Source organism: Candidatus Mesenet endosymbiont of Agriotes lineatus (assembly GCF_964019585.1).
Lineage (GTDB): Bacteria > Pseudomonadota > Alphaproteobacteria > Rickettsiales > Anaplasmataceae > Mesenet.
The window spans coordinates 230,686-346,028 of sequence record NZ_OZ026454.1 but is presented as its reverse complement, the minus strand read 5'-3'; the positions used below and the strand labels follow the sequence as shown (position 1 = coordinate 346,028).

Below are 115,343 nucleotides of genomic sequence, written 5' to 3'. Positions count from 1 at the left end.
AGTTTTTATATAACAACACCAATATACTATGTTAATGATGTGCCACATATTGGCCATGCGTACACTAGTGTTATCTGTGATATGATGTCGAGGTTTTTAAAATTCTATGGTCAAGACGTCAAGTTTGTTACTGGGACAGATGAACATGGACAAAAGGTTGAAAAAGCAGCAGCAGAGATGATGATCTCACCACAAGAGCTTGCAGATAAGACTAGTCAGTCTTTTAGACAGCTTAGTGAGGTAATGGATTTTCAAAATGATGATTTCATACGAACAACAGAAAGAAGACATAAAAATGCAGTTGCAGCTTTATGGAACTTATTGTACGAGAAAGGTGAAATATATCTTGGTTCGTATTCAGGATGGCATTCAGTTCGCGATGAAGCATTTTATCAAGAGAAAGACCTAATAGATGGTATAGCACCAACCGGTAGTCCGATTGAGTGGGTAGAGGAGCCTAGTTATTTCTTTAGACTTTCAAAGTGGCAAGAAAAGTTATTAAAATTATATGAAAGTCAGCCAAATTTTATTTTTCCAAGTCATAGACGTAATGAAGTTATATCTTTTGTAAAATCTGGTTTGGCTGATCTTTCAATTTCACGTACCAATTTTTCTTGGGGAATAGAGGTACCAAACAATAGCAATCATGTAATCTATGTATGGATTGACGCTTTAACTAACTATCTTACGCTGCTTGGTTTTCCAGATATTCAAAACCATGAGTATAAAAAATTTTGGGAAAATGGCTTTAGTATTCATCTTATTGGTAAAGATATATTGCGCTTTCATGCTGTATACTGGCCAGCAATTTTGCTTGCAGCAGAGTTGCCTTTACCTAAACAAATAGCAGTTCATGGTTGGTGGTTAAATGAAGGACAGAAAATGTCTAAATCTATAGGTAATACTATTAACCCAATTAGTTTAACTGAAGAATTTGGTGTTGATCAAATAAGATATTTTCTACTAAAGGAAGTTGCCTTTGGTAAGGATGGTAATTTCAGTAAAGCAGCTATAATAAAGTGCATAAACTCAGATTTAGCTAACAGTATTGGTAATCTCATTCAAAGAACAGTCTCATTTATACATAAAGAATATGGAGGGTTTGTCCCAGAAATTGACCATAACTTGTTTGTAGGAAGCGAGGAATTACCAAATTACGAAGAGATATTAAAACAAATAAGAGATCATCTGTTTAAATATGAGTTTAATAGCATTTTGTCTACAATACTTAATATTGCATCAGAGGCAAATGGTTATATAGATCAAAGTGCTCCTTGGAAGTTACGAAGAACTAATCTTCAGCTTACAAGTATGGTCATATATAAGCTTTTAGAACATATAAGAATCATTGGTATTCTTTTGCAACCTCTAATTCCAAACTCTGCAAATGCTATTTTAGATCAGTTGCAAATTCCAAATGAAAAACGAGGTATAAAACATTTTACTAGTAAAATCCAGAGTGGTGTTTTATTGCCTATAGCTAAACCAATTTTTCCTAAATTTGAAAATTAAACTTTAGGGAATGTTCAACAAACTGAATCAAAAACTCAACTGAATTTTTCAATCTGTTAGGAAAGAAGGTATCAAAAAGCCCAATTTGGTATAGTCCAATATTTTGTTTATAGCACCTGCTTATACAAGGTATTTCCACTAGGCTCTGTGAACAGCTATATAAGATAAAATATAAAATAGCTTAACCGTGATAGACCTCTTTCGGAACTCATATAGAAAGTTCCAAATTACAAATACTAGCTATGCTGATAATATTGATGTCAATACTATTGCCAAGTTTACTGGGTTATCACATGATGAAATTGCACAGTTGCAGGATTAAGTTCCCTCGGTTAGCTATATGTATATCGGCATATTCCCCTACCTTTGCCACATTTCTTTCTTATCTATTATCACTGTTATATTTTTTTGTTCACAGGGCCTAGTATAAAATAGTTAAAATATACTAAAAGCCTTTTGTATAATTTACTTTCAGATAAGCTTTTTAAGTTTGAAAATTAAGTGTGGGTAACTACCTTAAGTGGCATATTATATATATACTGAAGTTATACAATTGTTTTAGCAGTCAAATATTTATTTTATTGACATTAATAATAAATTAATTAATAATTATACTATTGTTATTTTAGAAATTAAGGCAAATACAATGGTAGACATAAAAAACCAAAACAAAGAACATAAAGAATCTCCAGAAGACATACTAGAGAGCAGTAAAGAATATCAGTATATTTTGGAAAGTGAAAAATTCCTAGAAGATGAATATGAAATAATCAATGAAAAAGATTATGAAAAGTTACCTGACGATATGCAGAAAGAAGATAAATCTTTAATCCTTTCAAACCAAGAAAGTAAAGATTTAACGTATCATATAATTAACAAAAGCACACTTTGCCTTGAATATAGCATAAAAGCTACATCATATCTTTTATCCGGCGTATCGCATGCTACTTATTTTGCCTCATATGTTCCATATAGTGTATCTTACCTTTTAACTAGGGAAGAAAACCGTAGAGATGATGCCATTGATAAAAGTATTTTTGGCTTTAAGTCTATTATGGATAGCGTAACACAGATTTTAGTTGGTACATCATCAGTTCTAAATAGCGCATCATATATTCCATATAATATATCATCTGCTTTAAATAAAGAAAATAGAGATTATATTGCCGTCAAAGGTTCAGCTTATGTGAGCAAAGGTGTAAGTTATTTGAGTAGTAGTACATCTTATATAAATGACTTTGTCGCTAATAGTTTAAAAGACTGTAAAATACAAAGTATCTTACCAACCATACCAATGGTGATCTAATCAATTTTTAGTGAGTAAGCAACGAAGGTTTTGTAGCATCCTAGTTCAAGTTGAATCTCAGAGTCTGATGATATTATTATTAGTTAAAGCAAGTCTTATTTTTACAATAAATTTAAACAATATTCTGTAATACCATTTTGAAAAGTTATATGATTTAAATTTTGACTTGGAGATTGACTTGCAAAGATAGTATATGCATGGTAAGTTAAAGCAGTAATAAAAACAATTGCTAAAGTGAAATACAGAGGGATAGTATAATTTCTTCTAGCAGTTTTTTGCTTTAATTTCCGTGCCTGTCTCTCAAAAGTTTCCTATGTTTTGTATAACCTTTTTGCTCTTTCATCCAACTCACTTAATTTTTGATCTCTTTCTAAAACTTTTTCAACGTTAATTTTCATTATATCAATTACTTTATCAACTTGTTGTTTTGTATTCTGCACACATCTATTTGTTGTTCATTGTTCATAAATTTATTATAAAATCCCTATGTTATATTTAACATTATAGTGTTAATTTTATCCATAATATATAATTAGTAAAATATTTAATATATAACACTATGAATATAAGATCATGTTTTCAACAACTCAAGAAGTTATTTTCTAATTTTATTCGTTGGATCAAAAAGATCTTTAGTAAAAACACTGATATAAAGCATCAGTCCTCTCAACAATCTAGTGAACCACAGGTGAGATGCTCAAAAATCGAGGAAAATATTGATAATAGCAAAAGTGATGTTGGTAAGATGAGTAATGATTTAAATATTGACCCACCTTCACTACCTACTTACCCTTCGTTAGGTCCTGATATATCCTTGCAATCCACATCTAATATATCACCATATTGTCCTACTGTTAATAGTATATTTACTCTTAAAAAGAACGCTGAAATTAGCTGTGAATATTTTTCCCTTACTTCTTTAGCACATTTTTCACTTACTTCAAATGATGGAGTAAAAATATATAGTTTAAGTAAGCCATTTCATTTTGATAAAGTCACTACTCTAAATAAGATAGATAATAGCTGTGTATATTTTGGTAAAGTGACTGAGATAAATAATAGCTATATATATTGTGATAAAGTGACTAAGATAGATAATAGCTATACATATAATATAGACAGTAAACTATGGAGTCATCATAGTATCAAGGCTGTTTCTACTTTTAATCAAGCTAAACCTGCTACATATTTTCAATGTTTAGATTACTATGCACATAATTCAAGTTACCATATCAATCCACAAGTTACAGACGATAATCACTGGGTATTTGAGCAAGGAGAAAGTAGCTTGACAAGCTTTATAACCAGTGATAATTCATTATGTGATGAAAATGAAGAAGAATGCCCTGATTGTATTTATCAAAAAGAATATGAAAATGGTTCATATCCAGCTATAAGATTTGACAGCAATGGAAAGGTAATAGAGACATTTTGTAATAAGCATGGGCAAAATAAACCTAATCTATATGATATTAACATTTGGCAAATAACTTCTCAACAGAGTTTGGTGTAAAGTATTTAAAAAAGCTATTATAGTATTAATATTTTAATATATGAGTGATATAATTTTTATCTGGCTTGGCGGTCCATTACTTGAAGAATATTTAGTAAATATTTCAAACTACAGTAAGGTATTTAGTGATTTTCAAGTAGAACTCATTGTTAACGATTCATCTCTGCATCTGCTCAGAAAAAAGCAGCTAGTTAACGCTGATCTTTCTTATTATGACATATTATTGAAACGTGGTATTGAAGTAATACATTATCAGGAAGTTATAAAAAGTATAAAGGAGATATATAGAGGTGATGAGCAGCTACTAGAAAATCTAAAAAAGCTAGAAAGAATAATTTTAACTGAAGAAAATGGACTGCATAATTATGCTGCTGCTTCTGATATAATAAGAGGTATTAGATTGCTTAAAGGTGGCATATATATTGATTTAGATGTTATCTTAGATACCAAACTTGCCCAACAAAATATAAAAGAATTAGAGAAATTATTGCTCAAATGTGATCAACAATACCCTAAATTGGTCTTGTCTTATTTTGCTTTAAATGAAAAAAACATGGTTGATTCCTATATAATAAGTGCTCCAAAGAATTCAGAAGTTGTCAAAAAATTTTTAGATTATGTGGTTGTAAATTACAGAATCACTAAAAACGTGATCTTATTTACCAAAATGGGTAGCGAAACAAGTAAATTTTCATTGCTAGATATAAAATAGAGTTACACAGCAATTTCCCCTTAAGAATTTATTCATTAAAAAATCAAACGTAGAAGAGATTAAAAAGATGATTCCCTACAATTACAGTGTTAAAGATGAGTCTTTTCTAGTTTATATAACACTGCCATATGAATTAAAAAATGATATAATAAACTGTGTAGATTATAACGACGAAAAGTTTTATCAAGTATACATTGATTCTTTATCAAGAAATAAATATAAGAATGCAGCGAGAACTGGTATTACCGCTATGACTTCAGGACCAAAAGTTTGGATTCAAGCACTAAAAAAAGCATTTCAAGAAGAGTTTGATATTCTAAATAAAGGTAAAAGTATATGTCAATATGGATTTTCACTCTCCACTGGGTGGGCTGCTTTGCCTATCTTAGTAGCTCCTATAGAGAGTGATAAGTATATTATAGAAGAAAAAAACTTAAATAAGTATGGAATGACTCATAAACGAGATAATTATTGGATGAAAGATGTAAGTGTTATTTCAGGAATTAACGCTAATAAAGGCAAGTTTTTTGAATACTAATCCAGATATGCAAATATTATTTGAAGAGCTTTATCAATAAATCTCCTATTTAAATAGGAATTTCGTGAAATTTTGTAAATCTCGGTATCATCTTACTAATGGTTTATTTTTTCGTTTTGTAGAGGCTCTATAGAAAAACAAAGCAAGTGAATATTTTATGAACTATTTTTCAATTTACTTGATATTTCTATAGTTTTGTATTAAAATTCTAATGAATAGCAGGGGAAACTAAGATGAATAATGCACAACAAAATACTTCTGATAAAGCTACCATAGCTAAATTAGTTGAGTTTAAAAAACTACAAGAAAAATATAATGAAAATAGAAGTAGATCTTTTATTGAAGATTGGTCAATTGGAAAAAATAAGACTCTTGCTACAGGATATCCAGAAATTAATCTTGAGAGAAGCGATTTAGTTAATATTAGAACTTTCTGTGCTCATGGTACTAATGCTTGGACACTATTTTCAGCTTGCACATTTGCAAATGGACAATTACTGCCAGGAAATGAGATAAAACTCAGCGGAATGTTTGCTGCTTCTGGTGAATCAAAAGCTAAAGGTGAAAAAGGTAAAAATTCTGTCTCAACAGTATTGTTATCAAGATTTGAGGCGGATCTTAAAACTCCAATGTATTACGCAGATGTGTATGGTAGCAAATATAGTTATGATTATCAAGCAGTATATAAAACTCTTTTTAAAAAATATAATAAGAGAAGTAAATCAAACGATCTGAAGAAAGAAATAGAGAATTTCTTTAATACTAACATGGAAGAGGCATATAAAAAGTTATCTAATATGGGACTAGTGATTCTGGGAGATGGTATAGGGCAATATTCTCAGAATCCTTTCAGTGGAGCTGGGAACACAAGCGATGAAGTTTTGTATAAGCGAGTAAATATTAGAGTTGTAATTGTCGAGGAAAAAGATAAAAATTTTGTGCAAGAATTAATTGAATCAATTAATCCCAAATTAGCAAAAACTATAGCTTTTCTAACGACCGAAGAAATAAAAGAGTTTGAAGAAAAGAGAGAGAAATTTGAAAAAAATATAGAGCAACATAATGTTGATGTTTATTTAAATCTATTTACATGTGATTTTATAGATACTTTCAGCAATAAATTGCCGTTTACATTTTCTTTTAATCAGGTGAAAAAAATAGAAAACGAAGAAGCTTTTTTACATAGAGAATCTCTTTCTCGGCGTAGTTATAGTAAAGTTTTATGTGAACAAACCAAGTCTAGAGCTGTAAAGATCGCTAAACCACATAAAAGACTGAAAAAAGAAGAATATGAAAAAGAAAAGCTTGCCATGCGAGAATTATTTCAGTCAGCTAATCCCGAGCTTGCAGAAACCACAGTTTTACTTACATCTCAAGAGATAAAGAAGCAAAAGCATCCAATACCGAATGCAATATCTGTAAAATTCAAGATTAGAACAGAAAAAATACCTGTAAAATACTATATTGAAAGTTCAGTGGATGACTTAGAAAATCTTAATTCAAAAAAAGCTATTTTAGAGAATCTTCAGAAAGCATGTGAGTATTATAATAAAGCTATAGAATATTATGATCATGATTGGCCATACTCTTCCGATGCTTGTTGTGCTCGAAAATTTCAAGCAGAAGCCGTACTTAGTTCTTTTTCTAGTATAGATAAAGAAGATGCTGATTTAGTTAAAAGCTTTAATGCCACCCATCAACTTCGGATTAATACTGAAAAGGAAAGGAATAGAATGCTGGATAGAACTAAGAAAACAGTAGAAAATAATAATATGTACAGCTATAACCTCCCTCCCATTTATAGTGGTAGGTCTTTACACTCAGTTGCTTTATCAAACCAGTGAATTTAATCCTGTTGCTGCTGCTGGGATATTTATTGGAGTAGCAGTTGCTACAATTATATGTTTTACTATAATAAAAATTAGTGAAAAAGTTAGTAGAGAAAAAGACAATAATCCAAATATAAGTACATTAACTGCGCTTAAAAACATGCCTGTTTCTGAATGCTGTAAAAAGTAAGAGGGTGTTCATTAAACCATAGGCACTGGCTAATATAGCAATACTCAAACTTGTGTGTTACATTTGTTTTTTAAGAAATTTCTGATCTATAGTAAAGTAATTTTTAAAGCTCTATAAGTTATTAACTATAATATTAAAAACTACCTTCTCTCTGCCTGCCTATAGTTGCCGGATACTCCCAATCTATATCAAATCTTGTTCATATACTTCTAAAATCTATAAGGCACCATCTACTTTTCTACCTATCTATACTGAACATCTGATGCCTCATTGCCAATTTTCATTTCATCAAGATTAGTTGCTACTTGATCTGATTTTGACTTAGGTTTTAGCTATCGATGACGGCATTTTCTCTTGCTCTTTATTCTTGCTTAAAAATTTAACTGTATTATAATATTAAAAGTTAATATATGCATAATAGATACACTAATCAGTTTACAAAATATACTGCTGATTTGAAGTTTTTACAAAAAGGTGGAGATATAGAAAAAATATGGTGGAGCGAACAGTTTAAAAATACATTGCTGCATAGGGCTCTTTTTTTTAACGCTAATTATGTAAAAAAGAAGCTAAAATTGATATAACTGATAAAGATAGCTATACACCTTTACATACTGCCATAATAAATTGTAAAGGAAAATATGATGAAATAATTGAGTACTTTTTAAAGGGGGATCTAATCTCAATATTGCAACTAAAAAACGTATTAGCCCATTGCAGGCGGCTGTAGCCTCTTTAAATGTGGAAGCAGTGAGGAATATTTTTTCTTGCTCTATTTTTTATAGCAAACCATTGATGTTCAATTTTATTAAAATCGGGAGAATAAGTAGGAGGATAAAGAATTTCAGCACCTTGGCAAGATCACTGATTTTTTTGATTTATGGAAACTTGCATTATCAAGATTTGACCAGGTTGTAAAATTGGAGCTTTCAAACCAAGCGTTAAAAATATCCCTCGAAGGTGCCATTATTTGTTTTTTATTTAGCGCTGCAATCATGCTGAGTTTTTTTACCTGATTTTAGAGAATGGAATCTCTCTCCCCGCTTACAATATCCATACTCATAGTCTTCTGTGTTCTCTATACCGGATTCATCAATATATACAAGATTTCCAGGTTGCTTCAAGAATTCTGCTCTTCATTTCTTTCCCTATATCCATAGGTCTTTTTTTGTGCGTAAATCCGATATTTTTAAGTGCACGGTGGATCGTTTGCCTACTGATATTGCCCCAAAATCTTTGACTACCTTCATGCTTTTTAGCAAATTCGATAAACTCATTCCAATTTTATGATTATAGCCAACGCCTTCAGGTTTTTTTGGTAAAAAGTCTCCTGTTTCTTTGCGTCTTACCTGCCACTCATATAATGTTCTATTTTATATCTTATAGCTACAGATTTTCTCCTTCGTCCAATTGCTTTTTTCCTTAAATCGTAACTCTGGCATCAACCATCCTAAATCTTTATCTTACCTCATTCGGATCTTTAAAGGAAGGGCTATAACTCAACTGAAAATTCGGTTTGGCATAATTTATTGAATACTTTCAGTAACTACTAAGCTGTTATTTCTTTACTTTGTAATCTAAAGTCAATTAGAACTTATTCACAAAGCAGTAAATTCAAGAATATTCCCAACTTAACATAGCCTTACTCATAGCTAAATATATAAAATGATGTAGTTAGCAGATCATACTCTTTTGATAACCTCCTATTTCTATTAATCCAAGCAAAACTACTGCCCATCTTTTTGTGTAAATCCTGGATCTCGTTGTGAAAACAATTCTGGTGTTTATGCACCAAAAATCTGCACTTTTGACAATCTCAATATCTATTCCATGTTTTTCTTTTCCTTTAAATCTTTTCCTTCATATCGGTCCACATTCTCTTAATATCACTGTACTTTTCTTTCATATTGTCCAATGCTCTGTCATTTTCACTTGCAGCTCCTACATAGCAACCTGAGTATCCGTGATTATATGTCTTTTTCTCCCTTTTTATACCCCTTTTCCGTCCTGACTGACTATACAGGCTCCTGCCAATTTTTGACCTACTATATTTAGTGATATCATATTTTCAAAAATCCCTTGCTTTTTCCACCTCGCTCATACACAGCCTTCCATAGCGGCGTGGTAAACAACGCCACTGTGCGTAGTACATGACATTTTATATCTCCCGTTTATTGTATTTTTGCGACCTTTACCATACGATACCTTTAAGTGTTTTTCTATCCATTCCCATTCTCTATCTTTTTTATCTGTTGGATACTTTCTTCTCATCCTTATTCCATGTTGAATGCAGTATTACAATATACATTCCTTGGTTTGTGGATAAGCTCTAAATTGGTCTTGATATATCTTAAAATACTATAGTATTACATAATTAGAATAAATAGTTAATTTTTTGATTAAGATCTTAGCATAAATTGAACTTTTTATATTATATAAATTAAAAAAATAATCTAGATGCTATTTAAAACACTGAGTTTAATAAATTCTATGGCTGGTAATACTCCCAACTTGATTGAGTTTGAGTAAAAAAACAGAAAGTCAATTGGTCTTAAAACCAAGATACATTAATATTTTACTATAAAAGATTAAATACAACTGTTAATTTTTAATAAAATAAATTTTAATATTAATTTTAAATGCTTACTTTTAAAATATGAATAAGATAAACCCTGCTAATCTCAGACTTAAGTCATAAAAAGCTTTTTTAATTCCCTTATGTGATTTAACTCTATTATTTTAATATCAGAAATAGAATATTTACTTTTTCCAGGCATTATTGCATGTTTGAAACCCAGCTTACGAGCTTCTTTGAGTCTTAATTCACTATGTGATACATTTCTTATCTCACCCGATAATGCAACCTCACCACAAATAATTGAAGAGGGAGGCAGAGGAATATTTACTATACTTGACATTAAAGATGCAGCAACAGCAAGATCTGCTGCAGGTTCTTGAATTTTAAGACCACCAGCAATATTAAGATATACTTCTTTATCTCCCAAAAATATATTGCAGCACGCACTTAGCACTGCAATGATCATAGCTAATCTATTTATATCCCACCCCACTACGGCTCTACGTGGAGTTGCCATATTAGTTTTTGCTATCAGTGCTTGTACCTCAACAAGTAGTGGTCTTGAACCTTCAATACCAGCAAAAATTGAGCTGCCAACTATTTTTCTATCTAATGCTTCAGTTAGAAATAGCGATGAAGGGTTATCTACTGAGTTTAAACCATGTGCAGACATTTCAAACACACCTATTTCATTTGCTGGACCAAATCTATTCTTTATAGTTCGTAAGATACGAAATTGATTACTGTTATCTCCTTCAAAATATAGCACTGTATCTACCATATGCTCTAAGGTTTTAGGTCCAGCTATCTGTCCATCTTTAGTTATGTGTCCTACTAGCAAAAGTGCTATGTTAAACTTTTTAGCCAAGATGATTAACTCGTGCGCACAGGTTTTTACTTGAGCGACAGTACCAGGTGCAGAGGTAATTCTGCTATCATACATGGTCTGTATTGAATCGATGATTAAAAATTTTATATTACTATTTTCTCTAATTGCTGATGTTATATCAGATAAAGAAATTGTGGAAAGAAGCTTTATCTTTGGCTGATCAATTTTAAGACGGGTGGCTCTGAGGCTTACTTGCTCTAAAGATTCTTCTCCAGATACGTAAAGACATTCAAAAGAATCACAAACTAAAGTGGATGCTGCTTTAAGTAGAAGGGTAGATTTGCCAACACCAGGTTCACCGCCAATTAGCGTACTACTACCCCTTACTATCCCACCACCGAAAACAAGATCAAGTTCATCTATTTTAGTTAAAAATCTGGATGGAGAAGAAATATCACCACTAGATAGAGATTTTATTGAAACGGGTGTTGAGGAAATCACAGGATTTTTTACTGCTTGTTCCTCAACCACGCTGTCCCAACTGCCACAGTCAATGCACTTTCCCATCCATCTATGAGCACTATAGCCACAAGATTGACAGATATATATAGTTTTTGCCATCTAAATTGCAAAAACCATATAATAGCATATTAAAAAAACTAACAACTATTTCTTAAACAACCATCAACTTTAACAGTAACAACTAGACCCTTGACTATTACTTATTCCCGCTTCTTCCACATTTTGTACTAAAGTCCTTGGCGGTTTTTGTGGTACATTTGCCGGAGATGATGATCTTTGACTATTATCAGATCCTGATTCTTCCGAACTTGCACCTGACCGTCCATCTTCTTCTATTGAAACAGATGATCCTGCTTGACTGGCGGTGCCTGATCTTGATGAAGTCGATGAACTTGTGTGACTTGAAGTGTTTGAATGTGCTGATGGTCCACTTGCTTCATTATCTGAATCTAATTGCTGTGCATCTTCTCCTTGAACTGATAGACGCTCTCTTTCTTCTGACTGTAGTGGCTCATCACCCCTCTCTAAGTCTTCTAGTTCCCTTCTATTTCTTATGAAGCTTACACTTGGATCTCTATTTGAATTTCTTCTTTGATGATGACTCTTGCAATAAGCAATTAAAACTCCCACTATAGCAAAAGCAGCAAACACTGATACTAACATTGCAATTATGATGTTATTATCATTATCTTCTGATGAATCGTATCCAAGTATATCAGTAGTATTTTGCTGCAATGCAGACGCATTAGTAGCAGCACATATACGAGGAAGATTTCTTGTTCCAAATAGCTTTATCGTTGATAGTATCATTATGAAATAGTGGTAGTATTGTTGCTGTAGTAGATAGTAACCCTAAACCTATATATGCTGCTTGAGTATTATTGTTGTTACAATTTATCTCTTCTGGTCTAGTTGGGGCAAGGTAATGTTTATATACACTTGCACTAAAAAGATTTTCAAGATATTCAAATACCTGATTTTTACCACTAAATTTCTCAATGGCTTGTGGCTTATTAAAATAAGGGCTATCACATTCCAAGGATTTTTGTATATCTTTTATACGTCTTCTTATCAAGTCAGTAACTGGTTCAGGATCATGTGGTACAGTAGTAAAAATCTCTAATATGTAATTACTATCACGACGATAGTCATGCTGCTTTAACATCTTCACTTCACTAGAGTTCTTCTCACATATAAATTGTAACTCAGTATAGGGATGACTATAGGAATTACCTTCAAAAAAACGTAATGCAAATGTGTAATATGCGCGCTCATAAACAACCATCTCCATGTGATCATTATATCCATTTGGGTATTTGTCTAACTCAAACTTTTTAACTTCTTTCTTAACTAATTTAACAAAGTCAAAGTATCTACTTTTGTTCAATTCATCATAACTGACTGAATCATTCCTTGAATTCTTTTGAAGTTAACCCTTTATCTTTCATACGTTGATGAACAAAATCAGGTATAGTTAATTCACTCTTAATTACACTAGAATTATCACCTTTTTTAAGAAAACTATGTAATCGAGAGTATATAGGATCACTTGCAATACTCCAAGTTTTATTTTGGTGAGTGATTTTTGTATAATTATCAATGGTAATATTGAAAGGACTATTATCTGGTATGTGATCTATTATAATTTCGTCTATTTGTTTTATGAAATAACTACATAATTTTTTTTTGCTTCTTTTATTCATAACGCATCCCCCATAATTTTAATTATACCTAAAAGCGCAACTACCAGTTGCGCTACGTAGGCATAATAAAACTATAAGAGTTACTCAATTGCAAGTTGTTTTTATTACATCTTTATAAAATATTATACTAATGTATTATGTATACTAAAACTGGCATTGACACACACTTAGATATACATTATGTGGTTTTGGCTTAGGTTTTTCACTATTTTCAACAACCCTTACCTCTTCTAAGCTTGATTTTAAACTTTCTGCTTGTGACCTTTCGCTGCCCTCAGTTATTATCTCTTGTGGCTGTTGCTCACTGCCTATTGAAGCTTGTGAGCTGCTACTTCTTGTACTTGAAGTTATTGACTGTTCACTTGAAGTTGACCGCATTCTGCTTTCTTGATCATCTGTTGTTGGTGATAGATGTGACCTACTTCCTGTAGAAGTTATTGATAGTGCACTTCCCGCATTAGCAATCGACTGCTCTGCACTTTCTACTGGAATTTGACTCTCTTCTTGAATAGATATATGTATATCGTCTGAACTTTCTGCTTGCTTCTCATTAAAATTCTTTAGTTGCTTTGTTCCTGTCACACTTGCGTTTGGATTTTTATTTGGGTCTTGTTTCTTCTGAAAATAATATTTGTAGAACATAAATCCAATAAAAACAACACTACCGATAAGTGCTGAAAGAGTACCAACAATATAAGCAGGTTTGTCATGATCATCAGATGCAGTATTTGCTATATCAATTAACTCATTGGCAGCAGTTGTATCGTGTAACAGCATAAAAGTTGGTATAATAGGAGCTAAAATTCCTGTAAGTCCACAGATGTAACTATTGTTAGTTATTGTATTATTGTGGTAGCTTTCTGTTGTATTAACTATCTTATTATAATACTGAGATACTGTTTCATCAAAAGGTAATTCTTCAAGATATTCAAGGGCTTCATCCACATTACTAACATATTTAGTATGAGATTGTGAATCTGGAATCAACAATGTCTCTCTTATGTGGGAGATAGCTTTATCTGCATTGTAATCACTGACAAAATTACGAAAGTTAGGTTTATCTGCATCTGCGTACCCCCTTCTCAACTCACCAAAGCTGTAAAATATTAACTGCTTTGTGTTCTCACAGGAATTTTGTCCTGGTTTAAGAAAACACAGACTTAATGCTTCTTCCTCGATAACTATCTTTATACGGTCATACTCTCTTGCATTTTTGCCTACAAACGAACTAATTATCCCTTTAGCTGTCTCAACAAAATCTTTGTAATCCTCATCTGTGAAATCACAGTTGCTCAATTTGTTGCCTTTATACTCAAATTCAAAATCTTCGATATATTCTTGAAGCTCTTCTTTATTTTTGAACTCTTGAGACTTTCCTTCACTATGATGCTTATTCATATACTCGTTTAGGAATGTCATTTCACGATAATCTAAGCCAATCTTTATTTTGGTACTATTTATGTTGCTTGTATTAACTATAGCTGAATCACTAATATCAGATGATCTTTTAATTGCTCGCTTTCTCCTAAGCTGAACTGCACAAGATAAATTAATAAGCCATTCTTGACTGGCAGCTCTGAATCTTATTCCTTCACCTGGAAGAAAATCCACTGTTATTTTCTCATCTGAAGGAACCTTTTCTACAACAGTTCCTATAATGTTTTTAGCAAAATTACTACATAAATCCTGTTCATCTATTTCATTCATTATTCCCCCTTAATTTCATTAAATATTAAAATGCAAATATGCAGGAAATAATATATTGAGTAAATATGATAATTCAATCACAAAATTTGGAAAAAATTTTTATTACTTATGGAATTCTTTTTGAATAAATTCTTATTTTTTAGTAAAAGTTTATAAAATAATCTTTAGGAAATTAACTACTTAAAATTTTCTTAGCAGTTTAAAAAAATCAAATACTTCTATCTCTATTTTCTCAAATGCTATATAATTTTAAGATTATATTACGCATGATTCAGTATGTATAAGCTAATACTTTTTATTGTCTTATCTCTTTTTGTAAACGCAGAGGCTGCACTACATATTGAAAATTTAAAAGATAGGCCTTACATTAAGGTAGCTGGTTCTTCAACAGTGTTCCCTTTTGTTGCCTTAGCTGCAGAACAATTTAGTAGTATTTCTTCTTTTCCCACACCTGTTATTGAGTCCATAGGTAGTGGAGCTGGATTTAAAATGTTTTGCATGGGAGTAGGTAGTGGTACTTCTGATATTGCAACCTCATCACGTCGTATGAAGGACGTAGAAAGACAGCTATGTGAGAAAAACCAAGTTAAAGAAATAACAGAAGTTATAATTGGCCATGATGGTATTGTAATCGTAAATTCTAAAAATAATAATCAGTTTGATTTTACAACAAGAGAATTATTTACTGCTTTGTCTACCTATTCTTTCTCCGATGAGGATAAGTTAATAAAAAATAGCAAGAAGACTTGGTCAGATATAAACTTAAGATTTCCTAAGTCAGAAATTGAAATCTATGGTCCATATAAAAACACAGGAACATACGATGTATTGATAGACATGCTAATGATTAACTCATGTATGCATCTTAAACCTTTTGTAGAAAGTTATGAAAAGTATGATGAGAGAAAAAAAGCATGTAGCACCATTAGGGATGATGGTAAGTATATAGAGGTAGGTATAAATGAAAATATCATAATTCAAAAACTAAAAAGTAATCAAAATGCATTTGGAATATTTGGTTTTAGTTTTTTAGAAAGAAATAAAGATAAGGTTCAAGGTAGCATGATAGCAGGGATTGAGCCAACGTATGAAAACATATCATCTGGAAAATATACTTTAAATAGACCTTTATATCTTTATATAAAGAGAGATCATATAAACATCATTCCTGGATTGAAAGACTTCATTAAAGAAGTAACAAGTCCAGCTGCTATTGGCACAAATGGTTATTTATCAAGGCTAGGTTTAATTCCTCTAAAAGAAGAAGAAATAAAAAGAGTGCAGAACGAAATTACAAAAATTGTTACCTAGTATTCTGACAAGAAGCTAAAAGTATTTACTTTTTATGATAAGAGAATAGTATTAGTTACTTCAGTGTTCGTAGCTCAGTTGGATAGAGCAACAGCCTTCTAAGCTGTGGGTCGTGGGTTCAAATCCCTCCGGACACATGCTTTAAGAAACAAGTTGCATTTTTTGTAATAACAAAATAAGGTTTGTCATTTAATAATACGTCGGATCCCATAGCTCAGCTGGTAGAGCGCCTGACTCTTAATCAGTAGGTCGTGTGTTCGAATCACACTGGGATCACTTTATTTTTTAGGGGGTTTCTGCTATTGCTATATAAGTCTGCGTATCTATAAAACTTTTTTACCAGCTTCAGTAATTTCAGAAGCTGGTCGTTTCTTCTTTTTTAGTTTGATTTTAGAAACTCTTGCAAATCCTTATTTACTTAAAGAAGAAGCAGATTGGTTTAATGGTGTTAACGATACTTCAGATAATCTCGTTCTACAACTTTCTTTATAAGCATTTTCAAATTCTCTCTTAAATGCATATTCAAGATTAGATTTTTCTTTAGGTTTGTCTTCTGAGCTCTTAGCTAAATTACTATAAAGTTTGTGTAATCCTTTAAGTATTTCCTTATCTTCACCCTTGTATTGCTGAGAATCTAAAAGACTTTTTGCAACATCTCTTTTTCGACTAAAAATCTCTTTTTTTTCTGCAAACGTTAAGTCAATTCTTGATTCTGGTAGATAATTTTTTGTAGTATCATCTGGTTTAATTGTCCATATATTGGTTTGAGAGGCCCATTTTTCTTTGCGCAATTTTGTTATTGCTGATTTTAAATCAGGGTGAAGGTTTTTTCCAAGATGGGAATAAGCAACTTTTAAATCAGACTCTAGTTTACTTAATAAACTAGATCTTTCTTTAAGATCTGTCTCTGATTTTGCTGTAGAAACTGCTTCCTCGATTTTTGTAATGTCACCTTTTAAAATCTTATCTTGTAATTCCTGCTGTTTACTTTGTTCATAAATCAGTATTTTTTTTGTTTCTTTAGATAGTTGCTTATTTGCCTCATATAATTCCTGCTTTAAATCACGCTTTAATTCTTTCAGCAGAGGAATATCTTTTTTTGTTACCAGCAATACTTCACTATTATTATTTTTATCTACCTTAATTAAAGATCTATTTTTTAAGAGTGAATCTACCTTATTTACTTTTAAGTTTAACCTATCTACATTTGCCTTGAGCGTATCAAAAGTTCCATACTTAACTCTTTCTTCTACTGTCTTCCAAACACTGACACTTACTTGTGAAATAAACTTATCAACTTTAGATGATAACTGATCTTTGCGATTTATTTCCTTTACTTTTTCTTGCAAAGGCATTAGGTCTTCTAGGCTTGTAAACTCACTACTTGATCTATCTATCCTTAAACTTTCTTCTGGATTAGATAAAATCTCTTTTGCTGAGTGCACTTCTTCCCCCACTGATTTTTCTGAATTCAATATATTATCTGAATTTTCATCAATAACAGAAGTTAAGTTAGAATTATTAGCATCAGAAGACTTAGGGGTTAGTATAGTTGGAGGTGCAACTTTTCTTGCCAATTTTATCGGTTTATCTTGAATACTTGGTTTTTTTATTGAAGCCAAGCGGCTTTCATTAGTTGAAATTTTTTCATCGCTAGTTAATTCAGTATCAGAAAAAGTTTTAAAAGAAGACAAAGCACGTACGTTACGATCGGCCTCATTGGAGGCAAGGGATGATAACATATCATCAACATTGCCTTCATAAGCAAAGCTATGTGATCCTTTATTTTTAAAAGATTCAAATGGTTCTTCTGTTAATATATTTTTAGCTGCACTTTCCGTAGAGAATAATGATGCATTACTGCTATACGGATTTGATGTCTCTGGTAACGAAGATATACCGCTATCAACACTTTCACTTCTTTGGCTTTTTAGAGATGTTGCATCATCCTTAAAACTATCAAAACTCAAAGTAGAGGAATTACTATTAATACTTGCTATTCTACTTTTTCCCCTAAAAGGTTGTATAGGTACGAATTTAGTTTTACCTACGTGCTCTGTCTCGATATCTGGTAAGCTAACTGGTAAGCTAATCTGATCTATTGTTTCAAAACTCTGTTTGTTTTTTTTATTCTCTGTAGTCATAATTTTCTCCCAATCTTAAATACTAATTTTAAATAATTAACAATATTAATTCTGATGGTAATATATTAATAATTAGTTAAATATTAAGTTAATTTATTATATACAGGTATTGCAATGCTAACTAAATACTAATCACTTGTCTTTTTCTCTTAGTAATAGATACTAGGAGCTTATAATGTAGATTATAGTGGAAAAAACTTTAACAATAATAGATGGGTATGGTTTTCTCTTTCGTGCATATTATGTACTGCCAGGCCTAAGTACTACATCAGGTTTGCCTATTGGTGGGGTGTACGGCTTTATCAATATGCTACTTAAATATTTAACAGGATATTTAGTTATAGCTTTTGATACCGGCGAGAAGAATTTTCGTCATGAAATATATCATGGATATAAAGCTAATAGACAAAAGCCACCTGAAGATTTAATGCCACAATTTGCAATACTGAGAGAAGCAGTATCAGCCTTTAATCTAAATTGCGAAGAAGTTATAGGATATGAGGCTGATGACGTTATAGCAACACTAGCAAAAACATATAGTAAATATGATGATTTAAAAATAACAGTGGTTACAGCTGATAAAGATTTGTTTCAGCTCATAGATGAAAAAGTTTCAGTATTTGATCCTATGAAAAATAAACATATAAAAGAAGAAGATGTAATTGCGAAATTTGGGGTAGGCCCAGATAAGCTTTTGGACCTACTTGCACTAACAGGAGATGCATCCGATAACATACCTGGAGTTCTAGGAATAGGTATCAAAACTGCAGCAAAATTGCTAACTGAGTTCGGTTCACTGGAGAATATCTTGAGCAATGCTCATCAAATTAAGCAAAACAAGTGCCGAGAGGCGATACTGGCTTATAAGGAGTGGGCACTGCTTTCAAAGCAGTTGGTTTCCCTAGCTACAACGGTAGAAATTAAAGGTGATCTAGAAAAATATAGAATAAAAGCTCCAGATATCCAAAAATTAACAGATTTTCTCAAAAAATATGAATTTAAATCCTTAATTCCAAGAGTACAAAAATTATTTTCATATGAGACACAAACTCACAATGAAAAAAACATAGTTGAATATAGTGATGAAAGTTTACTTGCATTTTTAGATAGATGTAAATCTGAAGGGAAAATTGCTCTTTACTTTCATGAAGAAAACAAAGTTTTAAGTATTGCTTATAGTAAAAATAATCTTTTTTGTATAGAACAAGATAATATAGAGCCGTCTCTTAAGCTGCTCAGCCCTATTCTTATTTCTAAGGGAGTACTTAAAATAGTATATAATACAAAAGATTTAAGAAAATTTTTGCCTGAAATTGATGTAGTAGATGATGTAATGATCATGTCCTATAGCATAGATACAGGCAAGCATGACCATAAATTTGAAACTATAATTAAGTATAATTTGGATGTAGAGATAGCTGAGCCTTCAGCACAAACTTTGATTTTGCTGCATAATAAATTAAAACAAAAGTTATTCTCTCAAAGATTATTTACCATCTATGAGCGTTGTGAAAGGCCGCTTGAAAGGGTGCTAGCTAATATAGAAAAACAGGGAATATTAGTAGATGCAGAAGTATTAAAAGAATTATCAGAGGATTTTTTTCAAAAGATAACTTTATTAGAAAAGGAAATATACGAGTTAGTTGGGGAAGAGTTTAATGTTGGGTCACCAAAACAGCTGAGCCATATTTTGTTTGATAAGCTCAGCCTTGATAAAGGAAAAAAAGCAAAATCAGGAATATACAGCACAAATGTTGAGGTACTTGAAGAACTTGCAGCAGATGGTCAAAAAATTGCAAATAGGGTCCTTAGTTGGCGTCACTTTAGTAAACTCAAAAATACTTATACAGATGCTTTAACAAGCCAGATTAACAGTAGCACTAAGAGAATCCATACTAACTATTCCATGGTTGCAACTGCAACTGGTAGGCTAAGCTCAAATAATCCTAATCTTCAAAATATACCAATAAGGAGTGAAGAGGGAAATGCGATAAGAAAAGCCTTTATTGTACCTGAGGGCCATAAAATTATAGCTGCTGACTATTCGCAAATTGAGCTGAGGCTTATAGCACACATTGCTGATGTCTTGGCATTTAAAGATGCTTTTGCCAAAGATAAAGATATCCACGCAATCACTGCAAAACAGATATTTGGGGTGGAGGAAAAAAATCTTAGTGAATCCTTAAGGCGGAAAGCAAAGTCTATAAATTTTGGTATTATCTATGGTATTAGCTCGTTTGGACTAGCAAAGCAACTGGGAATAACTAAAAATGAAGCTGCAGAATTTATTGATCATTATTTCTCTTGCTATCCAGAAATTAAAGTATACATGGAAGAAATGAAGTTATATGCAAAATCTCATGGTTATGTTAAAACTCTTCTTGGTAGATATTGTTTTATTCAAGATGTAAATAGTAAAATAGCTCATCTGCGGCAATTTGCTGAAAGGGCCGCAATTAATTTTCCCCTGCAAGGTACTGCAGCTGATATTATAAAAAAAGCTATGGTTCATTTATTTGATAGACTTAAAACTGGCAAGATAATACTTCAGGTTCATGATGAATTAATTGTTGAAGTGGCGGAAGCTTATGTGTTTGATGTTGCAAAATTATTACAAGAAGTGATGGAGAACGTAGTAAGACTTGCGATGCCACTTAAAGTTGAAGTAAAAGTTGGGAACAGCTGGGGTAGTATGGAAAAGATTACAAATTTAATCTAGACACATTAGTTTATTGATAAATAGAACATTTTTATAGCACACTATTTTGTCTTATTTGTTACGCAATCAAAATATGTAATTATGTGATAGAGTTGATCAATTTTCCCACATTTTGCATCAATGCAACATTATCCAAACTTTGACTGGGTTTACTAAAAGTAGTATATATACAATAGCAAATCAAGGCAGTAACTACAATTGTAGCAACTACTGTTAAGGCATAATAGAAAATTTTGTTGTTAGCTGTTTCATGCCTTACTATTTTTGTATTACTAAAAAACTCTTTAGCTGCTTCTTTTAAGTTTTTTGTTTTTTCTAGCAGTATTTTTAATGATTGCCTTCTTGTTATAACTCCTTCAACGCATTTGAGCGCTTCATCTTTCACTTCATTAAGTTCTTGCTGCAATTGTTGCATTTTAAGCGTTATAATATATTCTTTAATCTCTTTAAAAATTATTTTTCTGGTTTCTAAGCTAATTTTTTGTTGACGGTTGCCACTGTGTTTTTCTACTTTTCTAAGTACTTTTTCATTTTTTTTGATTAGCTTATCGGCTTCTTGATCTGTGATTTTAGTTCTTTCTAACTTTCCTTGACTTAAAATTACCCTTAAATTTTTCTTGACAAAACTAGAGAACCATTCTTGTTGTGCAAGGCCATGATAACATGCATTGTATATTTTACAATGCATGCGAGACGCTTCTAAAGCTTTGTGGATTTGCTTTTTATGAAAAATACCTCCGTTGGAAAGTAATATATTAATATTATCAATTGCCTTAAGTCTTTTTTTTATTTTACTCGATAGCTTACTAGAAGCATCTTCTGATCTCTTAACTATTCCAAGGAATAACTGGGTGTTACATTCATCTTGATTATTATTATTTTCTGAATAATTATGCCTTAGTTGCTCATTTTCTGCTTGGCTATAAAAATTTTTCCACCATATGTACTTTATTAACCTGTAATTAAGCTTATCATTTTGCCTCACAAGTAGATAATGCTTGGGTTTATCAAACTTTATTTTTGAACAAAGTCGCCTAATTTTACTAGGTATGGCAGACTTACATTTTTGTATAAGATCTACCACTATTTCCCCCTCTTTACTATTAAGCTTAATTTTATAATAAAATTCTTAATTTTTTAGTAAAAAGAGAGATGTTTTATAAGTGAGAAAAAATCTTCTATGCAGCAAAAATGCTAATACCCTTTTCAAAACCTACTTTTAAACAATATGTATTTCTTTGTTTTTTATTAGCAAATCTTGCTGCAAGAGATTAAAAAATAAAAATCAGGTAATTGAAGAGAGCAATCCCCTACAATTTTTGTGCATGCTCTGTTCTATATCAATACTTTCTATAGCAGAATTGGGTTTTTTATACAAATTATAAAAACCATTAACTGCTATACAAGCACAGTAGAAAGCCATAATACCGCCAATAAAAATAACAGCACCAGCAATAATAGGGTTACCAGCACTAGCACCAGCAATAATAACAACAGTGCCACCCGTACTACCAATAACACCACCAGCACCCATGCATTTGGATTTTGAGTTGTTATTTTGACGTAACATCTCATGCATATTATTTATGTTTTGGTTTTCTAACTTGTCATTCTCTTCAACACTCTTAACCAATTTTTTTTGACAAGTGATAGCACTTTCCATATCGGTAAGTTTATTATCATTTACTGATAGTCTGTTTGACATACCTCGTACTGTCTCTAAGGTTTTTTCAGATAAATATGTTCTAATTTGCTCACAATCCTCTATTAAGCTTAAGCTATTTGTAGGATCATTTTCTTTCTTATCTATCTTATTCTTTTTAATTATAATCTCCTCGGAAACTTTAGGTTTTTTTTGATTTTTGTAACTACCTTCTTTTTGTGTCATTACCTTCCCCCTATAATTTAATTATCAAAAACATTATATAATAAATTATAAAAAAGTATGAATGATCAAAGGGAAATACCTCTCATACTTTCCCTTACGGTAACGTTATCTAAAACATAACTAGGGTGAGAAAAGATCGCATAGCAAATTAAAGCAGTAGTAGCCACAGCTGCAAAAACAAAAAATAAAATGAGCACTCTATTTGTTGTACTCTCTTTCTTAAGGAGATTACCACATTGTTGTTCTATTTTTTGTCTAGCTTCAGAATTTTTACTTATCATATCTAACGTATGATTAACTTTTTTTATTCGTTGGCCCATTCTATCCAAGGCCTCACCTTGTTTATCAATAACCTTATCACACCTTCTCGATCTAACTGCAATCTCAAACCCTTTGATAAGTTCATAATATTCTGCTTGATACTTCGATTCATTCTGACGTTGCTTAAACTGTTCTTTATGTTTACTGTATTGGTTATATTCTTCCTCTGATAAGTAATGCTTACCTTCTTCTTTGATATATCTCTCTATTTGTTTTATTTGTGACTCAATACCCTCCCCTGGCATAATCCCCCCCTTTTTACTCGCTATACTTTAAGATTTAAAATTTAATTTTTAATAAAAGAGAAGAAAATTTGTCACTTCAACCTTGAGAGGAGTGAAGCCTTATAGGTTAGCAAATAAAAAAGTGTCCGAATTGAACTTCCATAACCATAAAGAGTACCTAAAACTAGCGCGTCTACTAGTTCCGCCATAGTTGCTATTTTAAGATTACAGAATATAATATATGTTTTTTATACATAATGATGTCAAGTCATACAGATCCTGATAAGATTTTTTTTACACAAAATAACGTTGATATTAATAATATCTATAAAATAATAAATGACGCATTATGCTTTAGTGACGGCGGAGAACTTTTCTTAGAATCCCATCAATCAGAACTATTTCATTTCAATGATAGAGTACTCAAAAATGCAGATTTTAATGTACGCAAGGGTTTTGGACTACGTTCATTCTCAAATGATGTAACATCCTTTGTCTGTTCTGCAAATATTAGTGAAGAAGAAATTAGTCGTGCTGCAAGTTTAGTAAAAACAGTAAATTCTAATAAGAAGAGCTCTCTAATAAATCTAGAGAAAAGAAAAAACAGTTTATATCCTAATGTCAATCCGCTAAATGGAGTAGATTTTAATGCTAAAGTACAGCTACTTCAGGAAGTAGATCTATATGTGCGTTCCCAAAATAAGTATGTAAAGCAAGTCAAAATCACTCTTGCTGGCGAGTGGCAGGTGGTACAAATAATTAAAAAGGATAATTTAAAATTAAGCGATGTAAGGCCATTGGTACAACTTAGCATCTCAGTGATACTTGAGAAAAATGGTAGAACTGAGCAAGGAACTATGGGCTATGGTGGCAGAAATGCTTATGATGAGTTTATATCTGAATCTAACTGGAAAAAAATTGCAGATGAGGCGATAAGACAAGCACAAAATAACTTGGAAGCAATGCACACTCCTGCTGGAGAAATGGTAGTAGTTTTAGGTCCAGGATGGCCAGGAATACTGCTACATGAAGCCATAGGTCATGGATTGGAAGGAGATTTTAATCGTAAAGGAGTATCAGCGTACTCAAATCTTCTAGGAAAACAAGTAGCTGCAAAAGGTATCACTGTGGTTGATGATGGTACAGTAAATAATCGTCGTGGTTCTTTAAACATAGATGATGAAGGTGTTCCTTCAGGTTATAACGTACTTATCAAGGATGGTGTTTTAGTAAAATACATGCAGGATACCCTAAATGCTAATCTTATGTCTGTTTGTGCAACAGGAAATGGTAGAAGAGAAAGCTACGAAAAAGTTCCTATGCCACGTATGACAAATACTTATATGCTTGCAGGAGATTGTGATTCAAATGAGATAATATCTAGTGTTAAGCGTGGTTTATATGCTGTAAATTTCAGCGGTGGTCAAGTTGATATTACTTCAGGTAAATTTGTATTCTCAGCTTCTGAGGCATATCTAATTGAAAATGGCAAAACTGTTCATCCAGTAAGAGGAGCAACTTTAATTGGTAATGGGCCAGACGTATTAAAAAAGGTATCAATGGTTGGTAATGATTTAAAGCTTGATCCAGGAGTTGGAACTTGTTCTAAAAATGGACAAAGTATTCCTGTTGGAGTTGGACAGCCAACATTAAAAATTGATTCAATAACTGTTGGAGGCACTGAGGTATAGCAAACATGTTGTACTCCCCGGGCCGGATTCGAACCAGCGACCAATTGGTTAACAGCCAACTGCTCTACCGCTGAGCTACCGAGGATTCTGTCCTCTAGCTTTACCATATCCAGTCTTATTTGTAAAGATAATATCTTTCGGCTTCTACGTTTTGTATAAAATGGTTTGACATAAGAAAGATTATAGGTTAATACACATTGTAATTTAATTATAAATAGATACTACAAAGCAGAGGAGGTCTTTTATTTTGATACAAGAGAAAGTTCAGCACGGTAATTTAGATCAAGCTTTAAGAATTTTAAAAAGAAAATTACAACGAGAAGGTGTACTCAAAAAAATGAAAATTCGTCATCACGAGAAAGGCTCAGAAAAACGAAAGAGAAAAAAGGCTGAATTGGAAAGAAGAGCAAGGAAAAGTGAATTATAAAATTTTATCAATTTCAAGTTTAGAAATATATTCTAAAGGTATCTATGAATATTCATGAATATCAGGCAAAAGAAATTTTTAGGAAGTTTTGTATTCCTGTGCCAGATGGTTGCATAGCTTTATCATCTAATGAGGTTCTATCTGCTACTAAAAAATTAAAACCAGGGACGTTAGTTGTAAAAGCACAAATACACGCTGGTGGTAGAGGTAAAGCTGGTGGTGTTAAATTAGCAAAATCTGAAAATGAGGTCTTAAAGTTTGCAGAAGATATGCTAGGCTCTACCTTAATTACTCATCAAACAGGGCCTGAGGGCCAAAAGGTTCGTAAAGTTTATATAGAGGAAGCGTCTGATATAGAAAAAGAGTATTATTTAAGTTTAGTAATTGATTCTAAGTCAGGTAGACCTGCTCTTATTTTTTCATCAGAAGGTGGTATAGATATTGAAGAAGTAGCGAAAAATTATCCATCTAAGATAACAAAAATTGACATAGATTCGGCATCTGGTTTTGAAAGTTTTCACGGTAGAAAACTTGGTTTCAGTTTAGGGTTAGAACCCAAAAAGGTAAATAAGATCATCAGCATTGCAAAAAATGTATATAATGCTTTTATCAATACAGATGCAAGTCAAATAGAAATTAATCCACTTGTTGAAACAAAATCTGGTGATTTTATAGCGCTTGATGCTAAGATCAATTTTGATGATAACGCTTTGTATCGTCATCCAGATCTTAGGGAGCTTCGTGATTATGATGAAGAAGTGCCAGAGGAAATTGAGGCTTCTAAGTATGGCTTAAGTTATATAAAAATGGATGGTAATATAGGGTGCATGGTAAACGGTGCTGGTTTAGCTATGGCAACAATGGATATTATTAAATATTATGGAGCAGAACCTGCTAACTTTTTAGATGTTGGCGGTGGTGCAAGTAGAGAAACTGTAACTGAAGCATTTAAAATTATTCTATCTGACAAAAAAGTCAAGGGGATACTGGTGAATATTTTTGGTGGAATAATGCGTTGTGATATTATCGCCAGTGGTATAGTAGAGGCAGCAAAAGAAATGAGCATCGATCTTCCTTTAGTTGTTAGACTATCTGGAACTAACTTTGAAAAAGGAAAGGAAATTCTGCAAAATTCAGGTCTTCATATAGTGGCAGCAGATGAACTCGATGAAGCTGCACAAAAGATAGTTAATATAGTGAAAATATAATATATGTCTGTTTTAGTAAATAAAAATACAAAGCTGATATGTCAGGGTTTTACTGGTGAGCAAGGGACGTTTCATTCGGAGCAGGCTATTGCTTATGGTACTTGCATGGTTGGAGGTGTTACTCCTGGGAAAGGTGGTCAAACTCACCTTAATTTACCTGTGTTTAATACAGTAAAGCAAGCAAAGTTAGAAGTAAGTGCAAATGCATCAGTTATTTACGTCCCTGCTCCTTATGCAGCAGATGCAATACTTGAAGCAATTGATGCAGAGATTGAGTTGGTTATCTGTATTACAGAGGGTATACCAGTACTTGATATGGTAAAAGTAAAACGAGCACTTATTGGTTCTAAGAGTCGTCTAATTGGTCCTAACTGCCCTGGGATTATAACCCCAGGTGAGTGTAAAATAGGGATAATGCCAGGACATATTCATAAACGTGGTCATATAGGAGTTATGTCTCGCTCTGGAACTTTAACTTATGAAGCTGTAGCTCAAACTACTGCTGTTGGGCTTGGCCAGTCAACTTGTATAGGAGTTGGTGGTGACCCTGTACATGGCATGAAGTTTGTTGACTGCTGTGAGTTATTCCTTCAAGATGAAGATACCCATGGCATTATTATAATAGGGGAAATAGGTGGCACTGAAGAAGAAGAAGTGGCACATTTTATAAAATCATCCAAAGTTAAAAAACCAATAGTTGGTTTTGTTGCTGGCAAAACAGCTCCTCCAGGAAGACGTATGGGGCATGCTGGAGCAATCATTTCATCAAGTGATAGTAGTGCTGGAGCAAAGATAGAAGTAATGCGCAGTAGTGGTGTTGTTATTGCCGAAACTCCTGCAGTTATTGGTAAAACAATGCTTGCTGCAATGAATTCATAATATTGATAAAATTGTTCTTTCTATCTATAAAAGCATCTATTTTTCAGATAATAATTCCGCTCAGGAAGAAAATTAAAAATGCTGTAATTGCAGCGAATAGTTGCAGTAAAATATGCAATAAATAATCTAAAATTTAAAAGCAAACTAAATTGCTGAAATTCAGATATAGCTCACACATGATAGATTGCCCCAAGTAAGGTTGGGTGATAAAAAGGTATATTAGGAAAAAGGGGAGTTAAAACCATATAGTGAAGATGTGAGAGAACGAGTTTAAAAAGTGGTAGATGAAAGAAAGATGAGCATGAAAAAGAGATGTTCAATATCGACAATATACCGATGGCGTAAGATGAGGAGAAACCAGCTTTTAAAAAGGAGATAGTCATACAATCAAAAATATAGATGATTTTAACAAATTTTTATATAAAAATCAGGATATTACAGTTGACCAAATAATCGAAAAATTTGGTAAAAAGCACAGTATTGCAAAAAAGTTGGTTATACATATAAATTTCTATATCAGGAAAGAGATGATTTTGTAGAAAGTATAGCTAAGAAGAAAATTTGATATTCATAGATAAATCTGGCATTGATGAATTTTATGCATATGGATGGGCTGCAAGAGATTAGATCTCTTTCAAAATTGGTAAGGAAATGAAAATGTAGTATAGAATCATGCATTTAAGTGTATGAGATATGAAAAAATAGAGAAACTGAAAGGAGAAAAATTTCGGCAGGGGTAAAAAAGCAACATTTGAACGAATGGTGGAAATTTTGGATAAAGAAGAAGAAAAGCAAAGTAAAAGCAAGCTCTGCATAGAAGACAGATGGCGCTGGAATATATAAGATTTCATATTGGTCGGAGTTATGGAATAAGTGAAGTTTTAAGATAATAAGAAGATACGTTGGCCCAGATTTTGCGTTACCAGAGAGCTCTTAAAAAGTGAGATGATTCCACGGAAACACCTATAGAAAGACTCAAAAAAGCAGTTATTCAGGGAAGAAAAAGAAGCATACTATAAAAACACAGGTAATTGTGAAAAAAACAAAGATTGTATTTTTTCAAACGGTAGGAGGCACGATTTTCGGTTTTTCAAAGAATCAAAAATTCACATATTACCAGACGTTAAAGTTCTGGCAGATACAGAAGAATGATGCATAAAAACGCGGAATTATCGCACAGGAAGACAAAAAATTGAGTAAAAGAAAGAAAATCAGGAACTAAAAGGGTAGTAGTAGAAAACGTGATTGGGTTAGATTTAAAATTATTGCAATCAAAATCGGCGAAAGCGTTTTGGTTTAAGGTTTAATCCGATTGCTGCTATTTATAATTTTGAGCTCCATACATGAATTTTGAAAGAGGTCTAATGTCTCTGGCACACCTGACCTGTAAGTACCATATATCCATATCAAATCACTAAAATACTAAAGCTTAAGGCGAAGATCACCCACCTAACTACATAAATGGCCTTGATAAAAAGCAGAGTGATGCCATTGAGTATGTACTAATGCTTGCTGCTCGAAATGGTTATCCAGCAATTGTAGAAAAGTTGATAGAAGCTAGTACTAATGTAAATACACAGGATAATAAGTATGGTGTAACAGCAGAAGATATGGCCATTAAAGGCCATAAGGAAATTGCAGAAGTTCTACAAAAACAGCGTGTATCTACATTAAATGAACCAAATGTTACTTTACAACAAGGTTCTGAAGAGAGAGGAAATGCAACTTGTTTCTAGAGTAAGATTTTTTCTTTTCTAAAGAGTTTTAGTAGATTTCTACATTCTTTATTGTTGAAAGAACTAAAGATTTTCTTTACTTGATTGTTATAGTTGCAGTTGTTTGGATGGTAAGGTATCATTTAACTTTTAAATAGCGGTCGTGGTGGAATTGGTAGACACGCAGCGTTGAGGTCGCTGTGGTTTATAACCTTGGAAGTTCGAGTCTTCTCGACCGCACAAAATATACCTAAAAATTATGATGTTTTACAATAAAGAGAAAAATAGTGTTGAAAGGGCATTAGGTGAAATAAGGCGTGGTATGCCAATAATCGTATTTGATCATGATTCTTACATTCTACTTGCTGCTGTTGAGATATTAGAAGAAGGCTTACTTAAAAAATACAAAACAATCACCAACAATGTCTATGTTGTAATTACTACAAATAAATTACAGCATATGACGAAAGATTATGATATTGGTAAAGAAAAGTTTTTCCGACTACAGATAGATAATTTTGAAGACTTAAGTGATATTTTAAATTGGCACAAGCAGAAGAATTATCAAATAAAGAATATAGAAAAGTATAGAGAGCTTGATGAGTATGCTATTAGTATATTGAAAATGACAGAATTACTTCCGCTTGCTTTAGTAGTGGATATGGGATTTGAAAACGATGTAGTAATGCAGAAATGGTGTAGTGAAAATGATGTAATATGTCTAAAAAAATCTAATGTTATAAATTATAAACATAATAATGATTTGTATGAAGTATGTAAAACACCATTATCGTTAAGTAATTGTAAAGAAGTAAGTGTTATAGTATATAGAACTGTTTGTAATAGCAAAGAACATTACGCAATTATAATTGGTAAGCCAGATTACAGCGAACCTCTAGTAAGGGTACACTCCTCATGTTATACTGGAGATTTATTAAAAAGTCTTTCATGTGATTGTTATAATCAATTGCATGATGCTATAACTATGATGGCAAATACGAGTGGAGGGATTATATTATATTTAAATCAAGATGGAAGGGGCATTGGTTTAGTTAATAAATTAAGAGCATATAGTTTGCAGATGAATTACAAATTTGATACCGTAGACGCAAATGCAATGTTAGGATTTGATGACGATGAAAGAGATTTTGTACATGCAGCTAATATTCTTAAAAAATTAGATATAGTAAAAATTTGCCTACTCACAAATAACCCAAGAAAGGTAATAGAGTTAAAAAGGTATGGAATCCAGATCACAAAAAGAATAGAACTTATCACACAGTATAATCAATATAATAATTCGTATATACAAACAAAATTTAAACGTTTAGGTCATATTGAACCTAAGTAAGATTCTAAAATAGGGTACCATGTTTAAGCTTTTTAAAAAAAAGAACGATATAGAAAACAGTAATAACAATACTGAGCATCAGCAAAGCAACTGGTATTCAAATCGTTACAACCTAATAGTAATACAGAGGAATGTTTTACTCCTATTGTTGTTGTTGTTATTCGGAGTAATAACAACAAGTATTGTAACCATTTTGAAAATTAGTACAAGTAAGACTATAGAACCATTTGTTGTAGAAATAGAAAAGAAGACTGGTATAGTGACTTTAGTAAATCCAATAACAGTAAAACAATATTCTGCTGATATAGTTCTAAACAATCACTTTATTGTAGAATATATTAGGACACGTGAGCTTTTCGATCCTAATAATTTTCAATATAACTATCATATAAAAGTTAGGATGTTTTCTACTCAAAAAATTTACACTGAATTTAGAAATTTTATAAATCTAAACAACGCAAATAGTCCGGTTAACTTATATGCAAATGTGAGTGATAGCGAGTTGAAAATTCGTTCTATTCAAAATTTGAGCCCTGGTCAAGTGCAGGTAAGATTTACTCTAGAATTTAATGAAAAAAATGGTAATGTTATAAAAAAGGACAAAATTGCTATTTTAGCATTTGAATATGTATCTATGGAAATGAATGAGCAACAAAGATATATTAATCCTTTAGGTTTTCGTATAACTTATTACAGGTCAGATAATGAGTTTTTATAAAATATTATTAAGCTTTTGTTTATTTGTTAGCATAAGTACATCAGCAGCTATAGCTTTAGATCATGATGTTCCCATTGCAGTAGATAGTAGGATAAAAACCTTTGTATATAGCCCAAATGAGGTTTTTACAGTAGTTTTAAGTTACGGTTATCATTCTTATATTGAATTTGATGAAGGAGAGTTAATTCAAACAATTGCTATAGGTGATTCGGTAAGCTGGAAAGTGAGAAATATAGGCAACAGACTTTTTATAATGCCAGTTGAACCAAATGGTAAAACAAACATGATTGTAATTACCAGCAAAAAAAGGAGCTATGTATTTGATATCATATGCAGGGCTAACTCTACTAAGCAGGCAAATCAAAATTATGATTTTTCTGCAGAAAAGGACTTATCATATATAGTACGCTTTTATTACCCAAAAAATGAAAATGAATTTGATTATGATGAACCTACATCTACTACACCAATGGAGATGCATTACACTGAGGAAAAATTAGACAAAATAATAGAAATAAATAATACAAAACATAACTACATTTATAATGCAGGTGAAAATAGTGATGATATAGTACCGAGTGAGTTGTTTGATGATGGGTCTTTAACATATTTTAAATTTAAGGGCAATAATATACCAAAAATTTTTATAAAAGATGAAAAGGGTAATGAAGTGCCATACAAAATGTTATCATTTAATGATTATATTATAATAAAAGGAGTACACAAAAGATTGCTTATGCGTTATAAAAGTAAATATATTGAAGTTATAAATAATAGCTAAAGTGGTTAAGTTATGGCTGATGATAATTATGATACTAAAAGAGATAGTGAATTACAACAATCAGAAGTTGAAAGTAGTGTCAGTATTGTAGGTGTAAGCAAAAAGAAAAAAATAGTAACATTAGCTATTATATTACTGGCTGGTGGTTTGATATATTATTTATATTCTGATACTGATAAAGTACAAAAAGAACAAAAACAAGACATTAATAAATTAATTGAAGAATCTGAACAAGTTCCACAAGAAATTTTCCCTCCTATAGTAGTTCCAAATCAGCTACCAGAATTACCACCAATAGTTATACCTTCAATAATACCTTCGTTGCCTTCTCCTGTTTTAGAAAAGCCTAAATTACCTAAAATGTCCGAGTCTGTTGGTCAAATTCCTATTCCACCTAAGTCCACAATTGCACCTCAAGTTTCACAGCTGCCTCTTGGAACTAGCGGTTATTCACGAGAGAGAAGAGGTACACAAATGTTAGTAATGAGCGAGAATAGGTCATCATCGTCAAGTAGTAATGAAGGTAGTGATAACAAAAAGAAAGGCATTGTTTTACGTACCATACAAAAAACTGCAGCAACACAATCAAGCGCAACAAGTATGGGGCAATTGAATTTTATGATTGCTCAGGGGAAAATAATTGATGCAGTACTAGAAACATCAGTTAACACTGATTTAACTGGGATGATACGTGCTATAATTAGTCGAGATGTTTATGCTGAAGCAGGGGATATAGTGCTAATTCCTAAGGGGTCAAGACTAATAGGACAGTACTCATTTGACAATCAGCCTGGGCAAAGGCGCATTGATATTACATGGAACAGAATAATGCTTCCTCATGGAGTAGACATTGCAGTGAATTCTCCTGGTATAGATGAACTTGGTAGACAAGGATTATCAGCTATTGTCGACGATAAGATATATGATGCTCTAATTTCAACAATACTTTTAGCTGGGGTTTCATTTGGTACAGCTTATTCAGTTTCACAAATACGGGAAGCAAACCAGGCTATTACAATAGTAACTGATCCTGATGGTAAGCAGAAAACTACTGCTCCTCTTTTAGCTCAAACAATATCGCAGGCCGTTAATGATGTTTCTAATTCTATAAAAAATATTATTAACAGGTATACAAATACAAAGCCAACAGCATATATTGATCAAGGTACTTTAGTTAAAATATTTGTAAATCAAGATATCTTTTTCCCCCCTGATGCAATAAAATCAACAAAAATTATACAATGAGTGGGAGTGAGGAAGCACTAAATACGTATCTTAAACCGCTAGAGGCAATTTTCAAAGAAGAAGGGGTTAATGAGATCTCAATTAATAAGCCAGGCGAAGTATGGATAGAAAAACATGGTGAGGTAAGATGTGATGCAATATCAAGCATTGATTTTAATCATCTAAGGCAATTAGGCCAGCTAGTAGCACAAAATACTTCCCAGGAAATCAGTGCTGAGAAACCACTTCTTTCTGCAACTTTACCTAATGGTTATCGTATACAAGTGGTATTTCCACCAGCTTGTGAGACAAATGTAGTAATCATGTCTATTAGAAAACCTTCAGCAATACAGTTAACCCTTGATGAGTATGAAAAAAAAGGAGCATTTTTAAATACTATTACCGAAAATGTAGAAGATAGTACTGCAGTTATTTTAAGTTCTTTATTGCAACAGAAGAAAATAAAAGACTTTTTGCAATATGCAATAAAAAGTAAAAAAAACATTATAATTAGTGGAGGTACTTCAACTGGTAAAACTACCTTTACTAACGCTGCTTTGCGTACTATTCCACAAAATGAAAGGTTAATTACTGTTGAAGATGCAAGAGAAATTATACTTAATGATCATCCAAATAGAGTGCATCTTATTGCTTCAAAAGGAGGGCAAGGCAGAGTAAAAGTAACTACACAAGATTTAATAGAAGCATGCTTACGTTTAAGGCCTGATAGAATTATAGTTGGAGAGTTACGTGGAGTTGAAGCGTTTAGTTTTCTACGTGCCATTAATACAGGTCATCCAGGTTCTATATCTACTTTACATGCAGATACACCAAAAATGGCACTTGAACAATTAAAGCTAATGGTTATGCAAGCAAACATTGGTATTCCACCAGAACAAATAATGGAATATATTATAAATGTAATTGACATAGTAATTCAATTAAAGCGAGCAGGCAGTGGTATAAGATATGTATCCGAAATATTGTTTACTAGTATTTTACGTCAAAATATTTATAAATAGCTAAATTAGGGTCATACTTATGAGTCAGAAAGGTCAAGGTACAAGTCATATACGTAATATTTTTGCAGCAAGTATAATACTCATTACTGTGCTGGAATTTTGTTTTTATATCTCTGGTATATTATTTGTTCTTCTTGTATGGGGTCCAGATTATGTGGACTTTAAAGCTATAAATCCAAGTTTAACTCAATTTCCAAATCGGTTGTGGCCAACAATTTTTGTTTATATTGCAGATGCTTGGAACAATCCAAACAATTACAGTTTCATGATACAAGTTAAATTGCTTATATCTGTTACGGTTCCATTTTTAATTTTGAGCGTAATATTGTGGAATATGAGGGAGACAATAATTAATTGGAGGTTATTTAAGAAAAAAGAATCCTTACACGGAGATTCAAAATGGGCATCAGAAAAGGATATACGTAAAGCTGGTTTAAGAAGCAAAAAGGGGATACTTCTCGGTAAAGATAAAAAAGGTTATTTTATTGCAAGTGGGTATCAACATGCACTACTGTTTGCACCAACAGGATCTGGTAAAGGTGTAGGGTTTGTAATTCCAAATTTATTATTTTGGACTGATTCTGTGATTGTACATGACATAAAATTGGAGAATTATGAACTTACAAGTGGATGGAGAAAGCATCAAAAACAAGAAGTTTTTGTCTGGAATCCAGCTCAACCTGATGGGGTTAGTCACTGTTATAATCCCTTAGATTGGATTAGCAATAAACCAGGACAAATGGTAGATGATGTACAAAAAATAGCTAATCTTATAATGCCTGAACAAGATTTTTGGCAAAACGAAGCACGTAGTTTATTTGTAGGTGTAGTGCTTTATCTACTTGCTGCTCCAGAGAAAGTTAAATCTTTTGGAGAAGTAGTACGTACAATGCGTAGTGATGATGTTGTATATAATCTTGCTGTTGTTTTAGACACTATAGGAAAAATAATACATCCTGTAGCATATATGAATATTGCAGCTTTTTTGCAAAAAGCCGATAAAGAAAGATCTGGTGTTGTATCCACTATGAATTCTTCTTTGGAACTTTGGGCAAACCCTTTAATAGATACTGCAACTGCATCAAGTGATTTTAATATTCAAGATTTTAAGAGAAAAAAAGTTTCAGTATATGTTGGTTTAACACCTGACAACTTAAATAGGTTGCGACCGCTAATGCAGGTTTTTTACCAGCAGGCAACAGAGTTCCTGTGTAGGCGTTTACCTACAGAAGATGAGCCGTATGGAGTATTGTTCTTAATGGATGAATTTCCAACTCTTGGAAAGATGGAACAATTCCAAATAGGAATAGCATATTTTCGCGGTTATAACGTAAGGTTATTCTTAATAGTCCAAGATACAGAACAGCTAAAAGGGATATATGAAGAAGCAGGAATGAATTCCTTCTTATCAAACTCTACTTATAGAATAACTTTTGCTGCAAATAACATTGAAACAGCTAATTTAATATCGCAGCTGATAGGTAATAAGACAGTACAGCAGGAGTCGTTAAATAGACCTAAATTTTTAGATTTAAACCCGGCTTCAAGATCGCTACATATTTCAGAAACACAAAGGGCTCTTTTATTACCACAAGAGATTATTATGTTGCCACGTGATGAGCAGATAGTGCTAATAGAGTCGACATATCCAATTAAATCTAAAAAGATCCAATACTATTCTGATAAAACGTTTATGAGAAAGTTGCTTAAGAAAACCTTTGTCCCTGTGCAAGAGCCTTATGATCCAAATAACTCTCCTTTGAGAGTCAAAGAAAACAAAAAAGATGATGATTCTTTAGCAAAAAATGCTGATGAATTACCATCTTTGGATGAAGAACAAAAACAGAATTCTGTATATGAAGATGATCAACTTGAAGATATATATGATGAAGAAGACAGTAATTATGAAGAAGAAGATTATGAAATCAGTAAAGATGATATAGAAGAGAGTTATGAAAGTGATGATTATATAGAAAATAATGAAGGTAATATAGAAGAAGATCACGAATATAGTGAAAAGCCTAAAGAATAGTAAAATACTGTGTTGGGTGAGCTTCTAGAATATATGAATAAAAGGTTAGGGTTATTTCCTGTATTTGGTATTGAGCTTGAATTTTATGCTGAAGAAGTAGGTCAGAGAGAGGTAGATCTTCTTTTTATAAAAATGAGTAAAAGCATGAACATATCTTTCAATAAAGAAGTTTCCGAAAATCAGTATGAGCTGAAAACTTCTACTTACACCAAACTAAATATTCTAGTACAACATTTAAATTTAGTAAAAGAAATCATTTTCGAACGAATTAGTAGTTTAAAAGGTAAGGTTAGCTTTGAGGCAAAACCTTATATAAATAAAGCAGGTAGTGCACTAAATGTACATATAAGTCTACTAGACTTTAATAACCGTAATGTGTTTGCTGCTCCCAATTTGCAGCAAAAGAATTATTTCCTATATAGCATTGGTGGACTGTGTGCCTTGATGAAAAAACACATGCTTTGTTTTGCTCCAAATGATAATTCATATCTTAGATACAAATACCATGATATTAACACACCTACTACCGTTAGTTGGGGAGGAAATAATAGAACTACTGCTATTAGATTGCCATATACTGCAGGTGATAAACAAAAATGTAGATTAGAGCATAGAGTCCCTGGAGCAGATAGCAATGGTGAAACAGTGTTTGTTGCATTGCTTAAAGGCATTATTCATGGAATTAAAGAAAAAGTTAACCCTCCTTCTAAAGTTTATGGTATTGCCTCTGACCCTAAATATAATATGAAAAAACTACCGCTTAGCATAAATGAAGCTATGTTAGGTGCATAATGAAAATACTAATATGAATGGACAAAAAATACTATTGGATTTTAGTTAATATAATCTATTATCTGTTTAATAGATAATAGATTATTGTATGATAAAAAAATCTTTAGCTTGCCTATTCATAAAGCTACTCAAATAGGTAGTATAGCAATACTCATAATAATCTGAACTACACATAGAAGCAGGTTATTGATAACAAACCAATAGTGAGATTAAAGTCGGGGTGGAAATAAAGCCACTGATTTTTTTGGATTTATGGAATTGTTAAAGGCTGCAAAATTAGCGTTAAAAATTGCTCAAACCAAGTGTTCTTTCAAAGGTCGTCCCATTACTTATTTTCCAGATTTTATGGCATTTTTGGCAATAGTTTTGTATTGTCGATTCATCTTCACAATTCCTTTAAATTTCATCTCTTTCTTTATATCCGTAGGTCTTTTTTTAATCCTCTATGTATTGTTAGAAAATTAATATTACCCTAAAATTTAGCCATTTCCGATAGAGTTTTGCGCAAATTTAATTTTGTGCTCCGAGTTTTTTTCTGCCATTTTTTATACATCCAATGTTTGCATTGCTTTTCTCCTTAACTGCTGGCATTTTAAATTCTTATCCTATCACCTCTAGTGGATGAGCTGTAATTACTTAAAAATCTATGGAGGCAAAATTTTTGCGAAAATTTACTATGAAGGTGCTTATAACTAAGCTGATCTTAATTCACCACCAGTATTTTTACCAACTGCGTTAATTATTATATCAGATGCTTTTTTAATCTCATCTTCAGTTAAAGTATGGTCAGGTGAATGAAGTATAACAGAAAAAGCAACGGACATTTTAGAAGGGTAGTCGTTTATTTCTTTGTATACATCAAATATGAAAACATCGGTTATAAGGTCCAGATTGCTGTTTTTTACTGAATCAATTATAGAACCTATTGCTACGTCTTTATCAACTAAAAAAGCAAAATCACGTTTTGCGTTTTGATATTTATAATCAATGTACTTTTTACTTTGAACTGGCAGCTTTTCAATACCACTTAATATAATTTCAAAACACATAACTTTCTGTTTAAGGTCAGTAATATTAGGGTGCAGTTCACCAAAATAGCCAATAGGTCTGTTATTAAAACGCACAATAGCTGATTTACCTGGATGGTAATATTGTAGATCACATTCTTGAATAGTAATATTATTACAATCAATATCTAAAAAATGTAACACCGACATAAAATCAGCTTTAACATCAAAGGCATCAATTTCACGATCAGTTTTGTATAAATTACGTGGTAAATTATTTCCAGAACGCAGCCCGCTTAAAACGAATTTTTGCTGATCTAAAACTAAATCATCATTATATACTGGCCCAATCTCAAAAATTGCTAAATCAAATATACCACGAGCAATATTACTTTCAGCTATTTGTAATAAATTTGGAACAATGCTTGGCCGCATAATATTTAAATTACTATTTAATGGATTTGTAATTAAAAATGTCTTGTTAAAATAACCAAGTTTTTCAGCGATTTTTTCATCCATAAACGACCAAGTCAGTACTTCATTTAGACCACGGCTTGACATCAATACACGTAATTTATCCTGCAATGTACCAGGTATTTGGGCATCACATATATGTAATTCTTCCTCCTTTATTTTCTCATATCCATATATTCGCACCACTTCCTCAACCAAATCAGTAGGCATTTGAATATCAGATCTCCACGATGGAGCGCAAACACTCCAAGAATCATTACTATCTCTATTAATTGTAAAACCTAATTTTATCAGTATATTAAACACTTCTTCTAGAGGTATATCTACGCTACCTAGCCTATTTACTTCTCTATAATCAAAATTTATTGCATTCTTGTGCTTAATGGACCTGCCTGCAGATACAACATCAGATATAGAGCCACCACATAAGTTTAAAATCATCTCCGTTGCTATGTTTAAACCATTGATGACAAATTCAGGATCAGCAAATCTTTCAAAGCGATAGCTAGCTTCAGTAGATAAACCAATGCTGCGGGAAGTTTTAGCTATTGAAATAGGGTTAAACCACGCTGATTCTAAAAAAATATTTTTAGTATCCAGTAGGCATTGACTACACTTAGCACCTATAATGCCGGCTATTCCATGGATATTTTTATCATCAGCAATAATATTTGCACCATCTGCAAGTGAATAGTTTTTACCGTCCAAACCAGTAAATTCTCTTGGCTTGTTAACCTTTTGTACAATAAGCTGACCATTTATCTTATCTGCATCATATGCATGCAGTGGCTTGCCAAATGAAAGCATCACGTAGTTGGTTATATCAACCACTGTAGAAACAGAACGTAGTCCTATAGCTTGGAGCCTATCCTTTAACCACTTCGGGCTTTCTGCATTTTTTATACTGCTAATATATCTACCAGAGATAAAGCTCTCTTCATCTGTAGTTTGCAGAGTAATAGGAGATGGTACAGAACTTTCTACTTTAGGAACATCTCTCGCTTTCAATGCACCGATACCAGTTGCAACTAAATCGCGGGCAATACCATATACACTTAAACAATCACCACGATTAGGTGTAATATTTACATCTATGACTGAATCACAAGAAAAGAAGCTTTCTCCAATTTTGCAGCTATCAGGCAGCTCTATTATTCCAGTACTTGCTTGAATGGAGAGACCTAATTCATCTGCAGAACAAAGCATACCATTGCTTAAAACCCCACGAATTTTAGTAGCAGTAATGGTTGCATCGCTTACTGGTAAAATACTACTTACTTGTGCTAGGACTGTTTTCATGCCAGCTTTTACATTATTTGCTCCACACACTATTTGCAAAGTCTCTCTGCCGTTATTAACTTTGCAGATTTTGAGTCTATCAGCATTTGGATGATCTAGTACTTCAGTTATTTGTGCTATTACAAAGCTACTCAAGTGAGAGTTATCAATTACTTCTTCTACTTCTAGTCCTATACTAGTTAGTTTATTAGCTATTTTTTCTAAAGTTGCATCAGTTTCTAAATATTCAAGGAGCCAAGATAATGTAAATTTCATAGTACATCACAAAGTTGAAATTTCCTTTCAGTATATAGAAAAGTAAAGGCAATGGCAAATGCCTTTGCTTTTAATTCCTTAATTACTATTTCTTTTCTGCTTGCTCCATAAGTATTTTTAGCTTTTCATAGAAATCATCACCAGGTAATTCATTAACCTCAGCACCAGCTATCTGACCTGAATCAGTTTCAATATACTCTTCTGCTGAATAGTACGCATCCGGAGTTTTTGGAATAATAAGGGGAGAAATTGGAAGGTTAGGGTAGAAAGTTATGATTGCTTTATCATTTTGATTTTTTAAAAAAACTCCTATCCCTGTATAACCATTTAAATTATAATTACAAAAAATCTTATCTTTCTGTTTTTCTTTTACCATTTTAAATGCCAGAGTTGCATAGGTTAATATATCATCAGCATGTAAATCTTTATCAAAACTGCTTGCATTTTTTCTCTTTTTTGCTCCTCTTAAATCTAAGAATTCAATTCCTGTTGCAAAGAAAGCATCATGTTCAGATGATTCTTTATATACTTCTGAATCTACTCCTGCCCACTGCTTTTTCTCAGCTTCATAAATTCTCCCAACAAAATGCAATCCACCTAATCTATTTTTTTTTGGATCACCACAGAAGATATGTGTAAATCCATTTTTATGGAACCAAACTTGTGAAAGCTCTGCAACAAAAGTATCAATATCTGTGTTTGGAGTAATTACTGTATGTTCAAGTGCATTATAAATGTCATTAACAACACCTTGAGATTCTGGCTCCGTAAGCATTGCGACAAATTCATCTTGCGTAGGCTTGTTACCCCAATCTCCGCAAAGTTTTAGTACTCGTTCATCAAATTTAGTTAATATAGGTGGAGAAGGCATGGAACCTGGATCGAAACTATTCATCCTAAAAAATGCATTAAATATTGTATTATCACCAGCAAAACAAATAGCTGGAAGAGAAAATATGCTAAAAATGAATAATGATATTATGAATTTGTTTAACATATTATTTTCCTGATGTTTATAGATGTGCTAATTATAATAAAGATGAATTAAATTTGTATATATTTTTTATAGCTTCAGGTAAGTCATAAAGTTTTATAAATTATTTAAGTTTTTTTATAAAGGCTTGCATTTATTGCTCTGATAAATATTATTTAAAATAATATTGAAGTTTAAATATACAAAAAATCTTACCTATTGAAATAAAAAAATTTTCTCATGGAAATGATTTACCACTTCCAGCTTACGCAACTTTACAAAGTGCTGGAATGGACCTCTATGCCGCTATCTGGAGTTCTTGGTATAGCTCTGCCAATTTATCTAATGCAAAAATTAGCACATTCCCCACTTCTTCTTTTCTCCCCACTTTTTTACGATAGTATTTATCAATCTCTTCTCTTAGTTCTTTTGCATTTTGTTCATAACAATAATCATTTATCATGAGACCTAAGAACATGTCTTGAAAAAGAAAAGAATACAATGAGGCAAGCAAAAAATAGGATGGGTGATATAAGTGACAAGGAATGGAAAATTTTAGAGCCACAAGTTGCACAAGGAGCGATAGAAGAAAGCACAATATCAGAATAATTATTAATGCGATGAGGTATATAATGAGAGGTAGTGGAGAATGCTGCCAAAGGATTTTCCGCCATGGAAAACGGTGTATGATTATTTTCTCAGGTAATGGCAAATTGGAAATTAGTAAAAGTTGGCAAAAATAAAACACCTTCAGTAGGAATAGTTAATCAGTGAAAACAACTCAAAAAGGGGATCTAGAGGATATGATTCTGGCAAAAGGGTAGAAACGTCATATTACAGTAGATAGTGCAAGCATTCAAGACCGCGAGGGAGCTTCAGATCTTTTGATAGAAGCAAAACAGAAAACACCCACATTACATTTGCTGATCAAGGGTAACCTGAAAAATAGATGCTTAATCAAGACAGGATCACAATAGCCAAGAAAGCTGCTGATATTGTAGGATTTGAGGTTATACCGAAGCGTTGGATTGTTGATTTGCTTGGCTCTCCAATTTTAGGCGTATGAGTAAGAGCATTCTCCCCTTACTTCAAAAACTAATATCCTCTTTAATATGATTACTGTTATGCCTGCTAAATTAACTACTTAAGTCCTTTCAAGACATGTTCTTAGCAAGACATGTTCTTAGAATGCAAAAATTTGTTCCTATTTTGTCTCTTGTATGTATTCGGTCCATATTAATTTACGTTTTATATTTTATCTTATATAGCTGTTCACAGAGTTTACCTAAACCAATAAAAAATAGCTACTAGCGTTAAATAAACATTAGAATAGTTTTACAATATCTTGTTCTCTGAATTGTTTCATTTTATTGAACTACAATTTTCGTAAAATCGCATTCATATGGATGTTTTCTATTTTTTCTGTTCGGTATAAATTCCTGAATTTTTAAGTATTTCTCTAAACTGTCATACCCTATATCTGCAATTAAATATTCACATAATCAATTAATTAAACTTAATTTGTTATCACTGATTTTTTAATCAAATGCATCAACTTTTATATGAATTTTAGTACAATTCCATTTTTCCCACCACTACTATGCTATAGTGGATATTCCATTCGTATCTTTTTTTTCTAGAATCTTTTTTAGCCAAATTATAATACCGATTATAAACACTTTTCCATATGAATATGGTCGATGGTGCTCCTGTTCTTAAAATCCAAATTCTAAATTTTGGTTTTGGCTTTTTTCACATCTCTTCTGTAATCACAAATCTATTCATTTTTTTAGCTTAATTGCTTTTCTTCTTTTATTCAACTTTAGGGACATGCCTTAGTTAACAATAGCTTTTATGAAGAATATTGATAAGGGTATTGAATAAAAAACGTCCATCGAAAAAAGTATTAAACTTCTTCAAATATCGCTTACAAAGTTTTGAAGATATTGTAAAAAATCTCCTGTACCGTGTCTACTGTGAAATTGTATTGTAAGAAGATATATTTGTTATATCTTTTGTACTTATATCTCCCTTTTCAGATCCTATAGAATAAATTTAAAAATTTTATTAGCCACTTTTAACCTGGATTATTTTTAGATATATACTAATTATTTAATTTAAACTAGATAAAAGGTATAATATTTAACATAAATATTATTTCTTGCTTTTTTCTTATCTTAATAATATAAAAAAGTTAACTGGTAAAAAAATATGATTTTTATTAAATTATTTCTTTTTCTATATTTTTCTTTACATGCAATCAACTCTTATGCTGCTCCTATGCCTTGGCAGATTGGGTTTCAACCTGCTGCAACAGAGCTGATGGAAGTGACGGATAAGTCGCACTCTTTTGTTATGCTTGTGATGTTTGCAGTATTTGGGTTTATATGCCTTTTACTTGGTTATATAATGCTGCGTTTTCGCAAGAAAGAAAACGTGCAAGCTAGCAAAAAATCGCACAGCACTGTTCTTGAAATTACTTGGACAGTTGTTCCTCTATTTATTGTTGCTATATTGACTGTAAGTAACGTAAGGCTTGTAAAGCTGCAGGAAAAAATTCCTAAAACTGAACTTACACTTAAAGCTATCGGTTATCAGTGGTACTGGGGTTATAGATACCCTGAATATGATGGCGTTGCCTTTGATAGCTATATGAAACAAGACTCTGATCTGCTGCCTGGAGAGCCAAGGCTGCTTACAGTTGATCATCATGTTGTTTTACCAATTGACACAAATATTCGTTTGCAAGTTACAGCTGGTGATGTAATACACAGCTTTGCTGTTCCTGCTTTTGGTATAAAACTTGATGCTGTACCTGGGAGATTAAACGAAGCATGGTTTAATATTAAAAAAGAAGGAATTTATTATGGACAGTGCTCTGAATTATGTGGCAGGGGTCATGGTTTTATGCCAATTGTTGTTCAAGCTGTAAGTAAGGAAGATTTTAAGAGGTGGATTGAATTCCAATCTATTAGTAAACTAACCGGAGAGGATGTAGCATGAGTGATATACCAAAAGGCTTTAAGCGCTGGTTGTTTTCAACAAATCATAAAGATATAGGTACTTTATATATTATTTTTTCCATCTTTGCTGGAGTGATAGGTGGTGCTTTATCTTTGATTTTTCGCATGCAACTTATGCACATAAACATCTTTGGTGATAACTATCAACTATATAATGTGGTAGTTACAGGCCATGCTTTAGTCATGGTGTTTTTTATGATTATGCCAGCTCTAATGGGTGGTTTTGGTAATTGGTTTGTTCCCCTTATGATTGGTGCACCAGATATGGCTTTTCCACGTATGAATAATTTAAGCTTTTGGCTGCTTGTGTCATCTTTTATTTTACTTGTTATGTCTGTATTCGTTGGCGAAGGAGCTGGTACTGGCTGGACCTTATATCCACCATTATCACAGGTTAATTCTCACCCTAGTGCTGCTGTTGATTTAGCAATATTTGCACTTCATGTTGCTGGAATTTCCTCAATTGTTGGTGCTATTAATTTTATCGTTACTATATTTAATATGCGCACCCCTGGAATGACTTTACATAAAATGCCTTTATTTGTTTGGTCTATTTTGCTTACAGCTTTTATGCTTATAATTGCTTTGCCAGTTTTAGCAGGAGCTATTACTATGCTGCTCACTGATCGTAATTTTGGTACTGCATTTTTTGAGCCAGCAGGTGGTGGTGATCCAGTGTTATTTCAGCATTTATTTTGGTTTTTTGGTCATCCAGAAGTTTATGTAGTGATCTTCCCAGGGTTTGGCATTATTAGTCAAGTCATATCCACTTTTTCTCATAAGCCTATCTTTGGTTATCTAGGCATGATCTACGCAATGATTGGTATAGCAACCTTAGGTTTTTTAGTATGGGCTCATCACATGTTTACTGTTGGTCTTAGCACTGAAGCGGTGATATTCTTTAGCACTTCAACAATATTTATAGGTGTGCTTACTGGAATAAAAGTATTTAGTTGGATTGCAACTATGTGGGGTGGTGCAATTGAGTTTAAAACACCTATGCTTTTTGCATTAGGGTTTTTATTTGTTTTTGTTGGTGGTGGAATAACTGGTATAGTTTTATCACATGGTAGCATCAATAAGCTAATGCATGATACTTACTACGTTGTAGCGCATTTTCATTACATTATGTCCTTAGGAGCTTTATTTGCTGCTTATGCTGCGTTTTATTATTGGATTGGAAAAATATCAGGCAAGCAATATAGTGAGATCTTAGGTAAAATTCATTTTTGGCTTACTTTTATTGGTACTAACATTACTTTTTTACCTCAGCACTTTTTAGGTTTAGCAGGTATGCCAAGGCGTATACCTGATTACCCAGATGCATTTATCCCTTGGAATTATGTATCATCTATTGGTGCGTTTATATCATTTGCATCAGTTTTATTTTTTATCTACATAGTAGTGCATCTTTTAGTTAAAGGTGAAAAGGCTCCTAGCAATCCATGGGGAGGTGACACTTTAGAGTGGACAATTCCATCACCTGCTCCGTTTCATACTTTTGAGAAACTACCAAAAATAGAGTGATGCAAACGAATGTTTTATCATATAACGTGAATTCTTGCATAACTGATTATTGGTGCCTATTAAAACCAAGAATTATGTACTTAGTAGTTTTTACTGCAATAGCTGGTATGGCTGCTGCTCCAGGTACAATCCATCCTTTTTTAGCATTTATATCTATACTGTCTGTAGCTTTAGGTTCAGGTGCAGCAGGAGCAATTAATATGTGGTATGATCATGATATAGATGGGCTCATGGAAAGAACAAAAAATAGGCCTATACCCTTTGGTAATATTGCGCCAGATAATGCACTTGAATTTGGCATTATGCTCGGAATTCTATCTGTTTTTATGATGGCATTTGCAGTTAACTATATCTCAGCAATTTTGCTTGCAATAAGTATTTTATTCTATGTTTTTATATATACTATATGGCTAAAAAGGCGTACTCCACATAATATTGTTATAGGTGGTGCTGCCGGTGCTTTTCCTCCTATGATTGGTTGGTCATCTGTAACTGGCTTGATAGATCCAGTAAGCATGATATTGTTTGTTATAATATTTATGTGGACGCCACCACACTTTTGGTCTTTATCTTTGATTAGATGTGAGGAATATAGTAAGGCTCATATTCCAATGTTTCCTGTTGTTTATGGTACTCAAAAAACTAGGATATATATATTGGTATACAGCGTGCTATTGATTTTGGTAAGCTTGCTTCCCGTATTTTTCCTTCAAAGAGCATTACCCTATTTAGTATGTGCAATTTTACTAGGCTCTATGTTCTTATGGAAAGCAGTGCGGGTTTTAATACTTAAAGATGATTCCTCTTGTAGACGAATGTTTTCCTACTCGATTTCTTACCTTTTTGCTCTTTTTGCCTGTATAATATTGTTCTCAATATTTTAGTTGTTATATGACTTTTTCTCAGCTTCACAAAAAGCAAAAACGTAAAAACTATTTTCTACTTGTGATTTTACTCATATTAGTTACATTATTTTTTTTCATTTCTATTGTAAAAATGTAATGTCAAATAGCTTTATAGATCTTAATTTACACAAAAAAGAAGATCTAAGACGTATATTAGACAGTGCAATTGCCATTAAGAAAAATCCTGAAAGGTACAAAAACTCCCTAACTGGCAAACAGCTTGCTATGATCTTTGAAAAACCTTCAACACGCACTCGAGTTTCGTTTGAAGTGGGAGTTAATCAACTTGGTGGAAATGTGATAGTTTTGCATAATAATAATATGCAATTAAGTCGTGGTGAAAGCGTCTATGATACAGCTAAAGTGCTTTCTAGATATGTTGATACTATAGCAATCAGGTGCTATCAGCACTCTTTTTTGGAAGAATTAGATAAATACTCTGAGGTACCTGTAATAAATGGTTTAACTGATTATAGCCACCCCTGTCAGATTATGGCTGATATTATGACTTATGAAGAAAAAAAAGGTTCTATTGAAAATGGCACAGTACTTTGGGTTGGGGATTGTAATAATGTTTTAACTTCATGGATACACGCTGCTGCTATTTTAGGTTTTAAACTTAGGGTATCTTCTCCTAAGGAAGCTATACTTGACTATCAGCCATTAATTTGGGCTAAAAAACAAAATAGTGATGTTTTATGGTATGAAGATCCAAAAGAAGCGGCGCCTGGTACAGATTTAATTGTTACTGATAGTTGGGTCTCTATGGGTAACGAAAATAATGCAAACTATGCAATGTTTTCTAGTTACCAAGTAAATAAAGAATTATTATCCTTAGCTAAGAATGATTTTATCTTTCTACATTGTCTTCCTGCTTACAGGGGAAAAGAGGTGACAGCTGAAGTTATAGACGGCCCAAACTCATTTATACTTGATGAAGCAGAAAATAGACTCCATGTACAAAAAGCAATAATGTTATGGTGCTTAAAACTCCTCTAGTTTGCTGTGTAAAAAGTTTAAAATTATATAATTTTCGTAACTATCTAAACTCTGAGTTGAACTGTGATGGGCACTCTGTTGTAATTGTTGGTAACAATGGCGTAGGTAAAACTAATATACTCGAAGCTATCTCTCTTTTATCAAAAGGTAAGGGAATAAGAAGTGCAAATGCTAATGAAATGTGTAACAGTGGCACAAATATAAATTGGGTAGTTCACTACGATTTTTTTGATGGTAATAACTTAAATTCTATTGGAATTGCCAGCAAACAAGATAGGAAGTTAATAAATATAAATGGAAAAATACAGTCAAACTACTCTTTGCTAAATGAATTGTCAAACGTGATATGGTTTGCTCCGCAAATGGACTACATACTCCTTAAAGGTCCTGGCACACGGTTAAAATTTTTTGATAGAATAGTTTCTACATTCAAAGAAAAATATGCATTGTATTTTATAAAATACAGACGAGCTAAAAGTGAGAGGAGTAAATTACTTAAAGAAAATATATTAGATGATGGTTGGCTTACTGGTTTAGAAGATATAATGGCTGGTTGTGGCACTCATATTTCGCTGATGAGGTTTTCTGTTTTACAGGTGCTACAAGAAACAATTAATCAAGATTTGTCTGGCTTTTTACCAAAGGCAAATTTGCAATTAACCACTCAGCTACCAAAAGAAAAAGGTTTTGATAAAATTGTATCTCATTATAAAAATTGCCTAAGACAAAGTAGAAAAAAGGACTCGCTATGTAATCACGTTAGTTTTGGTGTGCACAATGATAATTTTCAGATTTCTCATCAGCAAAAACAACTAGCATCTAACTTATGCTCTACTGGAGAGCAAAAATTGTTATTACTCTCAACGGTAATGGCAAGTGTAAGAGCTAGGTATACATCTCCCATCCTTTTGCTTGATGATGTTATGTCTTATTTGGATAAACAGTACAGAGGTGCAATATTAGAAGAAATATTAGATGTAGGCTGTCAAACTTGGATAAGTGATGTAAACGATCAAAATTTTTTGGGACACAAAGAATCTTTTGAATTTTTTACTGTAAGAGATAACCAGATTATAAATTATAGTTAAAATACATTTAATTTTGCTATTTCGGTAGTATATTTTCTAGTTTTAGATCATAGCTTTTTTATAATCGTATGTTACACTCCTTCTGATTTTTTAATATTTTAAAACGTATGCTCCAAAAATTTAAAAAGTATTTAGGTGGAATTTTTGCTAATGCTGAGCTTTCTGTTCCTAAGCTCCTTGGTCATGGGTCCTTTGAAGTAAAAAACAATTCAGATAAAAAATACCCCAAATTTCTTGATAAATCGTTTCTACTGATTGATGCAATAATAAATTTTATTCTAAAGCGAGAAGGTAATAATAAAACGAACGAAGTGCTAAGAGTCACTTGGGGGCCATTAGTTACGGGTTCTGTAATTATGCTAATATTTTTTGGAATAGGTGGGTTTTGGTCTTTCTTTGCAAAACTTGATGGAGCTGTAATAGCTCCAGGAGAGGTTGTTTTATTCTCTCATAAGAAAACCATTCAGCATTTAGAGGGCGGCATAGTAGACAAAATACTTGTACAAGAGGGTCAAACGGTTAAAAAGGGTGATCATTTAATATATTTTAGTGATGTTTCTGCAAAAGCAAATTTAGGCATAATAAGGGAGAAACTTTTAAATTCTCTGGCTACAGAAGCAAGGTTACTTGCTATACGTGATAATTTAGATCATATAAATTTTCCTGATGAAATTGCTACCTTATTAAGCAAAGAGACTGTGCATAAAGTTGTTAATGCTCAAGAAAGACTATTTAATTCTTATAAAAAAACCATGCTTGGGCAGATTGACATATTGGACCAAAGAATAAAGCAACTGCGTAATGAATTAGAAGGTTTATCTTCTCAATTGGACGCGGCAAATAAGCAATATGGATTTATCAAAGAAGAATTAGAAACAAAAAGAAAATTACTCGATAGTGGTCACATTAGTAGGCCTTTTATTCTTACATTGGAAAAACAGTTTGCTGAAGCTGAAGGTAGGATTGGTCAATATAATTCCTTGATATCACAAGTTCATCAGAAGGTAGGTGAAAATGAGCTTGAAATTATGAACATAAATAACAAAATTCAGGACAATGCAAATGCTGAACTAAAAGAGGTCAATACTGTTATTTCTGACTTAAGAGAAAGATTGATGATGGCAGAGGATATATTAAAACGTACAGTAATTAAAGCACCGGAAGATGGCACAGTTACTGGTTTAAAATATCATACTGAAGGAGGAGTGGTACCACCAGGTGCACCAATTATGGATATAATTCCAATGGATGATGAGTTGATTGTAGATTCTAAGATTCAGACAAGGAACATAGAAGAAATACTTTCAGCACAAAAAAAAGGTGATCATACAGTAAATATAGATGGTGTGCAGGGACTAGAAGTAAAAGTGCGTTTAAGTGCTTACAGTAGCCGCCGTGTTGGCTTAATTAAAGGTGTAGTCAGCCAAGTTTCTGCTGATGCTTTAAGCGAACCAAACGGTTTTCGTTATTATCTGGTACGTGTTGTGATACCTAAAAAAGAACTGTCACAACTAAAAAATGTTTATTTATATCCAGGTATGCCAGCTGAAGTCTATATTATAACCCAATCTCGTACTCCTTTTTTATATTTAGCAACACCAATAATTACATCTTTTGAAAGGGCCTTGAGAGAAAGGTAAGTTTTATGCAAAGGAAAAATAATTCCATTAGTTTACCCTCTAATAATCTAGAGTAGAAAGCTAAAAATATTTTAGCTGTTTTAAGAAATACCTAAAGCCTTTTTACTGACCTATTTTGTTATAAATTCGCAAACTGTTAGATAACTAATGTCATCTCATCTAGAATTTAATTCTGTCAAAAATGGCAACACATAACAAACTACGTCAACTGAATTTTCAATCTGTTGGAAAATAAGATATCAAAAAGCCCAATTTGCATAGTCCAATATTTTGTTTATAGCACCTGCTTATACAAGGCATTTCCACTAGGCTCTGTGAACAGCTATATAAGATAAAATATAAAACGTGAATTAATATGGACTGAATACATATAAGAGACAAAATAGGAACAAATTTTTGCATTCTTAAAAAGCAGGACAATAGTCCGATCTCACACTTGGATATAACTGAAGATCAAGCCCCTAAAATTTACCCTAACGTCAGGACAAAAGAACGAAATCTGATTAAAAATGTTTCCACTGTAGTAGCTGATAATTGCTATATGCTTTTGTAGCCAGTCTTAAAAACAAGAAATGCAAATTCCTCCAACAGGAAAGTGCAATGATTGTACAAGTAATTCGGAAAAATAAAAAATTTCAGCAGGATTTTTTGCAGATTCGATAAATGGTTTTTATGGGATTTTTGAATTTCATGGCTGTGCACAGAGCCTATATTACCTGCAAAAACATGATCAATTACCACCAGCTAAAGCTGGTGGTATGAGCTAAAGCTTATAAAGCAAGTTTTAAAATTCAGAGATGTTAAATATGAACTGCTTGCTCTTCAATATATTGCTGTACATCTGTAGAATTTACATTACCAACAGTAACAGCCCAAATATCTTTTTTTTAATTGTTCAAATTCTTGGAATAGCTTTTTAATATATTGTTGGATAGTGGGTGGCATAGAATATGTAGATGGTCAAGTTACCACTTACAATAGACCAGCATTTAAAAGAATTAGGGAGCTTTAAACCAAGCTAATGGTTTTTGCAGGTAGTGAAATTTTTGAGGCTTATATCGAAAATATTCTAGTTCCAGTATTAAAACCCGGACAAATTATAGTACTTGATAAATCCATAAAAACAAAATTGAAGAAGCTGGATGTAGAGCGCTGTTTTTACCTCCATATTCGCCGGATCTGAACCCCATATTTGGTTTGTCATTAAACACGCTGTGAGAAAAACACTACCAACCTTTTGGCCTGATATTAACGCTGCTATCAATTTTGTGTTCAAGAATTAGGAAATTGGGTTAGGTATAGAAGTTAAATAAAACTTGGTAGATATCTTTGCTATAAAATAGCAGTATAGTTTATAAAAAAACTAGCTAATTTTTCTCTTACTGTAAGCATGGCAAATTGCAACTGCCGTGGCGTCAGAACTATTATGACACTTTATATCTGAGTTTTGTGTTATTTGTTTAACCATATACATTACTTGTTTTTTATCAGCATGGCCATTTCCCGTAATGCTTTTTTTAACAAAGTTTGCTTTATATTCAGTTATACTTAATTTTGCCACTGTTAATGAAAGAAGTGCTATTCCTCTAGCATAACATAAAGTAATTGAAGACTTAGGGTTTTTGTTTATAAAAATTTCCTCAATTGCAGCTTCATTTGGGGAGAAGTCTTTAATTATTTTATTTAACTTACAGAAGAGTTTAAACAATCGATCATTAGTGTTGAGCCTACTATCTATTGAAATAGAACCATTTCCTATCAGTTTAATATTATACTCTTCTAAAGTTATTACACTCCAACCTGTGTTCCTTATGCCTGGGTCTATTCCTAATATTTTCCTCAAAATTTTATATACTAAGCCAGTATAAAAAGATAAATAAAAGAATCCATACTACGTCAACAAAATGCCAATACCATGCAGCAAATTCAAAACACAAGTGATGTTCAGATGTAAAATGAGCCCTTTTCGCTCTAAACCAGCAGACAATTAAAAAGATAATTCCAACTATAACATGCACACAGTGAAAACCTGTCATCATATAAAAATTGGATGAGTATATCAAATGCTCCCCTGCTTCTTTTAATGAAAACTTCGCTTCATAATATTCTATCCCCTGAACAGCAACAAACAACATTCCGAGCAAAATGGTAATGCCCAACATTTTTATCATGCTTTTTTGCTCATTTTTTAAAAGGTAATAATGAGAAGCGTTAATAGTTGTACCCGAAAGTAAAAGAATTAGAGTATTCATAAATGGTATTGACCATGGATCAGGAGTTACTACTCCTTCTGGCGGCCAGGCCAGCCTTTTTATAGGTGACAAATCTGCAAAAACGTATACTGGGTCTAACCATGCTCTAAAGAATGAACAAAAAAATGCTACAAAAAACATTATTTCTGATAGAATTAGAACTGCCATACCTATTTTAAAACCTCTCCTTACAGGATCAGTATGGGCTTTATCCACTATCCCTTCTTTAGTTACGTCTTTCCACCAAAAATATAAAACTGTTGCCAGGAGCATTAGCCCTACTATTAAAGTAGCTTCACCGAACTGCCACTTATGCAAAGTTGTAGTCAAACCTAGCACAAGCACTAATATTGACGCGGATATAGTTAACGGCCATGGACTTGGGTTTAATAAGTGATACTCGTGATGCTTCATTTCTTTATCTTGTAAACCATTTATAAAGTGTAAAAGTTGATTAGATATTGTCAATTTTATTCACTTCCAGTAAACTTATTATTTGTAGTTAATCATTGTAAATAGGGGGGTGTATGCATAATACAATATATATTGGTGATCTCAATAAAGCAGAACTATTGATTGAATTATATAACACTGCTGAACCTTTTGGCAAATCAGTAGTATGTGTTAATGAGTATCTTAAAGAAGCTGCTGCTGGTGCCAATGACAATCTTTCTATTAAAAAAGCAAAGGCCCTTTTGCGTGACGGTGCTGATATTGTTAAGCGTTATAATAACTGCCATTTGTATGTTGACTTATCTGGAGATTATTTAAACTTCTTGTCCTATGATTGCTTCAATGGTCAGGGTAGAGCCGGGATGATAGTCGAAAAGATGCGTAAGAAGCAGAACTTGTGTCAACCACAAGTAACTGATCTTCAAGTAAAAAGTAAGAGCGTAGCAAGTAAAAAATAAACATATCTCTAAAATATGGAAAATTAAAAAATAGTGAAATTTTTTGCTTCCATGGTTGTGAATATATATGATATAAAGAGAATGCCAATCTGGAGAGATCGAGGCTGCAGAGGCGGCCTTTGAAGTGGCAGATGTATAGGAAAAAAAGATCTGAATATATTGAATAGGATCTTTGGCGACCTACTGAATAGTTTTAGCTATTTTAAGATTTTTTCTTAAAACAAGATTGATACCATTGTGGTCATATGCTTAAAAACATACGACTATAGCGCTTCCAACTATCAATTGGTAGTCCTCTCATGGTGGGAATCCGTGAAAAGGGCTAAAAACGCTCCTCTCTCTGATGTTGTACACGTGCTTTTTCTCCAGATTGGCACTAAATCAACAATAGGTCGAAAAAGGTTGAAAGATAAGATCAAAATAAATAATGATTCAGAGAATTCTAAAAAATCAGAATTAAACAAATTTTAAATTTTTCTTTTTTTAATTATAGGGGTATGAGATGAAAATGTTTTTTTGAGTTTGAATGTAATTTTTATACTTTTATAAATTAATAAAATTTTTTAATTAACATTTAAGGATTTGCAATGATAGCAAATAACTTGCCCATGCGGAACTGACTTTAACTCATCTGTTGTTACTTTCTGTGCGCAAGACACGCATTTTATTTCATCACTTGGCAGTAAAGAGTTACTAACTACAACTCTGTCATCAAAGACAAAACACTCACCTTGCCAGGTATTACTACTATTTTGCTTTTTTGCTAAATAGTTAATAATTCCTCCCTTTAGGTGATAGACCTGTTTAAACCCTAAACTTGTCATATATGCAGTCGATTTTTCACATCTAATACCACCGGTACAATACATCGCTATTTTGCTTTTATTTTTAGATTTATCTTGCATCCAAAATTCAGCCCACTTAGGAAAATCACGAAAATTTTGCGTATTAGGATTAATGGCATTACTAAATTTACCAAGCTTTATTTCGTATTCATTTCTCGTATCAATAACGTAAACGTCTGGACTTGAAATAAAATCGTCCCAGTTTTCAGGTTTTATATATTCGCCTTTTAAAGAAGGTAATAAGTCACTTATACCCAAAGTTACTATCTCTTTTTTTAGTCTTACCTTCATTTTACCAAAAGGTTGAAAACTTGCATAAGTTTTCTGCCATTTCAGATTACATAGCCTGTCATCAAGATCTAAGAATTTAAAAAAATCATCAATTGCAGATTTTGTTCCTGATATAGTAGAATTAATTCCTTCTTCCGCTAATAAGATTGTACCTTTTAGGCCTATGTTTTTGCAAAAATCTGCTAACCTATTTTTCATATCATAATAGTTAGAGAGTTCTACAAAACGGTAAAATGTTACAATAACAAATTCCATAATTATTTTTGTTAAAGTTACATTATGTGCTTTTGTGATGTTTAGGGTCAACTGCAAAATTACTCTTGTTTTTTACATAGCACACTATGAGCCATATCAAAGCTAAAACATACCAAGTAATCATGTATTGCATATGATAATTCCTTGGCTTAGGCAGTGTAGTTGGAGCTATGTGATCACTTAACTTATCTGCCGCCCATACTACACATCGACTAAAATTTGCCCCCATATCTTTAGATATTGACTCAGCATCAAGCCATGGCCATACATCATCTTTAGCTTCATTCTTAATGAGTTTATTTATACCTTTATACGAATCACAATACAACATGCCATTTATGATTATTTTTTTAGGTTTTATATTCACTTCCTTTTGTTTTTTATCAATTAACCCTTTATTTACTAATATGTACTGTCCACTGCTTAAAAGCATAGGGGTTAAAACATAATAGCTATTCATTCCAGCAAAAACATATAAATCAATACCTGCTAGTATCCCCTCTACTACAACTTTTCTATAAGCAAAATCATCAATACTTCCACCTTCTACCTTTACAGCTGGCATATCCATCTTTGCTATAATGTTATTTTTCCAATTAAGCCTAAATAACTGCCACGTACCAAGCGTAAATAAAACTATAAAGGGACAGCATACAATTAAAATAGTGTTTACAGTATTCTTACTAAGCATCATTATATTTGTGTTTGCAAGTAATTTTCAGCACCTATTAATTCAATAATTTTAAGTTGTTTTGTAATCCAATCTTGATGTCCTTCTTCCTCTTCGAGGATATGTTCTAGCAAATCAACAGTCGCGTAATCTTTTTGGTTTTCAGCAAGAGAGATTGCTTCTTTTAAATTTTTAATACCATTTACCTCCAATGCTAAATCCACCTCTAAAATCTCCTTTATTGTTGTTTTGCCTCCTTTTACAATATTTTCAGTTGATACAATGTTAGTATCCTGAAAATTTGGCATACCTCCTAAAAACATAATTCTATCTGATATATTCTTTACATGAGTTACCTCATCATTGAGTTCTTGTTCTGCTTTTTCAGCTAACTTTGCTATCCCCCACGATTTTAAAATTGCTGAGTGTAAAAAATACTGACGTATAGACGTTAATTCATGTGTCAATAAGATATTTAAGTGCTCTATTATTTCTTTATTCATAGACTTCTTAGTAAAAAAGTATAGTATATGCCTTAGAATAAAGAATAAAACATTTTTGTACAATTTTACTATAATGGTTGTGTCTAGGAAGTATAGCTAAATAAGTTCTCCTTTCTATTATATTGCTTCCCTCCAAACTAAAAAAAGGAAAAATATTTTAATATTTACAATCCTTAAAAAGCTACACTATTGTTGATAATTGGTTTTTGCAATTTTTAAACATTTTACACTGCAGTTTTCCTGTACAATCATAATTGATTGTGATTACTTATCTCCTGCTGAATAGGTTGCTCAATATCAGTAACAGCAGTGTTATAATTTGTATTAAAGGTATCATAAAACTTATGACCTACAATGGGTGTAATGATGCAACCCAATAGTCCAAAGAAAAATGTAATAGCAGAACCAATTGCAAGAGGAGAATTATCATATCTGCCTATATCGCCTTTAGAAACATGATGTTCATAAAGCAATACATCGCTTGCAACCATTAGAAGAGTAGACATACTACATATCACTCCTGCATTTTTACTTGTTTTAGTGCATTTAGGTCCACAATACCAGTAACTTTAAATGGCTTAGATGCCTCAGACATACACCTTTTAAGTGATTAAGACATATTATTTTGATTGTTCGGAACAATTGTTACCTAAAACTAATCAATAAATTATGCTGTAAAAGTAATGCTTTTTCAATGTAAGCTACTTTTAGCTTAGAACCTGTCTTAAAAATGAGCTAATTTATGAAGCATAATATATTAAAGAAAATATTAGCTTTGGAAGTTTGAGGAGAGTGCTCATAATCCTTCGCCTAAAATTGGAGTTGCAACAATCCAACGTTTAGAAATCACCTGGAACTCTGTATCAACCATTTTTTTGGTAATTGTTATCCTGTTAACTTGTAATTTACCTGTATATCCTTTCTGTAACTTTTTCTTTAGCTTGAAATAAAGAGGTATAATTTTAACAGCAATTACAAGACCAATACAATACCCTTTTGTCAGTCTCTATTTTTGAGCAGTTTTAACTGATTAATTATTCCTACAGATATTTTTGCCAACCTTACTCTTTTAACTAATCTGCCATTTTCCACCATTTTTTAAGCAAAGCTATAAACTGTTTTCCATGACGTTTAGGCAATTGCCTCCACTGATATCATCACATAGCGGATTCCATTAATGATAGTTCTAATACTGTGTTTTCTTGGCTTCCCGGTCCTTTTAGGTTCAAATATGGCTCTTCCATTATCACCTATACCGCTTGAATACATACCATAAATATGCCCCTTATATCATAAATCTCTACTTCTTTCTATATACTTTGCAGACAGCTTCTTAGAGTTTTCCACTGCACGATCAACAATGACCTCACAATCTGTTAGTTCTTTCCTCAGCTGAACACATTTGTGAGCCTGATCTTGAAACTTATTTTTTAAGTTTTCATACAACACTACTGATATGAACTGATTTATAAAGAATTCTTGTAATTTTTGATCAACTCACCACCTTTTCTACTATTCCTCTTGTTGCTACTTCACTGAACATGTTTCCAATTGCTTTAGATCTAGTTTCTGCTTCCTTCCATTGCTACTCTCTCTTGTTCTATTTTTGCTTCTATTATTTCTATTTTTATTCCTGTTTCCTCTATTTTTGCTAATTTTTTAGCTAATTGTTTTTTTAAGCATTTAATTTTTTCCTTACCATGGATTAGCTTTTCTTTGTTTTTTTAAGGTATGCTTCCTTCTTTTTTTTCTATCTCCTTCTGTGTTTTATGCTTTTCATTCAGTTCTTTTACATTTCCTTCAATTCTTCTTGTTTCTTCTCCTTTTTTAAAAGTTGATGTATCTAGTTATTATAGAATCTGCATCATCAACTGCTAAACCAAATTCTACCCATCTTATGGAACCTATTATTTGTTATTTTAAATCCGTATCTCCCCTTACCTATACCACCAACACTGAATATGAATTTTTCGTTTACTCTCTTTTCTTGCCTTTTCAGTTGCCTATCTTTTAAGTCATATAGCATCTTAAAAAAAACAATTTAATTTGTCGTTTTTCCATTACTTTAATTTTTAATGAAAGCGATCATAGGAAAGTATATGGTTAAATTTTCTCTTCTTGGTACTTATAGTATATGATCCAGGTGAGCTAGATAAATCTATGTTTAATGATCTTTTAAATTGGTCTATCATTAACCCAGAAATGCTGGGTGATGGTGAACCTAAAACTGCTGATGTGCTGTGTTGAGATGCGTCAGAGATGCTAGATCCAGGTGAACCTACATCTAACATTCTAAGGTGAGATGCTTCGAAAATGTTAAATCTAGGTAAGTTAAAGAGTATATTGTGTCTAGATTCTGAATTAAAAAGAATAGGTCTAAAAGGAGCCACATGTGTTTTATTTTCTAATGTTTGATATTTTATTTGGCTGCCATATGAATCATAATTAAATGAGTGTGTTGACTTATTTTTAGATTCCATCTTCTTGGACATAACAGTTGATGGCAGTGGATTCATCTCTTTTGATGCTTCATGTTTAGCTTTATGAGTTGATAATAGTCTTTCTATATCACTAAAATTCTGATAAGCTGCCAGCATCAATGGGGTATTTTTTTTGTCATCTTCTTGGTTAATATCAGTGTGTTCATATTTTATTAGTAGATTTACTATGTTTATTCGATTACACCATACTGCTATATGCAGTGGTGCCTGTCCAAAAATATCTTTTGCATTGGCAGTATCTTCTGTAAGTAATGTTTTTACTATATTTAAATTACACCTTTCTTTAATTGCTCTGTGGATTGGAAGGGCGCCCCTACTATAAGTAGTAAGTTTTACTCCATATTTTATCAATGTTTTTATTATGGCTAATCGTTTATTTTTAAACGTTTTTTTAGTCAGATTATCTTTTGACATTATCCTACTTGACATTGTATATCCAAGGTTATCTTTTACCTCAAGATCAGCGCCAAGTTCAGCTAGCTTTTCAACCATTGACAAGTTATTATACAAAGCAGCTAAAAAAATGGGAGTTTGCCCAAGATTATCTTGTACATTAACATTCATGCCCAAACCTAATATTCTCACCACTTCTTCTATATTATTACTATGTACTGCTTCAAAGAGCTGTCTTATTAATATTTTAAACTTTTTTTCTGAGCCAATCATTTTTCCATCAATTGATTTACAAAACATTAAGTAGTATTTTATATACTTAATATAGCATATCAATCAATATATAAATTATGGAACTACAATGAAGTTAAATTATTTTCTTAGACTGTTTTAAGTATAAATAGTTTATTGTTTTTCTTAAGACTATTGCATTCTTATAGTCTGGTAAAGTTTAGTTAGGGCTATTGAGAACTAAACATGTGATCAGATTTTTTCCTTTTAGTACCTACTGCGTATGATCCAGATGGAGTGAGTGAACTTGCGCTTAGACTTGAAGAATCAGAAAAGCTAGATCTAGTTGAAGCTATATATGACTTTGTGAATAGAGATGTTTCAGAAATGCTAAATTGTGATAAATCAGAAGAGATAGATTCAAATGAGCTTACACTCGATTCATTCAGTGTAAGTAGTTCGGGAGTACTAGGTCCAGGAGAGCTTGTAGAAACAGAAGTTATAGAACATGGTCTAGGTGGTTCAGAAATGACAGATCTAGGTGTAGTTGCATCTAACATTCTACGACGAAGCTCTTCATGTATTTTAGGTCCAGGAGAACTTATAAACGATGTTCTATATAATCTAGAAATGGCAGATCTATTTGTGATAGCGCTTAATGTTTTACGCTGATGCTCTTCAGAAGGTTTGGGTGAACATAATTTAGAGATTGAATTAATAAAAATAATAGGTTTAAAAGGAATTCTAAACCATTGATTTTCCTTATATTCCTTATATAATATGAATAGATATTTACAGTAAGGGTGAGCATCTGAGGATACACTTTGGGATAATATACACTTAATACTTTGTATTAGTAATTGCATTGGCCCTAAAATTCTAAGTTGAAGGAACATTTGACTTGGAATAGCACCACAAAGTAACAACAGTATTACTATCTCTACATACTGTTTTTTAGCGGCTAACATCAATGGAGTATCTTCTTCGTAATCTTTCTCTATGTTAATGTTAACATCGATTTGTTCATGTTGTAACAAAAATTTTACTATATTAGATTGTCCTAATGATATTGCTAAGTATAATGGTGTGCGTCTCTGAATATCTTGTTCATTAATAGTATCTCTTGTTAGCAGCATTGCTACTATATTTAAACCCAGCCTTTCTTTGATTGCTACATGAATAGGCAAAGAACCACAGGTACGAGTTGTAAGTTTTGCGCCCAATTCTATTAGAATTTTAACTGTGGGCAATCGTTTTTCTTTTGGTATGTTTTGTATATTTCTTGGGTATTGTCTTGATAACACCTTGCTTAGAACTGTATCTCCTAGCTTATCCTTTGTCTCAAGATCAGCACCAAGTTTAGCCAACTTTTTAACCATTGATAGATTGTTGTGTAAAGTTGCTAAGAAAATAGGTGTTAGTCCTAAGTGATTTTGTGCATTAATATCAAGACCTAAACCTAATATCTCAATTACCCCTTTTATATTATTACTACGCACTTCTTCAAAGAGCTTTCTTTCTAATGTTGCTAATGTTTCATTCGAGCCAATCATTTTTCCCTCTTGCTTAAGCTATGAAGTATTAAACAATACGTTGCATGTCAAATTTAGTATACTGATCAATTTTTTGCAAGACTTTAATTAGATCTAATTGTATTTTTAAAGATATAGAATGCTTTATTTCTTAGAATATATTTCAAGTGATATTTAGGTTATAAGATGAAGAAAAATGGTTTTACATTGATTGAAATCTCTGTGGTTTTATTAATTAGTGGGCTGCTGTTTTTTACAGTAATAAAAGGTTCATCTCTAATTGAATACGCTCGCTTACATAGACTTATGCAAGATATGCGGAAAGTATGGTCAGATGTTAATTCCTTTTATACAGAATATCATTATTACCCAGGAGACATGCCCAATGCTTCGGATTTTTTTGATTCAAGTAAGTGCGGAGGAATAAGAAAAATTAATGGCAATGGCGGTGGTCGTATTGAATTTAAAGATCGCAGGGATGGTGGTATAGAATCATGTGAAAATTTCTGATTCTAGTTAAGGTTATTGTAGGAAGATGTCTAATAAAATTTTCTCCTCTTAGCATTTTTGGCATATGATTCAGATGAGCTAAACAAATCTATACCTAAATTTAATGATTTTTCGAACTGGTTTTCAAAAGATCCAGCAAGACTGGACTTTGGTGAACCTAAAATTGCTGATGTGCTGTGTTGAGATGCGTCAGAGAGGCTAGATCCAGGTGAACCTACATCCATTCTAAGGTGAGATACGTCAGAGATGCTAGATCCAGGTGAACCTACATCTAACATTCTAAGGTGAGATACGTCAGAGAGGCTAGATCCAGGTGAATCTACATCCATTCTAAGGTGAGATGCTTCAGAGAGGCTAGATCCAGGTGAACCTACATCCATTCTAAGGTAAGATGCGTCAGAAAGGCTAGATCCAGGAAAGCTTGTAGAAACAGAAGTTATAGAACATGGTCTAGGTGGTTCAGAAATGACAGATCTAGGTGTAGTTACATTTAACATTCTACAACGAAGCGCTTCATACATTTCAGGTCCAGGAGAATATATAGACGATGTTATATGTAATCTAGAAATGACAACTCTATTTGTGATTGTGCTTAATATTTTACGCTTTTTATTCTGATGCTGTTCAGTAGCAGTAGATTGAGATGAAAGTAACTCAGAGACTAATTTAAAAAAGGCATTAGGTTTAGAAGGAATGAATTTATTTTTTATATATTCCTCACATAATCCGAGTAAATATTTTTGGTAAGGGCTATAAATACGTTCACTGCGGAATAATAGATCTTCACCTTCAGATAATATATAACCAATACTTTGCATCACTAATGGCATTGGATGTGGAAGTAGAGATGAAAATACATTGTCACTAAACACTTGACCTGGGGTAGCACCATAAAATAATAATAGTACTGCTATATTCACATAATTGTTTTTAAGTGCTAACAGCAATGGTGTTGCTTCATAACTTTTCCCTATATTAATATCAATTTGTTCATATTTTAACAAAAGTTTTACTATATTAATTTGTCCTAATGATACTGCTAAACATAATGGTGTGTAGCCATTATTGTCTTGTGCATTAACATTATCTTCTGTTAGCAGTTCTTCTATTAACCTTAAACCAAGCCTTGCCTTAATTGCCATGTGAATAGGTAGAGAACCACATATACGTATACGAGTTGTAAGATCTACACCCGATTTTATTAGCAGCTTAACTGTAGATAGTCTCTCTTTTTGTGATACCTGGGTTTTCATATCTCCTGGGCGTCGTCTTAATAACATATTACCTAGAACTGTATTTCCCATATGATCATTTATCTTAGGATCAGCACCAAGTTCAATTAGTTTTTTCACTATTGGTAATTTATTATATAAAGCTGCTAGAAAAATAGGTGTTCGTCCCAAGTTATCTTGTATATTGATATTAAGACCTAAACCTAATATTCTCACCACTTCTTCTCTGTCATTGTTACGTACTACTTTAAAGAGCTCACTTTCTAATTCTAACATTTCTGATGTTGTACCAATCATTTTTCCCCCTTATCAACCTCTAAAATTTTAATTAGCATACTATATATCAAATATAATATTGTAATCGATTTTTTGAAAAAATTATTAAATCTAGTATTATATAAGTGATATTTAGGTTACAAGATGAAGAAAAATGGTTTTACATTGATTGAAATCTCTGTGGTTTTATTAATTAGTGGGCTGCTGTTTTTTACAGTAATAAAAGGTTCATCTCTGATTGAATACGCTCGCTTACATAGACTTATGCAAGATATGCGGAAAGTATGGTCAGATGTTAATTTCTTTTATACAGAATATTATTATTACCCAGGAGACATGCCCAATGCTTCGGATTTTTTTGATTCAAGCAAGTGCGGAGGAATAAGGAAAATTAATGGCAATGGTGATGGTCGTATTGAATTTAAAGATCGCAGGGATGGTGGTATAGAATCATATTTAGCATGGTGTCACTTAAGTCAAGCTGGGCTTGGGTACCAATCTAATGGTGGACCTGATTCGACCTCTGCTATTCCAGTTCTTGGGATCGATATTCCTACTTCTAAAGTTAAAGGTAGTGGATTTTTTTTAGGTTATGGAGTACATGGATTTAAGGGAAGTAATGTACTTGTTATTGGTGCTCCAAGGGAAAATATGGGAAAGGAATTAAATATTGGCCCTATTTTAACAGCAAAACAAGCATACCTCCTAGATAAAAAAATGGATGATGGCAACCCAATTACAGGGAACATTAGAGGAATCAATGTGAAAGGTAGTAAAGAACCATGTTTTATAGGCGATACATATAATGTAAAAAGCAAAGAGGTAAATTGTGCACTTGTTATGGAGCTTGAGTAAGTGTTTGACATAAGTTGAACAAGTAATTTATCATGCGAAAGGATTGTTCTTTTAAAAACACTTCAGCCTAATCAAAAATTTCAAACCATAATTAAACATTAGGCTTTTTCTGAAAATTTTAATTTATAGGAGGTTACTTATGTCACTTACTGATATTGCCTGTCGTATTAATGATCTTGCTTCATCATGGGAGCAATTTAAACTAGTTAATGAGCGTAGACTTAAAGAAATAGAAGGCAAGGGTTATGCAGAATCTGCAACTACTGAGCAGTTAAATAAAATTAGCAATGCAATTGATGATTGTAAAGAGAGAGTAGAAACATTAGAAACGGCTATGCAAAGGCCAGAAGTAAATGGTAGATTTGAAGATAATTATCCGCAAAGCAAAGCATTTTCCGAATATCTGCGTAAAGGCACAGTAGATAATTTAATGAAGTATGAGCAAAAAGCTTTAACATCTACAGGTCCAGAAGGAGGGTATTTAATTACAAAAGAGATATCAAAGCGTATCCACCAAAATATTACAGATATTTCTCCTATGCGTCAGCTTTGCTCTAGTGAAGAAATATCAACTGAAAGTATAGAATATATAATTGAAGGTGATGATAAAACCTTTGTTGGTTGGCATGAAGAGGGTGATAATATATTAGATAATCAAAGTACGCAAAAATTTAAAAATATAAAAATTACAACTTATGAATTATATGCCCAACCGCAAATTACTCAAAAACTGCTCGATGATGCCTTTGTTAATATTGAAGCATGGCTTGTAGGTAAATTAGTTGAAGCTTTTAGTGCAAAAGAAAATGAAGCTTTCATCAAAGGCGATGGCAAAACGCAACCTCAAGGAATATTGTCTTATAAAAACAGTAAAAAGCAAGGGGAAGTAGAACAAATAGAATCTGAAAAATTAAATAGTGATGCAGTAGTAAAGCTCTATTATTCGTTAAATGAATCTTATGCTAAGAATGCGTCGTTTTTAATGAATAGAAGTGTCCTGCAGGAAGTTAGGTTGCTAAAGTTGGAGCAATCAAGTCAATACTTATGGCAACCAGGGTTATCTTTGGGAGCAAAAGATACAATAATGGGAATTCCGGTCTACCAAGTAGCTGATATGCCGGCAGGGCTTAGCTCTAGCACTCGGGACGCTAAGCCAAAGCTTCCAAGCGGCATAGAAGAATCGCATAAAGTGATAGCTATAGCAAATTTTAAACAGGCATATAAAATAGTGGATCACAGGGGAATGAAAATCTTAAGAGATCCATTCACCAGCAAAGGGTTCATTAAGCTTTATACTACCAAGCGAGTAGGTGGAGGGTTAATTAACACAAATGCGATCAAGTTGCTAAAAATCGAAAAAACCTTATAAAGATTATATACTTTTATTAATATATTAAATATTTCTTGATTCTTTGTTTATTTTTAGTTCAAATTAAAGTGATTTAAGTAAAAATAAAAATGAATTACAAAGAAGCAATAGCCAAAATTGAAAAAGACTGCAACACCATATTGAATCGTGAAGAAGTAATGAAAGGTTTAATAGCATACGCTACCCCTTATGGTGAAGAATTCGCTCTTTTAATTATACAGGTAGTTAAGTCTTTGGATTATCAAAAGATAATACATAAGGTTAAAGATGAAGCTATAGCTAATATCAAAAAGTTGGAGAATGAGGATATTGATTTTGAAGTTGTAAAATTTGGGATGGTAAATGCAGCTATAAAAGAAATCAGTGATGAGGTTTCCCGTGCAAATGAAGAAAAAGAGGAACTTAAAAAGTTAAAAGAGAAGGAAGAAGTACTTCAACAAGGGTTATCTAAATTAAGAGCAACTAAATTACTTGCACAATGTGCTCAATCCTCTGTTCAAAGAAAAAATAAACAAAAACAAACGGCTAGATCTCTGAGTAAAAAACTGCCTAAAGAATTTCAAAATTTATCTAACAACTTGAGTCAGCATAAAAGGAATTATGATCTTTGGAAATACAACACATCTTCAATAAATAATGAAGCAAAGGAAGACATTACCTCTAAACTACAAGAAACAATAATTGAAATTATAGATTTATATAAAAGGTGCCCAAATAATTCAGAGTCCTATGAACTAGTGTCACGTGTTTTTGGTATTATTAATTCAAATATAAAAGATTCTATATGGCAGGGGTTTGTAACCAACAATTTTAGTAAGATAATTGAGTTTGGATTTAAAAATGAAGAATTTACAACAGGATTACTTCAATTAGTAAAAGAAGTATCAAAGATCAATGTAAAGAAAGGCAATAGTGAAGATAACTACCAATATGTACTAGGTCAATATAAAGAAGTTAGTGATCAATTAGAAAAATTGAAGGCAAGTTGTAGTAATGAAGGATTTAATGCCTTTATTGATTTTATCCATAGCTCAAAAAAAGAGAAAGAGGAGCAAGATAGGAAAGAAAAGTTACAAATAGAAAAAGCTGAGAGAGAGTTATTAGAGGAAGAATCAAAAAAAACAGGGACCAGACCAAAACAACTACAGCCAAAGAGAAAAAAGAAACGAAGCAAAAATAGCAGTAATAGTAAAACTGTAATAAAGGATAAAAAACTAGATGAATTTGAAGCACAGAGTGTCAAAGAAGAAGTGTTTTTTGAAGATAAAGAAGTAAAAGCATTGCGTGGAGGGTTAAAAGAACTAACAGCATTGCTGTTTCCTGATGAAAGGTCAAAGCAGTTTGAGGATGAGATAAATAAAGCTATTGAAAATAGTGAGAAGAGTTTAAAAATAGAAGCATCAAGTATCAATGATGAAAAAATAAAAGATTTATATGTAATTAAGAGTGATTTTCATCTACGCCGTACCATACTCAGTATTAGCAATTATGATAAGCAATACGGTAAAATTATAGAACAAACTAAGGGTGATTTTGGAACAAATAGATTTAGTCCAGAACATAATAAACATATTACCAGTCATCTTACTGATATCGCTTCAAGAGTGCAGAATATTGATACTAACTTAAAAGAAGTACTGTCAGTGTTGGATAAGATGACTCTTTTAGTCTATAAAGATTATTGTCAGGAGAGTGATGAGAGATGCCTTAAAATAATAAGTGAGGAGAATTTCAAATGGTTAAATAGATTTTTAGATTATTTGAAAGCATTAGAAAAGTGGCATTCTAATAAAATTAGTTGTGTGCAGGAATACGGTATAATAAGTGGTACAAAAACTGAAGAAGAAAGGAAAAAAGAGAAAAAAGCTTTAAAAGCTATTAAATCATGTGTAGGTTCATTAGATACATTTATTAGTAAGTCCAATTATGTGCAGGATTTAAATAACAACCAATCTGTTAAGAGCAGTAGTGAATTACCTCTTAAGTGCTATGGACCATATCAACCATGGCAGTATTACGGCCCTCATCAGCAGTGGTGTGCTTTATCTAATGTTAGTATAGAGAAAATTCATAAGCTGCCTGAGGAAGTACGAAGTTGTAGTTGTTATAGTACTTCCCAGATTAAGTGATAAACCTCAGTAATACTTGACCAGCAAGAAGGAGAAATGTTGATACATTCTAGGTCCTAGCCAGCTTTTGATAGTATGCCAAAATAGGGTTCAAATCCGGAAAATATGATAGAGTATTTTCTATTTTGTTTTAGCAGTTTTGTGAAACATCCATAACTATAGTTGTACTAACACCGGTAGTAATATTTTATGTATTACACCCTCCGATGAAAGCGCAACAAATTTCTTTCTTCGTAAAATCGCATTCATATGGATGTTTTCTATTTTTTCTGTTCGGTATAAATTCCTGAATTTTTAAGTATTTCTCTAAACTATCATACCCTATATCTGCAATTAAATATTCACATAATCAATTAATTAAACTTAATTTGTTACCACTGATTTTTTAATCAAATGCATCAACTTTTATATGAATTTTAGTACAATTCCATTTTTCCCACCGCTACTATGCTATAGTGGATATTCCATTCGTATCTTTTTTTCTAGAATCTTTTTTAGCCAAATTATAATACCGATTATAAACACTTTTCCATATGAATATGGCCGATGGTGCTCCTGTTCTTAAAATCCAAATTCTAAATTTTGGTTTTGGCTTTTTTCACATCTCTTCTGTAATCACAAAAATCACAAATCTATTCATTTTTTTAGCTTAATTGCTTTTCTTCTTTTATTTAATTTTAGGGACATGCCTTAGTTAACGTAGTGATCCTGGCGCGAATCGAACGCGCGACACCTTGATTAAAAGTCAAGTGCTCTACCGACTGAGCTACAGGATCATAAAAGTGGATAGTGTAATATCTTACAATAAAAAAAACAACTCTTATTTTCGCCTACTTAGCCTACAATTAGAATCAATTAAGCGTTTCCACACTTGCCAATCACGCATACCTATGTCTTCTTCAAAAGATAAAAGATCACTTGCAGCTTTAAGACAAGTTTCTTCTTCAGGCAGGTTTATGGGCTGATTCATAGATAAAATTAAACATTGGGTTTTGCATGCTTGCTCTAAGTGATACGTATAAAACATAGCTTCCCAAATCGTTCTACCGCATATAACTGCCCCATGATTTTCCATCATCATAACAAAATTATCTTTTAAATCATCCGCTATTTTACCCCCTTGTTCAAAGTTTAATGCTAAAGAATCATATTTGTGATATGAAATACGATTATAAAAATGCAATGCCCATTGACTTATAGGTTGCAAACCTCCTTTTATCGAAGCAACAGCAATAATAGCAGGAGTATGAAGATGAAATATCGCTTTGACATCTAGTCGCTTTTGATAGATAGCACCATGAATAACATATCCAGTTTTATTATACTGATACTCCTTACCTTCAATAATTTTCCCAGTAAATAAAACCTTCATAAGGCAATTTTCATGCACTTCACTAAAATGCATACCAAAAGGGTAAATATAAAATGAGTTACTATTCTGAGCACGTGCAGATAAATGAGTATAGGTGTGATCATCAAGGCCTAGATAAGATATAATCTGATATGCGCAAGCTAGATCTTTTTTTATAGTGCTTTCTACATTTTCTAACTTAGAGCTCACAATAATATATATATTTTGGATATAAATTTTACAATTATCACATATACATACTCAGATTACAAAAAAAATAAAAGCTTTATTAAAATTTTGAATTCTAAGAAGCTGTCTGCAAAGTATATAGAAAGAAGTAGAGATTTATGATATAAGGGGTATATTTATGGTATGTATCCAAGCGATATAGGTGATGATAAAGAATGGGGAATTTTGATGTTGTACAAGGGGCAATAGAAGGAAGCATAGCATTAGAATAATGCGAGACAAGATGAGGGGTATGCTGCCAAAGATCATGGAAGACGACTACTTTCTCAGGTAATGGCAAATTGGAAATTAGTAAAAGAGGTAAGGTTGGTAAGAATGGAATACCTTTAGTAGGAGTAATTAATCAGTAAAAACCATTCAGAAATAGAGGCTGGCAAAAGGGTGTTGTATTGGTCTTGTAATTGCTGTTAAAATGATACCTCTTTATTTCAGGCTAAAGAAAAAGTTACAGAAAGGATATACAGGTAAATTACAAGTTAACAGGATAACAATTACCAAAAAAATGGTTGATACAGAGTTCCAGGTGATTTCTAAACGTTGGATTGTTGCAACTCCAATTTTAGGCGAAGGATTATGAGCACTCTCTTCAAACTTCCAAAGCTAATATTTTCTTTAATATATTATGCTTCATAAATTAGCTCATTTTTAAGACAGATTCTTAAGTACCATCCTGCATCACTGCACCAATTTTTTCTGACTTTTATGTAGTTAGGTGGGTGACCCACGCCTTAAGGCGAAGACTTTAGTATAGGATTACTTTAGTATTTTCTATGGATTAAAAACATAGCTCTCATAGTACGCGTTTGATTTCACGTAGTACTAAGTATAGGTACAGGATACTTGTAGGTGAAACAGCAGTAGAGAGATTATCAGAAAATTACGTAGATATTGTAAGTGGTAATATTACGCCTGATCACGTACATATGCTAATTTCTATGCCGCCCACTATCCAACAATATATCAAAGGGAACGTAAGTTATTCCAAGAGTTTGAACAATTAAGAAAAAGATACTGGGGTCAACATTTGTGGGCTAGAGGATATTTTGCTGTTACCGTTGGTAATGTAAATTCTACAGATGTGCAGAAGTATATTGAAGAACAAGAAATTCATCATAAACATCACAAATCTCTGAGTTTTAAAACTTGCTTTAAAGCTTTAACTCATACCACCAGCTTTAGCTGGTTGTAATTGATATATTTAGCTATGAGTAAGGCTATGTTAAGTTGGGAATATTCTTGAATTTACTGCTTTGTGGATAAGCTCTAAATCTTGGCAGTTAAGTATTTTGGTTCAGTTAGATTTACACTACCGATCTAATTGAATCGACAAATCAGGAAAAAAACCAATTTACTAGTATTTGTATAAACAATGTGCTATAAAGAAGGCAAATGTTATATCAAATTAGATATTAATTATTCCCCAGCTTCTTCCCAGAAAATTGAGCTGCGCTAAAAATTCAGTTGACATAGTTTGTTGTGTGTTGCTGAAAAAACTAGTTATGGGTATATTGGTTTACATATTTTATAGTCAATCTTTCTCTGTCACTTTAAACTTCCTCTAGTACATACTGATTTATAAAAGTTTATTCATTTGACACTGCTATTCTGTACTAATTCTACTATTTTAATATTGATTTCAATCTGAAAAGACACTCATCTTTATTAAGTATTACCATTATATCAATAATACTTGGTGAATTTATCGTTCCTACAATTGAAGCACGCAAAACCTTGTAAACCTCACTTATTTGCATATTATATAAGTTTGAGAACTCCTTAATTTTAGTGCAAATGGTATCCCTGTTCCAATCTTGATCGGTAACTTTTAACAAGAAAGATGCTAATAAGCCAATACTGTCAAGGTTAGATTTTATAATTTCATATGCATGTTTATCAGTAATAATTGGAGGACTTTCAATATAAAAAAGAGCTGATTTAGCTAAATCAATTAAAGAATCAGCTCTTTTTTTTAGTTCCGTAAGCCCCTGTAATAAGTAATTTTTGTGTCTTTCAGTTATTTTATCCCTAACTTCTTTTTCTAAAATAGGAATAAGCATGTTGAGAAGTCGCTCATTATTTGCATTATTAATATAATAACTGTTTAGATGCTTAAGTTTTTTTAAATCCAAACATGCAGGTGAACGTCCTATGCCCTGCAAATTAAATATCTTAGCTGCTTGTTCATCACTTATAATCTCATCATTATTATGGCTCCAACCAAGCTTTAAAAGATAATTACGCATAGCTTTAGGTAATATACCCATTTTCTCATATTCAACTACACTTAAAGCATTGTGCCTTTTAGATAATTTGTGACCGTTTTCATCATGAATGAGTGGTACGTGTGCAAAATTTGGAGGATCAAAGCCAAATGCTTGGTATATTAGTAATTGTTTGAAAGTATTAGTTAAGTGGTCAGAACCCCTAATTATTTGCGTAATCCCCATATCATGATCATCAATAACAACAGCAAAAATATAGGTTGGTGTCTTATCTGAGCGTAGAATGACTATATCATCAAGTTGTGCATTATCAATTTTCATCGCACCATACACATCATCATAAAAAGTAATTTTCCCATCTAATGGAATTTTAAAGCGTATTACCGGAGTGTTATTGGGCGGTAAGTTATTTGTGCATCTATGTCTATAAGGTGCACCCTTCGTTTTTAATTCTCGTTCTTTAGCTCCGTCTAGGGGACAAAAGCAATAATAAGCCTTACCAATTTCAACTAAATAGTTAGCTGTCTCCACGTGTCTATTTATTCTTTGAGATTGAAATACAACTTCTCCATCATAATCTACATCAAGCCAAGAAAGTCCTTTAATTATTGCATCTATTGCTTCTTTGGTTGATCTTTTTTTATCAGTATCTTCTATTCTCAATAGAAATTGACCATTATTGCACTTTGCATATAGCCAGTTAAACAAGGCAGTACGTGCCCCTCCAATATGTAAAAAACCTGTTGAGGAAGGAGCAAAGCGTGTTACAATTTTAGGCATTTTTAATTCTATCTAAGATAAAGTCTAAAGCGGCATCTGCAGCTGCAACCTGTATTTTGTTGCGATTATTGTAACTAAAGTGATATTCTTTGCAATCAGTATCAATTTCAGAGAGTATACAACTTATATATACTAAACCTACAGGTCTACAGCTTGACCCTCCACCAGGACCTGCAATTCCAGTAATTGCAACTGCAATATTAGCATCTGATCTAAATAAAGCTCCACGCGCCATTTCATTTGCTACTTCCTTGCTAACAGCACCATAATGCCTTAATGTTTCTTCCTGCACACCTAAAATCTTGCTTTTAGAAATATTGGAGTAGGTTACAAATGCACAATCTAATACTTCTGATGCCCCAGAAATAGTGGTAAACAAAAAAGATAAAAGACCACCACTACAAGACTCAGCAATAGCAATCTTAAAGTTACTTTCTTTAATTTTTTTGTAACATTCCAAAGCTTTATTGAGTGTATCTTGATCAATCATTTTATTTAGAAATTTACTTTTTTATGAACTGAACTGTATCAGGAGCATAACTTAAAATCAACCTTATATTAATTGAGAATTAATCGCTTATTTTAAACGCAATAGAATTTTGTTTATCATTCATAATAATATTTAATTTTTTTCCTTTTGATAGCCTCCCAGATAACATTTTATCTGCAATTTGCTCCTTTATTTCCTTGGTTATTACTCTTTCTATTGGACGAGCTCCTAATTCTGCATTATAGCCAATTCTTGCTAAATAGTGCCTTACTTCATCATCGACTTCACATTTAATTCTTTTCTTCATAAGTTGAACCTTAAGTTGTGAAATAAATTTATCTATTATGCAGGTAATAATTTCAGGTTTTAAGTGAGAGAATGATATAGTAGCATCTAAACGATTACGAAACTCAGGAGTAAATACCCTTTCCATAGCTTTCTTACTAAAATCAACATTAAAATTTTTATCCCTATCAAAACCAATAGAGTTTTTACTTAATTCAAAAGTTCCAGCATTTGTTGTCATAATTAAAATTACATTACAGAAATTGACTTTACGTCCATAAGTATCAGTAACGCAACCGTAATCCATCATCTGCAGCAGTATATTATAAATACTATGGTGAGCTTTTTCTATCTCATCAAGCAGTAGCACGCTATGCTGATTTTTAGCAACAGCATCGGTAAGAAGTCCTCCGTTATCATATCCTACATATCCAGGTGGAGACCCTATAATCCTTGATACAGTATGAGGTTCCATATATTCAGACATATCAAAACGTATGAACTTCATGCCTGTATTTTCTGCTAATTGTTTAGCAAGCTCAGTCTTTCCAACTCCCGTTGGTCCAGCAAACAAATAACTTGCCAGTGGTTTGTTTTCATTACCAAGACCTGATTTTGCTATTTTAATGGAATTAATAAGGCAATTAATTGCCTCATCTTGACCAAAGACAAGATTTTTTAATTTTTTTTCTAAGGACTTAATTTTTTTCTGATCATTAAATGTTAATTGGTTGCATGGCACACCAGAAATCCTTGTTATAACACTCTCAATGTCTTTTGCAGTGACCGTCCTTCTCCGAGTATTCAGTAATTTACAATATGCACCAGCTTCATCAATGACGTCCACAGCTTTATCTGGCAACACCTTATCAGAGATATATCTACTTGATAACTCAGCAGCTAACTTTATTGCCTGATTGGTGTAATATACACCATGATAATCCTCATAATGAGGCTTGATGCCGTGTAATATCTTTATTGTTTCTAGGATAGGAGATTCTTTAACATCTATTTTTTGAAATCTCCTGGCAAATGCTCGATCCTTCTCAAAACTATTATTATATTCTTTATAAGTAGTTGCTCCTATACAGCGCAGTGTACCGCGAGCTAACGCTGGTTTAAGTAAATTACTAGCATCGAGAAATCCACCACTTGTTGAACCAGCGCCAATTATTGTATGTATCTCATCAATAAAAAGTATAGCATTTGGCCTTACTTCAATCGCTTTTATTACAGACTTAACACGTTCTTCAAAATCTCCACGATAGCGTGTTCCTGCAAGCAAACATCCTATATCAAGAGAATACACTGTACTAAATCTCAGAGGATCTGGAATATCACCTTTAATTATTTTTAAAACTAAGCCCTCAACAATAGCGGTTTTCCCAACACCCGGATCACCCACGTATATAGGATTATTTTTTCTACGTCTTAGCAAAATTTCAATAGTTCTATTAAGCTCATATATACGCCCAATTACACTATCTATTTTTTTATCTTTTGCCTGGTGATTCAGATTAACACAATAGGCCTGCAGGCTTTCGTCATCTTTAAGTAGCACATCATCTTCAGTAGCAGATTGTTTTTGATCAAAATAATCTACACCAAACTCTTCATTACAATGTAATATACTAGATGCGGTATTAATAATATCACTTGGGTCTAAATTGTACTCACGTAGAAAATTTGCTCTTAACAAGTGGCACTCAGAAAACACTTCAACAAGCACATTAGTACCATCAACTTCTTTTCTTCCTAAACCATGGGCATGTATAATAGCCCTATGTATTACACGTTGAAATGCAAAATCAGGTTTAATAGTAGCTAAGTCATATTCAACTACCATTTTGTCTTCATGCTGTAGAAAATTTACAATATTGTTCCTTAGTTCACTTACTTCAACGTTACACTTATATAAGATTTTCTTAACATCTATGTCTTCTGTAAGAGCAAGTAGCAAATGTTCAAGTTTAGCGTACTGATGTTTTAAATCATAAGTAATAGTTAATGCTCTATGTAAACTAAATTCGAGATTTTTAGATATCACTAATACACTCCTAAATAACATATAATACTTACCATATAAGCGTTAAAATAAGTTGAAGATGAAAAGCTTTTTAAGATTGCAAAAATTTTGCATTAGTAAAAAAAGACTTTTAACTTCTAATATATTTTGAAGTTTAGGTTTTCTAAATAACTGCAGTGAAAGATAAATTTTATTTAGAGTCTTTTTTAGAGGCATTAGTTGCGGAAAAATACGTAACACAAAACACGTTAGATGCTTATAAGCTGGATTTGCTGGGATTAATTGATTTCTTATCCGCAAGAAATATTAGTTTAATACAAGCAAGTACAGAAAACCTGCGTATCTACATTGGTTTTCTACGCAAACAGGGTTATAAAGTTAGCTCAGTACAGAGAAAAACATCATCTATTAAACATTTTTATCGTTTTTTACTCAGTGATGAAGTAATAAATTATAATCCAACAATTAAGCTTAGCGTACCTAAATCATATCGGCCATTACCGAAGTATTTAAGCATAAATGAAGTAGATAAAATACTCACCACAGCTTCAAATTATAACATAAGACTAAACGCAATTGTTAACGCTCTTTATTCTTCTGGTATGAGGATTTCTGAACTTATAAGCATTAAACTTGATGAGAGCTTGGCTGCAATCAGTAGTGGTGAGAAATGTAGCTACATTATAATAAAAGGAAAAGGAGAGAAAGAAAGATTGGTTTTATTGAATGAGGCAGCAATTAATAGCATTAATGAATACCTAACCATTCGAGCAAAATTTATCACAAATAATCAAGAATCAAAGTGGTTATTTCCCGGAGATAAGTTTGACAATCCAATCACCAGACAACGCGTAGGCCAGTTACTTAAGGACTTAGCAAGAAAATGTGGTATAGATGAGAAAAAAGTCTCCCCACACGTTATTAGGCATTCCTTTGCCACTCACCTGCTTAATAACGGTGCTGATATTATTTTTATTCAAAAAATGCTTGGGCACAGCAGCATATCTACTACACAGATATACACTCACGTTGCCAATGAAAAACTTAAAAATATCTTACTTAAGTCACATCCACTGGCTAAAGAGAAACTAACATAATTGCTTTTCTTAAAAGAACTATATAATCATAAGACATTATTTAGGGGGAAATATGCTTGGGGGGAATTCAGCTGAAATAGATATAGAATTTTTCAGTAATAAAGACGATGAAATACATATAACGTCTCCATCAAAGCCGAAATCTCTCTTTGGTTGGTATGATTCTAAATTTATAAAAGCTTCACTTGGTGATATTACCACTGATGAATATAACAGTAAAAAAGCAAATGCAATTATTATCATACAAAGTGAAGTTAAAGTCTATGAATCAGACAATAACAAGGAGCTAGATAAAGGACTTATAAAAAATGCAGTAAGTGAAGAGTTTAGTCAAGCACTTATGCTTCTTAAGCAAACAAAACTTCCAGTATGCTTTATTAGAAGTATTCCTCATTACGATGAAGGATATGAAGAAAGGATTGTTGAGCATTATATATTTTTATACTTCTTCCTTGACCATAATCATAAAAAAAGTGTTTTAATAGTTGATCCACAAGGCTCAAAGTTTGGCACTGATCAAAATGAAAAAGCTATTAATGAAGAATTTGTTGATATTATCTATTATGCTGCAGGCAAAAGTGGAGCTAAGTTGTATGTCTCTGAGGATGTAATACAACAAGATAGGCGTTCTTGTGGACCAATATGTGTAGAGTTAGTTCGAGCTTTTTATGAAGTAAGTAGTGATGAGAAAAAAAAGGAAAAATTGTTTAACGTTTTAAAGGAAGGTAGACGTAATCTCAGTACTCTCTCTCATTTTTTTACATCAAAATATTATAAGCTCTGTAAACTTGGAGCTGATATTATACCTCAATATATAATTGATGACTTCAATACAAAAGAACCAGTTACATTCGTTGATGATAATCATGAAGATGTTGGTGGGGAGAAGACTAGAGAAAAACATCATAACACTACTGCTTCTGTTGATAAAAATAAAAAGTATTTAAAGGAAAGTTACTTTGTATCCCATACCAAACCCTTGCTTATAAAATTAGGTGTGGATCCAAATCTACTAGATCTAGAAAAATTATGTCCATCTTTTAAAAGTGGAATTATTACTGGAACTGAAATACTTGATAAGAGGAAAATACAAAAGAATAAATGTAGGAAGAGGCAATCGAAAGAAGAAAATAAGGCAGTTAAGATTAAGCCAGAAGATGAATGCACAAAAGATCCAAGTGAACAATTAAGCAATGAAGGAAAAAGAGAACATCAAAACACTAGAAAAGATGTAAAACGCATCATTAGTGAAGACCAGAACGAATATATAGAGATCCAAAATGAAGGATGCTTGCAGAAGTTTAGCCCTTGCTTAACTCTACTGATTGCTACTTGTATTTCTGGTGCTATTTTATCTTCCATGTTATTACTTACAGGTAATAATGATATAAGCATAGGAAAAATGATAAATATAAGTATTCTGGCTACTTCATTAATAACGCTTATCTGTACTGTTTCAGCTATATGTCTTGCAAAAAACAGAGAACAAAAAGTAGGTCATAAAATAGATGATCCAAATACGCAAGCTGAGTTGCAACCAATTAGGAGTTATAATTAGTAACTTTATATAATTAAAGCTATAAGACTTTGTTTGAGGAAATAAGAGTGATATCTCTTAAAAAGAGAAGAATGGTTGCTTTATTAATAAATAAATGATATTATTTCCAGTATAGTAATTATTGATTTTGTTATGAATGGTGCAAATAATCAAGATGATTTAAAAATATCTGATTTAGACTTTAGCGATCTTTATCAAAATTCACATACACAATTATCGCTTGCAGATCTTATTTTAAAAAATGAAGAAAATAAACCAATCATTGCAGCACATCCGTATGGTTATAACAGTATAAATGAATTATCAAAAAGATTCATCTCTCAAGAAGATAAGGACAAGATAAATCAGGCACTAAATAAACAAAATCAGCAAGATGGATCTGCAGAATTATCAAAAAATAAAGCAAAAAAACAACTCAAAGAATTATCAAAAAATGCGGTAAAAGAAGAATTTGATGCTATGTTTGCTTTAGTTGAGGCTAGGAAGCGTCCAGTACTTTACATTAGGTGGATACCTAAAAGTGATGAAATTTTTATGGCTACTAGAGATAATCACAAAGGGCATTTTGTATGTCTATACTTTTTTCATAATCATAATAGTGAAAAAAGCATACTCATTGCCAATCCCAACGGCAAAGCAATATCAGATGAGTGTGAAGCTGAAGTTATAAATTCGTATCTTGAGAAAAATGGGAAAATAACAATTTATCAATCTAGGGATTATTTCCAATTTGGAAATACTGATTGTGGTCCCGTAGCTCTTATTTTTCTTAGAATGCTTTACAATATGAGCGAAAAAGACTTATTTGATGTTTTAAGAAAAAGTCAGGAGAAAAAGAAGGAAGAAGGAAATCCATTTGATTATTCATCTATTGAGTTTAACAGTTTTCTAAAAGAAGAAATAGAAAGGAGAGTAGGAGAAACTATTGAGGGTAAAACAGAAGATTACATAGGTCAAAAGCTAAGACATGCTGATTATGCTACAGCTAAGGTATGTAAAGAACACAATGATGCCATTAAGAATGGCGATTGTACTGCTATTGCTTTAGCAGGTATTCTTTTTAATCAAGAACTTGTTAAAGATTTACCAAAAGATCAAGTTACACTATTAAGCAAGTTTTTGCTCAATGGAAAACAACTTCTCACCCCAAATCAAATTCAACAAGTTGAGCAGGAAAGAAAAGAAATGCTTGGTACAAAAAAGCGAAAAACAGTTAGTTTTCAAACTTCAGATGAGCATAAATCAAAACCACACAATAGTACTCAAGCTTATAAAGAAACAGAAAAGTCTGAATTCTCAAAAATACTAGCTACAACTGCAGCTTTTATTGGTGCTGTCCTTTTAGGTATTGCAATCTTGGCCGACATAAAAAAAGAATTCAAGATTGGCGGTATAGTGATTTCATCAATAATGCTTATTTCTGCTGTTACCTGTTTCTGCTCAGAAAGAAAACCAAAATTTATGATTATAAATAATGGAGTAACTCCTGAAACAATACCAATTTTTCAACAGCCTACCTCCCAAAAATGAACTTAATTAGAAATATCAGTTTTAACTTATTTCTAGTTGTTTGGGCAGCTTTATATACTATAGTTGCCATGCCTATACTTCTTATGCCATTGCCAGTTATTATTGTATTTTCTTCATTTGCTGTGAAAATTGTACTTTTGATGCTGAAATTGATTTGTGGTATTACCTATGAAGTTAGAGGGAAAGAAAATATTCCAGATGGATCTTTTGTAGTTGCATCTAAACATCAATCTCCTTTAGAAACGTTTATTTTGATGGTTTTGTTCAAACGGACGATTTTTATCCTAAAAAAAGAGTTACTTTGGTTGCCTTTTATTGGACTACATTTCTTTGCACTAAAGATGATATTCATTGATCGCAAGGGTGGCAGCAGTGTTATACATAATATGACTAAAACCACAAAACTTCGTTTAAAAGAAGGAAGAACTGTAGTGATATTTCCAGAAGGAACTAGAGTAGCAATTGGTCAAAAAAGAGAATATAAATCTGGTATTGCGTTTCTATATTCAAGTTTATCCATACCGGTTTTACCTATTGCACTAAATACAGGGCTATTTTGGCCAAGAAATATAATATCCCTACAAAGAAGTTGTGGGAAAGTTATAGTGGAAATATTGCCACCTATATATCCTGGGCTTACTAAGAAGGATTTTCTTACTTTATTACAAAACTCCATTGAAGAAAGAAGTATATTATTGACTTAAGTTTATGTTTCATATTAAATTATAAAGAGTTTATTGGTTGTAAATATGGCAAATACTGCAAGCGCTAAAAAGATGATAAGGAAAATAGAAAAACGTACTTTAATTAATAACATACGTAAAAACAAAACACGTACTACTGTCAGAAAAGTAATGGATGCAATAAGTGCAGAAAATTATGAAAGTGCAATGTTGGCATTTAAAGGCGCTATGTCTAATTTACACAAATGCGTCACTAAGGGTGTGATGCATAAAAACGCAGCTGCACGTAAAATAAGTCGTTTGAATTCAAAAATACATAAATTATTTAAAAGCACAAACTCACAAGTCAATTTAGTAGAAAAAAGCTAATGTGATGGGTTTATGTTATCATTACTTAAATCACAAGAAAAGGTCTAAAAACTCAAAATAGAATTCATACTAATACAAATTAAATCAATTATTTATAAAGCTATTCTTTTTACTTACTTCAAAGAACGATAAATTGTCAGCAGACAGTAAAGAACGTGCAGTATTATTTACATCCTTTAATGTAATTTTTTCAAAATAGTTTATATAGTTGTTGATATAATCTACCTTAAAGTTATGCAGCTGTATTTTTGTTAAGTAGTGAATGATGTTGTCATTATTTGATAATGAAAAAATAAACGAATTAATAATGTTGGTTTTTGCATCTTCAAACGATTTACTACTTATTCCTTTTTCTTTAATTTCGTTAAAAACTTGTTTTATAGCTGATATAGCTTGAGCAGCCGTAGAGTTGTCTGTAAATAAGACACCACCTAAAATGTTGCTATGCTCGTTGATATCGAGAAAAGTACTAATATGATATGTAATTCCTAGTTTATCACGTAACTGATGCATTAACACAGAATTTAAGCTCATACCACCAAGTGCATAATTTAAAAGATAAACCCTATAGTAATTAGGATCATCTATAGCAACTCCTTCTTGCCCAAAGAACACTATACTTTGTGGGATATCCATAAACGTATGATTACTCTTACCTAAATTAAGGTTGGCACTTTCAATCTTACGTGCTGATTCCTCTGCTTTAGTAGGTAATTGTAATAGATAATTGTCAATCAACTCACTTAGCTCTTGCGAGTTTGCAGAACCTACAACACTAATTACCATTTTCTCTTGATTAAAATTTCTTCTTACATATTGTAAAACATCATCTTGCATAATGTTTGCGATAGTACTAAGCAATCCATACTCAGCCTTTGCATAAGGATGCTCATCAAATAGTAACTTCTTTAATCCACTTTTTGCTACAAACTGAGGATCATTATCAAGCTTTTTGATTAGAACAGTCTGCATTTCTTTTGCCCTGTTAAAACCATTATCATCAAGATTGGGTCTTAGTAAATAATCACTAAGTAAAGACATCGCATCAGGCAAGTTTTCAGATAAAGTTTTTAAATGAACATGAAAATATTCTTTACTAACATCAGAAGATAACTCAATGCCCTTATTTTCAAGCTTTCTTGCAAACTCTAAGACACTGCTACTGCCTGCACCTTCGTGAAGAAATGCAGAGACAAAAGTAGCAAGCCCTTGTTTTTTCTGACTATCATACGCGTAACCAGAGTTTTTAAACGTAATATCTAAATACACAACTGGTAGATCATGATTTTCCATAAATAAAAACTTGAAATTATTATTGGTAGTAATTTCTTCTACTTGAACGTTTACATCACCAGCATGAAACCCTGTGCACAAAAATAATAAAAGAAATAGTAGTAGCTTATTATGCATTATTTTCATCTCCTTTAGGAAGTAAATAACCAATTAGTTTGGCTTTGGTAAAAATAGAACTAATCTCTGAATTTACCTCATCTGCACTAATATTATCAAGCCCTTTATAAGTGATATCTATATTCTCGATTGGAATACCCAAGACTAAATTACTACCATAAAAGTAAGCTATAGATGCTAAATCATCCAAATTATAAATTTTGTTAGCTTTATACCTATATTTTGCACTTTGCAATTCCTCATCAGATACACCTTTGTTAATAAAATCAGCAATGAATACATTTAGTGCATTTTCGATTTCTTGTATCTGTATCCCACTTTTAGGCAACACTGATATCTTTATTGCACTATCACAATATACCATTTCATCATAATCGACACTAACGCTGACTGCTAAATTTTTATTCAAAACCAAATCTTCGTATAACTTGCTAGACATTCCTCTACCTAAAATGTCAGCTATTAAACTAATTTTTAAATAATTTTTTCCAGTTACCTTACTTGGAACTTTATACCATACAAATAACTCTGGTTCCTGTACTTCATCACTACCCAAAGTAACAGTTATGTTGGCGTTATGCTCTGGTTCAGACCCAGGGAAACGTTTAGCTGTAGAACCAGATTCTATAGGTCCATAATGTTCTTTTGCTAGACTTAATATCTCATTGGTATCAACATCGCCGACAATTACAAGTATTGCATTGTTTGGATAATAATATTTATTGTAAAAACTCAAAGCATCATTTTTATTTAAAGAATTGATCTCATTTTCCCAACCAGCAACTGGACTACCATAATTACTTCTATAAAATGCACTTTCCATTTCTTCTTTAAGTATTGCTCTAAGAGAATTATCTATCCTCATTTTCCTTTCTTCCAGTACGATATTGCGTTCCTTCTTTGCTGCTTCGTCTGTTATATTTAAATTACGCATTCTATTTGCTTCAACTTCCATAGCTAAACTCAAGTCCTTTTTTTGCACTAGCTCGTAATACACAGTAAAATCAGCAGAAGTTCCAGCATTAAATTGACCACCTATACTCCCTATAGTGGCAGATACATCTTTAAATTTTTTGGTACCTTTAAACATTAAGTGTTCTAAGTAATGAGCGAGTCCAGATTTACCAATTGGATCATCAGCTCCTCCAACCTTATACCAAACCATGTGCATTACTGCTGGAATTCTATGGTTTGGTATAATATAAATCTCCATACCATTTTCTAATTTCTCATGACTTACTTTTGCATTAAGTGCAAAAGCTGATTGGCTCATTATAAAAAATGAGAAAAAGATAAACAGTTTATGTATCATGTTTAAAATCAATATATGATTAAATATTTAATACTTGATATGAAGTAAAGATGCAATAGTTTTTATTACGCTTTTTTGATGAGATCGTAAACATACCACTTAAAGATCAACAAAAGCATTCCTATGACTATAAAAGAATCTGCAAGATTAAAAGTGGGCCAATGCCATTTTATAATTTTTATATCTATAAAATCATAAACTGCACCCCAGTATACTCTATCAATGAGATTTCCCATAGCACCACCAATTATCAAGCTAAAATTAAAGCGAACTAGTTTACTACGAGTCTTGTACAAAACATAAGTAAATATACAGATTATGATAATTGAGGATAATGAAAAAATAATATTATTCCTTGGCAAATCATCAAATAAACCAAAACTAATTCCAGAATTCCAGACCTTTATGAATTTTAAAAAGCTACAGATCTTAATTGTACCTTTGTTTGCAATCAGCAACCTAATCAATAACTTGCTTATCTGATCAATAAGTACAACAAAAGATATAATTAACGGGTAAAACATTCTCATAAACAATCCTTTAATTTGCGTGCTTCTATTACGTCAGAACGTATCTGTGCTATAAGTTCTTCAGTACCAAAAAACTTCTTCTCTGGGCGCAAGAATTTTAAAAATTCTATTTTTACCAGATGATCGTACAAGTTATAATTAAAGTCAAATATATACATCTCAAGTATTGGTTTTTTAAAATCTTCAAAAGTTGGCCTAACACCAATATTAACCAGCCCATAAAAATGATCATTATTTTGTATTACTTTAGCAAAGTAAACACCAAATTTTGGCTTAACCATATCATCATCAATATTTAAGTTTATAGTTGGAAAGCCTATTTTTCTACCTCTACCTACTCCTTTTACTACAGTACCACTTATGCAATATGGCCTGCCAAGTAATTTATTTGCAAATTCTATGTTGCCACAAGTCAAGCACTCTCTAATTAAAGATGAAGAACAAACAGTATTATCCTCTATAGCCAGTGAGTTAAGCTCTACAATCTTATAATCACAGGTTGCCGCAAAGTCTTTAATTAATTTTAAATTGCCTAAGCGCTTATAACCAAAAACACATTCGTGACCTGTAACTATATATTTTACTTGGCAACTATTAACTAGCACCTCTTGAATGAAGCACTCTGGAGTCGTTTTAGCAAAATTTTGATTAAAATTTATAATATATAGGTAATCTATTTTATGATTTTTTATGAATTCTACTTTCTGCTTTACATTTGTTAACCGAAAATTTTTTCTATTAAACAAAACGGATGCAGGGTGAGGCTCAAAAGTTAATATAGCAGAAGGAATACCTCTTTCTATAGACAAGTTTTTAACAGTGGATATAACATGACTATGACCCAGATGAATTCCATCAAAATTGCCAAACGCTAAGGCAACTTCTTTACCTTTACATTCTTTATAATCATAAATAACTTCCATACTAGTTCAATTAAGTATATTTTTATGAAAGATACTTATAATCAAACTAAAAGTAAAATGGAGATAATGTTATGGCAGTTGTAATCTATGCAAAACATGGGTGTCCTTATTGCCTTAGAGCAGAAGCTATACTTGCAGAAAAGAGGATAGAATATGTAAAGTGCATTGTTCCAAATAGTGATAGTTACAGAAAAATAATTGAAAAAACTCATGGTGTAAAAGATATAAAAACAGTTCCCCAAATATTTATTAATGACAAACACATTGGTGGATGTGATAAACTCTGTGAGCTAGATAAGTCTGGTGAATTAGATATAATGTTGCAGAATGAGGCTCGAAAATCAATATAGCAGAATTTAGCTAAGGAAATTTTATGATGAAGGGCTATTTCACCCTTCATTGTATTTATGTTAAACCTTTCTTGATTGTTTATTTACTGCTTTACTAATTTCTGCATGATTAAGTTGTGCTTTTTCGAAAATATCAAATTCTTGCTCAACTTTTAATAGTTCAAATTCTTTTGCATATTTTTTAACAATTTTTTCAAGATACTCTATTTCCTTTTCTGTAAAATTAAAATTTTCAACAAAATTATTTATATGATTTAACTCTTTTTTACTTAAGTTATATATTTCTTTAAACACTCGGAGTAGTTCATACTTGCAAAGCTTCTTTAGCATGCTAAATGTTATACCGTCTTCAAACAAAAACCTTATATCTTCTTATCCCTCTCTTTCTTCATAATGCGCAAAATCATTCTCTTGAAACAAGCGTTTTGTGCCATAATCACCAAAAGATTCTTCAATTGTTGACTTTTTTGTACGTTCTAATGTTTTATCTAAATCTTTCATAAGCTTTTTAAGGCTTTCTCCACCTTAAAAATTATCAAGCCCATCAAAGATTCCTTTATAATTATTTAAATGTTGATGATTATTATTCATTTTGCCCCCCCCTTTAATTTATATTTATTAACAATAAATTTTAAATTATTAAGTATAAATATTAACTATAAGTTAATATTGCTATTCTAATTTTAATAGAAAATTTAAAATAATTATAATATATATTACTATAATAATAAATATGATGGCAAATGTCAATATTTTAAGTAATTCACATATTTAAATTACTTTGTAGTTACTTCATTCAATTAATTGAATTTAAACTATAAATATTTATAATTTAAAAAATTAAAATAGAGATTAGCGTTATGATAACTACAATGCACATAAAACCAGTTGTAATCTATACATGGGAAAAATGCGGTTGGTGTAAAAAAGCAAAAGACTTACTTAATAAAAAAGGAATAGAGTATGAAGAACGCGAGATTACAAATGAGAATAATTATAATGAAATAAGCGAATACCTTAATGCTCAAGGAATCTCTAAAGTAACAGTCCCTCAAATATTTATTGGTGATGAGCATATTGGTGGCTATAGTGATTTAGAGAAGCTTAATGCGGAGAATAAATTAGATAAAATGTTACAAGATTATTCTTTTTACACGGCAGATATTTATGAAAATGATATGGGTCAACCTGATGAGTTAGACATAGAATTGCACACCAACTATGATGATATATTATAACTACTATAGTAAAATTTAAATTGTTTTAGGTAAAAAAATATTACCTATCTTTGATGTCAATTCATTAAAATTAAGAGATTACTTGTTGTTAAAAACGCCAAATAAGTAAGTTTTTTCAATGACCATTGAATATTTTCCTTTGCTTGCCAAACGTTGGCAAGATTTTTGAAAGTGAAGATTAAAATCTGGTATGTAAGGAGCTTTGTAAAGTTTCACTAACTTCTTGGAGATAAAAATTAAAATCTTCTTAAATAACTTTTGATATTGCATAAATACCCATAAGGTTGAATAAGTTACAGGAAATACAATTCCTATTCAACTTTTTAGCTCTATGTGATAGGATAACAAAATCTTTCAGTTCATCGTATCAAATGGCTAAGAAAAACCAGTATTGTTGATAATGAAGTTATTTAAAATATTTGATTGAGGTTTTAGTTTAAGAGTTGTAAGTGCCAAACTGAATTTTTGATTGCTATGATCTATTTGAAAAAAAAGAAGTAACTATAGTAGGTGGTACAAATAAGATAGATGTTCTTGTGCTGTCGAAGATAATTTCATATAGATGAACGATACTCAATTCATGATTCATTTAGAAAACAGAAAGTAAGGATTTAGTTGATGGGACTATCGAGATGGCAGCAAAATAAGGGTATAAGACATTCTATTGTCACCAAAAGCTACAGATAGGTTAGAAAAATAAATGACAAATTGCGTAGTAAAGATAATGCTTCATCCAGTTGTCTGCGTTTTGGAGGAAAAGGAGTTTATAAAGTTTCATCTGCCTTTGTAGTAGCGCTTTCAACAGCCTAAAGCGCTGTTAAGTATCTCAATGTTTATGGTCATCAAAGAATAAATTACAAAAATTTCATTTACAAAACAACTACTATCATAATCACCTCTTCTATCTTTAAATATTAAAAAATAATAGTACTCCAAAAAGAAGAGTGGAGTTTGCAATATATATCACCTGCAAAAAAAATGAAATGTTTAGTATATAAAGAGATAGGTGGGGAAAAGCAATGTCTGTGGTCGAAGGGGAAGATCAAAAGCTGAGGTTGTGGAGCTTTTAGAGATAGGACGTTATATAGATGGCTAAAAAAGAAAGAGTGGTAATAGAAGAATATGTAAAAAAGCATCCAGCTGGCAGAGATGAAACTTAGTTTCGGAATAAGCACAATTTAGTCAGATAGCTAAAAATCACATTAAAAAAATTTACCAAATAGGCAGAGATTTATCGAAAAAATCGTATATAGATGAAGCTGGGTATAGAAGGGGTGCCAAGAGGAGAGAAAATTTGAGAACGTGCAACAAACTGGTCAAACCTTGATAATGCAAGTTTCCATAAATCAAAAAAATCAGTGAATTTGCTAAGGCGCTGAAATCTTCCACCCTGACTTTAATAAACTCATTGGTTAAAAACAGGACCAGGAAGAACATCCCTCTGTTCAAGTCATATTCTGCTTTCTTATGAATCATTCTGTGGGAAATGCTATACATAAGAGAATGGCGACATAGCATAATCATTTACATAATTTGCAATGTATTCAATTAAGTTGCAGTTCACAGGATCTAAATGATTAGCGCTTAAGATGTTATTGCTCTCTCTTATTGTGTTTGATTCACATCCATTGTCCCCTATAGCAATAGTAAATGAAGGATGATCGTAAAGGCGATCCTTAATTCCTATTTGATTATTGGTATAATGAAATCCATCCTGACTATCATAATAGCCGTACTCATCTATTAATGACCCAACTTTTTCATTTTCAATTTCATATATATCTACTCCATGTTGCTTAGAATCTGCATAATCTTTAACATTTGGTTTAGCAATAAATGATGGAAAAGAACCATTTTTAGCGTAATATTTTGCAAAATCTATGCTTTTGACACCTTTTTTAATATGTTCAATATTTATTAACTTATAATCATCTGGCATTGCGTGATATTCATGACCATACCTATTACAAAAAGCTAATTTATAGTGATCTTTCTCATCTTTTACTACTTTTAAAAAATGAAAGTGTTCTGGTAGACTAAAACTATCTTTATCCTTTGCAAAGTGATCATAAATATGAATTGCATTGTCATAAAAGTAATATCCCACCTTTGAAAAAGCACCAGCTATATCTTTATCTTCTAATTTTATATTAGCTGCATACTTACCAAAGCTTATCTCGTCCCCTTTCACTACCTTTGCACTAAGTTTCTTAAGTAAGGCATAATTACTAGTTAATTTTTCAGTGCTATCTGCTATTTTACTAAGTTTATCAGATAAATCTTGTTTATCTTTCATAAAGCCCTCTACAGCTGTTAAAGCTTCAACAGCCGTTAATTTAAACTGGTAATATTCATCCTTACCGTACATTGGTATACAAGTGCCATTTTTATCTGAAATACAAGTAATTTCAGAACAACATGTACCTTCTTCTTTTGTTGTCAAATAAAGCCCATCAGTTTTTTTTACAACTTCTTGCAGTATCTGATCATCTTCGTCATCAAAGTTGATGAAATTCAATAATCCAGTAAATCTACCTTTAGGTAAATTATCATCCGTTTTATTATAAAATGATAAACCAATACCGAATTTTGTAGAATTGCTTTCTATATTCTTAACTGTAGTGTCTACTATTCCTCCTGATTCAAGAACTTTTATAATATTATCTTTATCTTTACTTATTATTGCATCTTGATCTACTATAAAACCTTGCCCATTTAACTTTAAGGCTGAAGATCCATCATATAAAATTATCTTGTCTTTTTCCCCTTTTAACTTTAATTCACTCTTATCACTTATTTGTGCATTTCTATTCTGTGCATAGATAGTGTATCCACCATTATTATTTTGTTCTAATAAATAACTTGCAGCTGGCAGCCTAATTAATTTTCTATAATCTTCATTAAATGGACCTATTGTGACTTTTTTAGATGTACTCATGCCCTCCCTTTACATTACTTTTAATTTAAATACCCCGGCGGGCATTCCACCAACAGCATATACATTACTTGAATTGGTAACAATAGCATTATCAACAAAACTCCGTGGTTGTTTATTATCTATTGATACTTTTTTAATATCTATGGCATTTCTCTGCTGCAATCTATCTGCTAATGCCTCTCTCATATGGTTTTCAAAAAGGCTGAAAAATTTATCAGGGCAGTTTGGATAAGCTTCTTTTGCTACTGCTAGCAAAGTTTTTAGTAGCTTTCTCTCATCATTTAATAATTGCTTATTTATAATGGTTGATTGCAGCTTTATTGGGTTAAAATTTAGACTCTGCATACCACAATTTTTAGCAGTTTTTTGTAATACCTTTTCAAATTTAGTAGCAATATTTGCAGCGTCTACTGCTTTTGCTGCTTGCTCAAGTTCCTGTATCTTATTTTCTAGCCTATATTTATTTTGTCCTACAATAGGGTAGAAGAAATTTATTACGTTAGATGTGAATGAAGTTGGCTTGCTTGCTCCACTTGCTGCTGATATATCGCTGAAATCCTCTGCTCTTTTAGTTTTTCTTTTACTTATAGATGCACTACAAACTTGATTAGTAGACTCTATTTTACAAAAAATATCTCTTACATTATTAAAATCTTTTTGAGCATTTTGACTATAAGTTTCTGCATTTTGTTCTGACTTCAATGCATTTCCAGCAGCCCTTTCAGCATCTTGAGCTATACCCTTAGTTATATCTTGCAATTCTACCACATTGTCATGTAATAATTCAGTTTTGTTTTTGGCGTCTTGCGCTTTTTTAGTGAAACTTTCAGAAGCATTTTTATTTGCTTCTACTTCTTTTTGAACATTTTGAATTTTAATTTTTGTTTGATTTATTTCACTGAAGAATTGTTCAGCTACTGCAGCATTTACACCATCTACTCCTGACAAACCAACATCACCTCTTTCTCCTTTCGGACCTTGTTCTCCCGGCTTGCCTTTTAACCCATGCGATCCAGCACGACCTTTAGTACCTTGATCACCCTTAGAACCTGTTACTCCTTTTAAGCCTTGCTCACCCTTTGCTCCTGGTTTGCCATCAATTCCAGATAATCCAGTATCACCTCTTTCTCCTTTTGGACCTTGTTCTCCCGGCTTGCCTTTTAACCCATGCGATCCAGCATGACCTTTAGTACCTTGCATTCCTGGTGTGCCATCATTTCCTCTTGGACCTGCACTACCTTGATCACCCTTAGAACCTGTTGCTCCTTTTAAGCCTTGTTCACCTTTTGTCCCTGGTTGTCCACCCATTCCAGGTAGTCCTATTTCTCCATTATTGCCTTTCTCTCCTTGTGAACCTTGCATTCCAAGTTCACCTTTATCTCCCTTATCACCCCTCAAACCTTGCAATCCACTTCCACCTTGCTCACCCTTTGCTCCTGGTTTACCATCAATTCCAGATAATCCAGTATCACCTTTTTCTCCTGCCTGTCCATCCACTCCAGGTAACCCATCTGTTCCTACTTTTCCCGGTATACCGCTCTCCCCTTTTGGACCTTGAATTTTTCCTGGATTTTGACTTAACTTTTCTGCAATGCTCCGCATTAACTCTGCATCACTTGCAAGTTTCTCTATTAATGTTTTACCATCCTGATCAGTAGCGTTAGCCAAAGAATCTACCAATTCTTGATTTTTATCATAAAATAAACTATTGGCTACTTCCCTATGAAAACCCTTGTCGTCAGCAAGACTGCCCATAATTTGCTGTTCTAGTAGTAAGTTATCATCTTCATCACGATACTCAAGTATCTCATGTATAGTAGCCTTATCACCAAACAAATTTTGTGCAATTTTAGTTTGCAAATCAGGGCTATTTGTAAGTTTTTCTACCAATGTCTTACTATCTTGACCTGTAACATTAAGTAGTGAGTTTATTAACTTCTGATCATTATAATAAAGCAGGTCATTTGCCACTTTCATATAAAAATTCTTATCACTAGTAAGGCTGTTTACAATTTGCTTATCTAACAAAAAGTCGCCACTTTTGTCACGTTGTTCAAGTATTTGGTGAGCAATGGTATTATTAGTAAGCAGATTTTGTATCGCCTCCTTAGTATTTGCATCTTTTCCTGGTAATCCAATATTCCCTTTATTACCTTGCTTACCAACTAACCCAGGTTCTCCTTTCTTTCCTCTTGGTCCTGGTTCACCTGGAAAACCAAATACCTCATTTGTCTCAGGCTCTCCTTTTTCACCTTTCCAACCTCTATCTCCTCTTGGTCCTGGTTCACCTGGAAAACCAGATACCCCATTTGTCCCAGGCTCTCCTTTTTCCCCTTTAACTGCCTCAATTACAACTTGTCCTATTGTAAAATTTAGTGTGTTGATACTCTTCTCTAAACTTCCAACTTTTTGTTTTAACTCCTCAAAGTCCTTAAAATTTACATTAATTTTCATATTATGGAAGGAGTCATACATGTTTTCCATGTAATAGTAATACGGATGTAAATTAGAGTTATCATATGTAAATGATCCTGGAATAATGGTATAAAAGTTCTTACACTGGCCATTTTCATCTGATAAGCATCCTACATAACTATTGCCTGATCTTTCTATCATAAAACAATTAAAAAGCCTGTCTTCGAAAACCTTTGTTTCTTTTAAAGATTGAGAAAACAGCTGTAGTGCTTCACTATCAACGTTATAGGCAAAGATAATATTATTGAGCATTCCAATATAGCCATAAGAGTTGCTCCATATATTAACACTCTTATAATTATTTAATGGGGGCTCTCTTAAAAAATTTTTTCCAACCTCTATCTCAAGTCTTCTATCAGGAAATTTTCTTAAATCACTCAAAATAGAACGTATATCTTGACTGCTTATTATATCTTTTGGATCTATTAAAACTTTACCATCTTTAAATGGTAGATAGCTAACTTTACATTCTGTAATATTGTATGCATAAAGATATTGACTACTCACATAAGTACGCTTATTGCTTGTATACTGAGCAATACTATTATTAGTAGCTATGTTAATACTGTCACTATTGTAGTTACAATAATAGTAATAATATTGACTGCCTCTATCGACTAAGGCAAACTTATCTCCATTATTCGTTCTTTCTAATTTTAAATATAATCCTTTGTTGTCAAAATGGTTTAATATCCTTTGTTTAAGACCATAATTCCAACCAAATATGACAAAATCATCGTTATTGGTAAAAGTATAAGATGTTGTAGGTAAATCAATTGCTTCTACGTAACTTATATTTACTTTAATGGTAGAATAATCGTCTATACCATTACAAGTAAGTTTAGATAATAAGTCACCTTTTATTAAGTTAAAACGCATCTTTCTATTCCCCCTTGCACAACTAATACAACTGATATAATATGCTAGTTTTAAATTGACAAGTCATTTTCCAATAAAAGAATATATGATTATTAAATGTTCCCACTCAATATTTAAAAGATAAATTTATTTTATAACTTCTATACTTTTTGAATTAGAGGGAGTCGTGCACATTCTTCTCAATATTTAGATTTCTCTGATATAAATCATGATTTTGAAAATATGAGTCAGTGTTTAAGAAAAAAACAGGAGCATACCCAACACCCCATCACCAACGCAACATTCAAGTAGGTCTTCAAGTCCACTTTACAATGCTTTTGAGAACCATTATTCGAATCGTGGTAGTGCATTGCTACCAGAAGAAAATGACGAGTCGTTTGTAGTAATTCGATCACCTGAGTCTCCATCATCAAATTTAGATAGTAGTATAGAAGTGTTAAGATGTAATAATCAAAGGGTAATATAATATAGGGATAAAAAAGCTCCATGAAACTTTTTACGGAGCTTTTAAATAAGAATTTATTGTAATATTGTGTATATTCTCTAAACTTTGTGTTTTATTAAGCTTGTAAAGATGTGTCAAAGAAAGGTATTATAGAAATTGAGGGTATAGTTACTGCTGCATTGCCTGATGCAAATTTTAAAGTTAAACTCAGTAATGGCCATGAGTTAACTGTTTTCCTTGCAAACAGAATGCGGCAGTCATCACAAAGAAAAATCAATATTTCAGTTGGTGATAGGGTTTTAGTTGAAATAAGTACTGCCTGCAGTAATATAAAAGATATAAAAGGACGTATTGTGAGGAGATTGAGGAACGTCAGTGAAAACAAAAGTTAAAACAAATAGTTTAATACTTGCGTCATCTTCAAAGCAGCGTTTAGGTTTACTAAATCAAATGAATGTATCTCCTGGATTGATTGTATCACCAGATATAAATGAGTCACCTAACAAAAAAGAATTGCCAAAGCAATACTCAATTCGCATGGCGCAAAGTAAAGTACATTCAGTAAGAAAATCATATCCTGATTACTTTATACTGAGTGCTGATACAGTTGTTTCGTGTGGAAGAAGGGTATTGCCAAAAACAGAAACTAAACAGGAGGTAGAAAAGTGTATACGTCTACTATCAGGAAGGAGACATAGAGTTTATACTACCGTTTGTTTGCTGACACCAAATGATAGTGTACATATTAAAAGTACTATAACGATAATAAAATTTAAACGTTTAACTGAGCAAGAAATAAGCAATTATTTACTGTCAAATCAGTGGAGTGGTAAGGCGGGAGGGTGCAACCTGCAAGGCATAGCAGGGATGTTTATATTATGGCTTAGAGGGTCATACTTTTCTGCTATTGGGTTGCCTCTATATGAAACTTATTGTTTATTAAGTCAATATGGATTACTGAAAGATAGTATTGTAGATATATAAAAATTCTAAATTTTTATGTAGTTAGGTGGGTGACCCACGCCTTAAGGCGAAGACTTTAGTATAGGATTACTTTAGTATTTTCTATGGATTAAAAACATAGCTCTCATAGTACGTTTGATTTCACGTAGTACTAAGTATAGGTACAGGATACTTGTAGGTGAAACAGCAGTAGAGAGATTATCAGAAAATTACGTAGATATTGTAAGTGGTAATATTACGCCTGATCACGTACATATGCTAATTTCTATGCCGCCCACTATCCAACAATATATCAAAGGGAACGTAAGTTATTCCAAGAGTTTGAACAATTAAGAAAAAGATACTGGGGTCAACATTTGTGGGCTAGAGGATATTTTGCTGTTACCGTTGGTAATGTAAATTCTACAGATGTGCAGAAGTATATTGTTGAACACTCCCTTGATTCTTGCTGTTGTTGCTGCTTGAAATTAGTTGCATACCGTTTCTCAGCGGGTCTGTAGCTTCTTTGCGCAAGCAAGGTAAAAACATAATTGTTTGGGTAAGAAGCTCGTTTCTCTAATGCCCTGTTTAAGGCATTGAGTTTATCTTCTGGTTCTTTTAATTCACCTGATTTTATTGGTCTTTTGATTATTTTTTTAAATTCTTCGTCCTCATCTTCTATATCCTTACTACTCAGCTTCAACTCTATTGTCTCACTGTTTAGCCTTCCCTTTTGATTATTGCCCTCTTGCTCCTTAATCTCTTCACTGCTTAATTTTAGCTTCTTATCTTCTTTGAATTGTTCTGATAAGATTGGCTGTTCTACTACTTCTTCTGCAGCTTGCATAAAAAAATACTTAAATAATTAAGATCATCATACTAGTATAAGTATAACTAGAAAATGTTTTTTTTAATATAAATTACTAAGCTTTTTAATTGACTCTTCTCCATAAAATAGTAAAATATGTTAACTTAGTCATGGAAGAGTAATGTGTAAAATATTAAAATCATTGGATAATGATCCAGAGGTAAACTCAAGTAATGTAGTTCAGAGGATAGCTGAAGGGTTTAAAAAGCAAAAAGCAGAACTATATAGCAAAATAGATGAGAGTGATTATTTTTCTTAGTCAGCATATCGTTCTTGTTATGAAGAGCATGAATCATGGCGGCAAAGTGGGTTTTCGTTGGATCATTCATTTAAATACGGAGGGCGATTACTAGACATAGCTGCTGACGGTGGCTGTTTTAATATGGTTAAGCATTTAAAAAATGCAGGAGCAAGTATTGATATCCAAGATAATCGAGGGAAAAGTGCTCTACACCGGGCTATTGAACACGGTGATAAAGAAGCGATACAATGCTTGCTTGCAAATGGTTCTGATATTAATGTAGGAACTGAAACCGCTCAGGATACCGCTCTGTATCTTGCAGTCACAAGAGGCCGTGTTGCTTTTTATGAAACTAATGCTGCTGATCAGGAAAAATATATATAGATAATAAAATTTTTAATAGAAGAAAAAGCTAATATCCATGCAACGAATAAGTATGGGGCTACCCCTTTACATAATGCAGTTGGTTACTGTGGAAGCATAGATATAACGAAACTATTAATAGAAAATGGTGCAAATGTTAATTTTCAAGATGGGGCAGGATATACACCTCTACACGATGCTGCTAATGAAGATGATAAAGATATAGTAGCACTGCTAATAGAAAATGGAGCAAATGTCAATGCCACAAATGCAGGGGGGAGACTCCTTTACATAAGGCATCTAATATAGATACACTAAAACTTTTAATAGCAAAAGGAGCAAAGATTGATGTCAAAAATAATGTAGGGAAGACAGCTCTACATCGTAGGGCAGAAGGGCTTAATGATGAGGCAATACTCATTCTGATAGAACATGGTGCCAATCCTTGGGCAAAGGATATATATGGTCAAACACCGGTATATCTATATGCCTTTAAACGAAACGATACTCTTTTTGGAGTTATAGCTACACTCTGTGCACAGCTTAGTTTTCCAGTTACTGTCTATGAAAAACGTGCAGGGTTCACTAGAAATATTAATATAAAAACAGAAGATAATTTTTTTAAAGAAGTACACGAAGTGCTTTCTCGATTAAGTGTAAAAACTGAGTTTTTTATAAGGTTAGATGAACATCTTAAAGGCCAAAAGAATAGAATTCTTATAAAGGATTTAGAAGAGAGATTTGCAAAAGAAGCTAAGTCCTTAGGAGCTAAATACATAATAAAAGAAGTGGAAAGTTTTGAAGAGTTATATCAGAAACACAAAAGTTCAAATCCAATAATACTAGATTGTACGGGAAGAAACAGTAAATTAAGAACTAATGAATTTGGTTCCGATAAAGATAATCTAGTTACTACCCCACTGCAGTATGCAATGTATGTCAACTTTAAGGCAAAGATTAATGGTAATGTATCTTCTTTATATCAAGTCATGAAGTACGTTAAAAATATAAAGCTTACTGAAGTTGTGGTAAGTAAGAGTAAAGATAACAATGGTTTCTCAGATATAACATTACCGGTTTTTATAACTGATGAGCTAGCTAAAGTTTTTGATAAGGAATACCCAAATATAAATAGGGAACCTTTAAATCCATTTAATTCTCCAAATTCAGTGCCAGATAGCATCTTCTTGCCAATATCTTCTTTGCTTGGAAAGCTTATAATAGATGGATGCAGTGTAAATTTAAATAGTGTTAAGGTGAAAAAGATAGAAATTAGTTGTGGATACGCTCACAGAAGAAGTAAAGATAACTATATATGTCTGGGAGATTCAGCAATTCATTTAGCATTTTTTAGGTCTTTAAATTTAGGGTTAAAGCATGCTTTAGAGCTCTTTATAAAGCTATCAATGCTTCAAGCTAATGTACAGGCTTCCAAAGATGATGAAATAATCAAACAATTCAAAGAACACTATCCACACTTGTACCCAATAAAGGTTTATTCTACAGTAGCAAGAAATTTTAGCGAAGGTTAATCAAGAGTTTAGTAGTAATATTAGGAAATTCTTGCCTAATTATGAGAGAGTTATACCAAAAGGAGATGAATATAAAATTATCATTGAAAATTTATCAAATGTTTTTCAAATGCAAAAATTTGCCCTTCAAAAAAGCAACAAATCGCAAGAAGCACAGCCCCAAAGTAGGAGTGCTCAAAAAAGACCTAAACCTTTTACTGTTCTCGAGGGTACAGAATGCCTCTCAGTTTCTAATCAAAAGAAAAGATAAGGCTATGGTAGGAGCAGTTTTTTTAACAATGGGAATTAGCTTAGCAGCAGCTTTGCATAAAGAGGAAGTGGTTCCCCAAACTGGGTCAAAAACTCAACTAAATTTTCAATCTGTTAGGAAAGAAGGTATCAAAAAGCCCAATTTGGTATAGTCCAATTTTGCTCTATTTTTTTTATAGCACAATATAATTCAAGGCATTTGTAATTGGTTTTTTCCTGATTTGCCCATTCAATTGGATGGTAGTATAAACCTAACAGGATCTGAGTACTTAAAATAGCCAGTTTCCCAATTATTTTGCCATAGGATTCCCCATTTTTCTTCTAATTCAAGCATTCAGCTATTTCTCTATTTGAAGCCTTTCTTCAAATCATTCATTTTGCTGGATACATATTTTAATGAGTTCCTTATCTCATATACAATTGCACTTCTGCACTGGGAAATACACTGTTTATGGCTGTAGGAAAGCTTTTAATACACAAATTCCACACTTTGAGATCATTCCCTAACTAAAACCTTCGCTTTCAGCTAGATAAAAACCTCTTTTTTTGATCTATGCCAAGTATATTATTTGCTTACTTTAACTTTAAAAAATCATTGGGCAAGTAATTGCGCCACTCATTGGTAATATGTAATATTGCTGCTGCTTATGGTCGTAAATTTCTTCTATAGACCTTCTCATAATAGTCAAAATAAGCTAAAATATGGATTTAAGTGTGGGAAGGGAAGGCAGCATATAGTTACGATTTAAGGAAAAAAGCAATTGGACGAAGGAGAAAATCTGTAGCTATAAGATATAAAATAGAACATTATATGAGTGGCAGGTAAGACGCAAAGAAGCAGGAGACTTTTTACCAAAAAAACCTGGAAGCGTTGGCTATAATCATAAAATTGGAATGAGTTTATCGAATTTGCTAAAAAGCATGGAGCTATCGAAAATAGCTGAACTTTGGGGTAATATTAATTTTCAACTGAAGAAAATTGGATTAAAAAAAGACCTATGGATATAGGGAAAGAAATAAAGAGCAGAATTCTTGAAGCAACCTAAAAGTCTGGTACGAATCAATAATACAGAACTTATGGATATTACCAGAAATGCTTCAAAATCTGGAAAAAAGAGTCAGCGTATTAGTATACTCTGAATAATGGGAAAATGGGAGTATTCTCCAAACCATACGAGTGCAGATAAGGGAAGTTGGTGGAGAGAAGAAAAAAACAGGCCTCTTAAATTTATTACAAAAAATTATAATGAGAAAAATAACTAATTTATCCTCAACGAATTTTGTAATGAGAAAGCAGATGAAATATCAACTATAACAGAAAAGAAATTGAATGATTTTGGGTAACATAGGAGTTGTAGCATAGATAGAATTATTAAATGAAGATTCTGTAAGGTTTAAATTTTAGGTTTACTGAATATGAAAAGAATGTACAACAACTTTATTTAGAAACATCTCACAATTTAAAACAATTTAAAAGCATAGGATATATTAGCCTACCTAATGATATGGAAAATTTGTATAAAGGATATGTATAGTGGTTATGAATGGGATAAAATTACATTCTAAATCATGAGCTAACAGATCAGGGTTATAGAGGCAATATATCAACTGCTGACTTAGTTGTACCTTAAACAAATGGATGAAGCTTAGCTATTATAAATCCGATACCAATATGTATAACATAGAAACAAATCAAAAAATAGAGTTTGTTTAAAATTTCTAGAAAGGAAAAAATTAAAGTGAGATCAAAAGAAGAAGGGCTAATAAAAAGTCTTCTCAAAAGAATCAAAAATTGCTGGATTGGTCAATATTCATAACTAATGTCACAGAGAATAAAATTAATGCTATTAACAATTTACAAAGTAAATTATTTAAATTATATAAGTGATGAACTTAAAGATGCAATATATGCTAAATTGTGCGCAATTCTTATATTTTATGGTATAGTTGGTTGCACAGAAGTGAAAAAGAATACAGAACTTAGCTTAACAAAGGCATTTATTGAATTAAAAAGAGAGAGTTGTTTTTAGCGTTAAATAATAAAATTAAAGGCTTAAAGATCTTTCTTGAAAAGCTTGCCATAACTTGGTCACAATTTTCTGTGCAAGTTAAGTTCATTGAATCTTCTAACACTTTAACTTGACTCGTATGGTTTGGGGAATACTTCCTTTGAGCTCTTGTTAGAACCTGTCTTAAAAATGAGCTAATTTATGAAGCATAATATATTAAAGAAAATATTAGCTTTGGAAGTTTGAGGAGAGTGCTCATAATCCTTCGCCTAAAATTGGAGTTGCAACAATCCAACGTTTAGAAATCACCTGGAACTCTGTATCAACCATTTTTTTGGTAATTGTTATCCTGTTAACTTGTAATTTACCTGTATATCCTTTCTGTAACTTTTTCTTTAGCTTGAAATAAAGAGGTATAATTTTAACAGCAATTACAAGACCAATACAATACCCTTTTGTCAGTCTCTATTTTTGAGCAGTTTTAACTGATTAATTATTCCTACAGATATTTTTGCCAACCTTACTCTTTTAACTAATCTGCCATTTTCCACCATTTTTTAAGCAAAGCTATAAACTGTTTTCCATGACGTTTAGGCAATTGCCTCCACTGATATCATCACATAGCGGATTCCATTAATGATAGTTCTAATACTGTGTTTTCTTGGCTTCCCGGTCCTTTTAGGTTCAAATATGGCTCTTCCATTATCACCTATACCGCTTGAATACATACCATAAATATGCCCCTTATATCATAAATCTCTACTTCTTTCTATATACTTTGCAAACAGGTTCTAAAACCTCCATTTTTTTATACTAATCATACTTTTTAGTTTGATTCAGTTTACTGAACGCTTCCTTTTCTTCCCAGAAAATTGAGCTGAGTTAAAAATGCGATTTGATACAGTTTATTGCATGTTCCCCGTCAGTTTTTAATCCTACTAGCAAATCTATTTCAAATTTTTAATTTCCTATATAGAGCTGACGTGGCCTCCATATTTTGCTTTCCTTGCTATTTTTCATTTCATACCACTGAGCAACCCAACCTGCAGTCCTTGCCAGTGCAAAAATCGGTGTAAACATGTTCGTTGGTATTCCCATTGCTCTCAGTATTATTCCAGAATAGAAATCGACATTTGGATATAATTTTCTCTCTATAAAATACTCATCACTTAATGCTATTTTTTCTAACTCCATAGCAACTTCAAACAAATGATTATCATGAATACCAAGATCGTTTAATACTTTAGTGCAAACCTTTTTTAGCTCGCTGGCACGTGGATCATAGTTTTTGTAAACACGATGTCCAAATCCCATGAGTTTAAATTTGCCATTTTTTACTTTTTCAATAAATTGTCCTATATTGCTTGGGTGTTTTATCTCCTCAAGCATGCCAATTACTGCCTCATTTGCTCCACCATGTGCTGGCCCCCATAGAGCTGTAATACCAGCTGTAATACATGCAAGCAAATTAGCATTTGTAGATCCAGAAAGCCTAACAGCTGCTGTTGAGGCATTTTGTTCATGATCTGCATGCAAGATAAATATTTTATCTAAAGCCTTTACTGAAGTAGCATCATTCCTTACAGAGATCATCTTAAGGAAGTTTTTGCTGTAGCTAAGCTCATCACTGACTTCAGCAAGTTCCTTCCCAGTAACGTGATTATAAATCATTGCAATAATAACCGACACCTGTGCCACTGCTGCAACACCAAAACTTAAATCTTCAATGTTACTTCCATGTTGTACATGATAAGATGCAGCTAGGCATGAGAAACAGGCCATCAAAATAGGCATAGGATGAGAACTTGTAGGAAAAGCCTGTATTATATGCTTTATTTCCTTTGGCATTTGCCTAGATAGTGTCTGAACTTGTGATATAAAAACCTTATACTGCTTCTCAGCAGGAAGGTTTCCATAAAGTAGTAAATATACTACTGACAAAAAATCATACTCTATGAGCTGAGAAATTTCATATCCACGATGCAAAAGCTTTCCTTCCTCACCATCAATGAAAGTAATAGAAGAAGAGCATGCTGCAGTTGAAACAAACCCCGGATCATAAGTAAATAGCCCCGTGTTTTTATATAAGTCTTTTATATCCAGCGCACTGGGGCCACATTTACCCTCAAGTATAGCTAGCTCTACCTCTTTACCATTTTCTAATTTCAATAACGCTTTCTTATTCATGGGGCTATATTATAGCAAAACATCAGAAATGTAAATAAAGTTAGGTCTAAGAGAAAAAGTAGGATTTTAGCCTTTACTTAAACCGTTGTTGCTTTCTTTCCTTCCTGCTTCTACACTTTCTGTGTGTGATGAGCTTCTCTGAAGCATACTTGAAAATGAATTCTTTTTCTCTGCTGCCTTTTCTTCTTTTGCCTGCTTTATTTCAGTTAGTTTACTCTCAAATATACCTTGTATTCCTGTGAAAACATTCTTCGAATCAGGTAACCGATGTTTTTCCATCACTGCAGTTGCAATTTCACTAGCAGTTGCAATAAATTTGTTATCCTGAGCTTGGCTACTTTTGCCTTGAACATAATCTCCACTTACTTTACTTTCACCTTTTCTTACCATCCGATCTATATCTAAATCTAAACCTACTTCTTTTGCTGCATATTTTAATGCTTCTATCTTATCGGGATCAAATTTAACCTCAGCTTTTTTACCTGATTCTTGATCTGGAAAACAATATTTTGTTAAAAACTCCTCTAAGTTTGGGTTTTTAGATGTGACACCAGGTTTATGAGTTGATTTCCACAATTTCTCTAAGTTTGTTTCACGTGGAAGTACATTGGCAGCATTTTTAACATCATGCATTATCTTCTGTCCAGTTTTTCTAAACTCTGCTTTACTTGGAGTAGCAAGTTTGAGCCCACCAATAATAGCGATGGCAAGCCCTGCCACGGCAGCAACTGTTGCTAATATTGGCAAGGCTACAATTGCAAGAGGTGCACCTATTGCTATGCCAAACGTACTTAATCCAAACAACGATTTATCTTTATTACTAAGTTTGTTAAATTTTGTTAATTGTTCTTTAACAAATGATGGGTCATTTTCAATTTTATTCTTTAATTGCTTTTGCGCTTCTGGGCTGGATACAACTTTTGCAGCTTGATCTACAGCCTCTGACATCTCACTTTCACTTATGCTATCTGAGCTTAGTCCGCTTAATCCATTGCTAGAACACTGCTGAAAATCATTACTTGCTTCTGAAGATACACTTCTACGACGACCATAATTTTTGTTCATGTACATATACTCACCTTCACTATTTAGTGTTGATGGCGGTGGTGATGACGGCAGTGAAGGTGGTGTGACATTTCTACTTGCGTTGTTTCCTTTTTGTGAAACTGCATATATAGGCCGATTTAACGGTGTTTGAGATATGCCAAGTTGACTTAACACACTTTCTGTCAAACCGTCAACAGCACTTTGACCTTGTGATGATACACTACTATAATTACTTAATAAATTTTCAGAAGCTTGTCTTGATTGATCTGATGTCACTTCTGGTATTCCTAGTGCATTTGGATTCCCTTCATTTCCTCTATTACCTTCCATACCATCTCCATTAATAAATATAATATATTAGATTATACATAGAGATAGTTAATTTATTTATAATATGAGTTAATAATAGTACTAAATTAGTAATATAGATATGAAAATTCTTCAATTATTTAAAAAATACTCTTCAGTTTATTTTCAATTTTTAAAGTGGCAGCCTCATCGCTACTGCAACCAACTTGCGCTAACGTTTTGCTGCCACCACCATTACTATTTATAACTTTTATTAGCTCAGTTGCGCTTACTCTTTCGGTTAGGTTATCACTTACGCTGACAATTAAAACTGCTTTTTTCCCCTCCACAGTAGAAATTACAATTACAGTATCAGCTTTGTGATATTTTTGCTGCTCTATAACAAATTTTCTTACAACGTTTGCAGGAATATCAGTAAAAACGTGACTGAGAAAATTCACACTACCAATACTGCTTGCTTTTATATTTTCTGACTTTAAAAGCTTTAGATAAAGGTTTTCTATCTTTTGTTTTAGCTCCTTGTTTTCTTTCTGCAGATTTTGTATACTCTCAGCTATACTACCTATCGGTACCTTCAGCAGATCTGCAATTTTTTGTAGAACAATCTCTTTGCTATGCACATAGTTAATTGCTGCTTTTTTCGTTACAGCTTCAATTCTACGGATGCCAAAAGCCACTGCACTTTCGGAAATGATTTTAAAAAACCCTATCTCTCCACTGTATTCCACATGAGTTCCACCACACAACTCTTTTGAGCTACCGATAGTTACAACTCTTACTTCATCTTCATATTTCTCACCAAATAGTGCCGTAGCTCCCTCCTTTATTGCCTTATCTGTATTTTGGATTTTAGTTGTAGCAGGATAATTATCTCTAATCATAGAGTTTACTTTATTCTCAATTGCAAATATCTCCTTTTCACTGAGCGGGCTGTTATGGCTAAAATCAAAACGCAGTTTATCTTGCGCAACTAAAGACCCTTTCTGCGCAACATGACCTCCTAAAATTTCCTTTAGCACCTGATGCAACAGATGCGTTACTGAATGATTTGCCCGCAGGTTAAACCTTCTCTCCTCATCAATCTTAGCTTTTACTATATCTCCAGAGGCAACAGTACCAATTTTAACTACACATTTGTGAATATAAATACTATTTAACATTTTTTGAGTATCTAGAACTTTCACTACGCCACTTTTAGATCCCAATTTGTTTTCTTCTCCTAGAATAACTTCAAGCTCTCCTATATCACCTTGCTGTCCACCCGATTCTGCATAAAAAGGAGTTTTATTTAAAATAATACTTATTTCCTCACCTTCATTTGCACAATCAATGATTTTTTCTTCTTTTGAAACAATGAATAAAACTTTTGCATCACTTATTTGACTTAATTTATAACCGATAAATTCTGTTCTGCCATAAAGATGAGCAGCATCAAACCATACCTTGCTTACTGATTCTTTATCACAGGTCCAATGGCTTTTTGCTTTCTGCTGCTGCATTGCAGTATCAAAACCCTCTTGATCAAGCTTTAGTTTTTTCTCTTTTAAAATATCTAAAGTGATATCTAGTGGAAAACCATAAGTGTCATAAAGTTTAAACGCAACCTCTCCAGATACGACATCACCTTCGCTTAAACTAGCTGCTGCTTTCTCAAGAAGATTTACTCCCCTAAGCAAGGTTTCATGGAAATTTTCTTCTTCCGACCTTAAAGTCATCTCTATTAGCTTTTTTGCTCTTATTAGCTCTGGGTAGCTATCTGCCATATACGCAGGACTACTGCTATCTATCAGTACGGGAAAAATCTGATGCAGCAGCGGCTCATCATAGCCTATTTGATGGATGTAACGTGCGGCTCTTCTTATTATTCTACGCAAAACATAGCTAGCTCCTTCGTTAGCAGGAGTCACTCCTTCTGCTATTAAAAACGCTGCAGCACGCATATGATCAGCAATAATTCTGTGTGCTAATTTATTTGTTCTATCTCCAGATTTTTTCTGCGACTTGTCAATCAAAGCCAGAAAAATGTCAGTTTCATAATTATCACACACACCTTTCATCACTGAGGCTATACGCTCTAAACCCATACCAGTGTCGATGCATTGTTTTGGTAGTTTGTGCAAATTACCTTCCTCATCTTTGTCGTACTGCATAAATACCAAATTCCAGATTTCAACAAACCTCTCACCGTCTGCATTTTTGCTACCTGGTAGCCCACCTTCTACTTCCTCACCATAATCATAGAAAATCTCTGAACACGGCCCGCATGGTCCAGTATTGCCCATACTCCAAAAATTATCAGCAGTTGCAATCTTTATGATTTTATCATCAGAAAAACCGCTAATTTTTCGCCAAAGTTCGTATGCTTCATTATCGTCATGATAGACTGTTACATATACTCTATTTTTATCTAGCTGTAGCTCTTGTGTTATAAATTTCCAAGCCAGCTCTATAGCGTGCTCCTTAAAGTAATCACCAAAGCTGAAGTTGCCGAGCATTTCAAAAAATGTATGGTGCCGATTTGTATAGCCAACGTTTTCTAGATCATTATGTTTACCACCTGCTCTTAAACACTTTTGACTAGTTGCTACAGTTTTGATACTGCTACTTTCTTTGCCAGTAAAAATCTGTTTGAATTGCACCATTCCTGAGTTTGTGAACATAAGTGTCGCATCATTTTGTGGTACAAGAGATGAAGACGGAAATATTGTATGGTGGTTCTTTACAAAAAAATCCAAAAATAACTTTCTTATATCACTGATAGATAAGCCCTGCCTCATTCCCTTAAAGTAAAATTACTAGATATATTCTAACCGGTGATTAATCAAAGAAAAGTGAATTATATTAAATTGAAAAAACATTACGTGGTAAATTATTGAAAGAAACAGCCAGGCCATCACCTCCTTAAACAAGTTTCAAGCATCATTACAACAAGATTCAATGCTATCTTCATCCCTAGTTTAATATTGCAATCCTAATCTATAACACACCACATTTTTATGGTTCTTGATATAATTCCTTCCTCTATACCTAAGTTACTATATCTTTAATATTTCTTGTTCTTTTATAGATAATAATTTTTCTATCTTTCCTATACTGTCATTGGTAATTTTTTGTATCTGATCACTAATATCACGGGCATCATCTTCCGATACCTCTTTGTTTTTTTCTATACTTTTTATTTTGTCAATAATATCACGACGTATATTCCTGATTGCCACTTTGGCATTTTCAGCAAATTCATTCACTAATTTAATAAATTTCTTCCTACTTTCTTCGGTAAGTTCAGGTAAGGTTACACGTATTACACTACCTTCTATCACTGGATTTAGGCCCAAATTTGAGTTCAGTATTGCGTTTTTAACACAACCTACAACACTTGCATCCCAAACGTTGATTGATAAGGTCTTGTTATCAACTACAGAAGCTGATGCAACTTGATTTAATTTCAAATTACCATTGTAAATATCCACGGTAATTCCATCTAAAAATGATGGATTTGCCTTACCTGTACGTACACCTTTAATATCATTTGAGAAGACTTCTATAGTTTTTTCCATCCTCTCTTTAGTAGTGTTTTTAATGTTATCTAACATTCCCTAACCTATTAATTCGAAATTTTAGTATAGTCTCCATGACCTTTTACAAGGTCAGTTATCTTCTCCTTATTTATAGCAAAAACTATTATAGGGATAGAGTTCTCACGTGCCATTGACACTGCAGATGCATCAATAATTTTTAAATCTTGTGATAATAAATCCTTATACGATATTTTTTTATATTTTCTTGCATCTTTATTATATTTTGGGTCTGATGAATAAACACCATTTACTTGTGTACCCTTGAAAATAACACTACAACCCATCTCAACTGCACGAAGTGTGGCAGCTGTGTCAGTAGTAAAAAACGGATTTCCTGTCCCTGCTGCACATATTACAACTCTTCCTTTTTCCAAATGACGAATTGCTCTCCTCCTAATATAGGTTTCACAAATAGTCACCATTGGGACTGCAGATAACACCCTAGATGGAAGATTCATCTTATCTAAAGAGTTTTGCAAAGTTAAAGCATTCATTACAGTTGCAAGCATACCAATATAATCATTGCTCGCCCTCTCAAAACCAGTTGCAGAAGCTGAAGCTCCCCTGAATATATTTCCTCCCCCAGCAACTAAACATACTTGTACTCCTAACTTATGAACTTCTTTTATCTCCTTAGATAACCTATTAATAGCATCCATATCATGACCAAACCCCTTAGAACCCATAAAAGCCTCCCCAGATATTTTCAATAAAATTCTAGAGTACTTAACTTCTTTATCTAGAGCCACGAGGTTAAGAACATATAGTAAATAGCTTATAGTCAACTAAGTTAATTGCACAACTCAACTCCGCTTCACTTGACTTAATTAAATCAGCAATTTTTATTTTTTCACCTAAAAAAAATTGCTCTAAAAGTATAACTTCTTCATAATATTTAGCAATACGGCCATTAATTATATTTTCCATGATTTTCTCAGGCTTACCTAATTTTTTTACATCCTCTATGATTCTAAGGCGCTCATTTTCCAGTTCTTTCTGATCTAAATGATTAACAGATAGTGCTTTTGGTCTCATACTAGCTATGTGAATAGCTAACTGCTTGCCAAGTGCTTTTAATTTTTCTTTATCACCCTCAGATTCTAGTACTACTAATGCACCAACTTTACCAAAAATAGGTGGAACATTACCATTAAATGATGCACCCTCACTAGAAGGGATGCTGCTATGAACATAGCCAGCAACCACTCCCTCTTCTACCTCTAAATAGCAAATTTCACTTAAATCGATTTTTTCCTTTAGTGTCGCCACTTTTTCCATTATTGCTTCTTCAACACTATCTTTCATGTCATGGTTACTTCTTTTAAAGTTATCTAAATCATTAGAGTTATTTCCATGTACAAGTAAAACTAGCTTTTCAGCTAGAATTTGAAACTTACTACTACGAGCAACAAAGTCAGTTTCGCAATTTAATGCAATCATTGCAGCAGATTTCTCTTCTATATGAGCTATAATGACTCCTTCTTTAGCTTCTTTATCCACTTTCTTTCGTGCATTAGATAAGCCTTTCACTCTTAAATATTTAATTGCAGACTCAATATCCCCACCACATTGCTTTAGTGCTTCTTTACAGTCAGATATACCAGCACTAGTTTTATCACGCAAAATTTTTATATCGTTTATGTTACTCATTTTTGTCACTCTCCAAAAATTTTCGATATCTTTTTTGTGAAGCACCATCTGTCTCTTCCTCTGAGTTAAATTTTAACTTTTTTTTCGGTGATATATTAACTACTTCTTCATTTGCTTTTCTTTTCAATATTCCTTCAAATTTACCGCTTTTTACATCATCGATTTTTACACCAGACTTAGCAAGATCTAACTCAATACCAGCTAGAATAGCTTTTGATGCAAGCCTACAGAATAACTCTATTGATTCCTTTGCATCGTCATTGCTAGGTACAGGATAATCTATTCCCGTAGGATCAGAGTTTGTATCTACCATAGCAATTATTGGTATCCCCAGCTTTTGTGCTTCCTTTATAGCAATACGTTCCTTATTTGTGTCTATAACAACTAAAATATTAGGCATATCACCCATCTCTCTAATACCACCAATGAATCTCTCTAGTTTAAATCTTTTTTTATCAAGATCAGATACTTCTTTCTTAGTTAAAGTGGTATCCTCGTTCTGAATCGTCTTCTCATATTTTTGCAACCTCTTAACTGAAGAAGAAATGGTTGACCAATTTGTTAACATACCACCCAGCCAACGATGGTTAACATAATATTGACTACAATGAGCTGCAGCTTCTACAACAATAGATGCAGCTTGTAGTTTTGTTCCCACAAATAAAATACGCCACCTCTTTAAGGCAGCATCGTGTAATGTTTGAAGAGCTCTTTTTAAAAGTGGAACCGTCTTTCGCAGATCAATTATATAGGCCCCACTATGAATCCCATATATATACGGAGCCATTTTTGGGTTCCAGTGGCTGGTTTTATGGCCAAAATGCACACCAGCTTTAATTAAGTTTTGTAAAGTAAAATCAGGTAAATATACCATAGTTCTCTCCAAATAGCTTTTCCTCCATGACTGTACCTAACCTAAGGACTATTTGTTTCGTCATGTGCGAAGTATAAATTTTAAATACTATCAAAAATATACTCATAAGCAATACATATTGCAATATTTAACGTATTATATAATCGCTTAAATCTATTTCACAATATAATTCCTAATTATTTTTTAATGTCACTTTAAAAATACCTCTTCTACTTAATAATGTTTCTTCTCTTAACAAGATTAAGGAGAGTTGTAAGAAGGGAATAAACAAATGCAAAATATATATATTTTTGCGATAACTCAATATGTAATCCATCTAAAATAAGATAAACACCAATGGTGAATATAAATAAAAGCGCTACTATTTTCAATTCAGGATAAGAACTTACCAATGAAGTTATATGACTAGATAGGAAAAACATGACTAGCATAGAAAACATAAATGCAATTGTGATAATTACAACGTTGTGAGTTAATGCTACAGCAGTTAATATTGAATCTATAGAAAAAACTAGATCTATTAATACAATTTGTAGTACAACTAGCATAAGCTTAGACTTAGGATCAGTATTTCTAACTTTATTACTATCTCCAATAAAGACATCTCTATACAACTCTAAAAAACTTTTAGTTGATAAAAATATACCCCCTGTTACTAGTACACAATCTTTTATTGATATATCAAACCATAGAAAAGAGAATATGGCTTTATCCATACTAAGTATAGAAGAAACAAAAAATAATGCTATAAGACGCATAAGAAGTGCTAAACTAAGCCCCAAAATACAAATCTTATTACGTAATATATTAGGTATTCTTTGAACTAAAAGGGAGATAAAAATTAAATTATCTATGCCTAGAACAATTTCTAATGCTGATAGTATAAATAGGACAAAAATATCATGAAACATTTTATATAAAATAAACAATGCACTATTTAATGCTTAATAGGCTAGTTGTTTTTTTATAAACTAATATGGTTTAAAAATCTTTAAATTTATTTTACATGAAACTGATTAAAGCTCCTTTTAAGAAAAGTTTACTTAAATAGAGCAATAACAACTTAAATTAGTCATTACCAATAAGCAAATTAAATTTATCTATAATTTTAATATAGGATTAATAACCCTGGCGTGCTTTAAATCTAGGCTTTAATTTATTCAAAACATAAATCCTTTTCTTTCTACGAACAACCAAACAATTTCTATCACGTTTTTTGGCAAATTTTAAAGAACCAAATACTTTCATAATTTACTGCTGTATAGTATATAGTCTATATTAAAATATGATAACATTAAGTCAATTAAAAAATTGATTTTATTTTGATAAAAAGTTAATTAACAAATATAATAAATTTAAAATATTACAAGAGGCCGGGACCGGAATTGAACCGGTATGAAAGGATTTGCAGTCCTCCGCATAAACCATTCTGCCACCCAGCCATAGAATTAGCTTTGATACAAGCCAATTATTTTTTCTAACATAGATAAAGCATCTTTTTTGTTTTTTTGAAAAGCATTGCGTCCTATTATTGAACCATCACCCCCGCCTTTGGCAATTTCTTTGACTTCATTATATAAGTCACTTGGATCCTTAGCTTCCCCTCCTGAGAAAACGACTATTCTTCTTCCAGCAAAACAAGCCTTTTTAATGTATTTTATCCTTTCTGAAAGTAAACTCATATCAATTGCAGGAGTCTTATCACGTTCTATATAATTGGTTGGCAATTTTACCTTTATAATATTAGCACCAAGCAATGCTGCTATATGTGCCCCATATGCAATAATATCAAGTGCAGTTTCACCTTCTTTTGAGATATCTCCACCTCTCGGATAAGACCATACTACAACTACTAAACCACATGATTTAGCTTCAGCTATTATTTCACGGGCTTCCTCAATCATATTTAAGTTATTAGAAGAACCAGGGTATATAGTAAATCCAACAGCATTACAACCCAGACGCAATGCATCTTTTACTGAGGCAGTAATTGCTTGATCGTAAGAACTTGATTTAGGATGTAAAGAATTAGAACTGTTCATTTTTAAAATAAGTGGTATAGAACCAGCATAAGACATAGCTCCAGATTCAATCATGCCAAGAGGTGCAGCATATGCACTTAATTCTGCATCAATTGCCAATTTGAAATGATAATGTGGATCATACGCTTCAGGATTGACATCAAAGCTCTTTATCGGACCATGTTCAAATCCTTGATCTACAGGCAAAATGACCAATTTACCACTACCACCAAGTTTACCATTCATTAAAATGCGTGCTAAGTTTGCTTTAACTCCTGGATTTTCACTTTCGTAGTTGTTTAAGATCTCAGTTACCCTGCTATTTAAAACCACAATATTTCAAAATTAACAATCACATCAAAACTATAACAATATTTCCTATCTATACAAACAAAATTAGATTTTTATATAAATAGTCTTTACAGTTGTTTTGGGTAAGGGTATATCAACTAAAAAGAATAAAAAGCATTTAGTACTGCTTCAAATTTTGAAAATAGTTCAATAACTAACGTTAAAAGGGGGAACATGAATAAAATAGAAAAAGAAAAGTATTATACTTCTCTTAATATACTTGATAAACACATTATTTATACATCAAAGCAAGAAAGGAAATATAAAAATAGCAGCATTACTCTAAAGCCAGGTAATGGCTCTATATATTTTGAATTATATTTCGATGTAGGTAACTCTACAAAAACTAAGCAAATTTATACTTATAGTTCTGAAGTAAAAAACAGTTATTCAAAAAGTTTCACTGATACTGCTATCTTAGTTGCTTGTAAGGAAGATCATAAAAGTTATAATCTTATAAGACAATGTTTCAAAGAAGCATTAGATATAACCTTTCCAAGTAAACAAGAATTAATTGAATGTTTGCAAAGATTTGCTGATAATCAAGAATGTCAAAGATATTGGTGTTTACCTAGTGATTTAGCAGTAGATAGTAGTAAATGTGACAATTATAATAAGAAATTAAAAAAATTCAAAAGTAGAATAACTTCACGCGTACCATTATTTAGTCAAAATATTTCCAATGCACCAGTTAATTCAACAAGTTTCCCTTTTATGAGGATTAATAATTCTAGCCCATTTGCACTGCAGCAAAATTACACTGCTTTTAATCAAAGAGCACCAGGGTTCAATAGCATTAATGATATATCATCACATAAAAACGAGGATTTTAGATTTTCTTTAGTTTTTTTACCACTTCTTCTAATGGGGTTATTAATTATGATTAGCTGCATCATTTGCAAGCTAAAACGTAAAGCAACACCTAATAATAAAGCATGTGTAGAAAAAGGTGAGGAGCGAGTAGCTTTGCAAGAAGTTAACGTTAAAAATAATTTTGAACCCACAAAAAACGACCTTTAAGTTTAAGATTATATTACCTTATTATAAATAGCAATAGGACTAAAATGCTTGTTTTGTACAGATCATTACAGAGAATATCTATATATCATCAATTATATCCCTCATATTTGAGATTGAATCTATTAAATAGCATGCTTAATTAGGCATTTAATATAATTATTATTAGTCTTTTTTATTTCCTCTATAGTGCCGCAGAACAAAATTTTTCCATAGTATAGTACTGCTATTTTATTTGCAATTCTAAATGCACTATGAATATCATGTGTAATTGTAATTATTGTTGGATTTAGTTCATTAGATAACTTGATTATTATATCACTAATTAAGTCTGTTACTATTGGATCAAGTCCAGACGTTGGTTCGTCAAGGATTATCATTTGTGGACTATGAACTATTGCTCTTGCAAGCGCTACCCTTTTTTTCATACCACCTGAGAGCTCTAAAGGAAACATATCTGCTATATCTTGGCTTAACTTTACCATATTTAACTTATCTATTGCCAGCTTCTTTGCCTCTTTTTCACTTACGTTTAAACGTTTTTTAAAATTGAATGATATATTTTCCCACACAGTTATGCTGTCAAATAGAGCACTATTTTGAAATAAAACTCCAAAATTTAGTACTTTATTATTGCCTGGAATATCTATTTTAACTGTGCCCAAATCAGAGTTCATAAGACCAATTATGATCTTAGTAAGAACAGATTTTCCACTTCCTGATTCACCAATGATAACTAAGGATTCTCCTCTTGATACTTGTAAATTAACCCCATTGAGTATTTTTCTTCCACCAAAAGATAAGTGCAAATTTGAAATAGATATTATATTGCTCATGAATAGGTCAAAGTGATAATATAGTTTAATAATATTATAAAAATTGAAGATAATACGACAGCTGAAGTTGTTGCAACTCCGACACCACGTGCACCTTCTTTGCAATAATAGCCATAATAACAACTTACAAGTGATATAACTGCTCCAAAAACAAAAGATTTTATAAGTCCAAGTGTTAAATCACACATATTTAAGGATTTAATGGCATATTTTATGTATATATCTGAGCTATAATGCAATTCAAAAACTGCCACTAAATATCCTCCATATATTCCTATTAAATTAGCACAGGTTATAAGTATAGGCAGAGTAATGACCAGTGCTATCACTCGTGGAGCGATAAGATATTTAAAAGGATTAACACCAAGAGTTATAAGTGCATCTATTTGCTCACTTATACGCATAGTACCAATTTCTGCTGCGATTGCTGCTCCTACCTTCCCTGCAATTATTAACCCTATTAAAACCGGTCCTAACTCTCTTGTAATTGATGTAACAACTATATATGGTATTATAGAATCGGGATTAATAATTGGTGGATTTAACCCACTTTGTAATACTATTATTGCACCAATAAAAATTGAGGCTAGGCCAACAATTGGCAGAGAAAAATATCCTACTTCCATGACTTGTTTTAATAGGATATGAAAGTAATAAGGTGGCAAAAAACACTGATAAATAGATTTAATAAAAAAAACAAACATCCTGCCAATGGATGATAGAAAATTAATTGAGTGTTTACCACTGCTTATAAATATACCCATAGTGTAAAACAGCATCATACTTTACCCTAGCAACACAAGTTATATATTACAGAATAAATTAGCAGCTACCTAGTAAAAAAGGATTAATACAAGATATTTAAAATTTATCTTAAAATTTTTAATTGATATATTTTGAGGATAATTTAATGATTTTTTACAATACGATCAAAAAATTTTTTATAAATTCACTGAGTGTTTGCAACTATATTTTGATTTTATGTAAACTTGCGAAAATAGTATGAAACGCGTTTTCTATTGCAATTTGCATTCTTCTTCTACTTATAATTTATTCAATTGTGATTCTCCTACAGTACTTTAGGATCCAGGTATATCTGGATGTTATATTTGAAACATCAATTATGCTATAACATTTATAATGCGATACTATAATCATTTTTCCATAGAACAAAAGGTAGAAAGTTGAACACATTCTACCTTTTGTAATATAAAATCAGTAGCGTTATCATCATAACCCTTATTGATATCGTCTCTAAGTTTTATAATATCTTCTTCTAAATATTTTTTTAAACTCTCATCCTTTAAATAATCCAGTGGTGTGTTTCCATAATCATCCCTCAGAGTTAAATCTGCATTAAAGAGTAAAACTAGTAATCCCATGACATTTTTAATTTGGTTCTTTTTAACTTGAGTATCTTCTTTATTATATTGCGTAGCAAGGCGATGTAAAACGGCACATCCTGTCCCACCGCTACTTTTTGCAACCTTAGAGTTTGCATTAGTTTTATGTCTACTTAACACTTTTAACGCCGGTATGTTGCCCTTCAGAGCTGCAATTTCTAATGCCGTAACATTATAATAACCATCTGTAAACTCTACTCTAGCATCAATATTTATAGCTTCTTTAAGCAATGGATCTGATAACAATGCATCTAGTGAGGTAGCGTTGTCAATATTTTGTGAGAGAGTGTTGCCACCTCTAGCACGATTGATCATAGCCCAAATTAATTTTGCCTTATTTTGTTCATTTTTTATATCTAGACCCTTTTTAACCAGAAACTGAACTATGTCAAATCTACTCTCTTCTAACGCTACCATAAGAGCTGTATACCGTCTTTCATCTTTATAATTTATATCAAATGGAGTTTTAGAACTAGATATTAATAACTTTACCGTTTCTAGATCGTATTTATTTTTAATACTAGTTTTTAGCATTAGGAATACAGCTTCTTGAGTCTCAATACATGCACCAACTTTCAGTAAAGGTTTTATTATATCCCGTGCTCGTTCTTCTACCCATGCCTTGCCATACAATGGCTCTACTACACATAGGGCCCTTATTATATAGCTTAAAGCTGTATTACTTTTTTTATCTTCAATATTAACATCTGCACCACACTTAGCAAGACTAAGCAAAATCGATATTATATCTCGAGTCTCAACCTTTCCTGTATTCATATTAAAATAGACCCAGGCTTTAACTTTTTTATCAGTTCCAGGATTGAACACCCATCTGACGATATAATGAACTGCTGTTTCCCCATCTTTATCTTGAGCATTCACATTGACTCCTCTTGCTATCAGGGCATTAATTATATCAACTCTTTCATTATCTTCGTAAGGATTTGAATATGGTGCTGCTATTGCTAAATGTAGTGGCGTTTGTTGACCAAACCTGTTTTTTGCATTTAGATCACTGAGTTCGGCACACTTGATTAACTTCAAAGCTGCTTTATAAAATTTTTTTTCTATTAGTTGATGAATTGTAAGATTTGGATTGCGCACATCTTTACTTGTACTCTGACTTTTGTCTTTAGGAGTGCTTGATGAACGAGAATTCAGTCTCATTTTGAGTCTAGTTTCAAGCTTCTCTCTGTGTTATGCCCTGTTAAATTATGGTCCTCAATAAATGCTTTATGACCAGCTTCATTACCAAAATGCTTAAGATATTGATCATAAAGGGCCTTAAACTGCTCATCAGATAAAATATCATGTGCTTCTTGTATTCCTTAAAATTCCCTCTCTTTTCCAGGAACTTTATCTGGATGATGTTCTTTTGCCAATCCTCTATATGCT

The 115,343-nt window shown here is 32.3% G+C and carries 101 protein-coding genes, 6 tRNA genes and 8 pseudogenes (2 of these 115 only partly in view); 59 read left to right on the top strand and 56 right to left on the bottom strand.

Translation table 11 applies throughout. The features are described 5' to 3' along the window. On the top strand, positions 1-1,512 hold the 3' portion of the coding sequence (metG, locus tag AACL19_RS01675; RefSeq protein ID WP_339046178.1) for a methionine--tRNA ligase. 12 nt of this gene lie to the left of the window's left edge; the window shows 1,512 of its 1,524 coding nt (coding positions 13-1,524); its start codon lies off the left edge, out of view; its stop codon occupies positions 1,510-1,512. Between the two features lie 646 nt (positions 1,513-2,158). Further along, positions 2,159-2,818: a hypothetical protein gene (locus AACL19_RS01670; RefSeq protein ID WP_339046176.1), complete on the top strand. Its 660-nt coding sequence runs from the start codon at positions 2,159-2,161 to the stop codon at positions 2,816-2,818. A 311-nt stretch (positions 2,819-3,129) separates the two neighbouring features. Here AACL19_RS01670 and AACL19_RS01665 read toward each other — a convergent pair whose 3' ends face one another. Then, entirely contained in the window at positions 3,130-3,258 is a 129-nt protein-coding gene (locus AACL19_RS01665; protein WP_339046174.1) for a hypothetical protein, read from the bottom strand. Between the two features lie 119 nt (positions 3,259-3,377). On the opposite strand from AACL19_RS01665, the gene AACL19_RS01660 reads away from it, so the two are divergent. The 6 genes from AACL19_RS01660 to AACL19_RS01635 all read left to right on the top strand — a co-directional run bounded on the left by AACL19_RS01660 (position 3,378) and on the right by AACL19_RS01635 (position 8,184). Next, on the top strand, positions 3,378-4,331 hold the full coding sequence (locus AACL19_RS01660; RefSeq protein WP_339046172.1) for a hypothetical protein: 954 nt from the start codon (positions 3,378-3,380) through the stop codon (positions 4,329-4,331). Positions 4,332-4,371: 40 nt separating this feature from the next. After that, positions 4,372-5,043, top strand: a complete 672-nt coding sequence (locus AACL19_RS01655; protein ID WP_339046170.1) for a glycosyltransferase — start codon at positions 4,372-4,374, stop codon at positions 5,041-5,043. Between the two features lie 67 nt (positions 5,044-5,110). After that, positions 5,111-5,581 carry a hypothetical protein gene (locus AACL19_RS01650; protein WP_339046168.1) on the top strand — a complete coding sequence of 157 codons (471 nt, stop codon included), beginning with the start codon at positions 5,111-5,113 and terminating at the stop codon, positions 5,579-5,581. 233 nt (positions 5,582-5,814) lie between these two features. Then, positions 5,815-7,425, top strand: coding sequence for a hypothetical protein (locus AACL19_RS01645; protein WP_339046166.1), 1,611 nt, complete (start codon positions 5,815-5,817; stop codon positions 7,423-7,425). After that, on the top strand, positions 7,406-7,600 hold the full coding sequence (locus tag AACL19_RS01640) for a hypothetical protein (protein ID WP_339046164.1): 195 nt from the start codon (positions 7,406-7,408) through the stop codon (positions 7,598-7,600). Before AACL19_RS01645 ends, AACL19_RS01640 begins: the two co-directional genes overlap by 20 nt. A gap of 410 nt (positions 7,601-8,010) precedes the next feature. Further along, a complete protein-coding gene (locus AACL19_RS01635; protein WP_339046162.1) occupies positions 8,011-8,184 on the top strand; it encodes a hypothetical protein in 174 nt (57 codons plus the stop codon). Between the two features lie 151 nt (positions 8,185-8,335). Here the strand turns inward: AACL19_RS01635 and AACL19_RS01630 are convergent. The 7 genes and pseudogenes from AACL19_RS01630 to AACL19_RS01600 form a co-directional block, all read right to left on the bottom strand. Beyond that, positions 8,336-9,011 (bottom strand): annotated as a pseudogene (locus AACL19_RS01630) (transposase). Between the two features lie 203 nt (positions 9,012-9,214). Then, positions 9,215-9,871 (bottom strand): annotated as a pseudogene (locus tag AACL19_RS01625) (IS5 family transposase). Positions 9,872-10,287: 416 nt separating this feature from the next. Then, positions 10,288-11,628 carry a DNA repair protein RadA gene (radA, locus tag AACL19_RS01620; RefSeq protein WP_339046160.1) on the bottom strand — a complete coding sequence of 447 codons (1,341 nt, stop codon included), beginning with the start codon at positions 11,626-11,628 and terminating at the stop codon, positions 10,288-10,290. A gap of 69 nt (positions 11,629-11,697) precedes the next feature. After that, positions 11,698-12,264 carry a hypothetical protein gene (locus AACL19_RS01615; protein ID WP_339046158.1) on the bottom strand — a complete coding sequence of 189 codons (567 nt, stop codon included), beginning with the start codon at positions 12,262-12,264 and terminating at the stop codon, positions 11,698-11,700. Between the two features lie 10 nt (positions 12,265-12,274). Continuing rightward, a complete protein-coding gene (locus tag AACL19_RS01610; protein WP_339046156.1) occupies positions 12,275-12,916 on the bottom strand; it encodes a hypothetical protein in 642 nt (213 codons plus the stop codon). 19 nt (positions 12,917-12,935) lie between these two features. Beyond that, positions 12,936-13,232: a hypothetical protein gene (locus tag AACL19_RS01605; protein WP_339046153.1), complete on the bottom strand. Its 297-nt coding sequence runs from the start codon at positions 13,230-13,232 to the stop codon at positions 12,936-12,938. Positions 13,233-13,376: 144 nt separating this feature from the next. Then, a complete protein-coding gene (locus tag AACL19_RS01600; protein WP_339046151.1) occupies positions 13,377-14,939 on the bottom strand; it encodes a hypothetical protein in 1,563 nt (520 codons plus the stop codon). A gap of 276 nt (positions 14,940-15,215) precedes the next feature. Between AACL19_RS01600 and AACL19_RS01595 the strand changes: the two genes are divergently transcribed. From AACL19_RS01595 to AACL19_RS01585, 3 genes are all read left to right on the top strand, one after another. Then, positions 15,216-16,250: a substrate-binding domain-containing protein gene (locus tag AACL19_RS01595; RefSeq protein ID WP_339046149.1), complete on the top strand. Its 1,035-nt coding sequence runs from the start codon at positions 15,216-15,218 to the stop codon at positions 16,248-16,250. A gap of 63 nt (positions 16,251-16,313) precedes the next feature. Next, positions 16,314-16,387 (top strand) — tRNA-Arg (locus tag AACL19_RS01590). Positions 16,388-16,453: 66 nt separating this feature from the next. Beyond that, a tRNA-Lys gene (locus AACL19_RS01585) sits at positions 16,454-16,526 on the top strand. 134 nt (positions 16,527-16,660) lie between these two features. Here AACL19_RS01585 and AACL19_RS01580 read toward each other — a convergent pair. After that, positions 16,661-18,394, bottom strand: a complete 1,734-nt coding sequence (locus AACL19_RS01580; protein WP_339046147.1) for a hypothetical protein — start codon at positions 18,392-18,394, stop codon at positions 16,661-16,663. 184 nt (positions 18,395-18,578) lie between these two features. Between AACL19_RS01580 and polA the strand changes: the two genes are divergently transcribed. Then, the gene (polA, locus tag AACL19_RS01575) at positions 18,579-21,113 is read left to right on the top strand and encodes a DNA polymerase I (protein WP_339046631.1); all 2,535 of its coding nucleotides are present in this window, start codon (positions 18,579-18,581) and stop codon (positions 21,111-21,113) included. 79 nt (positions 21,114-21,192) lie between these two features. Here the strand turns inward: polA and AACL19_RS01570 are convergent, their stop codons facing one another. From AACL19_RS01570 to AACL19_RS01560, 3 genes are all read right to left on the bottom strand, one after another. Beyond that, positions 21,193-22,197 carry a hypothetical protein gene (locus AACL19_RS01570; protein ID WP_339046145.1) on the bottom strand — a complete coding sequence of 335 codons (1,005 nt, stop codon included), beginning with the start codon at positions 22,195-22,197 and terminating at the stop codon, positions 21,193-21,195. Between the two features lie 201 nt (positions 22,198-22,398). After that, the gene (locus tag AACL19_RS01565; RefSeq protein ID WP_339046143.1) at positions 22,399-23,001 is read right to left on the bottom strand and encodes a hypothetical protein; all 603 of its coding nucleotides are present in this window, start codon (positions 22,999-23,001) and stop codon (positions 22,399-22,401) included. Between the two features lie 65 nt (positions 23,002-23,066). Further along, positions 23,067-23,567: a hypothetical protein gene (locus AACL19_RS01560; protein WP_339046141.1), complete on the bottom strand. Its 501-nt coding sequence runs from the start codon at positions 23,565-23,567 to the stop codon at positions 23,067-23,069. A gap of 239 nt (positions 23,568-23,806) precedes the next feature. Between AACL19_RS01560 and tldD the strand changes: the two genes are divergently transcribed. Then, entirely contained in the window at positions 23,807-25,237 is a 1,431-nt protein-coding gene (gene tldD / locus AACL19_RS01555; protein WP_339046139.1) for a metalloprotease TldD, read from the top strand. Between the two features lie 13 nt (positions 25,238-25,250). Here the strand turns inward: tldD and AACL19_RS01550 are convergent. Continuing rightward, positions 25,251-25,322: transfer RNA gene (locus tag AACL19_RS01550), tRNA-Asn, on the bottom strand. Between the two features lie 165 nt (positions 25,323-25,487). Here AACL19_RS01550 and rpsU point away from each other — a divergent pair. The 13 genes and pseudogenes from rpsU (at position 25,488) to AACL19_RS01485 (ending at position 37,386) form a co-directional block, all read left to right on the top strand. Next, positions 25,488-25,664 carry a 30S ribosomal protein S21 gene (gene rpsU, locus AACL19_RS01545; protein WP_339046629.1) on the top strand — a complete coding sequence of 59 codons (177 nt, stop codon included), beginning with the start codon at positions 25,488-25,490 and terminating at the stop codon, positions 25,662-25,664. Between the two features lie 44 nt (positions 25,665-25,708). Then, on the top strand, positions 25,709-26,872 hold the full coding sequence (gene sucC, locus AACL19_RS01540) for an ADP-forming succinate--CoA ligase subunit beta (protein ID WP_339046137.1): 1,164 nt from the start codon (positions 25,709-25,711) through the stop codon (positions 26,870-26,872). 3 nt (positions 26,873-26,875) lie between these two features. Beyond that, positions 26,876-27,751 (top strand): succinate--CoA ligase subunit alpha, encoded by an 876-nt coding sequence (gene sucD, locus AACL19_RS01535; RefSeq protein WP_339046135.1) that lies wholly within the window; start codon positions 26,876-26,878, stop codon positions 27,749-27,751. A gap of 686 nt (positions 27,752-28,437) precedes the next feature. Then, positions 28,438-29,098, top strand: a pseudogene (locus AACL19_RS01530) (transposase family protein). Between the two features lie 110 nt (positions 29,099-29,208). Next, positions 29,209-29,487 carry an ankyrin repeat domain-containing protein gene (locus AACL19_RS01525; RefSeq protein ID WP_339046627.1) on the top strand — a complete coding sequence of 93 codons (279 nt, stop codon included), beginning with the start codon at positions 29,209-29,211 and terminating at the stop codon, positions 29,485-29,487. Positions 29,488-29,623: 136 nt separating this feature from the next. Next, positions 29,624-29,706 (top strand) — tRNA-Leu (locus tag AACL19_RS01520). Positions 29,707-29,725: 19 nt separating this feature from the next. Beyond that, positions 29,726-30,817 (top strand): GTP cyclohydrolase II RibA, encoded by a 1,092-nt coding sequence (gene ribA, locus AACL19_RS01515; protein ID WP_339046133.1) that lies wholly within the window; start codon positions 29,726-29,728, stop codon positions 30,815-30,817. A gap of 19 nt (positions 30,818-30,836) precedes the next feature. Continuing rightward, the gene (locus AACL19_RS01510) at positions 30,837-31,535 is read left to right on the top strand and encodes a type IV secretion system protein (protein ID WP_339046131.1); all 699 of its coding nucleotides are present in this window, start codon (positions 30,837-30,839) and stop codon (positions 31,533-31,535) included. After that, positions 31,522-32,316, top strand: a complete 795-nt coding sequence (gene virB9 / locus AACL19_RS01505; protein ID WP_339046129.1) for a P-type conjugative transfer protein VirB9 — start codon at positions 31,522-31,524, stop codon at positions 32,314-32,316. Before AACL19_RS01510 ends, virB9 begins: the two co-directional genes overlap by 14 nt. Before the next feature lie 12 nt (positions 32,317-32,328). Beyond that, positions 32,329-33,561, top strand: a complete 1,233-nt coding sequence (locus tag AACL19_RS01500) for a TrbI/VirB10 family protein (protein ID WP_339046127.1) — start codon at positions 32,329-32,331, stop codon at positions 33,559-33,561. Continuing rightward, entirely contained in the window at positions 33,558-34,562 is a 1,005-nt protein-coding gene (virB11, locus tag AACL19_RS01495; RefSeq protein WP_339046125.1) for a P-type DNA transfer ATPase VirB11, read from the top strand. Before AACL19_RS01500 ends, virB11 begins: the two co-directional genes overlap by 4 nt. Before the next feature lie 19 nt (positions 34,563-34,581). Beyond that, a complete protein-coding gene (locus AACL19_RS01490) occupies positions 34,582-36,594 on the top strand; it encodes a type IV secretory system conjugative DNA transfer family protein (protein ID WP_339046123.1) in 2,013 nt (670 codons plus the stop codon). Between the two features lie 33 nt (positions 36,595-36,627). Beyond that, positions 36,628-37,386 carry a glutamine synthetase gene (locus AACL19_RS01485; RefSeq protein WP_339046121.1) on the top strand — a complete coding sequence of 253 codons (759 nt, stop codon included), beginning with the start codon at positions 36,628-36,630 and terminating at the stop codon, positions 37,384-37,386. Positions 37,387-38,078: 692 nt separating this feature from the next. Here the strand turns inward: AACL19_RS01485 and pheT are convergent. The 3 genes from pheT to AACL19_RS01470 form a co-directional block, all read right to left on the bottom strand. Continuing rightward, entirely contained in the window at positions 38,079-40,421 is a 2,343-nt protein-coding gene (gene pheT / locus AACL19_RS01480; protein WP_339046119.1) for a phenylalanine--tRNA ligase subunit beta, read from the bottom strand. Between the two features lie 85 nt (positions 40,422-40,506). Beyond that, entirely contained in the window at positions 40,507-41,418 is a 912-nt protein-coding gene (locus tag AACL19_RS01475) for an EndoU domain-containing protein (RefSeq protein ID WP_339046117.1), read from the bottom strand. A 274-nt stretch (positions 41,419-41,692) separates the two neighbouring features. Continuing rightward, positions 41,693-41,857 (bottom strand): hypothetical protein, encoded by a 165-nt coding sequence (locus AACL19_RS01470; protein WP_339046115.1) that lies wholly within the window; start codon positions 41,855-41,857, stop codon positions 41,693-41,695. Between the two features lie 1,748 nt (positions 41,858-43,605). Here AACL19_RS01470 and coxB point away from each other — a divergent pair. The 6 genes from coxB to AACL19_RS01440 all read left to right on the top strand — a co-directional run bounded on the left by coxB (position 43,606) and on the right by AACL19_RS01440 (position 50,576). Further along, positions 43,606-44,397: a cytochrome c oxidase subunit II gene (gene coxB / locus AACL19_RS01465; RefSeq protein WP_339046113.1), complete on the top strand. Its 792-nt coding sequence runs from the start codon at positions 43,606-43,608 to the stop codon at positions 44,395-44,397. Next, entirely contained in the window at positions 44,394-45,944 is a 1,551-nt protein-coding gene (gene ctaD, locus AACL19_RS01460) for a cytochrome c oxidase subunit I (protein ID WP_339046111.1), read from the top strand. The genes coxB and ctaD overlap by 4 nt, the downstream gene beginning before the upstream one ends. Beyond that, a complete protein-coding gene (gene cyoE / locus AACL19_RS01455) occupies positions 45,944-46,828 on the top strand; it encodes a heme o synthase (RefSeq protein WP_339046109.1) in 885 nt (294 codons plus the stop codon). The genes ctaD and cyoE overlap by 1 nt, the downstream gene beginning before the upstream one ends. Positions 46,829-46,945: 117 nt before the next feature. Then, on the top strand, positions 46,946-47,848 hold the full coding sequence (gene argF, locus AACL19_RS01450; protein WP_339046106.1) for an ornithine carbamoyltransferase: 903 nt from the start codon (positions 46,946-46,948) through the stop codon (positions 47,846-47,848). After that, positions 47,827-48,936: a DNA replication/repair protein RecF gene (gene recF, locus AACL19_RS01445; RefSeq protein ID WP_339046104.1), complete on the top strand. Its 1,110-nt coding sequence runs from the start codon at positions 47,827-47,829 to the stop codon at positions 48,934-48,936. The genes argF and recF overlap by 22 nt, the downstream gene beginning before the upstream one ends. 107 nt (positions 48,937-49,043) lie before the next feature. Continuing rightward, entirely contained in the window at positions 49,044-50,576 is a 1,533-nt protein-coding gene (locus AACL19_RS01440; protein WP_339046102.1) for an HlyD family type I secretion periplasmic adaptor subunit, read from the top strand. A gap of 1,363 nt (positions 50,577-51,939) precedes the next feature. On the opposite strand, the gene ruvC is transcribed toward AACL19_RS01440, so the two are convergent. Beyond that, complete coding sequence (ruvC, locus tag AACL19_RS01430) at positions 51,940-52,419, bottom strand: crossover junction endodeoxyribonuclease RuvC (protein ID WP_339046100.1); 480 nt, start codon at positions 52,417-52,419, stop codon at positions 51,940-51,942. A gap of 4 nt (positions 52,420-52,423) precedes the next feature. Beyond that, on the bottom strand, positions 52,424-53,242 hold the full coding sequence (locus AACL19_RS01425) for a cytochrome c oxidase subunit 3 (protein ID WP_339046625.1): 819 nt from the start codon (positions 53,240-53,242) through the stop codon (positions 52,424-52,426). 113 nt (positions 53,243-53,355) lie between these two features. On the opposite strand from AACL19_RS01425, the gene AACL19_RS01420 reads away from it, so the two are divergent. Together AACL19_RS01420 and AACL19_RS01415 are read left to right on the top strand one after the other, a co-directional pair. Beyond that, entirely contained in the window at positions 53,356-53,739 is a 384-nt protein-coding gene (locus tag AACL19_RS01420) for a hypothetical protein (protein WP_339046099.1), read from the top strand. Between the two features lie 312 nt (positions 53,740-54,051). Then, a complete protein-coding gene (locus AACL19_RS01415; protein WP_339046097.1) occupies positions 54,052-54,210 on the top strand; it encodes a hypothetical protein in 159 nt (52 codons plus the stop codon). A 92-nt stretch (positions 54,211-54,302) separates the two neighbouring features. Here the strand turns inward: AACL19_RS01415 and AACL19_RS01410 are convergent, their stop codons facing one another. From AACL19_RS01410 to AACL19_RS01375, 8 genes are all read right to left on the bottom strand, one after another. Next, positions 54,303-55,130 (bottom strand): rhodanese-related sulfurtransferase, encoded by an 828-nt coding sequence (locus AACL19_RS01410; RefSeq protein WP_339046095.1) that lies wholly within the window; start codon positions 55,128-55,130, stop codon positions 54,303-54,305. A gap of 22 nt (positions 55,131-55,152) precedes the next feature. Further along, positions 55,153-55,824 carry an SURF1 family protein gene (locus AACL19_RS01405; RefSeq protein WP_339046093.1) on the bottom strand — a complete coding sequence of 224 codons (672 nt, stop codon included), beginning with the start codon at positions 55,822-55,824 and terminating at the stop codon, positions 55,153-55,155. Further along, positions 55,824-56,303 carry a bacterioferritin gene (bfr, locus tag AACL19_RS01400; protein WP_339046091.1) on the bottom strand — a complete coding sequence of 160 codons (480 nt, stop codon included), beginning with the start codon at positions 56,301-56,303 and terminating at the stop codon, positions 55,824-55,826. Before bfr ends, AACL19_RS01405 begins: the two co-directional genes overlap by 1 nt. 248 nt (positions 56,304-56,551) lie before the next feature. Beyond that, entirely contained in the window at positions 56,552-56,809 is a 258-nt protein-coding gene (locus AACL19_RS01395; RefSeq protein WP_339046089.1) for a hypothetical protein, read from the bottom strand. A gap of 784 nt (positions 56,810-57,593) precedes the next feature. Next, entirely contained in the window at positions 57,594-57,749 is a 156-nt protein-coding gene (locus tag AACL19_RS01390) for a hypothetical protein (protein ID WP_339046087.1), read from the bottom strand. A 421-nt stretch (positions 57,750-58,170) separates the two neighbouring features. After that, positions 58,171-58,329 (bottom strand): hypothetical protein, encoded by a 159-nt coding sequence (locus AACL19_RS01385; RefSeq protein ID WP_339046085.1) that lies wholly within the window; start codon positions 58,327-58,329, stop codon positions 58,171-58,173. 46 nt (positions 58,330-58,375) lie between these two features. Beyond that, a complete protein-coding gene (locus AACL19_RS01380; RefSeq protein ID WP_339046083.1) occupies positions 58,376-59,497 on the bottom strand; it encodes an ankyrin repeat domain-containing protein in 1,122 nt (373 codons plus the stop codon). Positions 59,498-59,658: 161 nt separating this feature from the next. Further along, the gene (locus tag AACL19_RS01375; protein ID WP_339046081.1) at positions 59,659-60,981 is read right to left on the bottom strand and encodes an ankyrin repeat domain-containing protein; all 1,323 of its coding nucleotides are present in this window, start codon (positions 60,979-60,981) and stop codon (positions 59,659-59,661) included. Between the two features lie 165 nt (positions 60,982-61,146). Between AACL19_RS01375 and AACL19_RS01370 the strand changes: the two genes are divergently transcribed. After that, on the top strand, positions 61,147-61,470 hold the full coding sequence (locus AACL19_RS01370) for a prepilin-type N-terminal cleavage/methylation domain-containing protein (RefSeq protein WP_339046079.1): 324 nt from the start codon (positions 61,147-61,149) through the stop codon (positions 61,468-61,470). 29 nt (positions 61,471-61,499) lie between these two features. Here AACL19_RS01370 and AACL19_RS01365 read toward each other — a convergent pair whose 3' ends face one another. Further along, on the bottom strand, positions 61,500-62,999 hold the full coding sequence (locus AACL19_RS01365) for an ankyrin repeat domain-containing protein (protein ID WP_339046077.1): 1,500 nt from the start codon (positions 62,997-62,999) through the stop codon (positions 61,500-61,502). Between the two features lie 123 nt (positions 63,000-63,122). Here AACL19_RS01365 and AACL19_RS01360 point away from each other — a divergent pair, with 123 nt between their 5' ends. From AACL19_RS01360 to AACL19_RS01350, 3 genes are all read left to right on the top strand, one after another. Continuing rightward, on the top strand, positions 63,123-63,833 hold the full coding sequence (locus AACL19_RS01360) for a prepilin-type N-terminal cleavage/methylation domain-containing protein (protein ID WP_339046075.1): 711 nt from the start codon (positions 63,123-63,125) through the stop codon (positions 63,831-63,833). A 139-nt stretch (positions 63,834-63,972) separates the two neighbouring features. Continuing rightward, positions 63,973-65,202 (top strand): phage major capsid protein, encoded by a 1,230-nt coding sequence (locus tag AACL19_RS01355; RefSeq protein WP_339046073.1) that lies wholly within the window; start codon positions 63,973-63,975, stop codon positions 65,200-65,202. 89 nt (positions 65,203-65,291) lie between these two features. Beyond that, positions 65,292-67,331, top strand: coding sequence for a hypothetical protein (locus AACL19_RS01350; protein ID WP_339046071.1), 2,040 nt, complete (start codon positions 65,292-65,294; stop codon positions 67,329-67,331). Between the two features lie 703 nt (positions 67,332-68,034). On the opposite strand, the gene AACL19_RS01345 is transcribed toward AACL19_RS01350, so the two are convergent. Both AACL19_RS01345 and AACL19_RS01340 read right to left on the bottom strand, forming a co-directional pair. Further along, positions 68,035-68,107, bottom strand: a tRNA-Lys gene (locus AACL19_RS01345). A gap of 44 nt (positions 68,108-68,151) precedes the next feature. Then, complete coding sequence (locus tag AACL19_RS01340; protein ID WP_339046069.1) at positions 68,152-68,892, bottom strand: class II aldolase/adducin family protein; 741 nt, start codon at positions 68,890-68,892, stop codon at positions 68,152-68,154. 842 nt (positions 68,893-69,734) lie between these two features. Here AACL19_RS01340 and tnpA point away from each other — a divergent pair. Next, a pseudogene (gene tnpA / locus AACL19_RS07005) lies at positions 69,735-70,120 on the top strand (IS200/IS605 family transposase). Between the two features lie 430 nt (positions 70,121-70,550). Here tnpA and gltX read toward each other — a convergent pair. From gltX to AACL19_RS01325, 3 genes are all read right to left on the bottom strand, one after another. Beyond that, complete coding sequence (gene gltX, locus AACL19_RS01335; RefSeq protein WP_339046065.1) at positions 70,551-71,933, bottom strand: glutamate--tRNA ligase; 1,383 nt, start codon at positions 71,931-71,933, stop codon at positions 70,551-70,553. Next, positions 71,926-72,423, bottom strand: coding sequence for a CinA family protein (locus tag AACL19_RS01330; protein WP_339046064.1), 498 nt, complete (start codon positions 72,421-72,423; stop codon positions 71,926-71,928). Before AACL19_RS01330 ends, gltX begins: the two co-directional genes overlap by 8 nt. 79 nt (positions 72,424-72,502) lie before the next feature. Continuing rightward, entirely contained in the window at positions 72,503-74,755 is a 2,253-nt protein-coding gene (locus tag AACL19_RS01325) for an AAA family ATPase (protein WP_339046062.1), read from the bottom strand. Between the two features lie 155 nt (positions 74,756-74,910). Here AACL19_RS01325 and AACL19_RS01320 point away from each other — a divergent pair, with 155 nt between their 5' ends. The 5 genes from AACL19_RS01320 to rpsT all read left to right on the top strand — a co-directional run bounded on the left by AACL19_RS01320 (position 74,911) and on the right by rpsT (position 79,971). Further along, entirely contained in the window at positions 74,911-75,831 is a 921-nt protein-coding gene (locus tag AACL19_RS01320; protein ID WP_339046060.1) for a tyrosine recombinase, read from the top strand. Positions 75,832-75,883: 52 nt separating this feature from the next. Continuing rightward, the gene (locus AACL19_RS01315) at positions 75,884-77,389 is read left to right on the top strand and encodes a hypothetical protein (protein ID WP_339046058.1); all 1,506 of its coding nucleotides are present in this window, start codon (positions 75,884-75,886) and stop codon (positions 77,387-77,389) included. Positions 77,390-77,521: 132 nt separating this feature from the next. Next, positions 77,522-78,919, top strand: coding sequence for a hypothetical protein (locus AACL19_RS01310; RefSeq protein ID WP_339046057.1), 1,398 nt, complete (start codon positions 77,522-77,524; stop codon positions 78,917-78,919). Next, positions 78,916-79,623: a lysophospholipid acyltransferase family protein gene (locus tag AACL19_RS01305; protein ID WP_339046055.1), complete on the top strand. Its 708-nt coding sequence runs from the start codon at positions 78,916-78,918 to the stop codon at positions 79,621-79,623. The genes AACL19_RS01310 and AACL19_RS01305 overlap by 4 nt, the downstream gene beginning before the upstream one ends. 45 nt (positions 79,624-79,668) lie before the next feature. Then, a complete protein-coding gene (rpsT, locus tag AACL19_RS01300; RefSeq protein WP_339046053.1) occupies positions 79,669-79,971 on the top strand; it encodes a 30S ribosomal protein S20 in 303 nt (100 codons plus the stop codon). 84 nt (positions 79,972-80,055) lie between these two features. On the opposite strand, the gene AACL19_RS01295 is transcribed toward rpsT, so the two are convergent. The 4 genes from AACL19_RS01295 to ribF all read right to left on the bottom strand — a co-directional run bounded on the left by AACL19_RS01295 (position 80,056) and on the right by ribF (position 84,146). Next, entirely contained in the window at positions 80,056-81,381 is a 1,326-nt protein-coding gene (locus tag AACL19_RS01295) for a pitrilysin family protein (RefSeq protein WP_339046051.1), read from the bottom strand. Next, positions 81,374-82,654: a pitrilysin family protein gene (locus AACL19_RS01290; protein ID WP_339046049.1), complete on the bottom strand. Its 1,281-nt coding sequence runs from the start codon at positions 82,652-82,654 to the stop codon at positions 81,374-81,376. The genes AACL19_RS01295 and AACL19_RS01290 overlap by 8 nt, the downstream gene beginning before the upstream one ends. A gap of 104 nt (positions 82,655-82,758) precedes the next feature. After that, positions 82,759-83,223, bottom strand: coding sequence for a signal peptidase II (gene lspA / locus AACL19_RS01285; RefSeq protein WP_339046047.1), 465 nt, complete (start codon positions 83,221-83,223; stop codon positions 82,759-82,761). After that, on the bottom strand, positions 83,220-84,146 hold the full coding sequence (gene ribF, locus AACL19_RS01280) for a riboflavin biosynthesis protein RibF (RefSeq protein WP_339046045.1): 927 nt from the start codon (positions 84,144-84,146) through the stop codon (positions 83,220-83,222). The genes lspA and ribF overlap by 4 nt, the downstream gene beginning before the upstream one ends. 71 nt (positions 84,147-84,217) lie before the next feature. On the opposite strand from ribF, the gene AACL19_RS01275 reads away from it, so the two are divergent. Then, on the top strand, positions 84,218-84,496 hold the full coding sequence (locus AACL19_RS01275; protein WP_339046043.1) for a glutaredoxin domain-containing protein: 279 nt from the start codon (positions 84,218-84,220) through the stop codon (positions 84,494-84,496). 60 nt (positions 84,497-84,556) lie between these two features. Here the strand turns inward: AACL19_RS01275 and AACL19_RS01270 are convergent, their stop codons facing one another. After that, entirely contained in the window at positions 84,557-84,790 is a 234-nt protein-coding gene (locus tag AACL19_RS01270) for a hypothetical protein (RefSeq protein WP_339046041.1), read from the bottom strand. Between the two features lie 78 nt (positions 84,791-84,868). After that, entirely contained in the window at positions 84,869-84,997 is a 129-nt protein-coding gene (locus AACL19_RS01265) for a hypothetical protein (RefSeq protein ID WP_339046039.1), read from the bottom strand. A gap of 359 nt (positions 84,998-85,356) precedes the next feature. Here AACL19_RS01265 and AACL19_RS01260 point away from each other — a divergent pair, with 359 nt between their 5' ends. Continuing rightward, a complete protein-coding gene (locus AACL19_RS01260; protein ID WP_339046037.1) occupies positions 85,357-85,734 on the top strand; it encodes a glutaredoxin domain-containing protein in 378 nt (125 codons plus the stop codon). 1,489 nt (positions 85,735-87,223) lie between these two features. Here AACL19_RS01260 and AACL19_RS01255 read toward each other — a convergent pair. Beyond that, positions 87,224-88,672 carry a hypothetical protein gene (locus AACL19_RS01255; RefSeq protein WP_339046035.1) on the bottom strand — a complete coding sequence of 483 codons (1,449 nt, stop codon included), beginning with the start codon at positions 88,670-88,672 and terminating at the stop codon, positions 87,224-87,226. 9 nt (positions 88,673-88,681) lie between these two features. Next, positions 88,682-92,026: a hypothetical protein gene (locus tag AACL19_RS01250; RefSeq protein WP_339046033.1), complete on the bottom strand. Its 3,345-nt coding sequence runs from the start codon at positions 92,024-92,026 to the stop codon at positions 88,682-88,684. A 576-nt stretch (positions 92,027-92,602) separates the two neighbouring features. Here AACL19_RS01250 and AACL19_RS01245 point away from each other — a divergent pair. The 10 genes and pseudogenes from AACL19_RS01245 (at position 92,603) to AACL19_RS06980 (ending at position 96,818) form a co-directional block, all read left to right on the top strand. Continuing rightward, positions 92,603-92,863 carry a translation initiation factor IF-1 gene (locus AACL19_RS01245; protein ID WP_339046031.1) on the top strand — a complete coding sequence of 87 codons (261 nt, stop codon included), beginning with the start codon at positions 92,603-92,605 and terminating at the stop codon, positions 92,861-92,863. Then, positions 92,847-93,455, top strand: coding sequence for a Maf family nucleotide pyrophosphatase (locus AACL19_RS01240; RefSeq protein WP_339046029.1), 609 nt, complete (start codon positions 92,847-92,849; stop codon positions 93,453-93,455). The genes AACL19_RS01245 and AACL19_RS01240 overlap by 17 nt, the downstream gene beginning before the upstream one ends. A gap of 114 nt (positions 93,456-93,569) precedes the next feature. Beyond that, complete coding sequence (locus AACL19_RS07000; RefSeq protein WP_410519846.1) at positions 93,570-93,767, top strand: transposase; 198 nt, start codon at positions 93,570-93,572, stop codon at positions 93,765-93,767. 23 nt (positions 93,768-93,790) lie between these two features. After that, positions 93,791-93,934: a hypothetical protein gene (locus tag AACL19_RS06995; RefSeq protein ID WP_410519863.1), complete on the top strand. Its 144-nt coding sequence runs from the start codon at positions 93,791-93,793 to the stop codon at positions 93,932-93,934. Between the two features lie 468 nt (positions 93,935-94,402). Beyond that, positions 94,403-94,540 (top strand): hypothetical protein, encoded by a 138-nt coding sequence (locus AACL19_RS01230; RefSeq protein ID WP_339046025.1) that lies wholly within the window; start codon positions 94,403-94,405, stop codon positions 94,538-94,540. Positions 94,541-94,597: 57 nt separating this feature from the next. Beyond that, positions 94,598-94,906: an ankyrin repeat domain-containing protein gene (locus AACL19_RS01225; RefSeq protein WP_339046023.1), complete on the top strand. Its 309-nt coding sequence runs from the start codon at positions 94,598-94,600 to the stop codon at positions 94,904-94,906. Beyond that, complete coding sequence (locus AACL19_RS06990; protein ID WP_410519873.1) at positions 94,907-95,194, top strand: ankyrin repeat domain-containing protein; 288 nt, start codon at positions 94,907-94,909, stop codon at positions 95,192-95,194. It begins immediately after the preceding gene. Beyond that, positions 95,155-95,331, top strand: a pseudogene (locus tag AACL19_RS06985) (ankyrin repeat domain-containing protein); the annotation flags it as partial. The gene AACL19_RS06990 and the pseudogene AACL19_RS06985, both read left to right, overlap by 40 nt. 192 nt (positions 95,332-95,523) lie before the next feature. Beyond that, positions 95,524-96,417 (top strand): hypothetical protein, encoded by an 894-nt coding sequence (locus tag AACL19_RS01220; RefSeq protein ID WP_339046021.1) that lies wholly within the window; start codon positions 95,524-95,526, stop codon positions 96,415-96,417. Positions 96,418-96,458: 41 nt separating this feature from the next. Continuing rightward, entirely contained in the window at positions 96,459-96,818 is a 360-nt protein-coding gene (locus tag AACL19_RS06980) for a hypothetical protein (protein ID WP_410519862.1), read from the top strand. On the opposite strand, the pseudogene AACL19_RS01215 reads toward AACL19_RS06980, so the two are convergent. After that, positions 96,796-97,205: pseudogene (locus tag AACL19_RS01215) on the bottom strand (IS256 family transposase); the annotation flags it as partial. The gene AACL19_RS06980 and the pseudogene AACL19_RS01215 sit on opposite strands and share 23 nt — an antisense overlap. 173 nt (positions 97,206-97,378) lie before the next feature. Between AACL19_RS01215 and AACL19_RS01210 the strand changes: the two are divergent. Both AACL19_RS01210 and AACL19_RS01205 read left to right on the top strand, forming a co-directional pair. After that, positions 97,379-97,803 (top strand): annotated as a pseudogene (locus AACL19_RS01210) (IS630 family transposase); the annotation flags it as partial. A gap of 508 nt (positions 97,804-98,311) precedes the next feature. Further along, positions 98,312-98,809, top strand: a pseudogene (locus AACL19_RS01205) (IS4 family transposase); the annotation flags it as partial. Positions 98,810-99,635: 826 nt separating this feature from the next. On the opposite strand, the gene AACL19_RS01200 reads toward AACL19_RS01205, so the two are convergent. From AACL19_RS01200 to AACL19_RS01150, 11 genes are all read right to left on the bottom strand, one after another. Then, positions 99,636-100,862 (bottom strand): citrate synthase, encoded by a 1,227-nt coding sequence (locus AACL19_RS01200; protein WP_339046019.1) that lies wholly within the window; start codon positions 100,860-100,862, stop codon positions 99,636-99,638. Between the two features lie 66 nt (positions 100,863-100,928). Then, complete coding sequence (locus AACL19_RS01195; RefSeq protein WP_339046017.1) at positions 100,929-102,239, bottom strand: hypothetical protein; 1,311 nt, start codon at positions 102,237-102,239, stop codon at positions 100,929-100,931. A gap of 119 nt (positions 102,240-102,358) precedes the next feature. Continuing rightward, positions 102,359-104,995 (bottom strand): alanine--tRNA ligase, encoded by a 2,637-nt coding sequence (gene alaS / locus AACL19_RS01190; RefSeq protein WP_339046015.1) that lies wholly within the window; start codon positions 104,993-104,995, stop codon positions 102,359-102,361. Between the two features lie 258 nt (positions 104,996-105,253). Further along, positions 105,254-105,811 (bottom strand): ribosome recycling factor, encoded by a 558-nt coding sequence (gene frr, locus AACL19_RS01185; protein WP_339046013.1) that lies wholly within the window; start codon positions 105,809-105,811, stop codon positions 105,254-105,256. 11 nt (positions 105,812-105,822) lie between these two features. After that, complete coding sequence (pyrH, locus tag AACL19_RS01180) at positions 105,823-106,545, bottom strand: UMP kinase (protein ID WP_339046624.1); 723 nt, start codon at positions 106,543-106,545, stop codon at positions 105,823-105,825. 4 nt (positions 106,546-106,549) lie between these two features. Beyond that, entirely contained in the window at positions 106,550-107,446 is an 897-nt protein-coding gene (tsf, locus tag AACL19_RS01175; RefSeq protein WP_339046011.1) for a translation elongation factor Ts, read from the bottom strand. Continuing rightward, positions 107,439-108,320, bottom strand: coding sequence for a 30S ribosomal protein S2 (gene rpsB, locus AACL19_RS01170; protein WP_339046009.1), 882 nt, complete (start codon positions 108,318-108,320; stop codon positions 107,439-107,441). Before rpsB ends, tsf begins: the two co-directional genes overlap by 8 nt. 209 nt (positions 108,321-108,529) lie before the next feature. Beyond that, on the bottom strand, positions 108,530-109,231 hold the full coding sequence (locus AACL19_RS01165) for a TerC family protein (protein WP_339046007.1): 702 nt from the start codon (positions 109,229-109,231) through the stop codon (positions 108,530-108,532). A gap of 208 nt (positions 109,232-109,439) precedes the next feature. After that, on the bottom strand, positions 109,440-109,568 hold the full coding sequence (gene rpmJ / locus AACL19_RS01160) for a 50S ribosomal protein L36 (RefSeq protein ID WP_339046005.1): 129 nt from the start codon (positions 109,566-109,568) through the stop codon (positions 109,440-109,442). Between the two features lie 122 nt (positions 109,569-109,690). Beyond that, positions 109,691-109,762, bottom strand: a tRNA-Cys gene (locus AACL19_RS01155). A 6-nt stretch (positions 109,763-109,768) separates the two neighbouring features. Further along, entirely contained in the window at positions 109,769-110,674 is a 906-nt protein-coding gene (locus tag AACL19_RS01150; RefSeq protein WP_339046003.1) for a class I fructose-bisphosphate aldolase, read from the bottom strand. Between the two features lie 192 nt (positions 110,675-110,866). Here AACL19_RS01150 and AACL19_RS01145 point away from each other — a divergent pair, with 192 nt between their 5' ends. Then, positions 110,867-111,712 carry a hypothetical protein gene (locus tag AACL19_RS01145; RefSeq protein ID WP_339046002.1) on the top strand — a complete coding sequence of 282 codons (846 nt, stop codon included), beginning with the start codon at positions 110,867-110,869 and terminating at the stop codon, positions 111,710-111,712. Between the two features lie 122 nt (positions 111,713-111,834). On the opposite strand, the gene AACL19_RS01140 is transcribed toward AACL19_RS01145, so the two are convergent. From AACL19_RS01140 to AACL19_RS01125, 4 genes are all read right to left on the bottom strand, one after another. After that, on the bottom strand, positions 111,835-112,545 hold the full coding sequence (locus AACL19_RS01140; protein ID WP_339046000.1) for an ABC transporter ATP-binding protein: 711 nt from the start codon (positions 112,543-112,545) through the stop codon (positions 111,835-111,837). Continuing rightward, a complete protein-coding gene (locus tag AACL19_RS01135) occupies positions 112,542-113,324 on the bottom strand; it encodes an ABC transporter permease (protein WP_339046621.1) in 783 nt (260 codons plus the stop codon). The genes AACL19_RS01140 and AACL19_RS01135 overlap by 4 nt, the downstream gene beginning before the upstream one ends. A gap of 375 nt (positions 113,325-113,699) precedes the next feature. Beyond that, complete coding sequence (locus tag AACL19_RS01130; protein WP_339045999.1) at positions 113,700-115,115, bottom strand: ankyrin repeat domain-containing protein; 1,416 nt, start codon at positions 115,113-115,115, stop codon at positions 113,700-113,702. Positions 115,116-115,276: 161 nt separating this feature from the next. Then, a protein-coding gene (locus tag AACL19_RS01125) for a J domain-containing protein (protein WP_339045998.1) crosses the window boundary here: on the bottom strand, positions 115,277-115,343 show its 3' end. Its footprint extends 134 nt past the window's final position; the window shows 67 of its 201 coding nt (coding positions 135-201); its start codon lies beyond the right edge, outside the window; it ends in the stop codon at positions 115,277-115,279.

Excerpts from the sequence above, each read along its gene's own strand:
- AACL19_RS01305 (WP_339046055.1), top strand. The coding sequence starts at position 78,916 with ATGAACTTAATTAGAAATATCAGTTTTAACTTATTTCTAGTTGTTTGG.
- AACL19_RS01370 (WP_339046079.1), top strand. The coding sequence starts at position 61,147 with ATGAAGAAAAATGGTTTTACATTGATTGAAATCTCTGTGGTTTTATTA.
- AACL19_RS01265 (WP_339046039.1), bottom strand. The coding sequence starts at position 84,997 with ATGAAAGATTTAGATAAAACATTAGAACGTACAAAAAAGTCAACAATT.
- AACL19_RS01605 (WP_339046153.1), bottom strand. The coding sequence starts at position 13,232 with ATGAATAAAAGAAGCAAAAAAAAATTATGTAGTTATTTCATAAAACAA.
- AACL19_RS01565 (WP_339046143.1), bottom strand. The coding sequence starts at position 23,001 with ATGACACAAAAAGAAGGTAGTTACAAAAATCAAAAAAAACCTAAAGTT.
- AACL19_RS01410 (WP_339046095.1), bottom strand. The coding sequence starts at position 55,130 with ATGGAATTTGTTATTGTAACATTTTACCGTTTTGTAGAACTCTCTAAC.
- AACL19_RS01485 (WP_339046121.1), top strand. The coding sequence starts at position 36,628 with ATGAATAAAAGGTTAGGGTTATTTCCTGTATTTGGTATTGAGCTTGAA.
- AACL19_RS01470 (WP_339046115.1), bottom strand. The coding sequence starts at position 41,857 with ATGATAAATGATTATTGTTATGAACAAAATGCAAAAGAACTAAGAGAA.
- bfr (WP_339046091.1), bottom strand. The coding sequence starts at position 56,303 with ATGAATAAAGAAATAATAGAGCACTTAAATATCTTATTGACACATGAA.
- AACL19_RS01475 (WP_339046117.1), bottom strand. The coding sequence starts at position 41,418 with ATGTTAAACAAATTCATAATATCATTATTCATTTTTAGCATATTTTCT.
- AACL19_RS01295 (WP_339046051.1), bottom strand. The coding sequence starts at position 81,381 with ATGCATAATAAGCTACTACTATTTCTTTTATTATTTTTGTGCACAGGG.
- AACL19_RS01355 (WP_339046073.1), top strand. The coding sequence starts at position 63,973 with ATGTCACTTACTGATATTGCCTGTCGTATTAATGATCTTGCTTCATCA.
- AACL19_RS01510 (WP_339046131.1), top strand. The coding sequence starts at position 30,837 with ATGTTTAAGCTTTTTAAAAAAAAGAACGATATAGAAAACAGTAATAAC.
- AACL19_RS06980 (WP_410519862.1), top strand. The coding sequence starts at position 96,459 with ATGAGAGAGTTATACCAAAAGGAGATGAATATAAAATTATCATTGAAA.
- AACL19_RS01250 (WP_339046033.1), bottom strand. The coding sequence starts at position 92,026 with ATGCGTTTTAACTTAATAAAAGGTGACTTATTATCTAAACTTACTTGT.
- AACL19_RS01195 (WP_339046017.1), bottom strand. The coding sequence starts at position 102,239 with ATGGAAGGTAATAGAGGAAATGAAGGGAATCCAAATGCACTAGGAATA.
- cyoE (WP_339046109.1), top strand. The coding sequence starts at position 45,944 with ATGCAAACGAATGTTTTATCATATAACGTGAATTCTTGCATAACTGAT.
- gltX (WP_339046065.1), bottom strand. The coding sequence starts at position 71,933 with ATGCCTAAAATTGTAACACGCTTTGCTCCTTCCTCAACAGGTTTTTTA.
- AACL19_RS01595 (WP_339046149.1), top strand. The coding sequence starts at position 15,216 with ATGTATAAGCTAATACTTTTTATTGTCTTATCTCTTTTTGTAAACGCA.
- AACL19_RS01500 (WP_339046127.1), top strand. The coding sequence starts at position 32,329 with ATGGCTGATGATAATTATGATACTAAAAGAGATAGTGAATTACAACAA.
- AACL19_RS01645 (WP_339046166.1), top strand. The coding sequence starts at position 5,815 with ATGAATAATGCACAACAAAATACTTCTGATAAAGCTACCATAGCTAAA.
- pheT (WP_339046119.1), bottom strand. The coding sequence starts at position 40,421 with ATGAAATTTACATTATCTTGGCTCCTTGAATATTTAGAAACTGATGCA.
- radA (WP_339046160.1), bottom strand. The coding sequence starts at position 11,628 with ATGGCAAAAACTATATATATCTGTCAATCTTGTGGCTATAGTGCTCAT.
- AACL19_RS01670 (WP_339046176.1), top strand. The coding sequence starts at position 2,159 with ATGGTAGACATAAAAAACCAAAACAAAGAACATAAAGAATCTCCAGAA.
- rpsT (WP_339046053.1), top strand. The coding sequence starts at position 79,669 with ATGGCAAATACTGCAAGCGCTAAAAAGATGATAAGGAAAATAGAAAAA.
- frr (WP_339046013.1), bottom strand. The coding sequence starts at position 105,811 with ATGTTAGATAACATTAAAAACACTACTAAAGAGAGGATGGAAAAAACT.
- ctaD (WP_339046111.1), top strand. The coding sequence starts at position 44,394 with ATGAGTGATATACCAAAAGGCTTTAAGCGCTGGTTGTTTTCAACAAAT.
- sucC (WP_339046137.1), top strand. The coding sequence starts at position 25,709 with ATGAATATTCATGAATATCAGGCAAAAGAAATTTTTAGGAAGTTTTGT.
- virB9 (WP_339046129.1), top strand. The coding sequence starts at position 31,522 with ATGAGTTTTTATAAAATATTATTAAGCTTTTGTTTATTTGTTAGCATA.
- AACL19_RS01330 (WP_339046064.1), bottom strand. The coding sequence starts at position 72,423 with ATGATTGATCAAGATACACTCAATAAAGCTTTGGAATGTTACAAAAAA.
- AACL19_RS01145 (WP_339046002.1), top strand. The coding sequence starts at position 110,867 with ATGAATAAAATAGAAAAAGAAAAGTATTATACTTCTCTTAATATACTT.
- AACL19_RS01650 (WP_339046168.1), top strand. The coding sequence starts at position 5,111 with ATGATTCCCTACAATTACAGTGTTAAAGATGAGTCTTTTCTAGTTTAT.
- lspA (WP_339046047.1), bottom strand. The coding sequence starts at position 83,223 with ATGAGAATGTTTTACCCGTTAATTATATCTTTTGTTGTACTTATTGAT.
- tsf (WP_339046011.1), bottom strand. The coding sequence starts at position 107,446 with ATGAGTAACATAAACGATATAAAAATTTTGCGTGATAAAACTAGTGCT.
- AACL19_RS01135 (WP_339046621.1), bottom strand. The coding sequence starts at position 113,324 with ATGCTGTTTTACACTATGGGTATATTTATAAGCAGTGGTAAACACTCA.
- rpsB (WP_339046009.1), bottom strand. The coding sequence starts at position 108,320 with ATGGTATATTTACCTGATTTTACTTTACAAAACTTAATTAAAGCTGGT.
- AACL19_RS01140 (WP_339046000.1), bottom strand. The coding sequence starts at position 112,545 with ATGAGCAATATAATATCTATTTCAAATTTGCACTTATCTTTTGGTGGA.
- ribA (WP_339046133.1), top strand. The coding sequence starts at position 29,726 with ATGATGTTTTACAATAAAGAGAAAAATAGTGTTGAAAGGGCATTAGGT.
- AACL19_RS01560 (WP_339046141.1), bottom strand. The coding sequence starts at position 23,567 with ATGCCAGGGGAGGGTATTGAGTCACAAATAAAACAAATAGAGAGATAT.
- AACL19_RS01200 (WP_339046019.1), bottom strand. The coding sequence starts at position 100,862 with ATGAATAAGAAAGCGTTATTGAAATTAGAAAATGGTAAAGAGGTAGAG.
- AACL19_RS01385 (WP_339046085.1), bottom strand. The coding sequence starts at position 58,329 with ATGCTATATGACTTAAAAGATAGGCAACTGAAAAGGCAAGAAAAGAGA.
- AACL19_RS01395 (WP_339046089.1), bottom strand. The coding sequence starts at position 56,809 with ATGTCTACTCTTCTAATGGTTGCAAGCGATGTATTGCTTTATGAACAT.
- AACL19_RS01230 (WP_339046025.1), top strand. The coding sequence starts at position 94,403 with ATGTGTAAAATATTAAAATCATTGGATAATGATCCAGAGGTAAACTCA.
- AACL19_RS01490 (WP_339046123.1), top strand. The coding sequence starts at position 34,582 with ATGAGTCAGAAAGGTCAAGGTACAAGTCATATACGTAATATTTTTGCA.
- AACL19_RS01315 (WP_339046058.1), top strand. The coding sequence starts at position 75,884 with ATGCTTGGGGGGAATTCAGCTGAAATAGATATAGAATTTTTCAGTAAT.
- coxB (WP_339046113.1), top strand. The coding sequence starts at position 43,606 with ATGATTTTTATTAAATTATTTCTTTTTCTATATTTTTCTTTACATGCA.
- ribF (WP_339046045.1), bottom strand. The coding sequence starts at position 84,146 with ATGGAAGTTATTTATGATTATAAAGAATGTAAAGGTAAAGAAGTTGCC.
- AACL19_RS01290 (WP_339046049.1), bottom strand. The coding sequence starts at position 82,654 with ATGAGCCAATCAGCTTTTGCACTTAATGCAAAAGTAAGTCATGAGAAA.
- AACL19_RS01165 (WP_339046007.1), bottom strand. The coding sequence starts at position 109,231 with ATGTTTCATGATATTTTTGTCCTATTTATACTATCAGCATTAGAAATT.
- AACL19_RS01440 (WP_339046102.1), top strand. The coding sequence starts at position 49,044 with ATGCTCCAAAAATTTAAAAAGTATTTAGGTGGAATTTTTGCTAATGCT.
- AACL19_RS01275 (WP_339046043.1), top strand. The coding sequence starts at position 84,218 with ATGGCAGTTGTAATCTATGCAAAACATGGGTGTCCTTATTGCCTTAGA.
- AACL19_RS01350 (WP_339046071.1), top strand. The coding sequence starts at position 65,292 with ATGAATTACAAAGAAGCAATAGCCAAAATTGAAAAAGACTGCAACACC.
- rpmJ (WP_339046005.1), bottom strand. The coding sequence starts at position 109,568 with ATGAAAGTATTTGGTTCTTTAAAATTTGCCAAAAAACGTGATAGAAAT.
- AACL19_RS01260 (WP_339046037.1), top strand. The coding sequence starts at position 85,357 with ATGATAACTACAATGCACATAAAACCAGTTGTAATCTATACATGGGAA.
- AACL19_RS01655 (WP_339046170.1), top strand. The coding sequence starts at position 4,372 with ATGAGTGATATAATTTTTATCTGGCTTGGCGGTCCATTACTTGAAGAA.
- AACL19_RS01255 (WP_339046035.1), bottom strand. The coding sequence starts at position 88,672 with ATGAGTACATCTAAAAAAGTCACAATAGGTCCATTTAATGAAGATTAT.
- sucD (WP_339046135.1), top strand. The coding sequence starts at position 26,876 with ATGTCTGTTTTAGTAAATAAAAATACAAAGCTGATATGTCAGGGTTTT.
- AACL19_RS01600 (WP_339046151.1), bottom strand. The coding sequence starts at position 14,939 with ATGAATGAAATAGATGAACAGGATTTATGTAGTAATTTTGCTAAAAAC.
- AACL19_RS01420 (WP_339046099.1), top strand. The coding sequence starts at position 53,356 with ATGCATAATACAATATATATTGGTGATCTCAATAAAGCAGAACTATTG.
- AACL19_RS01365 (WP_339046077.1), bottom strand. The coding sequence starts at position 62,999 with ATGATTGGTACAACATCAGAAATGTTAGAATTAGAAAGTGAGCTCTTT.
- AACL19_RS01660 (WP_339046172.1), top strand. The coding sequence starts at position 3,378 with ATGAATATAAGATCATGTTTTCAACAACTCAAGAAGTTATTTTCTAAT.
- recF (WP_339046104.1), top strand. The coding sequence starts at position 47,827 with ATGGTGCTTAAAACTCCTCTAGTTTGCTGTGTAAAAAGTTTAAAATTA.
- AACL19_RS01130 (WP_339045999.1), bottom strand. The coding sequence starts at position 115,115 with ATGAGACTGAATTCTCGTTCATCAAGCACTCCTAAAGACAAAAGTCAG.
- AACL19_RS01360 (WP_339046075.1), top strand. The coding sequence starts at position 63,123 with ATGAAGAAAAATGGTTTTACATTGATTGAAATCTCTGTGGTTTTATTA.
- tldD (WP_339046139.1), top strand. The coding sequence starts at position 23,807 with ATGTCAAGTCATACAGATCCTGATAAGATTTTTTTTACACAAAATAAC.
- AACL19_RS01375 (WP_339046081.1), bottom strand. The coding sequence starts at position 60,981 with ATGATTGGCTCGAATGAAACATTAGCAACATTAGAAAGAAAGCTCTTT.
- AACL19_RS01580 (WP_339046147.1), bottom strand. The coding sequence starts at position 18,394 with ATGACTACAGAGAATAAAAAAAACAAACAGAGTTTTGAAACAATAGAT.
- virB11 (WP_339046125.1), top strand. The coding sequence starts at position 33,558 with ATGAGTGGGAGTGAGGAAGCACTAAATACGTATCTTAAACCGCTAGAG.
- AACL19_RS01425 (WP_339046625.1), bottom strand. The coding sequence starts at position 53,242 with ATGAAGCATCACGAGTATCACTTATTAAACCCAAGTCCATGGCCGTTA.
- AACL19_RS01405 (WP_339046093.1), bottom strand. The coding sequence starts at position 55,824 with ATGATGCTTAGTAAGAATACTGTAAACACTATTTTAATTGTATGCTGT.
- alaS (WP_339046015.1), bottom strand. The coding sequence starts at position 104,995 with ATGAGGCAGGGCTTATCTATCAGTGATATAAGAAAGTTATTTTTGGAT.
- AACL19_RS01380 (WP_339046083.1), bottom strand. The coding sequence starts at position 59,497 with ATGTTTTGTAAATCAATTGATGGAAAAATGATTGGCTCAGAAAAAAAG.
- AACL19_RS01310 (WP_339046057.1), top strand. The coding sequence starts at position 77,522 with ATGAATGGTGCAAATAATCAAGATGATTTAAAAATATCTGATTTAGAC.
- argF (WP_339046106.1), top strand. The coding sequence starts at position 46,946 with ATGTCAAATAGCTTTATAGATCTTAATTTACACAAAAAAGAAGATCTA.
- AACL19_RS01635 (WP_339046162.1), top strand. The coding sequence starts at position 8,011 with ATGCATAATAGATACACTAATCAGTTTACAAAATATACTGCTGATTTG.